This is a genomic window from Thermococcus sp., assembly GCF_027052235.1.
Classification (GTDB): Archaea; Methanobacteriota_B; Thermococci; order Thermococcales; family Thermococcaceae; genus Thermococcus.
This window is the reverse complement of the sequence record NZ_JALUFF010000062.1, coordinates 1-82,878: the sequence shown is the minus strand read 5'-3', so window position 1 is coordinate 82,878 and position 82,878 is coordinate 1. Positions and strand designations below refer to the sequence as shown.

85 protein-coding genes and 4 tRNA genes are annotated in these 82,878 nt (G+C 51.6%); 37 read left to right on the top strand and 52 right to left on the bottom strand.

Translation table 11 applies throughout. The annotated features are described in order from the left end of the window. From MVC73_RS07815 to MVC73_RS07805, 3 genes are all read left to right on the top strand, one after another. The coding region (locus MVC73_RS07815) for a molybdopterin-dependent oxidoreductase (RefSeq protein ID WP_297509275.1) at positions 1 to 1,384 on the top strand (1,384 nt) is incomplete at its 5' end. A 38-nt stretch (positions 1,385 to 1,422) separates the two neighbouring features. Beyond that, entirely contained in the window at positions 1,423 to 1,683 is a 261-nt protein-coding gene (locus MVC73_RS07810) for a UPF0175 family protein (protein WP_297509273.1), read from the top strand. After that, entirely contained in the window at positions 1,680 to 2,168 is a 489-nt protein-coding gene (locus MVC73_RS07805; RefSeq protein ID WP_297509270.1) for a DUF3368 domain-containing protein, read from the top strand. Before MVC73_RS07810 ends, MVC73_RS07805 begins: the two co-directional genes overlap by 4 nt. Here MVC73_RS07805 and purF read toward each other — a convergent pair. Beyond that, on the bottom strand, positions 2,158 to 3,492 hold the full coding sequence (gene purF / locus MVC73_RS07800; RefSeq protein WP_297509317.1) for an amidophosphoribosyltransferase: 1,335 nt from the start codon (positions 3,490 to 3,492) through the stop codon (positions 2,158 to 2,160). The two genes, MVC73_RS07805 and purF, sit on opposite strands and share 11 nt — an antisense overlap. Positions 3,493 to 3,650: 158 nt before the next feature. Here purF and purC point away from each other — a divergent pair, with 158 nt between their 5' ends. Beyond that, entirely contained in the window at positions 3,651 to 4,358 is a 708-nt protein-coding gene (gene purC / locus MVC73_RS07795) for a phosphoribosylaminoimidazolesuccinocarboxamide synthase (RefSeq protein ID WP_297509314.1), read from the top strand. On the opposite strand, the gene MVC73_RS07790 is transcribed toward purC, so the two are convergent. After that, positions 4,330 to 4,494, bottom strand: coding sequence for a hypothetical protein (locus tag MVC73_RS07790; RefSeq protein WP_297509267.1), 165 nt, complete (start codon positions 4,492 to 4,494; stop codon positions 4,330 to 4,332). The genes purC and MVC73_RS07790 overlap by 29 nt on opposite strands. A gap of 31 nt (positions 4,495 to 4,525) precedes the next feature. Continuing rightward, positions 4,526 to 5,530 (bottom strand): phosphoribosylformylglycinamidine cyclo-ligase, encoded by a 1,005-nt coding sequence (gene purM / locus MVC73_RS07785; RefSeq protein WP_297509311.1) that lies wholly within the window; start codon positions 5,528 to 5,530, stop codon positions 4,526 to 4,528. A 117-nt stretch (positions 5,531 to 5,647) separates the two neighbouring features. Between purM and purT the strand changes: the two genes are divergently transcribed. Then, positions 5,648 to 6,937, top strand: a complete 1,290-nt coding sequence (purT, locus tag MVC73_RS07780) for a phosphoribosylglycinamide formyltransferase 2 (RefSeq protein ID WP_297509308.1) — start codon at positions 5,648 to 5,650, stop codon at positions 6,935 to 6,937. Between the two features lie 130 nt (positions 6,938 to 7,067). On the opposite strand, the gene purE is transcribed toward purT, so the two are convergent. From purE to MVC73_RS07760, 4 genes are all read right to left on the bottom strand, one after another. Then, the gene (gene purE, locus MVC73_RS07775; protein ID WP_297509264.1) at positions 7,068 to 7,499 is read right to left on the bottom strand and encodes a 5-(carboxyamino)imidazole ribonucleotide mutase; all 432 of its coding nucleotides are present in this window, start codon (positions 7,497 to 7,499) and stop codon (positions 7,068 to 7,070) included. A 72-nt stretch (positions 7,500 to 7,571) separates the two neighbouring features. Then, positions 7,572 to 8,324 carry a hypothetical protein gene (locus MVC73_RS07770; RefSeq protein ID WP_297509261.1) on the bottom strand — a complete coding sequence of 251 codons (753 nt, stop codon included), beginning with the start codon at positions 8,322 to 8,324 and terminating at the stop codon, positions 7,572 to 7,574. After that, positions 8,314 to 8,769 (bottom strand): hypothetical protein, encoded by a 456-nt coding sequence (locus tag MVC73_RS07765; RefSeq protein ID WP_297509258.1) that lies wholly within the window; start codon positions 8,767 to 8,769, stop codon positions 8,314 to 8,316. Before MVC73_RS07765 ends, MVC73_RS07770 begins: the two co-directional genes overlap by 11 nt. Next, positions 8,766 to 8,969 (bottom strand): hypothetical protein, encoded by a 204-nt coding sequence (locus MVC73_RS07760; protein ID WP_297509255.1) that lies wholly within the window; start codon positions 8,967 to 8,969, stop codon positions 8,766 to 8,768. Before MVC73_RS07760 ends, MVC73_RS07765 begins: the two co-directional genes overlap by 4 nt. A 168-nt stretch (positions 8,970 to 9,137) precedes the next feature. On the opposite strand from MVC73_RS07760, the gene purD reads away from it, so the two are divergent. From purD to purQ, 4 genes are read left to right on the top strand one after another with little or no spacing between them, the layout of a single operon-like run. Next, positions 9,138 to 10,454 (top strand): phosphoribosylamine--glycine ligase, encoded by a 1,317-nt coding sequence (purD, locus tag MVC73_RS07755; RefSeq protein ID WP_297509304.1) that lies wholly within the window; start codon positions 9,138 to 9,140, stop codon positions 10,452 to 10,454. 10 nt (positions 10,455 to 10,464) lie between these two features. Next, positions 10,465 to 11,607 (top strand): formate--phosphoribosylaminoimidazolecarboxamide ligase family protein, encoded by a 1,143-nt coding sequence (locus MVC73_RS07750; protein ID WP_297509252.1) that lies wholly within the window; start codon positions 10,465 to 10,467, stop codon positions 11,605 to 11,607. Between the two features lie 10 nt (positions 11,608 to 11,617). Next, a complete protein-coding gene (gene purS, locus MVC73_RS07745) occupies positions 11,618 to 11,860 on the top strand; it encodes a phosphoribosylformylglycinamidine synthase subunit PurS (RefSeq protein ID WP_297509250.1) in 243 nt (80 codons plus the stop codon). Position 11,861: 1 nt separating this feature from the next. Next, positions 11,862 to 12,533 carry a phosphoribosylformylglycinamidine synthase I gene (gene purQ / locus MVC73_RS07740; protein WP_297509247.1) on the top strand — a complete coding sequence of 224 codons (672 nt, stop codon included), beginning with the start codon at positions 11,862 to 11,864 and terminating at the stop codon, positions 12,531 to 12,533. Between the two features lie 5 nt (positions 12,534 to 12,538). Here purQ and MVC73_RS07735 read toward each other — a convergent pair whose 3' ends face one another. Genes MVC73_RS07735 through MVC73_RS07725 form a run of 3 tightly spaced genes read right to left on the bottom strand, consistent with a single transcriptional unit; the run spans position 12,539 to position 14,621 of the window. After that, a complete protein-coding gene (locus tag MVC73_RS07735; protein WP_297509245.1) occupies positions 12,539 to 13,531 on the bottom strand; it encodes an ABC transporter ATP-binding protein in 993 nt (330 codons plus the stop codon). After that, entirely contained in the window at positions 13,532 to 13,807 is a 276-nt protein-coding gene (locus tag MVC73_RS07730; protein ID WP_297509241.1) for a MarR family transcriptional regulator, read from the bottom strand. Between the two features lie 10 nt (positions 13,808 to 13,817). Continuing rightward, complete coding sequence (locus MVC73_RS07725; RefSeq protein WP_297509238.1) at positions 13,818 to 14,621, bottom strand: ABC transporter permease; 804 nt, start codon at positions 14,619 to 14,621, stop codon at positions 13,818 to 13,820. Between the two features lie 450 nt (positions 14,622 to 15,071). On the opposite strand from MVC73_RS07725, the gene MVC73_RS07720 reads away from it, so the two are divergent. From MVC73_RS07720 to MVC73_RS07665, 12 genes are all read left to right on the top strand, one after another. Further along, the gene (locus MVC73_RS07720; protein WP_297509235.1) at positions 15,072 to 16,508 is read left to right on the top strand and encodes a radical SAM protein; all 1,437 of its coding nucleotides are present in this window, start codon (positions 15,072 to 15,074) and stop codon (positions 16,506 to 16,508) included. A gap of 368 nt (positions 16,509 to 16,876) precedes the next feature. Beyond that, on the top strand, positions 16,877 to 18,196 hold the full coding sequence (locus MVC73_RS07715) for a M1 family aminopeptidase (RefSeq protein WP_297509232.1): 1,320 nt from the start codon (positions 16,877 to 16,879) through the stop codon (positions 18,194 to 18,196). Between the two features lie 44 nt (positions 18,197 to 18,240). Beyond that, positions 18,241 to 19,626, top strand: coding sequence for a DUF4932 domain-containing protein (locus MVC73_RS07710; RefSeq protein ID WP_297509229.1), 1,386 nt, complete (start codon positions 18,241 to 18,243; stop codon positions 19,624 to 19,626). Between the two features lie 246 nt (positions 19,627 to 19,872). Next, positions 19,873 to 20,151 carry a PEP/pyruvate-binding domain-containing protein gene (locus MVC73_RS07705; protein WP_297509226.1) on the top strand — a complete coding sequence of 93 codons (279 nt, stop codon included), beginning with the start codon at positions 19,873 to 19,875 and terminating at the stop codon, positions 20,149 to 20,151. After that, on the top strand, positions 20,139 to 21,059 hold the full coding sequence (locus MVC73_RS07700) for a PEP-utilizing enzyme (protein WP_297509224.1): 921 nt from the start codon (positions 20,139 to 20,141) through the stop codon (positions 21,057 to 21,059). Before MVC73_RS07705 ends, MVC73_RS07700 begins: the two co-directional genes overlap by 13 nt. 289 nt (positions 21,060 to 21,348) lie before the next feature. Next, the gene (gene purL, locus MVC73_RS07695) at positions 21,349 to 23,487 is read left to right on the top strand and encodes a phosphoribosylformylglycinamidine synthase subunit PurL (RefSeq protein WP_297509221.1); all 2,139 of its coding nucleotides are present in this window, start codon (positions 21,349 to 21,351) and stop codon (positions 23,485 to 23,487) included. Further along, on the top strand, positions 23,484 to 24,479 hold the full coding sequence (locus MVC73_RS07690) for a formate--phosphoribosylaminoimidazolecarboxamide ligase (RefSeq protein WP_297509218.1): 996 nt from the start codon (positions 23,484 to 23,486) through the stop codon (positions 24,477 to 24,479). The genes purL and MVC73_RS07690 overlap by 4 nt, the downstream gene beginning before the upstream one ends. A gap of 67 nt (positions 24,480 to 24,546) precedes the next feature. Beyond that, entirely contained in the window at positions 24,547 to 25,470 is a 924-nt protein-coding gene (guaA, locus tag MVC73_RS07685) for a glutamine-hydrolyzing GMP synthase (protein ID WP_297509301.1), read from the top strand. Positions 25,471 to 25,513: 43 nt separating this feature from the next. Continuing rightward, complete coding sequence (locus tag MVC73_RS07680) at positions 25,514 to 25,723, top strand: antitoxin family protein (RefSeq protein WP_297509215.1); 210 nt, start codon at positions 25,514 to 25,516, stop codon at positions 25,721 to 25,723. Further along, the gene (locus MVC73_RS07675; RefSeq protein WP_297509213.1) at positions 25,720 to 26,166 is read left to right on the top strand and encodes a type II toxin-antitoxin system VapC family toxin; all 447 of its coding nucleotides are present in this window, start codon (positions 25,720 to 25,722) and stop codon (positions 26,164 to 26,166) included. Before MVC73_RS07680 ends, MVC73_RS07675 begins: the two co-directional genes overlap by 4 nt. Further along, positions 26,163 to 26,729: a GMP synthase subunit A gene (locus MVC73_RS07670; protein ID WP_297509210.1), complete on the top strand. Its 567-nt coding sequence runs from the start codon at positions 26,163 to 26,165 to the stop codon at positions 26,727 to 26,729. Before MVC73_RS07675 ends, MVC73_RS07670 begins: the two co-directional genes overlap by 4 nt. A gap of 89 nt (positions 26,730 to 26,818) precedes the next feature. After that, a complete protein-coding gene (locus MVC73_RS07665; RefSeq protein ID WP_297509208.1) occupies positions 26,819 to 27,094 on the top strand; it encodes a TonB-dependent receptor in 276 nt (91 codons plus the stop codon). Here MVC73_RS07665 and MVC73_RS07660 read toward each other — a convergent pair. The 11 genes from MVC73_RS07660 to twy1 are packed head-to-tail and all read right to left on the bottom strand — an operon-like array spanning position 27,049 to position 42,178. After that, positions 27,049 to 27,816, bottom strand: a complete 768-nt coding sequence (locus MVC73_RS07660; RefSeq protein WP_297509298.1) for a DUF2101 family protein — start codon at positions 27,814 to 27,816, stop codon at positions 27,049 to 27,051. The genes MVC73_RS07665 and MVC73_RS07660 overlap by 46 nt on opposite strands. Further along, positions 27,813 to 31,451: a DUF2341 domain-containing protein gene (locus tag MVC73_RS07655; protein WP_297509205.1), complete on the bottom strand. Its 3,639-nt coding sequence runs from the start codon at positions 31,449 to 31,451 to the stop codon at positions 27,813 to 27,815. The genes MVC73_RS07660 and MVC73_RS07655 overlap by 4 nt, the downstream gene beginning before the upstream one ends. Further along, entirely contained in the window at positions 31,451 to 33,532 is a 2,082-nt protein-coding gene (locus MVC73_RS07650; RefSeq protein WP_297509203.1) for a hypothetical protein, read from the bottom strand. The genes MVC73_RS07655 and MVC73_RS07650 overlap by 1 nt, the downstream gene beginning before the upstream one ends. Beyond that, complete coding sequence (locus MVC73_RS07645) at positions 33,529 to 35,613, bottom strand: polymer-forming cytoskeletal protein (RefSeq protein ID WP_297509200.1); 2,085 nt, start codon at positions 35,611 to 35,613, stop codon at positions 33,529 to 33,531. Before MVC73_RS07645 ends, MVC73_RS07650 begins: the two co-directional genes overlap by 4 nt. After that, entirely contained in the window at positions 35,610 to 36,080 is a 471-nt protein-coding gene (locus MVC73_RS07640; protein ID WP_297509197.1) for a hypothetical protein, read from the bottom strand. The genes MVC73_RS07645 and MVC73_RS07640 overlap by 4 nt, the downstream gene beginning before the upstream one ends. Continuing rightward, positions 36,052 to 36,489, bottom strand: a complete 438-nt coding sequence (locus MVC73_RS07635; protein WP_297509195.1) for a hypothetical protein — start codon at positions 36,487 to 36,489, stop codon at positions 36,052 to 36,054. The genes MVC73_RS07640 and MVC73_RS07635 overlap by 29 nt, the downstream gene beginning before the upstream one ends. Next, the gene (locus tag MVC73_RS07630; RefSeq protein WP_297509193.1) at positions 36,486 to 37,097 is read right to left on the bottom strand and encodes a class III signal peptide-containing protein; all 612 of its coding nucleotides are present in this window, start codon (positions 37,095 to 37,097) and stop codon (positions 36,486 to 36,488) included. The genes MVC73_RS07635 and MVC73_RS07630 overlap by 4 nt, the downstream gene beginning before the upstream one ends. Positions 37,098 to 37,139: 42 nt before the next feature. Then, positions 37,140 to 37,760, bottom strand: a complete 621-nt coding sequence (locus MVC73_RS07625; protein WP_297509190.1) for a hypothetical protein — start codon at positions 37,758 to 37,760, stop codon at positions 37,140 to 37,142. Then, complete coding sequence (locus MVC73_RS07620; protein WP_297509187.1) at positions 37,757 to 38,911, bottom strand: cell division protein FtsZ; 1,155 nt, start codon at positions 38,909 to 38,911, stop codon at positions 37,757 to 37,759. The genes MVC73_RS07625 and MVC73_RS07620 overlap by 4 nt, the downstream gene beginning before the upstream one ends. A gap of 6 nt (positions 38,912 to 38,917) precedes the next feature. Further along, entirely contained in the window at positions 38,918 to 41,125 is a 2,208-nt protein-coding gene (locus MVC73_RS07615) for a prenyltransferase/squalene oxidase repeat-containing protein (RefSeq protein ID WP_297509184.1), read from the bottom strand. Between the two features lie 51 nt (positions 41,126 to 41,176). Further along, positions 41,177 to 42,178, bottom strand: a complete 1,002-nt coding sequence (twy1, locus tag MVC73_RS07610) for a 4-demethylwyosine synthase TYW1 (protein ID WP_297509181.1) — start codon at positions 42,176 to 42,178, stop codon at positions 41,177 to 41,179. 144 nt (positions 42,179 to 42,322) lie between these two features. Between twy1 and MVC73_RS07605 the strand changes: the two genes are divergently transcribed. Next, positions 42,323 to 42,448 (top strand): hypothetical protein, encoded by a 126-nt coding sequence (locus tag MVC73_RS07605; protein WP_297509178.1) that lies wholly within the window; start codon positions 42,323 to 42,325, stop codon positions 42,446 to 42,448. On the opposite strand, the gene MVC73_RS07600 is transcribed toward MVC73_RS07605, so the two are convergent. The 5 genes from MVC73_RS07600 to MVC73_RS07580 all read right to left on the bottom strand — a co-directional run bounded on the left by MVC73_RS07600 (position 42,445) and on the right by MVC73_RS07580 (position 45,548). Further along, positions 42,445 to 43,233 (bottom strand): MBL fold metallo-hydrolase, encoded by a 789-nt coding sequence (locus MVC73_RS07600; RefSeq protein WP_297509175.1) that lies wholly within the window; start codon positions 43,231 to 43,233, stop codon positions 42,445 to 42,447. The two genes, MVC73_RS07605 and MVC73_RS07600, sit on opposite strands and share 4 nt — an antisense overlap. Position 43,234: 1 nt before the next feature. Beyond that, entirely contained in the window at positions 43,235 to 44,002 is a 768-nt protein-coding gene (locus tag MVC73_RS07595; RefSeq protein WP_297509173.1) for a hypothetical protein, read from the bottom strand. A gap of 1 nt (position 44,003) precedes the next feature. Next, the gene (locus MVC73_RS07590) at positions 44,004 to 44,309 is read right to left on the bottom strand and encodes a hypothetical protein (protein WP_297509170.1); all 306 of its coding nucleotides are present in this window, start codon (positions 44,307 to 44,309) and stop codon (positions 44,004 to 44,006) included. A gap of 100 nt (positions 44,310 to 44,409) precedes the next feature. Then, positions 44,410 to 44,988 carry a HemK2/MTQ2 family protein methyltransferase gene (locus tag MVC73_RS07585; protein WP_297509167.1) on the bottom strand — a complete coding sequence of 193 codons (579 nt, stop codon included), beginning with the start codon at positions 44,986 to 44,988 and terminating at the stop codon, positions 44,410 to 44,412. Positions 44,989 to 45,002: 14 nt separating this feature from the next. Further along, on the bottom strand, positions 45,003 to 45,548 hold the full coding sequence (locus MVC73_RS07580) for a hypothetical protein (protein ID WP_297509163.1): 546 nt from the start codon (positions 45,546 to 45,548) through the stop codon (positions 45,003 to 45,005). A gap of 69 nt (positions 45,549 to 45,617) precedes the next feature. Here MVC73_RS07580 and MVC73_RS07575 point away from each other — a divergent pair, with 69 nt between their 5' ends. Continuing rightward, positions 45,618 to 46,088, top strand: coding sequence for an archaeosortase/exosortase family protein (locus tag MVC73_RS07575; protein WP_366938948.1), 471 nt, complete (start codon positions 45,618 to 45,620; stop codon positions 46,086 to 46,088). A 49-nt stretch (positions 46,089 to 46,137) separates the two neighbouring features. On the opposite strand, the gene MVC73_RS07570 is transcribed toward MVC73_RS07575, so the two are convergent. The 12 genes from MVC73_RS07570 to MVC73_RS07515 all read right to left on the bottom strand — a co-directional run bounded on the left by MVC73_RS07570 (position 46,138) and on the right by MVC73_RS07515 (position 53,381). Next, positions 46,138 to 46,308 carry a 30S ribosomal protein S27ae gene (locus MVC73_RS07570; RefSeq protein WP_015858123.1) on the bottom strand — a complete coding sequence of 57 codons (171 nt, stop codon included), beginning with the start codon at positions 46,306 to 46,308 and terminating at the stop codon, positions 46,138 to 46,140. 10 nt (positions 46,309 to 46,318) lie between these two features. Beyond that, positions 46,319 to 46,615: a 30S ribosomal protein S24e gene (locus MVC73_RS07565; RefSeq protein ID WP_297509160.1), complete on the bottom strand. Its 297-nt coding sequence runs from the start codon at positions 46,613 to 46,615 to the stop codon at positions 46,319 to 46,321. Continuing rightward, positions 46,605 to 47,132 (bottom strand): GTP-dependent dephospho-CoA kinase, encoded by a 528-nt coding sequence (locus MVC73_RS07560; RefSeq protein WP_297509157.1) that lies wholly within the window; start codon positions 47,130 to 47,132, stop codon positions 46,605 to 46,607. Before MVC73_RS07560 ends, MVC73_RS07565 begins: the two co-directional genes overlap by 11 nt. A 1-nt stretch (position 47,133) precedes the next feature. Next, positions 47,134 to 47,337 (bottom strand): transcription elongation factor subunit Spt4, encoded by a 204-nt coding sequence (gene spt4, locus MVC73_RS07555; protein ID WP_088885549.1) that lies wholly within the window; start codon positions 47,335 to 47,337, stop codon positions 47,134 to 47,136. A gap of 2 nt (positions 47,338 to 47,339) precedes the next feature. Further along, complete coding sequence (locus MVC73_RS07550) at positions 47,340 to 47,900, bottom strand: DNA-directed RNA polymerase (RefSeq protein ID WP_297509149.1); 561 nt, start codon at positions 47,898 to 47,900, stop codon at positions 47,340 to 47,342. A gap of 31 nt (positions 47,901 to 47,931) precedes the next feature. Further along, the gene (locus MVC73_RS07545) at positions 47,932 to 48,465 is read right to left on the bottom strand and encodes an inorganic diphosphatase (RefSeq protein ID WP_297509145.1); all 534 of its coding nucleotides are present in this window, start codon (positions 48,463 to 48,465) and stop codon (positions 47,932 to 47,934) included. A 121-nt stretch (positions 48,466 to 48,586) separates the two neighbouring features. Further along, a complete protein-coding gene (locus MVC73_RS07540; RefSeq protein WP_297509142.1) occupies positions 48,587 to 49,552 on the bottom strand; it encodes a hypothetical protein in 966 nt (321 codons plus the stop codon). 30 nt (positions 49,553 to 49,582) lie between these two features. Continuing rightward, positions 49,583 to 50,515 carry a hypothetical protein gene (locus MVC73_RS07535; RefSeq protein WP_297509139.1) on the bottom strand — a complete coding sequence of 311 codons (933 nt, stop codon included), beginning with the start codon at positions 50,513 to 50,515 and terminating at the stop codon, positions 49,583 to 49,585. Then, a complete protein-coding gene (locus MVC73_RS07530; RefSeq protein ID WP_297509137.1) occupies positions 50,508 to 51,569 on the bottom strand; it encodes a signal peptidase I in 1,062 nt (353 codons plus the stop codon). The genes MVC73_RS07535 and MVC73_RS07530 overlap by 8 nt, the downstream gene beginning before the upstream one ends. Positions 51,570 to 51,613: 44 nt before the next feature. Continuing rightward, positions 51,614 to 52,150: a DUF1102 domain-containing protein gene (locus tag MVC73_RS07525; protein ID WP_297509134.1), complete on the bottom strand. Its 537-nt coding sequence runs from the start codon at positions 52,148 to 52,150 to the stop codon at positions 51,614 to 51,616. Between the two features lie 14 nt (positions 52,151 to 52,164). Next, a complete protein-coding gene (locus tag MVC73_RS07520; protein ID WP_297509131.1) occupies positions 52,165 to 52,758 on the bottom strand; it encodes a DUF1102 domain-containing protein in 594 nt (197 codons plus the stop codon). Between the two features lie 182 nt (positions 52,759 to 52,940). Next, positions 52,941 to 53,381, bottom strand: coding sequence for a hypothetical protein (locus tag MVC73_RS07515; RefSeq protein ID WP_297509128.1), 441 nt, complete (start codon positions 53,379 to 53,381; stop codon positions 52,941 to 52,943). Positions 53,382 to 53,810: 429 nt separating this feature from the next. Between MVC73_RS07515 and MVC73_RS07510 the strand changes: the two genes are divergently transcribed. Continuing rightward, the gene (locus MVC73_RS07510) at positions 53,811 to 55,151 is read left to right on the top strand and encodes a transposase (protein WP_297509125.1); all 1,341 of its coding nucleotides are present in this window, start codon (positions 53,811 to 53,813) and stop codon (positions 55,149 to 55,151) included. 87 nt (positions 55,152 to 55,238) lie between these two features. Here the strand turns inward: MVC73_RS07510 and MVC73_RS07505 are convergent. Further along, positions 55,239 to 55,314, bottom strand: a tRNA-Gln gene (locus MVC73_RS07505). 92 nt (positions 55,315 to 55,406) lie between these two features. Here MVC73_RS07505 and MVC73_RS07500 point away from each other — a divergent pair. Together MVC73_RS07500 and MVC73_RS07495 are read left to right on the top strand one after the other, a co-directional pair. After that, positions 55,407 to 55,482: transfer RNA gene (locus tag MVC73_RS07500), tRNA-Arg, on the top strand. Positions 55,483 to 55,661: 179 nt separating this feature from the next. Next, a complete protein-coding gene (locus tag MVC73_RS07495) occupies positions 55,662 to 56,411 on the top strand; it encodes a biotin/lipoate A/B protein ligase family protein (RefSeq protein WP_297509292.1) in 750 nt (249 codons plus the stop codon). A gap of 11 nt (positions 56,412 to 56,422) precedes the next feature. On the opposite strand, the gene MVC73_RS07490 is transcribed toward MVC73_RS07495, so the two are convergent. Then, the gene (locus tag MVC73_RS07490) at positions 56,423 to 57,040 is read right to left on the bottom strand and encodes a hypothetical protein (protein WP_297509122.1); all 618 of its coding nucleotides are present in this window, start codon (positions 57,038 to 57,040) and stop codon (positions 56,423 to 56,425) included. 142 nt (positions 57,041 to 57,182) lie between these two features. On the opposite strand from MVC73_RS07490, the gene MVC73_RS07485 reads away from it, so the two are divergent. Further along, positions 57,183 to 57,259 (top strand) — tRNA-His (locus MVC73_RS07485). Between the two features lie 184 nt (positions 57,260 to 57,443). On the opposite strand, the gene MVC73_RS07480 is transcribed toward MVC73_RS07485, so the two are convergent. The 6 genes from MVC73_RS07480 to MVC73_RS07455 are packed head-to-tail and all read right to left on the bottom strand — an operon-like array spanning position 57,444 to position 68,504. Beyond that, positions 57,444 to 59,534, bottom strand: coding sequence for a hypothetical protein (locus MVC73_RS07480; protein WP_297509119.1), 2,091 nt, complete (start codon positions 59,532 to 59,534; stop codon positions 57,444 to 57,446). Further along, a complete protein-coding gene (locus MVC73_RS07475; RefSeq protein WP_297509116.1) occupies positions 59,535 to 61,553 on the bottom strand; it encodes a hypothetical protein in 2,019 nt (672 codons plus the stop codon). After that, a complete protein-coding gene (locus MVC73_RS07470; RefSeq protein WP_297509113.1) occupies positions 61,554 to 62,249 on the bottom strand; it encodes a hypothetical protein in 696 nt (231 codons plus the stop codon). It abuts the gene before it with no gap. After that, the gene (locus MVC73_RS07465; protein WP_297509111.1) at positions 62,246 to 64,027 is read right to left on the bottom strand and encodes a hypothetical protein; all 1,782 of its coding nucleotides are present in this window, start codon (positions 64,025 to 64,027) and stop codon (positions 62,246 to 62,248) included. The genes MVC73_RS07470 and MVC73_RS07465 overlap by 4 nt, the downstream gene beginning before the upstream one ends. Then, positions 64,024 to 67,404, bottom strand: a complete 3,381-nt coding sequence (locus tag MVC73_RS07460) for a tubulin-like doman-containing protein (RefSeq protein WP_297509108.1) — start codon at positions 67,402 to 67,404, stop codon at positions 64,024 to 64,026. The genes MVC73_RS07465 and MVC73_RS07460 overlap by 4 nt, the downstream gene beginning before the upstream one ends. Before the next feature lie 11 nt (positions 67,405 to 67,415). Next, a complete protein-coding gene (locus tag MVC73_RS07455) occupies positions 67,416 to 68,504 on the bottom strand; it encodes a hypothetical protein (protein ID WP_297509105.1) in 1,089 nt (362 codons plus the stop codon). 197 nt (positions 68,505 to 68,701) lie between these two features. Here MVC73_RS07455 and MVC73_RS07450 point away from each other — a divergent pair, with 197 nt between their 5' ends. Beyond that, entirely contained in the window at positions 68,702 to 69,157 is a 456-nt protein-coding gene (locus tag MVC73_RS07450) for a Tfx family DNA-binding protein (protein WP_297509289.1), read from the top strand. A 58-nt stretch (positions 69,158 to 69,215) separates the two neighbouring features. After that, positions 69,216 to 70,643, top strand: coding sequence for a DUF2139 domain-containing protein (locus tag MVC73_RS07445; protein WP_297509102.1), 1,428 nt, complete (start codon positions 69,216 to 69,218; stop codon positions 70,641 to 70,643). A 12-nt stretch (positions 70,644 to 70,655) separates the two neighbouring features. Here MVC73_RS07445 and MVC73_RS07440 read toward each other — a convergent pair whose 3' ends face one another. Together MVC73_RS07440 and tes are read right to left on the bottom strand one after the other, a co-directional pair. Then, positions 70,656 to 70,961 carry a DUF3213 domain-containing protein gene (locus tag MVC73_RS07440; RefSeq protein ID WP_366938947.1) on the bottom strand — a complete coding sequence of 102 codons (306 nt, stop codon included), beginning with the start codon at positions 70,959 to 70,961 and terminating at the stop codon, positions 70,656 to 70,658. A 4-nt stretch (positions 70,962 to 70,965) separates the two neighbouring features. Further along, positions 70,966 to 72,732, bottom strand: a complete 1,767-nt coding sequence (gene tes / locus MVC73_RS07435; protein WP_297509099.1) for a tetraether lipid synthase Tes — start codon at positions 72,730 to 72,732, stop codon at positions 70,966 to 70,968. Between the two features lie 156 nt (positions 72,733 to 72,888). On the opposite strand from tes, the gene MVC73_RS07430 reads away from it, so the two are divergent. The 5 genes from MVC73_RS07430 to MVC73_RS07410 all read left to right on the top strand — a co-directional run bounded on the left by MVC73_RS07430 (position 72,889) and on the right by MVC73_RS07410 (position 78,380). Then, on the top strand, positions 72,889 to 73,239 hold the full coding sequence (locus MVC73_RS07430) for a hypothetical protein (RefSeq protein WP_297509096.1): 351 nt from the start codon (positions 72,889 to 72,891) through the stop codon (positions 73,237 to 73,239). A gap of 5 nt (positions 73,240 to 73,244) precedes the next feature. Next, on the top strand, positions 73,245 to 73,832 hold the full coding sequence (udg, locus tag MVC73_RS07425) for a type-4 uracil-DNA glycosylase (protein WP_297509284.1): 588 nt from the start codon (positions 73,245 to 73,247) through the stop codon (positions 73,830 to 73,832). 261 nt (positions 73,833 to 74,093) lie between these two features. Then, a complete protein-coding gene (locus tag MVC73_RS07420) occupies positions 74,094 to 75,701 on the top strand; it encodes a Na+/H+ antiporter NhaC family protein (RefSeq protein WP_297509094.1) in 1,608 nt (535 codons plus the stop codon). Between the two features lie 48 nt (positions 75,702 to 75,749). After that, the gene (locus MVC73_RS07415; protein ID WP_297509090.1) at positions 75,750 to 76,652 is read left to right on the top strand and encodes a pantoate kinase; all 903 of its coding nucleotides are present in this window, start codon (positions 75,750 to 75,752) and stop codon (positions 76,650 to 76,652) included. Positions 76,653 to 76,700: 48 nt separating this feature from the next. Next, a complete protein-coding gene (locus tag MVC73_RS07410; protein ID WP_297509280.1) occupies positions 76,701 to 78,380 on the top strand; it encodes an ATP-dependent DNA ligase in 1,680 nt (559 codons plus the stop codon). Here MVC73_RS07410 and MVC73_RS07405 read toward each other — a convergent pair. Continuing rightward, positions 78,364 to 79,113, bottom strand: coding sequence for a PrsW family glutamic-type intramembrane protease (locus MVC73_RS07405; RefSeq protein ID WP_297509087.1), 750 nt, complete (start codon positions 79,111 to 79,113; stop codon positions 78,364 to 78,366). The genes MVC73_RS07410 and MVC73_RS07405 overlap by 17 nt on opposite strands. An 88-nt stretch (positions 79,114 to 79,201) precedes the next feature. On the opposite strand from MVC73_RS07405, the gene pyrE reads away from it, so the two are divergent. Then, on the top strand, positions 79,202 to 79,780 hold the full coding sequence (gene pyrE, locus MVC73_RS07400) for an orotate phosphoribosyltransferase (protein WP_297509084.1): 579 nt from the start codon (positions 79,202 to 79,204) through the stop codon (positions 79,778 to 79,780). Here the strand turns inward: pyrE and MVC73_RS07395 are convergent. Then, positions 79,712 to 80,509, bottom strand: coding sequence for a MinD/ParA family protein (locus MVC73_RS07395; protein ID WP_297509278.1), 798 nt, complete (start codon positions 80,507 to 80,509; stop codon positions 79,712 to 79,714). The two genes, pyrE and MVC73_RS07395, sit on opposite strands and share 69 nt — an antisense overlap. A gap of 139 nt (positions 80,510 to 80,648) precedes the next feature. After that, positions 80,649 to 80,864: an ArsR family transcriptional regulator gene (locus MVC73_RS07390; protein WP_297509081.1), complete on the bottom strand. Its 216-nt coding sequence runs from the start codon at positions 80,862 to 80,864 to the stop codon at positions 80,649 to 80,651. A gap of 109 nt (positions 80,865 to 80,973) precedes the next feature. On the opposite strand from MVC73_RS07390, the gene rlmD reads away from it, so the two are divergent. Both rlmD and lrpA read left to right on the top strand, forming a co-directional pair. After that, positions 80,974 to 82,230 (top strand): 23S rRNA (uracil(1939)-C(5))-methyltransferase RlmD, encoded by a 1,257-nt coding sequence (gene rlmD, locus MVC73_RS07385; protein ID WP_297509078.1) that lies wholly within the window; start codon positions 80,974 to 80,976, stop codon positions 82,228 to 82,230. 62 nt (positions 82,231 to 82,292) lie between these two features. Further along, a complete protein-coding gene (gene lrpA / locus MVC73_RS07380) occupies positions 82,293 to 82,718 on the top strand; it encodes an HTH-type transcriptional regulator LrpA (RefSeq protein ID WP_297509075.1) in 426 nt (141 codons plus the stop codon). Between the two features lie 77 nt (positions 82,719 to 82,795). Here the strand turns inward: lrpA and MVC73_RS07375 are convergent. Beyond that, a tRNA-Tyr gene (locus MVC73_RS07375) sits at positions 82,796 to 82,873 on the bottom strand. Positions 82,874 to 82,878: the final 5 nt, after the last annotated feature.

The following is an 82,878-nucleotide window of genomic DNA, read 5'->3' as shown; positions in this document are numbered from 1 at the left end:
CTACAAGCTTGTAATCAGGCCCGGAACAGATATAACGCTCGCCAACGCGATGATTCACGTGATAATCCGCGAGGAGCTCTACGATGAGGATTTCGTCCGTTCGCGAACGGGCGGTTTTTCAGAGGTTAAGATGGCGGTGAGGAAATACACGCCCGAGTACGCGGAGAGGGTAACTGGAATTCCCGCGGAGACCATAAGGGAAGTCGCGAGAACCTTCGCCTTAGCCGGAAGCGGTGCAGTAACCTGGGGCATGGGGCTTACGCAGCACGTCTCTGGCGTTGAAAACATTTTGGCCGTTATAGACCTCGCCCTACTGCTCGGCTACATAGGCAAGCGCGGCGGCCTATACCCGATGCGCGGGCAGAACAACGTGCAGGGAGCGGCTTATATGGGCGCGCTGAGCGAGTTCCTGCCGGGTTACGTTCCCCTATCAGACGAGCGCTTCAGGAAGCGCGTCGCATCTCTCTGGGGCGTTGATGACCTCCCTACTGAGAGGGGCCTCTATCTAACGGAGCTATGGGACGAGATTGAAGAGGGCAACGTGAAGGCACTCTACATAGTCGGCGAGAACCCAGCCGTCAGCGAGGCCGACTTTGCCCAGGTTAGGAAAGCCCTGAGGAAGCTCGACCTCCTCGTTGTGCAGGACGTCTTCCCCACAAAGACGGCCCGCTACGCCCACTACCTCCTTCCGGCCTCGGCTTTCTGCGAGAAGAGCGGCAGTTATATGAACAGCGAGAGGAGGATCCAGTGGAGCGAGAAGGTCTGTGAACCCTACGCCGACTCAAAGCCCGACTGGGAGATACTGGCGATGCTCGGGAAAGCCCTAGGTCTGCCCGGCTTCAACTATTCGGGTGTCGAGGAAATAACGGCGGAATACTTCAGGCTCTTTCCAGAGCTTGAGGAGAGAACCGTCGAAGAACTGAAAAGCTCGGACGGAATCTTCCTTCCGAGGAAGAGGCTCCACACCTGGGAGTTCGCCACCCCGGATGGGAAGGCTAAGCTGATGGCGGTCGAGCAGGTTGGCCCGTGGGAGGTGCCGGACAAAGAATACCCCTTCGTGCTCACCACGGTGAGGCTGATAAGCCACTACAACACGGGCGAGATGACGCTGAGGAGTCCATCGCTGGTCAAACTCATGGGCGAGCCGAGGGCTTTGATCAACGAGAGGGACGCTGAGAGGCTCGGCATCAGCGATGGAGATTTAATCGAAATAGAGACGAGGCGCGGAAGGATAAGGATGCGCGCTAAGCTCGGCGGGGTTCCGGGGGGAGTTATTGCGGTTCCCTTCCACTTCAAGGCCAACAGGATTACAGGCTCGGCCCTGAACAAGGCGGGAACGCCGGAGTTCAAGTTTTCAGCGTGCAGGGTGAAACGAATCGGTTAGTTTTTTATTCCATAATCCCAAAATTCTAAGGTGGTCGAATGGGAGAAGTCACCGTTACGGTTCCCTCTGACCTCGCCAGGATTCTGAAGGTTGACAGGGACGAGGTTCCGAAAGTGGTGAGGCTGTACCTTGCCATTGAGCTCTACAGGGAGGGACTTGTTAGCCTTGGGAAGGCCGCTGAGATTGCCGGTCTTAGCAAGTGGGAGATGATGGAAGTCTTAGCATCGAAGGGAATACCCCTGAACTATACCAGAAGGGACCTTGAGGAGGACATCGAAACACTGGAGAGGTTGCTATGAAGGTTGTATCTAACTCAGGGCCTCTCATAGCACTTGCAAAGGTTGGGAAGCTTTACGTCCTCAGGGAGCTCTTTGGGAAGATTATCATTCCTAGAGCGGTATGGGTTGAGGTCGTTGAGAAGGGCAGAGGAAAGCCCGGTTCCGACGAGGTGGCTTCCGCCGAGTGGATAGAGGTTGTCGATGTTAAGGACAAGTTAGGGGTTGACATCCTTCGGAGCGAAATCGAGATTGGAGAAGCGGAGGCAATAGTCTTGGCCAAAGAGCTTGAGGCCGACCTCATTCTTCTAGACGAAAAGATTCCTCGCATAATAGCCAAGTCACTCGGACTTAACGTGACGGGAAGCCTCGCGGTCTTGTTTCTTGCTTGGAGGAGAGGACTCATTGATGAGGACATGGGCGATTTGCTCCGAGAACTCAGGTCGAAGGGCGTGTACTTCAGTGACGAAGTCGTGAAGGCCCTTAAGGAAAAATACGCTAGAACCTGAACGCCCACTCCGGATACTCTCCCGTGAGGCATGCGAGACAGAGGTCCTCCCTTCCGACTGCCCTCTTCAGGCCCTCGACGCTGAGATAAGAGAGGCTGTCAGCACCTATGGCCTCTTTAACCTTTTCGACACCGCCAAAGGCCGCTATGAGCTCGTGCCTCGTCGGTATGTCTATCCCCATGTAGCATGGATGCCTTATCGGTGGCGAGGCTATCCTCACGTGAACTTCCTTCGCTCCCGCTTTCCTGAGCATGGCAACTATTCTCCTCATCGTGGTGCCCCTGACTATTGAGTCATCGACGAGGACGACGCGTTTTCCCTCAACCACCTCCCGGACCGGAGAGAGCTTTAGCTTAACCTTCAGCTCGCGGTTGAACTGGCCCGGCGTTATGAACGTCCTCCCGATGTAGCGGTTCTTTATGAGCCCTTCGGCGTACGGAATCCCGCTCTCCATCGAAAAGCCGAGGGCGGAAGCCCTTCCGGAATCTGGGACCGCTATAACAACGTCCCCCTCGGCCGGGCTCTCCTTGGCGAGCTCTACGCCCATCCTCACCCTGGCTGAGTAAACGTTTACACCGTCTATCCTGCTGTCCGGCCTCGCGAAGTAGATGTACTCAAAAACGCAGGTGTGGTGTCTCTCCTTGGCCAGAACCCTGCTCTCGGCAGAGTCCCCATCGAGGAGGAAGACCTCGCCGGGTTTGACGTCCCTAACCTCGTCCACGAAGGGCCTCAACGCTGAGTCCTCGCTCGCGAAGTAGTGGCCGTCCCCGGTTCCGTAGCTCAAAGGCCTGAAGCCGACCGGATCCCTCGCGACGAGTATCTTCCCGTCAAAGAGGAAGGCAACCGAGTAGGCGCCTTTAACTTCCTCAAAAACCGCTTTCATCGCCTCGAACTCGTCGCCGGTTTCCTCCAAGTGCCAGAGGAAGGAAATCCCGAGAAGTTCGGAATCGACCGAGTGCTTGAAGCGAACTCCCCTCTTCACGTACTCCTCCCTGAGGGGTTGGAAGTTCGTGAGGGTTCCGTTGTGGGCAACTGCTATTCTCTTCCCACAGCACTCCGTTTCAAGCGGCTGGGCCTCGTTGGGCGAGCCTGAGGTGGAGTAGCGGACGTGGGCTATCGCGAGGTTCGATTTGAGCTTAGCTAAGATTGGCTCCCTGAAAACGTCCTGGACGAGGCCCGGCCCGGAAACCGTCCTTATCCTGTGCCTCCAGACGCTTATCCCAGCGCTCTCCTGTCCGCGGTGCTGGAGGGCTATGAGTGCGTAGTAAGCTTTTTTCGGTGCGTTCTCTGAAAGCGTTGCAAAGATACCGCACTTCTCCCTCAAAGACCACACCGTCCTTTGACGTTTACGTGCCTATATTAACCTTTAATTCTAAAACTATTAACAGATCTCAGTTTAAAAACCTTGCCCAGTGGTTGACTTATAACTGTCAAAAAAATCCTTAAAAACTCGCAGAATTTTACATGAAAATGGTGAAACCCATGGAGGTCTACGAGGGTAAGGCCAAGAGGATAATCCCGCTCGATGATGGAAAGGCAATAATGGAGTTCAAGGACGATGCAACCGCCTTCGACGGCAGTAAGAAGGCCCAGTTCAAAGGTAAGGGCTGGCTCAACGCCCAGATCAGCGCCCACCTCTTCAGGGTTCTTGAGGAGAAAGGCGTAAAGACCCACTTCATTGGTATAGCCGGCGACAACAGGCTAATCGTCGAGAGGCTTGACATGTACCCCCTCGAAGTTGTCGTCAGGAACGTCGTTGCCGGCAGTCTTAAGAAGCGCCTGCCCCTCGATGAGGGAACCGAGCTCAGAGAACCAATAGTTGAGCTTTACTATAAAAACGACTCCCTCCACGACCCGATGATAAACCACTACCACGCGAGGATTCTCGGCATAGACGAGTCTGAGATAAGAGAGATGGAGAGAACAGCCCTGAAGGTGAACGAAATCATGAGGGAGTACTTCAGGGAGAGGGGGATAATTTTGGTGGACTTCAAGCTGGAGTTCGGAAAGAACGGCAGGGGCGAGATAGTCCTCGGCGACGAGATAAGCCCTGACACCTGCCGCTTCTGGGACGCGGAGACAAAGAAGAGCCTCGACAAGGACGTCTTCCGCTTCGACAGGGGCGACCTTGTCAAGGCTTATGAAGAGCTCTACAGGAGGCTCACGGGTGAAACTCCGAGTCGTACGTGATTAGAACAGTGTAGCAACCTTTCTCGTCTTCCTCTATCACTATCTTTCTCAGCCTTGTCCCGTATTCGCTAACAGCTTTATCAACGAGCTCGGGCAGGTTCTCAAGGAAGGCCTTCTTCTTGACCGTCAGCTCCATTGAATCACCGGGAAAAGGTTGGAAAGAGAGCTTAAAGAATTATTCCGTAGTTCTCCACCCTTATCCCCGCTTCCTCTGTAACAACCCCGAGCTCGAAGCTCTCGTAGTGTCTGTTGAGGACTTCGAGGGCTTCCTCCTTTTCCTCCGCTGGAACGACCGCTACCATTCCAGTGCCCATGTTGAAAACGCGGAACATCTCCTCCAGAGGGACGCCGTTCTCGTGGATGAGCCTGAAGATTCCCCCGATGGGAGGCATCTCCAGAGAGAACCCGTAGTTTGTCAGGCGCTTCAGGTTGAACAGTCCCCCGCCGGTTATGTGGGCCAGTCCATGAACCTCAACGCTCTCAAGGAGTTCCAAAACGGGTTTGACGTATATCCTCGTGGGCTCTAAAAGCCACTCCCAGAGCTTTCTGCCTTCATACTCGTAGTCGAGGCCGTATTTTGGAACCAAAAGCTTCCTCGCGAGGGTTAAACCGTTGGAGTGGATTCCGGAGCTGGAAATTCCTATCACCGCGTCGCCGGGCCTTATCCTCTCGCCGGTTATGACTTTTCCCTTCTCAACGACTCCGACTGCAGTTCCTGCCAGATCAAAGCCGTTGATGAGGTCGGGCATAACCGCCGTCTCGCCACCGACAATCGCTATACCAGCTTGCTTGGCCCCCTCGTAGAGGCCTTTGGCAATCTCTGCGAAGACCTTCCCGTCGGGCTCCCTGACGGCGAGGTAGTCAACTAAAGCTACCGGTTCCGCCCCAACGCAGAGCAAATCGTTGACGTTCATGGCTATCATGTCTATGCCAATCGTATCGAACTTTCCAACGGCTTCCGCAACGAGAACCTTGGTTCCAACGCCGTCGGTCGTCATTGCCAGATAAAAGCTTCCGAAGTCGAGCAGAGCCGAGTAGTGACCGAGCTCTCCGGCCGGTTCACCGATTTCCCCCCGTCTGAACTTGAAAGTTGCCCTTGCGAGCGAGATTATACTTCTCAAGGCCCTTGAAGTCTTCTCATCGTCAACACCCGCCTGAGCGTAGGTCAGCATGAGCACCACCGGGGGGAGTTGGCATGATCGCTTAAAAGTTTTGCCATTTTTCTGCTTAAAAAGGCTTAAATATATGCAATTTTTGACATTTAAACGTCAATCAATGAGGTGGTGCTCATGGTTGGCCTGAGAGATGAACTCGGAACGGCCATGACCGACTCCGCCCAAAAGATAATCCTCCTCGGAAGCGGTGAACTCGGGAAGGAAATAGCGATTGAGGCTCAAAGGCTCGGCGTTGAGGTGATAGCGGTCGATAGATACGCCAACGCACCGGCGATGCAGGTCGCCCACCGCTCTTATGTGGGGGACATGAGAAAGGCGGACTTCCTCTTCTCGGTCGTCGAGAGGGAGAAGCCCGATGCAATAATTCCGGAGATAGAGGCAATAAACCTCGATGCACTCTTTGAGCTCGAAAAGGACGGCTACTTCGTCGTTCCGAACGCGAAAGCAACGTGGATTGCCATGCACCGCGAGCGCACTAGAGAGACCCTCGCGAAGGAGGCAAAGGTTCCAACGTCGCGCTACGCCTACGCGGAAACTCTCGGCGAGCTCTACGAGGCCTGCGAAAAGATAGGCTACCCGTGCCACACGAAGGCGATAATGAGCTCCTCCGGAAAGGGCTCCTACTTCGTGAAAAGCAGAGAAGATATCCCGAAGGCATGGGAGGAGGCGAAGAAGAAGGCTCGCGGTAGTGCGGACAAGATAATCGTCGAGGAGCACATCGAGTTCGATGTTGAAATCACTGAGTTAGCGGTGAGGCACTACGACGAGAACGGGGAGATAGTCACGACCTTTCCTAAACCCGTCGGCCACTACCAGATTGATGGCGATTATCATTCCAGCTGGCAGCCGGCGGAGATAAGTGAGAAAGCCGAGAAGGAGGTTTACAGGATAGCGAAGCGCATAACAGATGTTTTAGGCGGTCTCGGCCTCTTCGGCGTCGAGATGTTCGTAAAGGGTGATAAGGTGTGGGCGAACGAAGTTTCCCCGAGGCCCCATGATACCGGTATGGTGACTTTAGCTTCTCACCCGACCGGCTTCTCCGAGTTCGGACTCCACCTGAGGGCCGTCCTTGGGCTTCCAATCCCGGGGGAGTGGGTTGACGGCTACAGGCTCTTTCCGATGTTCATGCCCGCGGCAACCCACGTCATAAAGGCCAACGCTTCCGGTTACTCCCCGCGCTTCCGCGGGCTGGCAAGGGCTCTGAGCGTTCCCAACGCAACGGTGAGGCTCTTCGGAAAGCCCGAGGCTTACCCGGGGAGAAGACTCGGTGTGGCTATTGCATGGGGCAAGAACGTCGAGGAAGCCAAGAGAAGGGCCGAGCTTGTGGCCCGCTCAATAGAGCCGAGAACGCGCTCTTCGGAATGGTTTGATGGAGGGTATGAGGTTAGGAAACACACCACTTAGTAACTTTTTGTTGTAGTTCGAAAGAAAAAGAAAAGGTTTAAAAGGTCAAAAATTATCCAAAAAGATGTGCTCAAATTAGGGGCATTTGAAATAAAAGGGGTTCTAATAAGAAAAACCCTCGATGCGGGCTTTACGCCCGCATTCTTTCTCTGTACTTCAAGAGTTTTTTCCGGAGAGCATCGTTCTTCAGGGCGAGTATCTCAATCGCTAGCAGGGCCGCATTCTTTCCGTTGTCTATCCCCACAGCCGCAACCGGAACTCCGGGGGGCATCTGGGCAATGCTTAGAAGGGCATCGAGACCGCCGAGCTTTGCCGAGACGGGAACGCCTATCACCGGCTTCGTCGTGTGCGAGGCTATAGCCCCCGGCAGGGCGGCGCTTAAACCCGCTATCGCTATGAAGACATCGTAGTCCTTCTTCGCGAGCCTTTCGACTTTCTCAGGGTTTCTGTGGGCGGAGGCAACCTCGACGTCGTAATCGACGCCGAACTCATCGAGAACCGCGATCACCTTCTCCGCTATGCCGGAATCGCTCTTGCTCCCCATAACGACCAGAACCCTCATTGAACCACCACTTACAGAAAAATGCAAATCCTTTAAAAATTTAGGGAAAAACTTGGCAAGAATATTTAAAACTCAGAGGAACTTAATCCGACCATGGCGGAAGGTGTACTCGTAGAGGGGCATCGACTTAAGACCCGGGGCCTTGACGATTTTCATCGTCCTGAGCACCTCGTCCCCTTCTCCTATCCGGCTCTCCGTTTTTAGAACGTAAGTGGCCTTCCTGTATAGGAGAGGAAGAACCACAACATCGTTACCGGTGTAGACCCAGACGTTGGTTCCCGCCGGGTACTTCCTGTAAACATCCGAGTTCGCCCGGAGGAGGTCGATCAGCTCAAGATATCTCTGGGTCTTCTGCGGTCCAAACATATGGAGATAGTCTGAGATGGATATGGTTATACCCCAGAGTTCCCTGCCCGCGAACATGTTCAACTGACGCCACTTTTCCTTGTGGGCTCGTATGACCTCAATGTACTTCTCGTTGAGTATCTCAAGGCTTATGGGCCCGGACAGGTACCAGACGTTCTCCATCTCAGTGCGGAGATCATAGATGCTCCCAAAGGTATCGACTATCATGAGCCTGTTCTCCTTTAGGTGGCGGTTAACATCTATGCCGAAGCGGCCGGCAACAGAAAGGAACACGGAAATGGGCATACCGATGTTGAAGTATCCGACCAGGTTATCGGAGTCCAGCTTGTACTTCATCACGTGAAGTGCGAGGAACTTACCGAGTGACCTTGGATCAACCTCGTGAATCAATATCAGACTTCTCTCCTTGACTCCCCCGAGTTCCTCATCGACGGGCTTTATTCCAAGTTCAAGGCTCATTTTCACCACCCTTTGTAACTATGAGCTTCCTGCGGTCCTCTTTGAGGAGCCCCTCAACAACCAGATCAGAGCAGAAGTAAACCAGCTCATCCATGGGGGGACACTCAGGTAAGATGTACGTCTTGACAACAGAGAGCTTGAGAGGTACCTCCATCATCAGGTTCCATGCCTTTCTCTGAACCCTTACCGGATTCTTGAAGAGCCTGCAGAGACCGGATTCTAGATGTCCCAGAACGGTGACTTCTTTCGGTCTGGGCTTGAGGGTCTCGATAACCTCAGAAATCAACTTCTGGTACTTTACAATGAAGACGTTGTCATCTAAGTATCCTTTAAGGGTAAAAACTCCATCAATTTCGGGTTCGATACCTTTGATTGACCCGAAGACGTCAAAGACAAAAAGGTTCTTTCCAAGATACTTTTCATACTCAAGGCCAATCCGCTTCATATCTCGAAAGAGGCTCCGGAGGGGTCATATGAGGCAATCCATACGTATTTTCCCCGTTCTATATCCCCCTTTATAGCCTCAAGACCGAGCATATAACCAAATGATGCAATATCCCTGTCTATTATCCCCACTATTTTATTTGAGGAGAGTGCATCGATTATGAGTTTAAGTATTTTCTCCCTGCTCTCCACGGCACCCACCACTTAACTTTTGGAATGAAAGGATAAAACGTTTTTGTTCATGCATGGTCATATAGATGCTTCGTTATCCTACCGTGAGCCAGCTAATTTTAGGACTGCTTTATTGCCAATTTTATGGAAAAATAAGGTTTAAAATACATAAATTTTAACAAACAAATGGTGAAGCCTATGAGGATCCTTCTCGTTGGGGGAGGCGGTAGGGAGCACGCGATAGGCGAGGCCCTCGTCAGGGGTGGGGCCGAGCTTTATGTGGTTTCAGGGCACAGAAACCCGGGCCTGGCAAGGCTCGCGAAGGACTACGGTCTAGCTAGGGAGACGGACGTGGAGAAGGTTCTATCCTATGCCAAGAAGTTTGGCATAGATATGGCCTTCATCGGCCCGGAGGCACCGCTTAGGAGGGGCATAGTTGATGTTCTCGAAGAAAACGACATTCCTGCGGTTGGCCCGAATAGAGAAGCTGCTAAACTCGAAACCGACAAGGCCTTCGCGAGGGCCTTCATGGAGCGCCACGATATTCCTGGGAGGAAGATCTTCCGCGTCTTCGACGATGTTTCCGAGATGCGCGCTTGGATAGATGACTTTGGAAAGCCGGTTGTCGTTAAGCCCATTGGATTAACGGGAGGGAAGGGAGTTAAGGTAGTCGGCTACCAGCTGATGGACAACGAAGAGGCCAAGGCCTACGCGGAGGAGCTGATAAGAAAGGACGGGAGGGTTCTAATAGAGGAGAGAACGGACGGCGTTGAGTTTACCTTCCAGGTCTTCACGGACGGGAAACGCGTTATCCCGATGCCGCTCGCGCAGGACTATCCACATGCCTATGAAGACGATAGGGGCCCGATAACGGGAGGTATGGGTAGCTACTCCTGCTCGAACGGTTTACTCCCCTTCGTCACCAAGGAGGACTACGAGAGGGCCTTTGAGACACTCAAAGCGACCGTTGAGGCCATGAGAAAGGAGGGGACTCCCTACAAGGGCATTCTCTACGGCCAGTTCATGCTGAGCAAAGAGGGGCCGGTTCTCATAGAGTACAACGCCCGCTTCGGAGATCCTGAGGCGATGAACGTCCTTCCACTTTTAAAGACTCCGCTTATGGAGATAGCCGAGGGCATAGTGGACGGAAACCTAAGGAAAGCGGAGTTCGAAAGCAAGGCCACCGTTGTGAAGTACCTCGCGCCGAAGGGCTACCCTACCAAGCCCGTCAAAGGAGTTAGGGTCGAGGTTGATGAAGGTGCCATAGCCGGGACGGGTGCGAGGCTCTACTACGCTTCCATAGACGAGGACTTTACGCTCCTCGGCTCAAGGGCAATAGCCGTGGTTGGAATAGCCGGGAGCCTTGATAAAGCGGAGAGGATTGCAGAGAGCGCGGTTTCGCACATAAGGGGTGAGCTGTTCTACAGGAGGGACGTTGGGACGAGGGAGAGCGTCGAGAAGAGGATTAGGCTGATGAAAGAACTCGGAAGGGAATTCGAGCCGAACTCATGGTGAGGTGGCCGGAATGATAAGCCGCGACGAGATTTTGGGAATCATCGAGAAGTATAACCCCGAGAAGATAACCGTAGGCGTTATAGGGAGTCACTCAGCCCTCGACATAGCCGACGGGGCGAAGGAAGAAGGTTTGCCGGTTCTTGTAGTGGCTCAGCGCGGAAGGCACAGGACCTATACAGAATACTTTAAGCTCAGGAAGACGAGGGACGGCTTAACTAAGGGCTTCATTGACGAGGTTGTAATCCTTGACAAGTTCGCTCAGATCGTGGAAATCCAAGAGGAACTCGTTAAGAGGAACGTTATCTTTATCCCAAACCGCTCCTTCGTCGTTTACACGGGCATTGACAGGGTTGAAAACGACTTCCGCGTTCCCCTCTTTGGGAGCAGGAACTTGCTGAGAAGCGAGGAGAGGAGCGAGGAGAAGAGCTACTACTGGCTCCTTGGGAAGGCTAAGCTCCTCTACCCGGAGGAGGTAAAGCCCGAGGAAATCGATGATGTCGGTTTGGTCATAGTCAAGCTCCCCCACGCCAAGAAGAGGCTGGAGAGGGGATTCTTTACGGCCGCTTCCTACAGGGAGTTCCGCGAGAAGGCCGAGAAGCTCATCAAGCTCGGCGTCATCACGGAGGAGGACTTAGCCAAAGCCAGAATAGAGCGCTACATAATAGGCCCGGTCTTCAACTTTGACTTCTTCTACTCGCCGATTGATGAGGAAATCGAGCTCCTGGGCATAGACTGGCGCTTTGAGACGAGCTTAGACGGCCACGTGAGGCTTCCTGCGAGCCAGCAACTCACTCTGCCGGAGTGGCAGTTCGAGCCTGAGTACACAGTTACGGGTCACGCTTCCTCAACCCTCCGCGAGAGCCTTTTGGAGAAGGTCTTTGACATGGCCGAGCGCTATGTGAAGGCGACGCAGGAGTACTACCCGCCCGGGATAATCGGGCCGTTTACACTTCAGACGGCCGTGGACAAAGACCTGAACTTCTACATCTACGACGTTGCCTCAAGAACGGGCGGTGGAACCAACATCCACATGGCGACGGGGCATCCCTACGGGAACTCCCTCTGGAGGAAGCCGATGAGCACAGGGCGGAGGATAGCACTTGAGATAAAGCGCGCGGTTGAGCTGGACGAGCTTGAGAAGGTTGTTACCTGAGGTGGTCGGAATGAAGTGGAAGGTTGCCGTCATCGTTCGCCTGAAGGAAGGCCTAAACGACCCCGAGGGTAGGATCATCGGAAAAGCATTGAGAAACCTCGGTTATGCGGTTGAAAACCTGAGGGTTCCCAAATACTTCGAGTTCGAGCTGGAGAGCGAAAACCCTGAGGAAGAGGTCGAGGAGATGTGCAGGAAGCTCCTTGCCAACCCGCTCATCCACAGCTGGGAGTACAGGGTTGAGCCGGTGAGCTGAGATGGTGAAGTTTGCCGTTGTTGTTTTTCCAGGAACCAACTGCGACTTCGAGACGGAGAGGGCTATAAGGAAGGCTGGAGCGAAGGCAGAGAGGGTATGGTATAAAACCAGCCTCAAGGACTTTGACGGCGTTATCCTTCCCGGCGGCTTCAGCTACGCTGACTATCTCAGAGCGGGGGCGATAGCCGCCCGTCAGGAGATAATGGAGGAAGTGAAGGAGTTCGCCCGCGAGGGAAGGCCCGTACTCGGGATATGCAACGGCTTTCAGATTCTCACCGAGGCAGGCCTCCTTCCCGGGGCTTTGAGGCCCAACAAAATCCCGCGCTTCCTCTGCAGGTGGGTTCACCTCAGGGTTGCCGATAACGAGACGCCCTTCACTTCACTCTACGAGCGGGGAGAGGTCATAAGGATGCCGATAGCCCACGCCGAGGGCAACTACTACACCGAGGATCCTTCAAAGGTCAGGGTTGTTTTTCAGTACAGCGATGAGAGCGGCAACGTAACGGAGGAGGCGAACCCGAACGGCTCAGTTCTGAACATAGCGGCTGTAGCGAACGAGAAGGGAAACGTCCTCGGGACGATGCCCCACCCTGAAAGGGCGAGCGACCGCTTTCTGGGCAGTGAAGATGGATTGAGGGTTTTCAGGAGCATGGTGGAGTGGGCGAGGGGGTGATTTCTTTATTTTTTGCACAACTGCACGAAGACCTCCTCAAGGGTCACCGGGGCACTCTGGAGGTCAACTACGCTGTACCTAGCTAGGAGTCGTATGATGTCTTGGAGCTCATCGTTCCTAAAATAAAGCTGGAGGTACGTGAATTGTCCATCACTTTGGACCTCGATTTTTTGAACTACCCCCTTGAATTCCTCAACGTTCACGTTCCCTTTAACTTTGGTAATCAGCTTTCGCTCCGCTTTTAGGGCTTGAACTTTCTCAACGAGTTCTTTTGGAGTTCCCTCGGCTATTTTCCGCTTGTTGAAGAGGAATATCCTGTCACAGAGCCTCTCGGCCTCGTTGAGGTTGTGTGTTGTCAGGAGCACCGTGGTGCCAAAATCCCTCGAAAGCTCAAGAATCGCCTTCCATACTTCCCTCCTCGTGAAGGCATCTAGGTACACCGTGGGCTCGTCCAGGATGAGGACTTCGGGTTGAATGATGAATGGCAACGCGAGGTAGACCTTCTGCCTCATCCCTGCGGAGAGTTTCTGGTACCACTCGTTCCTTTTTTCGTCCAAGTCTAGGAGCTTGAGGGCATAGTTAACCCTCTTGTCTGCCTCTTGCCTCGAAACTCCCCACAGCTCGGCGATGAACCTGAGGTTCTTCTCCACGTTCACCCTCCACTGGAAGAGGCCAAAGAGGTCTCTATCTCCACCGAAAATTGTGAAGATTTTGCCCCTAACTCTATCATGCTCACTGATTGAGTCAAAACCATTTATGTAAAGGTGTCCTTTCGTCGGGATAACGAGTCCGTTAGCTATCTTGCACAGGGTGGTTTTTCCGGCACCGTTCGGCCCGAGGAGGCCGTATATTTCGCCTTCTTTAACTTTAAAGCTGATGTCAATCAATGCGGGAATCTCCTCCCGTGGCGTTCTGAGAAAGTCCTTAAGGCTCTTCAAGTCGAGCAGGGACTTTATTGGGGGAGGGTAGTACTTGGTCAAATTAACAGCCTCTATCACTCAGACCACCCTGACAACGTACGTTCTCCCTTTCTTTTCACGTCGAATTAATCCCATGTTTTCAAGATTCTTTATTGCCCTGCAGGCTTTTGTTCTGCCAAAAAGCTGACTGAGCTGTCTCTGGGTTATTTCCTCGTTGTCCAGGAGCAAATCGAGGATTCTCGTTTCAACATCCCCCAGTTCGTAATTAGGTAAGTTATTCACGTCGACCTCGACTCTGAGTATCATCACAATTTTTCCGTCCCCGTATTTCTTTTTCAGAACTTGCACCTTCATAAGGCCCACCTCACGTGTGACCCAGTGTCCCAAGTTGCCTTGCCTTGTTGAAACCCCACCTGAAGGTAAGGTATCCCACAAGGAGCATTAAGGCCGTGATAACGAGCATGTTAATTAAACTTGGAAGGATTTGGGATAACGAGTAGCCGCCACCCATTGTGAGTCTACCCATCTGGAGGATGTACGTCTCGGGGTGAATTTTTGACAGGGGCTGAAGCCAGGAGGGGAGTTTATCTGGCGGGAAGTAAAGCCCGCTGACGAGTTGAGCTGTTATATTGAAGAACCAGTTTAAGGGGTCTTGAGTGGCCTTGGTCGCTATTCTGAATCCCGCTGAGAAAAGGTCGAGTGCGAAGATTAATAGGATGCCGCTTAGAATGACGACCAGAACGCCGAGGTTGAGGTGAATCCTTAAACCGAAAAACAGGATGTACGCGAGTGTTACGATGAAAGTCAGCCCCAGATTCCACAGAATTCGCCAGGCGTTGATTCCGATGAAAATTGATGTTAGAGATGCAGGAGAGTTGTAAAGAACTGGGAATATTCTCCCGAGGACGAATGATGATATGCTTCCCCTTGGTAGGAAGACGAGGTTGTGGATTATTGAGCCTATGAGGAGGTAGTCAAGGTAGTTGGAAGTGCCATACTGAGAGATGTTGGCGTTGATTGTTATCAGCTTGGCGAAGATTCCGATGAAGATTATGTTCAAAGCTAAGCCTATGAACTGTAAAAGCAGGTCAAAGCGCCTTGAGAAGAATACCTCCTTCTGGATAAAGACGAAGGCTTTGACCGTTCTAACTCCCTGCACTGTCTCCATTTGACCACCTGAAACTAATTAGTGAAATTACTTATAAGCATTGCTTTTTTTTTGTTAGTTAATTGTTTCATCTTGTTTATAAATAGATTTCAAGCTTTTATAAAACACATACAGAAAAACTTATGGTTTGTTTCAGACATAGAGTAGAATGCAAAACTTGGAGGAGGTGAGATAATTGGAATTTGAGATTCTGGAAGTCGGATCGTCAGAGGGGATTGCAGGGAACAACTGCAACACTTATTGTAACTGCGACGGAAACTGCGGAGATTACTGCACAATATATTGCCCTGGAGTCTGTATAGAAAATGGACCAATCCCTATACCTATACCGGTATGTTTTATATTCCATTGTGATTGCAATGGGGAAGGAGCTTGTAAGTGTTATTGAAACGTTAGAACGTTTCGCCTTAATATTCCATTTTTAATTAATATAAAAGGAGGGAGCCAATTATGGTGAAAGCATCGAAGTATAACATATTATTCAATTTGAATGGGAATAGCTACATTCTCTACAACACACTATATAACTCAATAGCGAGAATAGATAAGGATCTATTTATAAAAATTTCAAAAAATATGTTAGAAGACATCCCCCAAGATATACAATCTAAATTATACAAGTTTCACTTTTTAGTGAATGATGATTTGAACGAGATTGATGTCATTAAGACTCTCAGGACATTTGAAATTTCTAGGTTATATTCTGCGTCTAGGGTTGGATTGACTCTTACAATGACATATGCCTGTAACCTTAGATGCCCATATTGCTATGAGGGTACTCTAACAGAACGTGCGGAATCTATGTCCAAACAGGATATAGATATTATCTTAAAATTCGCTCTAAACCATAAATACTACTTTCAGCCTAAACAGGACATAAGTTTTGATGTGACCTTCTATGGGGGAGAGCCTCTCTTAAACTGGACTAACTGTAAATATACCCTAAAATCCTTAGAAGCTCTTAAGCAAAGGAACAAAATTAAAGATTATACTGCAGGTTTTGTTACGAATGGCACTCTAATAAACGATGAAGTGATTAATGCTATCAACAAATTTAATATTATCTCAATGCAGATTACCTTAGACGGTCCCAAAGAAATACATGACAGTCGAAGAGTAACTAAAGCAGGACATGGAACCTTTGATTTAATAATATCTAACATTAAGCGTATACTTAGCCATGTTACAAATGAGAAGTTTCATCTTGGAATCAGGATAAATGTGGACAAAACAAATATTGACACAATTCCTGAATTGTTGGATAGCTTAGTCTCTGAAGGCATAACTTCTATTGATGTGTCATTTGGTATCATAAGAAGTAACATTGATGGTTCATGGTACGATAAGACTCTCAGAGGTGAAGAATTAAGAAAATATTTACCTAGATTATGGAAAGAAGCATACAAGAGGGGGTTCAACGTTCAAACTAGACCCAATCACAGGTTATTGTTCTGCATGTATGCTCATCCTTTTTCTTATGTAGTTGATCCTAGTAGAAAATTGTATCCATGTTGGGAAATGGTGGGTCAAGAAGAATACTCTATTGGAAAGATATCCGATGAGGGTACATTGGATATAACCCCCTTTTATTATACTGTCAAAGCCCGAATGCCAACAGAATTTAAAGAATGTAGAAACTGTGTGTTTCTACCTGTATGCGGTGGAGGCTGTCCGATGGAGTCTATTCGAAAAAATGGGACTCCTAATGGTCCTGGATGTTACCTAACTAGGTATTTGTGGAAGGAGGGTCTTAAGTTTTATCTTGCTAAAACTTATCCACATTTATTCCCAAAAAACGAATTGTTTAACATTTTAGGCAGGATACCTGACAAAGAAGAAAGATTAACTACTGCCAATAAATTGATGTTATTGGGTGAACAAGTATGAAGATATACAAGGCTGTTCAAGTATTCATCATCTTTTCTGTTCTTTTGTTAATGTCATTAAGTTTAATCTTAAACAAAACATATACCCCTCCCATTAAAAGTTCCAAAGTAATATACACATCACCGCAGCATACGTGGAGAACAACTCCCGGCGAAATTGCGTCGTTGGTTAACGCTTTTTCCTATTCCCAGCGGGGGAATTTAACAATCACTTATCACTCCACCGGCGTAATCTCGGGGAAGTACTCCTTTCTGATTAAATCTTCCTCAAAGTACGTTCCAATTTACCTTGCGGTTCTCAGACGGCCTGATGTTCTAAAACTTAACCTTACAATCGATGGAAAGCCCGTAAACCTCTCGAGACTCGACATGTACGAACTTAACATTTCCCCTCAGGCCACCGTCTGGGTTTACGTTATCAACGTCTCAACACCCTCCGGAGAACTCTTTGGGAAGGTAACCTACGAGCTCAACTACTCAAAGGTAAAATCGCTCAATTCAAGCTGGATAATCGGAACTCCGGTAACGTGGTGGGTCATAAGTGGAAAGGAACAGAGTATGAACTTAAGCGTGAACTTTCCGGGCGGATATGCGTTCCTCTCAAACTACGGCCTTCTCACATCGTCCACGCGAATAACGGTTAACCCGGACAAGCTCCAAGGGGTAGCGTTCATAAGAATCGGCAGAACCCTCCATCTGAGGGTCAGGCGTATCGACGTAACGGTTTACATCTCCAAATCCTGCGAATACACCAACGATTCCTTGGGTTCTCTAATAGGGGACATCAAAGACGCGATTTCAGAGTACGTCAACATGACAGGAATAGTGCCCGCGGGAAAAGTTGACGTTCTAATAACCACTGAAAAATACGACAACGGCGAGCTTATAAACTCCAACCCGCCGGTTGCAGTACTTGGATGCTCCCGCTGGAACGTTGCGAGCTTAAACTATCTTGTTTTCCAGAATCCAGGATTGATATTCCACGAGCTTGCCCACCTCTGGTTCGGCTACTACTCTGACATCGGGCGCGTTGATGAAAGCCTCGCAACGTACATGGCCCTAACTGCGGAATGCAGAACCTCGAACTGCACCGGACTGCTCGATGAAATTGAGAACTTCAAGGTTCTCCCGAGCTTGGGGCAAAATGTATCGCTTAGCATAGCCTATCGGGAGGGAATAACAAACCCGGAACTCAGGGAGGCGATTATCTATTACAGAGGGGCCTTCGTCTTCAGGTCACTCCAGTTCGTTCTCGGGAACACGACGTTCCGTGAGGGCCTTCACAAGCTTTTGGTGGAGTGCCACCAAAGGAACTGCAACCTAACCGATGTGATGAACGTCTTCGAAAACGTCAGTGGCAGGGACCTCGACTGGTTCTTCAGGGAGTGGTTTTACACCTCAAAGGTTCCCGACTGGTCTGTTGCGAACGTGAGCCTGAAAAAGACAAAAGACGGAGAATACTTCCTGACGTTTGCCATACTGGACAAAAACAACTTCACGATTCCCCTCCAGGTCGAGGTCGTTACCCAAAACGAAAAGCTCATTCGGACCGTGTGGGTCAAGGGCAGTGCAACTGTGAGCTTCGAAACGGATACAAAACCCCTCAAAATAGTCATTGACCCAAACGAGTGGGTTGTAAACGAAAACCGGCTTTACAGCGTTAGGGGGATTGTTGTTGAGGTAAACTAGTTGGAGGGTTAGGTATGAAAACGATTCGGGTGCTTGCGGTTATCATGGTGTTACTTCTGGCCTTTCCCGCGTATTATTTCATCGGCCATATTATTACCAGCAAGAAAACTCCTCTCCAACTGGACCTTTCGCCTGTGGTTGAATGCAACGGCAGTGTCTGCATCGAGATAAATCCCTATATCGAACTAGCTGATGTTGTTTTCTACCTCGCGGGTTGGAACTCCGGTAACACTACTCCCTACTCTCAAGAAGTTGAGTCTTACTTCTCTCTATACAAGAATCACAGAGCGGTGCTTCTCGCTAAAAAAGCCCTGAGAGAGGGTTTGGAGTACGATGCGATTCCAAAGTTTGCACTGGAGCTGAACTCCACGGAGTGGAGCTCTTATCTCGTGAGAAGAGTCCATGGAAACGAAAAGCTCCTCAACGAGCTTTCCATAGCGATAAAAGATTTCGCCCGAGAGTCGAACTTTTCAGCCTTCTACGAAAGTCATCGAGAGTTTTACAGGGAGCAGATAAGACTGTTTTTAAAGGAGAATTCCGATGTTTTTAGCCTTCCTCACTTCGAGGAGATGTTCTTTGGGGAGAAGAAAAAGCGCTGGGTTTTCGTTCTCCAGCCTCTTGAAATGTACTACAGCTACAGTGGCTGGGAGAACAATACGGTTTACGCCTTTATTGGAATCTGCTCAACGTTCAATGGAACTCCATCATACTGCGGTGCCTCCGCCCACGAGCTCGCCCACAGCTTTGTTAATCCAGCGGTGGACAGGCACTACAGGGAGTTTAAAGGGTACAGGAAAATGTTCTCGCCCGTAAGGAATATCATGACTTCCATGGGATACTCGAGCTGGAAGACTTACCTTGACGAGACCCTTGTGAGGGCGTTTGAAGCGTATTATATATTTGAAACGCAGGGAAACCAGAGCGCTGAGAGGTTCATAAAGAGCCAAGAAGCTCTTGGGTTTTACCTTGTTGGAAGGATTTACAGGGCTTACATAACTGACTACCTGCCTAACCGAGAGAAATACCCCACTTTCGAGAGCTTCATGCCCGAACTTGCAAGGCTAATGGGAAACTGGTATAAGGAGGGCTTCTGGAGGAACGTTTCATCGGAGCCAACAATCAAGATGGCCTTCATGGCGTTTAAAACGAAGGGTGTTGAGATATATTCCTCGAACCTCTCAGAGAGTACGTATGTGAGAAGTTACCTTGAGACCCTCAGAAAGGCGGGTTTTAAAGTAAACTTCACGAACAGACTCGAAAGCGGCAACCTTATTGTAATCGTGCCGTTAAACTCCCCAATCGTCCGGAAGCTCAACAGGTACGTGGAGATAAGGAACAATTCCATCGTTCTCGATGGGGTTGAGTATTCAAAGGGAGTTTTCCTCGTTGAAGCCCTTAGGAATCCGGAGGGGGAGGGTTTGTCCTTCTAATGGCGGGAACTCCGGACGTGTTCAAAAGAAAGCCCTCTAAAAGCGGTGACGAAAGCCTGCTGAACTATCATTACTTCATCTACCTGAGGAGTCTTAAGCGGGCAGTCGCTTTCGGATAAGCACACTTTTCGAGGTGCTAGAAATGTTCGTCCGCACAATCTCCGCGGGAGGCTCAATCGAAGAAATCGGAGGCAAAGCACACCACCTCTCGCTCCTAACGAGGTACTTCAACGTTCCGGGGGTTTTGTGGTTACTACAAGAGCATATGAGCTCTGGAAAGAAACCGGAAGCCTGCCAGAGGAAGTTATTGAGGAAATCAGGAAATACTTCCAATCTCCCTACATCCTTGAAGGCAGGTTTCCAGTAGTTGTGAGAAGCTCTGCCACCGCTGAGGACAGTTCCAGGGCAAGTTTTGCTGGTGTTTTTGAAAGCGTAACCAATGTGAACTCATTCGATGAATTAATCAAAGCGATTGAGCGGGGGTTTTTAGAAGCGCCCAGTCGAGGCGCGCGATGGAGTACATGAAACGTCTTGGGATTAGAAGAGGCGTGAAGATGGCGGTCATAGTCCAGAGACAGATAAGCCCAAAACTCCCCGGGTGCTCTTCACCCCCTCCCAAACGACCCTCAAAACGCCCTTGTGGAGTTCGCCAAGGGGCCCCTGAGAAACTCGTGAGTGGAGAAGCAAGCGGCGAGCGCATCCTTCTCCCGCGCGACCCATCTAAAGTCAAAGATCCTCTAATGAGGGAACTCATGGAGATTGGCCTTGAAGTTGAGGAACTCTTCGGTAAACTCCAGGATATCGAGTGGGCCTACGACGAAACCCTCTGGCTCCTCCAGTCGAGGGATGTAACAGTACTGGCGCAAAAGCGCGAGGAAGCCAAAGCGCCGCAGGGATGGCATGGACTCAAAGGAATTCCCGCTAGTCCAGGAAAGGCGAAGGGAAGGGCCTACTTTGTACTTGACGACCAGCCACCTGAGGAAGTGGAAAAGCTTTTTCCAGAAGGGGCTATTTTGGTGACCTATGTCCTCCACGCGGAGCATTACAGCATCTTCGCAAAGGCCTCCGGAATAGTGACGAAAGTGAACAGTGTGCTCTCTCATCCGGCGATAATCGCGAGGGAACTCGGAATCCCGTGTGTTGTGGGTGTTGACATTGAGGCAATACGGGACGGAGACGAGGTAATCGTTGATGGGAACGCTGGGGTCGTTTACGTTAGGAACCCAAGAAAGGTTCTGAAGAGGGTTGAGCTTTGGAAATCAAGCTATGTGGAAGATGAGATTACAATGGAGCTCAGGGAGGAGTACATGAGGGCACTGGAAGAGCTCTCGCCAGAGGAACTTGAAAGGATCATTCTGAAGGCGTTTTCACTTGTTAGGAGGTTCTATTCCACCGATAGGGAGAAGGCTTTCAACGTCTACTCTACTTCATAAACGAGCTTATGGAGGAGGAAACTTCAAGGATTCTTTCAAGACAGTTTAATGTCGTGGATGTCTTTTCCCGTGCTGACCGGGAGAGGAACCGAAGAGCGAAAAAGAGAAGAGGCTCTTTGAAATCTACCGCCTTCTCAAGGCGTTCATCAACTACACGGACGAAAGGGTGGGGGACATTCCGACCCTGCTCTTCCGGGTTTGATGGCACTTGCTTTAACATTTTTATGCTAAAATAAACCTTAAAAATAAGTATTTTTACATTAATCCGTCAATAACTGGAGGGTTCACGATGTTCCCGCACGAGGAAAAGCTCATCCGCGAGCGCTTGAAGAGAGAGCCAAACGAAGTTGAGTGGGCGATGCTCGAAGTCATGTGGAGCGAGCACGCCTCCTACAAGTCCAGCAGGCCATGGCTGAAGCTTCTGCCAACAGAAAACGAGCACGTGGTTATCGGCCCCGGAGAGGACGCGGGAATAGTCAAGTTCGATGACGAGACGTGGATAGCCGTTGGGATAGAGAGCCATAACCACCCATCGGCCGTTGAACCCTACGGAGGGGCCGCAACCGGAGTTGGCGGGATTGTGAGGGACATACTCTGCATGGGTGCAAGACCAATAGCGCTTCTCGACGCGATACGCTTCGGCCCGCTGGAGAAGGAGCGCAACAGATACCTCTTCGAGCACGTTGTCAAGGGCATAGCCGACTACGGCAACAGGATAGGCGTTCCGACCGTTGGAGGTGAGACTGAGTTCGATGAGAGTCTCGATGAGTACACCCTCGTCAACGTGGCCTGCATCGGGGTAATGAGGCCTGAGCAATTAGTCCACAGCTACGTTACTGAAGCTGGCTTAAAGCTCATTCTGGTCGGCAACAGAACAGGAAGGGACGGAATCCACGGCGTAACCTTCGCGAGCGAAGAACTCGGGGAGAACGCTGAGGAGGAAGACCGCTCCGCGGTGCAGATTCCAGACCCCTTCACGGAGAAGCTCCTCATCGAGGCGACACTTGAGGCTGTTTACACAGGCAAGGTTAGGGCCCTCAAAGACCTCGGGGGAGGAGGTTTGACCTGCGCCTCTTCGGAGATGACTGGAAAGAAGGGCTTCGGCGCTGTGATTTACGCGGACAGAGTTCCCCTTAGGGAGCCGGGAATGAATCCAGCGGAAGTCATGATATCGGAGAGCCAGGAGAGGATGCTAATCGCGGTAAAACCTGAAGACGTTGACGAAATCGGGAGGATTTTCGAGAAGTACGAGCTGGAGTGGGCGGTTGTTGGCGAGGTCATCGAGGAGCCGCGCTACATCGTCTACTGGGATGGCGAGAAGGTGGCAGACCTGCCGGTTGACCTGCTCACGGACGTGCCAACAATAAAATGGGAGATGAGGCCCTACAGCGTGGAGAAGGACGTTAAAACGCCAGATATGGACTTTGAAAAGGCCTTCGACCTCGTCTGGGGCAGTGCCAACGTTCTGAGCAAGCGCTGGATTTGGCAGCAGTACGACCACGAGGTTCAGGGTAGAACCGTCCTAAAGCCCGGAAGGGACTCGGCGGTTCTGAAGATAAACGAGAAGTACGGCCTAGCCTTCGTTGCAGATGAAAACCCCAACCACAGTTACCTCAACCCGTATCACGGTGCCATGGGAGCAGTCGCGGAAGTTGTGAGGAACCTCGTGAGCGTCGGAGCTGAGCCTTTAGCCCTCGTTGACAACCTCAACTTCGCCTCGCCCGAGAGGCCAGAAGTTTACTGGAGCTTCGCCGAGACTGTTAAAGGATTAGCGGATGCGGCGAAAGCCCTCGGTTTAGCATACGTGAGTGGAAACGTCAGCTTCTACAATGAAGTTGCCGGAAGGCCGATAAAGCCCACCCCTGTCGTTGCGGGCCTCGGAAAGGTCGAGCTTGAGAAGATTCCCTCGATGGGACTTGAGGAGGGCCTTCTCATTGGCGTTGTGGGGCTCACGAGGAGAGAACTCGGTGGTTCGGAGCTCTACGCGAGGCTTGGCATTGACGGTGGCTTCGCTCCTCGCGTTGACCTCGATGAGGAGAAGGCTAACGCCAAGGGAATCCTTGGGACAATAAGGCGTGGACTGGTTAGAGCGGTTCACGACGTGAGTAAGGGCGGCATGGCGGTCGCTCTGGCTGAGATGGCACTTAATGGCGTTGGCTTCACCGTCGACCTCTCTGAGGTTCCTTCAGAGACTTCAAATCCGCTTGAGGTTGCCTTCAGCGAGAGCCACGGACGCTACATCGTTGCCTTTCCCGAGGAGAGCCTCAACGAACTAAAGGCCATTTTCAGGCACTTCGCAGTAATTGGAAGGGCTGGAGGAGGCGATGTCGTCTTCCGCTGGAACGGAAAAGAGCTCCTCAGAAAGTCCCTTCCAGAGCTTAGAAAAATCCACGAATCCCTACCGAAACTTCTGGGTGAGGAGGAATGAGAGTAGCCACCTACGCCTCACATTCAGCCCTTCAGATACTCAAGGGAGCCAAGCAGGAAGGCTTTGAGACCGTTGCCTTCGGCCCTTCTCGCGTCAAGCCCCTCTACACCCGCTACTTCCCCGTAGCTGACTATTTCATCGAGGGAGCTTATCCGGAGGAGGAACTGCTTGAGCTTGATGCCGTGGTTATCCCCACCGGCTCCTTCGTGGCCCACTTAGGCGTTGAGCTAGTCGAGAAAATGCGCGTTCCATACTACGGCAACAAAGAGGTTCTCAAATGGGAGAGCGACCGGAACCTCGAAAGGAAGTGGCTTGAAAAGGCGAAGCTCCGCCTTCCGAGAGTTTATGACGATCCCGACGATATAGACGGGCCGGTCATCGTCAAGCCTCACGGCGCCAAGGGCGGTAAGGGCTACTTCCTCGCCAAAAATTCAACCGATTTCTGGGAGAAGGCCGGAAGACTCGGGATAGAGGACAAGGAAGACCTTTCCAAGGTTCAGATTCAGGAGTACGTCGTTGGAGTCCCGGTTTACCCGCACTACTTCTACTCGAAGCTCAACGGCGAGCTTGAGCTCATGAGCGTTGACAGAAGGTATGAGTCAAACGCGGACGCTATAGGCAGGATTCCAGCCAAAGAACAGCTTGACCTAGAGATGGGCACCGACTACACGGTAATAGGGAACATCCCACTCGTTCTGAGGGAGAGCCTCCTCATGGACGTCATCGAGGCCGGTGAAAGGGTTGTGGAAACCGCTGAGAAGCTCATGGGCGGTCTATGGGGCCCCTTCTGCCTTGAAGGCGTCTTTACCGAGGAGCTTGAGTTCGTCGTCTTCGAGATCTCGGCGAGAATAGTCGCCGGAACCAATCCCTTCGTCCACGGCTCCCCGTACAGCTGGGTCCGCTACGACTTTCCGGTGAGCACGGGGAGGAGAATAGCCATGGAGCTGAGGGAGGCTTTGGAGGAGGACAGGCTCGATGAGGTTTTGACATAAACCAGTTAAAACCCACGAGGATAGGTTTATATATTGACTCTCAAATGCTCGCAAAAAGGTGGTGCCCATGTGGGAGAAGTTTATCGAGGAGAAGGTTGAGGAGATAAGGAAGATCGTCGGGGATGGAAGGGCGATAATAGCGCTCTCCGGTGGTGTGGACAGCTCGACCGCCGCGATACTTGCCCATAAAGCTATAGGCAATAGACTCCACGCGGTCTTCGTCAACACAGGCTTCATGAGGAAGAACGAACCGGAGTTCGTGGTGAAGACCTTCAGGGACGAGTTCGGCCTTAACCTGCACTACATCGATGCAAGCGAGCGCTTTTTTGAGGTGTTGAAAGGCGTTACCGACCCGGAGGAGAAGAGAAAGATAATAGGAAGGGTATTCATCGAGGTTTTTGAGGAGGTCGCGAAGGAGATAGATGCTCAATTCCTCATTCAGGGAACCATCGCCCCGGACTGGATAGAGAGCAAGGGGAAAATCAAGAGCCACCACAACGTCGGCGGCCTTCCAGAGAGGCTCAACCTGAAGCTTATTGAACCGCTCCGCGACCTCTACAAGGATGAAGTGAGGGAGCTCGCCAAGGAGCTCGGTCTTCCCGAGAAGATATACAACCGCATGCCCTTCCCCGGGCCGGGCTTGGCGGTTAGGGTTCTCGGGGAGGTAACGCCTGAGAAGGTCGCCATAGTGAGGGAAGCGAACGCCATAGTCGAGGAGGAGATCGAGAAAGCTGGACTGAAGCCTTGGCAGGCCTTCGCGGTTCTTCTGGGAGTTAAAACGGTTGGAGTCCAGGGTGACATAAGGGCCTATAAGGAAACCGTAGCGGTTCGCGTCGTCGAGAGCCTTGATGGAATGACGGCAAACGCGATGAACGTCCCCTTCGAGGTGCTCCAGAGGATAGCCTTTAGGATAACGAGTGAGATTCCAGAGGTCGGGAGGGTGCTCTACGATATCACCAACAAGCCCCCCGCAACGATAGAGTTCGAGTGAGAACCTTTATTTATTTTTGAGTGAAAACTGAGACGGTGGGAGTATGGGCGAGATAATCGAGGTGGTCTACGAAAACGGCGTGCTGAAGCCTTTGAAGCCGCTGAAACTGAAGGAGGGGCAGAAACTCACGGTGAGGATTTACCCGGGAGATTTCCTCGAACTGGCCAGGGAGATGAGAAAAGAGGTCACAAAGGAGCGCTTTGAGGAGGATCCAACCGACTACCTTCTGAGCCTCAGGGAGGAGGAGACATGAGAGTTGTCATAGACACTTCCGTTGTGTTTCACCTGTTTTCTAGCTTTTATCCTGAACGAACCGCGGTTGCAGAAAAGATTATTGAACTCGCCCAGCTGGGCGATATAGAACCTTACGCTCCTCGCCTTGGGGAGGTTGAGTTCGTGGCTGTTTTGTCGAGATATTTCGACCGTGAAAGGGTTAAAAGAGCCCTTGACTTGTATAGCGCCATACTCACGTGGATTCCAGAGGAGTTAATAATCGAGGATTTGAAGGAGGTGGCGTTTCAAACCCACCATAAGGCGTCTGATATCTACTTCATCGCAACAGCCATCCATCTAGACGCCGTTCTAATAACCAATGACAGAAAAATGGCCGACTTGGCCAAATCCTTCGGTTTAAAGACATTCTACCTAGTTGAAGAATCCGACGAGTTTTTCAGACTCCTGGGGGTGAGTTCATGATAGTGATTATGGACAACGGCGGGCAGTACGTCCACAGGATCTGGAGGACTCTCCGCTATTTGGGAGTAGAAGCGAAGATAATCCCCAACACGACGCCGCTTGAGGAGATAAAGGCGCTGAATCCAAAGGGCATAATCTTCTCAGGCGGTCCTGACATAGAGAAAACGGGTAACTGCGGGGCAATTCTGGAGCACTACGACGAGTTCAACGTGCCCATCCTCGGCATCTGCCTCGGTCACCAGCTTATAGCGAGGCACTTCGGTGGAAAGGTCGGAAGGGGAGATAAGGCGGAGTACAGTTTAGTTGAGATTGAAATCCTTGAGGAGAACGATATTTTCAAGGGCCTTCCAAGAAAGCTAAAGGTCTGGGAGAGCCACATGGACGAGGTAAAGGAGCTCCCCCCTAGCTTCCGACTGCTCGCTAGGAGCGAGACCTGTCCGGTCGAGGCCATGAAGCACGAAAGCCTTCCAATCTACGGCGTCCAGTTCCATCCGGAGGTTGCACATACCGAGCGCGGGGTGGATGTCTACAGGAACTTCGCAAGACTCTGTGGAGAGATTTAGCTCCGGTTCCAGCCTACTACTGGTTACAAATAAAAGTTTTAAATTCAAAAACTTTTTAAAGTTTCTTACTTACTATATAGGGTGATATCTTGGGCCACACAATATATTACCTAATGGACGTTGAAGAATGGAAGGATTTCAGAATGTTGATAGAGCGAGTTTGTTTTGGCCTTGGCTGGGAGTTTGAGAGCAAACTTGATGAAATAAGGATATTCCCAGCCTGTATTTCAGTCGAGCCCCTACTCCTTAAGAAAAGGGGAAGTGGCTTTGTAAAAACGAATCTCATTGAGCCCTGTCACTCAATATATCTCCTGATTCTCTACTCTGCTTCCGCCTTCGGCTCAGTATCGGTCTGGGAGGACTGATCAAGATAGACTTCCAAAACCCTCACCGGAACGGAGCTTCTCATGAACCTCTCCTCAACGAGGAGCTTAACTATCCTTCCGGGTTCAGCATCCGGAACGGCAGGAACCCAGTAATAACCCGGTTTAACGTTGGCTCCAATATCATCATGAACAAATACTCTAAGGAGATCCTTTTTGACTTCCTCCACGACTCCGTAGGTGTAGTCCCTTCCGAAAGCATGCTTAAAATACCATCTAAACAGCAGGATGATTATTGTAATTATGGAGACGTAGATGTAATAATAACGCAGTTCAGCTTTCCGCTCCCGCAGAAAAACAAATCCTAGAAACGATAAAAAGGCGAGGGTAGAGACACCCCCATAAAAAAAGACGTACTGCTTGGGATCAACGAGATAATGGCCATAACTGCCAAAAATCCAGCGGAGGTAGAGAAGATAAATAAGGCCTAAAACTAAGACAGTGAAAAATGAATTGGGGAGGAAGATAGCAACGGCATTAACACCGAGATATGCCAGAAAACTAAGCTGGAGATGAAGACTAATAACCTCGTGAATGGTATAACCCTTTTTCATTACAAGCCGCGTCGAGAGCGGAAAGTTTGGAACCCTCTGAATTGCCTTAGGGGTAATTATTGATCGGATTATAGACAGAAGGGCTGAAAAGAGGCGCTCACTTTTTTCACCGAGTCTGTATAAGAGCTCTCCCAAGTTCAATGTACTCACCTCTCGTGACGCAGATATTTCCAAGCCGATTCACCCAGGATGTGAACTGCCGTTTCATTATCTAGGAGGAAGCCTACTCCCGAGAGATACGAGTAGTCCCCTGTTCCCATGGATATACCCCAGACCCGATACGCATTGGGAAATGCGGCAGGTACCTCCGAAAAACCGGTGAAATAGTATGGAAGCCAATAGTAATCAGCAAACGGGATCGCGTTTGTCAAAGCATCATTAGGATCCCTACTGTTTTGTCCCACAACTGGCAGAATATCCACAAGGTTGCTATCCGCCGGATAGTATATGAAGCTCACTAATCCAATTGGATAGTATTGACCACTCTTAGCTATGCCAAGCTTATCCTGCATCTCCTTGGAGGCCTCCCAGTATTCTCCATTCATTCCGGTTTTATCTGGATCTAGCTTCCCTTCAAGCCTCTCAAAGAAGCTAGGTGCGGAATATAGACCAAAGTAACGATCGTCTACCAGACAGGATAGGAAGGGCTGAAGGTCAAAGGCCACTGAGGCGTAGGCATTCCAATTAACCTCGCCACCCTCCTCAATCCTGAGGACGTTTATGCCACTGAGAGCGTAAGGGGGTCCAATGATTATCCAGTCAAAGTATTGAGTTCCCGCCCCTTTACTAACTATGGAAACATTCCAAGAACCTGAAAGGCCAGCATCATAGCCAAGCCTCGGTCCGGAAACCCTTCCAAAACTCAAACTTGAGGTAACATTAAGCTCATAGCGCTGGAAAGACATTGATGGAACCGAGTCCGCTATTGAGGTTAGTTTGCTCCACTCCTTCCATACAGCCAGCTGAATTGAACTTCCCGTTGCCTCGTATTCTATGGACGTAGTTTCTCCCTCGTGCTTGCTAACTTTCTCGTTCAGGTAGTCCGGGTTAAGGTACTTTCTCACAAATAACCAGTCAAAGGTTGCACCCCGATCAGGATATTCACTGTCTATCACGAGATAAACGTATTTGAGCGAGTGAAGGGTAGTGTAATCGCTATCGTAGGTGTTAGTTTCATTTCTAGAGAGATCCTTGAAGTATGTTATGCCATCGCTGAGGAGCTCTATAATCTCGTATTTGTGAAAAGCATAGTTTCTATTCGTTGTTATGTCAGAGTCACTATCCTCCTCTGCCCAGAAGGAGTACAGTTCATAGGTACTGCCATCCTCGGTCCTCCATTCGGCCCAGTGTACTGCTAGGGGATCTCCACCATAGGTAATATCATCCGTAAACAGCTGCTGGAGAAGGTAGTAATCATACCAGAAGTCCCAGTCATAGTATCTCCTTCTGCCATCCCACAGCCCGACTCCCGCGTCCCAATCACCGACATAGTTAAAGTTAGGTTTCATCCTGAAGTCCACAGCGAAATCACCCGTGAGGTTAAGGGGATTTTTGTTAACCATTACAAACATGCTGTCTCCCCCAGAGATGGTCAACGTTCCATTCCCGGAACTGTCTATTGACACACTGGCCCCCTGATTAAAGGGATCTACTATCCATTTCTGTTTAAGTTGCTGAAGGCTTTCGTTGAAGTCATCAAAAAACTCAAAGACTTTCTCTCCGCTCCCCCTACTCAGGTGTCCGGTGTTATAATAAATTTTAATATCCGCCTCTGCATAGGTGTAGAGAACAACGTAATAATGACGCGCTCTTCTAGATCTTACGGTGTATGAAAGGACACCATTATTATTGGAGACTGATCTCAGCGTGTATCCACGCCTTCTTGTGGTAAGCCGATTGAGCTCCGTGTAATACCTCTCCGTTAAGTTTACCCTGACCCATATTAGTGCTCCACTGTCGTTCCAATACTCAATCCAGAAAGGCAGGGGGTTTCCTCTACCATCGACGATTCTAATCGATGCCTTTCCCCCTCTCGCCTCTATGTCCCTGATTGCCGTGGCATTCAGATAAACCGGGACTTGATAATCTTCGTACACAACACTGCCGTTTATTTTTGCCAATTCTGAATCCAACCACTCTTCAGCAACTTCAGCATCCGTGCTAGAGCGTATCCACTCAGTCGAATCATACAATGGGTTCCTTAGCTTGTTTGCCATATCCGACAAGTTATTGAGAGTTGCTGTATCGGTAAGAATACTGTAAGGCCATTGTACAACATTGTCTGAAACAATATCTGAAACATCCTCTTCACTTGGGTTAATGGGCCCGTATTTTATTTTAACATCGAGATAGTTCTGCTCTCCTCCCGTGGAGAGTGTGTAAAGTCCCACCCCTGTGTCATCCGCCGTCGTGTTCATGCCCCAGCGCACGAAGAAAGGTGGAGCTAGCGTTAGGTTAGATATTGCCGCATCCAGCCCCGTTGTCACTGCGTTAAAGGTATACCATCCATCGCCCACATTGCCAGTAAGAAAATGCCACTTAGATTCGTCCTTGAAGACAAAATCATCAAGTAGGTAAAACATATCGCCGGGATTACCTCTGGTCTCCAAAGAAGGATCGTCGGAGAGATACATGTAGTAATCACGTGAAGTTGTCGCCTTAATCCAGAGCCAAAGTTTTCCTCCACTGTCCCAGTATTCTATCCAGAATTGAACTGGATTGTTGTTGCCGTCATACACAATTATCGAGGCTTTATTTGATGTATGTGCAACCCATTCGTTCATTGTTTGTCCATTAATGGCTATAGTTCTTGTATCTATCACAAGAAGAACTAGATCACCCTGCCGAACAGAAGAGTTGGTAAGCGTAAACAGAACCCTGTATTTATACGCTGAACCCCCCACCCAGTCCCCAGTACCCGGAACACTAACATTACTGAAGTATAGGTATCCCCGATCCTCCTCATGGAAGAAACCAAGGGGACTCCGAGACAGGTTGAAAAGCTTAGCAGAGGGGGAGACCGACCATATCGTGGTCGAATTAAAGAAGATATCTTCGCCGTAAGTTCCCACAAGGCGAGTAACGCTTGAGTTTCCAAGACCACTAATCAACTTAATCGGCCTCGTTCCCATTTCCGGGTAAGAGAAGACACAAGGATTAATTATTCTGTTGTACTGCCCATTTGTTGCAATGGCATAAACGGGATCCTCAATACCACTGAGATCAACTATCGCATAGGCAAAACCCCTTGAAGGAAGATTCCCATTATACACAACCTTTCCATTAATATCCTTTATTGTCACGTTCTCTATACGGGCCATTATTGCCACTTTGAACGATGTGAGGGGGACTATCTTCATATCAACAGCCCTATCGATCTGAGATGGTGGAATGAGCACTAATCCTCTCTCCAGCAATGAATTTGAAACGGAGTTTAACCAGTACCCCAGTGTCTGATTTCCCATTAGTGCAGAGGTAGTTCCCCCTATTTTTCCCGTCAGCATAAGCTCCTTCATTGTTTCATTGGCTTTATTCGAAAGGTAACGGCGGTGTGTTATCGTGTAATTTACCATTGCCAAAATAGCCCTTTTACCCGATATTTTGAGGGTATTTTTAAAGTCTGTATCCAAGTAGGACAGAGCCCACTGAAGCTTTTCCAACTCCATCTTCTCGCCCTGGGCCTTAACAATCTGATAGTGCACCTGAGAGTACGTGGCACTAAGCAAAAGCAGGGGGATCAAAAGGATGAGAACCGTTGAGTTAACTATAAAGCCCCTCCTCCTCATCATCCCAACCTCCAAACCTTTAAGCTAACACTCACAGGAACGAAGAGACTGGGGGCCTTCATCGCTGAGAACTCCATATTAACATATGGGGGTAGCAGGACCCCAAGGGGATTGTCCGCACTTCCTGGAATTCCAGAGTCATCCACTGCCAGCTTTTTGAACAGACGCAGTATTGCATCATCAACCGCATACCTTTCTGGATTGAGCTCAGTAACGTCAATTGTCATGTAGGGTTCTTTACCAACAAGGATGCTCATTTTCTTTGGATGCATGTTTGTTCCATACAACTTTGCATAATAAGTCAGATTGTAGCCCTTATACGTTGGGTATCCCTGAATTAACTCGGGGAACATCCTCCCATAGGGAGCGTATGCCTGTAGGAAATAATAAATCGCTCCCCAAGACTTGCCTTTTCTGAAACCGTAGGCCGAAGAGGAACTGCTCGCAACTAGAGTGTTTGTCGTACCATTTACCATGATTCCACGGTAGTACTTTGAATATCCAAACCTGTAGAGGTAATAGTCGAGGGGGCCTTCTCTTATGGTTATTCCATTCTCCTTAAACTGAAGGGTGCCTGTGGGGTTTCCCCTGTACATTATTGCAACCCAGTAGTCAGAGTACCAAGGAATGGCCTTAGGAGGCAGGGGGTAGGAAACGCTCATTGTGTCATAAATTCTGTCATCACGGGAACTGAAGAGATACCCACTATAAGTGAAATTGTCGGGATAAAGGGGCTCGGCTAGAGGTATTGCGTATTGAACTGAGTTCACTTTTGAGTTCACCTCAACCTGGACAAACGATTGACCATCCCCGTAGAGGTGTCTCTCCCTGTACGTCCAGTCATAATCGGGGTTAGAGCTTCCACTAGGCCACGTAGCGTCAAAGCCGAGGACAAGGGTGAAGGACTTCTTGTTCAGATCAGAGTAGCTCACTCCACACTCCTCAAGACCATTTTCAACTTCACTTGAAGAGAAGTAAGTGATATTATCAACGAATCCTTTGGATAATCCAGTATCACATATACTTGTCCCATTGCTGTAATAAACGTGAACAGTAGAGACACCTGAGGCCTTAAGATATATGTTTATACCTGTAACGTTCCCGGTGGGAACAATCGTCAAGAACTGAACAAAGCCATAATAACTTGTTACATCGTAAAGATTAATCTTATCGGGACTGCCATGGGACGTTGTATTCGTGTGGTAGGATACAAGGAGAACACTACCGCTCCCAAAACCAACTTCATCGGCGTTACCGCTATCTATTGAGAACTTCAGAACGTTATGACCCGGCTTAAGATAATCACTAAGGTCAACGGTTCCACCGGAGTTAAGGTTCTCCGTGACTTGCCCGGCCGAACTAACAACAGTTAGTGTAATATCATTGTTGGGAACTATTCTTGCGTAGAATGCCCCCTCCGCAGTTATATCACCAGCATCCTCGGGTAAATCCACTGGTATGTCAACTTGAATCGTATTATCCCAGCCAGCAGCAACGATCCTCTGAATGCCAATTAGCTGAGAATACGTATGCTGCGCATATGTAAGATACGCCCTACTCACATAACCAAGGGGTTTTCTGCCTCTCTTGAAACCACTCATCACTGTTGTCGCTACCGTAACATCCCTAGCTGAAGAGGGATTCCCAAAACTCACCAATTTCGTCGAGTTAACATCAAGTTCAAAACCATATCCCTGAAAGTTGTGGGTTATGACATATTTGAGTATTTTGCCCGCCTTACTGGTAAGGTTAAGGCTATGATACTTTGAAATGTTTGAAAGTGCCCAGTAGGTAAGGGCTATTTTTAACGGCGGCATCTCTGGACTTATAAACAGTGACGTGTTGAGAACACCGGTTTCAGTCCAGTTTTCGATAACACTATCATTTACCAAGGATTCGAGAGGGACCGTGCTCAGAATCGTTATCATGTCTTCCGCGGTATATACCGTTTTCATTCTCATTACGGAGGAGTAAACTTGAAACGTATTCTCCTCTACTGAGAGAACCGAGGTGACAACTACGAAAACGATGATCAGGGAAAGGAGTGCGTCCAATGTAAATACAAATCCCGCCCTCCTCATATTCCCCACACCCATAGTTTTATTATGGCAACTTCCGGAATCGGTTCTAAATAAGCTCCGATGTTCCCATCATCGACTATTCTAATGTTTCCGTCGAAGTTAACATTATATGCCCATACTGAGAAAGAAACTTTCCCAGTTAGGGGGAACAGGCACTCCCATGGAATAACAACCCTGTTCTCATTAATTGAAATTTCACAGCTATTAATACTTTCCCCGGAGCCCGTATGAATCACTCTTTGGGCAAAGTAAAGTGTTGCACTTTGAGTCCGGGATACCGCCACTATTCCATAACCCCAAGAGGTCTCATTTTTAAACGTTGAAACTAGGGAAAAGTTCCCGGTTTCGTTGGGGAGATACACAAAGAGCAGAGGATACCCTGAAAGTTCCGTGCTTAGTTTACCAGAGTACAAGAGTAACTTGCTCACACTCCCCGATATCGTATAGTTTGAGGTATATACAAGTTTTCTAACTACTGCTTTCCGTTCTGAATACGTGACCCATTCAGAGCTTTTAATTGAGCGAACAACAGAGAGGTTCATGTTTTGAATTATTTTCCCATCTACAAACGAAAACCCATTCCATCCCGGAAGAAACCAATTAGCAGTATAGTTGTGTATGAAGGTAACGTTTTGAATATTAACCAAAAGAGCTCCCTCGGAGGCTCGGATACACGGGGATTCTCCAATGCTGGGGAAGGATACGTTTATTTTGAACTTTGATTCATCCCAAGGCAGATGCTGTACCTCATAAATACCCCCGTCCGCGTGAACGTTAGTCTCATCCCCCACAATTTCCCCGGTTAGGTAGAGTTTTCCACCCACGTCCACACTTCCCTGGGATTCAACCCCTACGTTTCCGTTAACGTATAGATTTCCGTCCACAATAAGATGTCCAGAAACTGAGAGGTCTCCATTCACATAAAGATCCCTGTGAACGATTACGTAACTTCCAGAGTCAATCGTTAAGGAGCCGTTAACGTACATCTCGGTTGCATTCACTGATCCCTTTACAGTGGAGTCTCCATTAACGCGCAGGGCGCCGCCAACAGATATATATGCATTGTAATCCGTCCTCAAGTCACCGTTTATCGAAAAATCCTCTCCGACAGTAACGTAACCACGGCTCTCAACGGATGCATAGTCATCAACATAAGCTGTTCCACCCACCGTTAAATGTCCATTGCTGTGGATTAAAAGGGGTCCCCTAGCGTAAAAGTCCCCAACGATATTCATATAGGCACTGTTTCCGATGTTAACGGTATCATTGAGGTATGCAGAACCCCCAACCGCTAGGTGAGCATCAGCCTTGGCATAGAGAGCGCCTCCAATCGTGAGATCACCACTAGAGTAAACATGGGCGTTACTCTCAATGGTTCCATCACCCCCAACGTAAATTTCAGAGGCGTTAAGACCCCCTTTGGACTTTATTGTTAAATCATCGGAGACACCCACATATTCACCAGCGATAACTTTGAAGTTATTGCCAACATACATAGAAGCATTGACACATATATGGCTTTCATCAGTAAAAGTATTGTAGTTAACTCCGGAGTGTGTAAATCTGACACTTCCCGAAGAGCAGTAGAGATACAGGGGCTGATCAGCGGGATTACCATACTGGTTAACTATGTCCTTAACATTGCAAAGAGCGCTCCAGTTGACATGCTGAGGAAGATAATTAAGCGTAAAGTTGACCTGTTCCTCATTGAGAAGTATCTCCAATTTGAAATTCCTGCCAAGACTAAGGTTCCTAAGGAAGCTGACTAGACGTCTATCTCCTCTCTGGGCCAAGCTCAGAAACTCGTCCAATTTTTTATAATCCAGATAGTTACCATAATTTGATCTAAGTCCCGGAGTTATCATAATTGACACGTTTTCATCCCAGTTTGGCGGAACTCCCGGACTCTTGAGGAGAACATCAAGCATGGTGTCAGGAGCATTGCTCCTCTCATACCATTCTATCAAACCCGTTATCCCGCTCTTCAGGTTTTCAGAGCTTGCACTAACCATACTAATGAGGAGTATTACCATAACAGTTGCCATGAGTGCATCAACGCTTAACAATTGAGCCCTCCTCATCCAGTCCTCACCTCTAATTCAACAGGCTTCCCCCCATAATAAAGACTCCCATTGACCACGGAAAAACCCCTGTACGTTGAGAGTTTTAGGAATAGGTACCTCTCAAGCGCCAACTGAACGGAATTGTTGTTGGGACCCTCATAGGCGAATACCACAAAGATGTTGACGCTGTCATCAGAGAGATCCGTAGAGTATGAAGATAACCTGCACTGAATAGGAGTATAGTTGAAGGATTTAATAATATTGTTCAAGGGAGCATAGATGCTGTCGTTGACAACGACAGCCATCTGGAGATATGTACAGGCATCCGAAGCTGCATTTCGAACCTCAAAGGAAAGAGTGACTCCTTCCTGTGTGGGAAGAGAGGATGAGATAACCACAACTAACCCGGTAAGAATCACTCCAAGTAGCAGGAGCATTTCCAAAGCGGTCTGCCCCTTACTTCGCGAGTATGACTTCAATCCCACCACCCGGAATTTCCCTAGTTTCAATCCTAAAGTTCGGGGAATCGGCGGTCAAAAGTACTGAGCTCGTATTTCCCGGCGAAATTTGAAGCCTCTCTACTACAATGTACTCTCTCCCCCCAATACTCGCTAAAACCTTCAGAGTACCATTCTTAAATGCCGTGATGTTTATCCATTCTCCCTCCTCCAAAATGAGCGGGGAAGATTTAACGACCATCATCCCCGAGCCAGCGGAGTAAACTCTAGCAATAGTATCCCTAACATCTATTGCAAAAAGCTTGAGCTGGGCAGTTCTTCCAAAGTTTTCAACTTCGATTTTTTCACTAAGCGCAACGTTCATCAAACTAACAACTGTTAAAGAGATGATTGTAACGGCAAAGAGGAGATCCATACTAATCTGACCCCTTCTCATGATCCCTTCACCCTGATGTTGATATGTAAGGTGGAACTCGTTGAGTTATAAACCAAGGAGATGGGCTGGGCGGGGTTCCATTCCACAACAACTTTCATCACCGGAGGAAGGGTGGAAGGCGTGAAGTTTACCTCAAATCGAGTATGTGACGTTGCATTGTACTTCAGAAAGGTCTGGACCCATACACCGGTTCTGTTCGAACCTGATATAATCGGCTCATTACCCTGATTGGAAACAGCCACAGCCACTATAGAATTGCTGGCCCCAGCGGGGAACAGTGGATCGTTTTCCCCCGCAAGGATTATATTAATAACAGGAGAGGTCAGATTAAAAGCCTTCTTCAGGTAGTCCCCGTTTCTAAGAAGAGTGAAATGGGCGTAAACAGTCACCTTGGATCCAGGACCCTGGGCATAAACTTGATCAATAGCACTAGCTATGATATTTGCCGTGCTTTTCTCCTCAACTGCCACCTGCATCAAAAGAGCCTCTCTGGACGAGGTGTTATTGAAGGTCATTGAACGGGCTGAATAGAGGAGCATAATAAGGAGTATCCCAAACACCAAGAGGAACTCCAGCGATATCTGACCGCGCTTCCTTAAAAGTCTCATTCTCCCACCTAATACTAAGAAGGCCTCAAACTTATTTAACGGTTACTCCCTAGGTTTGAAGGAAACGACTGCAAAATTGCCGGATGGGAGTTTTCTGGTTTCAACATCGAAGTAGTCAGCACTGAACAGCTTGAAGCGGTATCTCTCCGGGTCAAGAGAATGCTTCTTGATGATACTTGCCAGCTCATCTATAAAGAACTGGGTGAGCTCGTAGTAGATTAGATCCAGCTTGGCCTTCGTCCAGTCCCTGAACCAGAGGGCCAGGGGAAGTACCGAAAGACCCAAAAGTATCCAAGGTTGGAGAGTAACCGCGGAGAGAACGCCCGTTGCCCCAATGATTCCCCCGAGGGCAACTAGGAAGGCCCGGTAGTTCCTCCTTAGCCCCTTACTCTCCCTCACCTTCTCCTCCCAGATATCCAAGAGGGCCGGATTGTAGAAATCGAAGGCCGTGTGGCGCTTTCCCTTGGCTATTCTCTCCCTTATGAGTAGGTCCCAGTCATCTTGATAGTAGATGACCTCTCCCCTCAGCTTTGCCCTCTCGGCATCTATGGACGAGATTATCCTGATTATGTCCTCCGCACTCTCGTGAGCTATGTGGGAGTAAACTGAACTCTCGTCCAGCTCAAGGGCCACCTCGACGGAGTCCCTAATGGGCTCGGTCATTCCTCTCGCCTCCCCATTTTCTCTGCCTTTCCCCCGACGTCAGGAAATGGACCGTCGTAGAGTTCAGTTTGCCCGGGATAAACGTCGTCGAAGTCGGGCAAACCGCTCAGGAGTTCTTTCTTTTTCGTCTCTGCTTCTTCCTTTGCCCTCATGAATGAGCGCGCGTAGGCCTTTGCTGTGCGCACGATTTCCTCTATGCTCTTACTCTCGTAGATTCCGCTGAGGAGAGTGACAACTTCAACCTCCCTCTCCTTTGGATCTGGGTAGAAACCGCGGAATATCTGCTTGCCCCTTATCTTCCCCGTCAGGTAATCCAGGGCCTCGAATATTTCGTTCGCCTTGAGAACCTCCGGCGGGCCGTGGATGGCAACGAGTCCGTAGAGGGCCGACTCTATGTTGGCCTCAAGGTAGAGCCCCTCGCTCTCGAAGGACTTTATTATGAGTCTCGACAGGCTCCTGACCTTCCCGGCGTCGGCCTTGGCGTAGCCAACTGTAGCGAAGCTCCCGAAGGCCTTGAGGACGAACTTCAAGTCGCTCGCATCGAGTGTCTGTTCTCCCGGAACGTCAACCAGAGCAAGGAGCGATGCTATTCTCTCGACTATCGTGTAGTTGATGCGCTCGTAGGCTCTGCTGATGTCGTCGTTTCCCTCTTTGAGCTTGTTGTTGTCTATCGCTATGATTGAGTCCGCTATCTTGGAGAGCTTGTCTATCGTTATGGCCGCGTTTATGGTGGGCCTTATTCCTTCCTCCCTGAGCGGTAGCGCCCCTATAGCCACCACCAGCGAGTCCGGGTATTCCTCCTTCAAGGCCTCCGCGAGAACGGGCGTTCCTCCCGCTCCTGTTCCACCGCCAAAGCCGAAGGTGAGGAAGAATATGTCAACGTCCTCATAACCAACGACTGAGTTTATCTTCTTCATCACCATTGGTAGGTCGCGCTTCATGGCCTCCCTTCCGAGGATTGGGTTCGCGTTGACCCCCTTTCCCCCGGTGAGTGACTCCCCTATCAGTATTCTCCTCTCCGGGGGGATGTAGCGGAGGTAGTCGAGGTCGCCCTTGGATGTGTTTATGGCGAGCGCCTCAAAATCAACTAAAGAGAAGAGGTCGGCGATTTTGGTTCCGCACTGGCCGACCCCTATGATTAGAGCCCTCAAAGACTCTCACCCCACCACGAGTTGCCTTATTCTGCCGTTCTCGTTGACTATCAGCATCGCGTTGCCCCTGAGGTACTTGACAAAGCCCGTTGTGAAGAGCTCCTCAGCCATCCACCGGGAATTGTCGCCGTAGAGGACGAAGAGAACCATGCCCTTGGCGGTTGAACCCGGAACGACCGCTATTGAGTCCACCATGGGCGCCGTATAGTTGCCCAGTATCACACCACCATCCGAGAGCCTGAAGCCAACGTACGGATTGTAGTTTGAGATGTTGTAGGCTCCGTAGGGGGCAACTACGACGTAGTAGCCACTTCCAAGTGACGTCCCGTTTGAAGGCTTAAAGTGATCTCCGAAGAACTTCCGGAGCGCAAGGACTATCTCGGTTGCGTTGATCCCGACCCCTATGACGGTGAAGTTCTCCCCGGTTAAGAAGGCGTTCTCTATCTCGTATAGGGTCACCGGCGGTATGAACTTGAACCTGCAGAGGTAGTCGATGGCCATCGCAGTGTCGAGCGACCAGTCGTTTATCCTTCCCTCGTCCCTAGCCTTCAGCACGAAGGAGAGGGTCTCGTTCGTGAAGTTATAGCCGAAGTTTGAGAGCAGGTCTGTGGCCCTGACGGTCAGGTAAACGGTCGGCCTGCCGTAGACCCACCTGCCGGCGAAGGAATCGTAGTAGGCCTTGAAGGGCGCCCATCCACCGTTGATGCGCTGGGAAACAAGCCAGTCGGCATAGGACTTCAGCTCTCCTGCCGGAACGAGGCCTTTGAGGATGTCAAGTATCTCTATCGTCATCGGAACGTTCGGTCCGAGGGTGTAGGTGTAGTAGCGGGTTCTGACTATTATTCCCCATCCCCTGCCGTTCCCAACGCTGAGAATCCAGCTGATAGCCTTCGTTATCCTCCAGTCTGTTTCAGGGACTCCAAGGTCTAGAAGGGCCTTAACGGCTAGGGCAGTCTCATAGGGCTGAGGGCCAAGGGAGTTGCCCCAGATGTAGTCGTAGCCCCTCAGCGTGGAGTTGAAGATGTACTCTATCGCATCCCTCCTCTCGCTCTCGTTCAGGAGGCCGAGGCTCAGAAGGGTCTCAAGGGCGTAGAAGTACTTGGTGCTGAAGGTTCCGTTCATATCCCTTCCGTATGCACTCTCCGTCCAGTTGATTGCCTTCTGAACGGTCTCGTTGGAGTGGTAGCACTTGTCGATGACCTTTAGGGCGTAGTATGTGGCCATCTCCTGGGAGGGCTCGCCCTTCTTTATCGGCCACCCTCCATCGGGGTTCTGTAACTTGAGGAGGGCATCGCAGGGGAGCCAGTATGGGTTTTCTGGGGGTGAAATCGCCCCGATGTGCATCGCCGGGATTGATATCGCCATCAGCGCGTATGCAGTCGTCTCAATCGTCCGGGACGGAACCAGGTAGAAAGACGGCCTCGTAAACCAGTAGGTGTAGTTGGCACCGCCTTTGCCGAGGCCCTCAAGTTCGGTAACTAGCCGAGCGGTGTTGAAGTCGAAGGGCCTTACGAGTTCGAGGGCGTAGGTCAGCATGGCGCGCTCCTTCATTGTGAGGTCTCCTGTGTAGAGAAGCCCAATAATCCTCTCGACGAGCCCCTCAGGAACTGTGTAATCGACTGCATGATAGGCTATGACCTTTAGAGCTAAGGCCTCGTTCTCGGGGATTTCAGGCTTGGAGTAGTTGAGGAAGAGAACCGCTCCCTTGATGAAGGGATAAACGTAGGAGTAGCCATACTCACCGAGGGCCCAGAGGGCTATCGCGGTCGGATAGAACGAGGGTTCCGTGTCCGGAACGTAGCCCCATCCATCCTCCCCCTCGGCCGATAGGAGGTATGAAACGGCCCTATCGATTCCGTTCCTGATCGTCTTAATCTTGTCGGCTTCAACATATTGGAGGGCATTTACCAGTGCGACGACAGCATAGCCGGTATCTAAAACATCACTTGCCTGACCGATACGATAACCCCAGCCACCGTCCGGGTTCTGGGCGTTGATCAGCTCAAGCGCGAGCGAGTTTATTTCATCGTTAACGCTCCCCCCGAGGGGCTTTGAGGCGTAGCTGAGTGCCAGAAGGGTGAGGCTTAGCTTCTGGACATCGGTGGTCTTGTCGGCCATGGAGACCAGAAAAGCCGCTGAGCCTCCGATGGTGCCGGCCCTAGCGAGGGGGACGACCATGAGAATAATCAATAGTCCTGTCAGCAATTTCCTCATATTCCCGCACCCCTTAGGAAAGGGTAGAGGGTGAGAATAAATAAACCTTTCTCACTCGCGGATAAACCTTCCTTCCAGTCCCCTTCCCTTTGGGTCAACGTCGTCGCGCATTATGAGGACGACCCTGCTGGGCTCGTATTCGTCTTCGATGTGATACCCCGGAAGATGCCTTACCAGCTCCTCGGCAAAGGCCTTGATTTCCTCGTGCCTTGGCATGTTGTTGATGGTCAGCCTGTTCCTTGAGAAGCCCACGAACATGTAGGCTTTAGCCTCAACGAACATTGGGTTAGCGAGCTTTATCAGCTCGGCGTAGCCTTCTGGATTGTGCATGTTCTCGCCTTTAACGAGGGTCAGCCTTATCACCGTTCTCGTCTGCGCGTCCTTCATCAGCTTGAGAGTTTCCTTTATCCTGTCCCAGCCGTCGGGTATCATCGGGACGTTTACCCTGTTGTATGTCTCAATATCTGGAGCGGTGAGGGAGACGTATAGCTGGGTCGGAAGCTTGTCCTCCCTTATCATCTCCTCAAGCCTTTCCGGAACGGTTCCGTTGGTGACTATGAAAGTGGTAAAGCCCCTCCTGTGGAACTCCTCAACGAGGTCGCCCATGTAGGGGTAGAGCATGGGCTCTCCAGAGAGGCTTATCGCTGCGTGCCTCGGATTCCACGCTTCCTCGAACTTCTCCTTCGGAACCTTCGGGTTGCCCTTGTAGCCCACCAAGAGCTTTCTCTGGGCCTTTATGCTCTCCTCAACGATGAAAGCCGGATCATCCCACGGTTGTGGGAGTTCCGTTCCCAGAAAGCTCTCCATCGGGCGCCAGCAGAAGATGCAGTTGTGGGTGCACCAGGCCAAAACTGGAGTCATCTGAAGGCATCTGTGGCTCGCTATGCCGTAGAACTTCTGCTTGTAGCAGAATCTCCCCTTGGTGAGGCTCTCCTTGAGCCAGTGGCAGAGCTTTACCCCGCTGTGCCTCCCAACGATCTCGTAGTGCTGTTTCCTGAAGAGGAGAGCGATTTCCTCCGGCATGTTCGGGTTGGATCTCACGACTATCGCCATTAGTCTCACCTAACTTCCATCTCTGTTGGGTTGTGGCGGGCGGGTTTTAAAAAGGTGATTGGTCATAGTTGTGCAAGGCAAGGGTCGAAGGGTCTCTCGGTGATCAATGAAAAGGCTTAAAAATGACCCGCCGAAGTGGAGAGCATGAGGCGCTGGACTAACATCAAACCCCAGCCAAAGGCCAGGGAAATAAGCTTTGAGGCCGTAACAATTGAATCAAGACCCAGGGTTAGGCTCCTTCACGAAATAAAAAGGTACAGGAGTGCCTAAAGCTTCCTGAACCTGAACAGATGCTCATAGACGTCTATTCCCACCTCAAGGCTTTCAAGCCAGTCTAGGAACTTGCCGACGTTCTCACCCTCAAAGATAGCCCCGTGCTGTGGTGCTATCACTTTAGGGGAAACCTCTCTCACCATTTTGACCCATGCCCTCAGGGCCTTTGTGGAGCTCATGTACCTCCTGTGGAAGCCCTCCATGTACTTGACGTGCTCATCGAAATTGTCCACGAAGAGGTACCACTCCCCCTCCGGAAAAGCCGCAGCGCCTATGTCCCCGCTGAAAAAGATACCGCTCTTCTCGTCATAGAAGCTGAAGTTGCCCGGGCTGTGGAGGTAATGGGCGGGCAGGGCGTAGATTGAGGAGTTGCCGAGCTTGAACCTCGTCCCTTCGTCGGGTATCTCAATTATCCTCGACGTTCCGGTAACCGCCAAGTGGGGGACGAACCTGACCCACAGTGAGGATATTGCCAGCTTTGCGTTTGGGGTTTCTTCATACCAGAGGTTTATCGTTCCAAGGACGTCCGGGTCCTGGTGGGAGAAGAATATGTACTTAACGTTCATGGGGTCAATCTTCGAAATGACGTTTCTGGCGACCCTATCGAATATAAAGTACCCTCCCGGATCGAGAATTGCAGCCTCGCTGCCGTCAACTATCATGTACTGGTTTGTAAGGATGCCCTTCTCCTCATCGGCTTCCTCTATACCGAGCCAGAAGACCTTGTGCACCCCGTCGTCATAAAGGGGATATGCTTCCGTGTATATCTTCTTAATCGGCATCTCAAACCCTCCCGACCTTTCTCCAGATGTTAATAACGAAATCCCCGGCAACATCTTTTATTATACGCTCAATTTCCGATGGGTTGAGCGAGAGCCTAGCTATCCGGGACTTTCCATCGTCTACGTACCTAACGCTAGTTGGTTTTCCATCTTGGAGAACAAGTTGGAACCGCCTTTTTCCATCAGTTGAGGTTCCTGAAAGGTAATACACACCCTTGAAGTCTCCAATCAGATGTTTTGCCACCTGGAGAAGGGTGCCCTCAGATATCAAGACTTCCTCTGTTTTTTCCAAGAGGAAACCATAGAGCTTTCTCTTAAAGTCTTGGGGATTCTCGAAATCAACTTCAAACGTTCCTTCCTCAACCCTTCTCCGGAATGCCGGCGGAATCTCCATGAAAAGTGCCTCCAGATTTTCGGCGAGTTGCTCTGCGAACTTTCTAAATTCCAGCCCGATCAGCCTCTTAAGCCTGCCATCGTAGATTGCCTCAACGACGAGCTCGTTCTTTTCAGGCCTCAGTTTAAAAGTAAGGGCACTCTTTCTCCCCTTGAACTCATAGACATATCCATTTCGCTCGGTATAAAAAGTTACCGTATAGTCATCCTTCGCGGAGAAAACGAAGAGCTTGAAACCGATCCTGAGCCGAAGTTCGCCTCCCTCACTGACAACGGTGGAGTTGGGAATAGCCCTGATGAAGAGTTCTGGGTTAAGCAGAACCCGTTCAAGGTTCTCGGGATCGGACACCTTAACCCTTTCCACCGCCGTTGGCATTTCAAACACCCAGAATGTTTAAGATCTTCTTAACAAGGGCGTCCGGACCGGCGTTCTTCTCAACGGGAATCATGAACTCTATAACTCCCGCGTCCTCAACTATTGACTCTCTCAAACCCCTCATCAGTATAATCTCAGCATCGAAGTCAACAATTCTGCCTCCCTCTATCCTTAAACTTCCAACAAGGTGGGGAAAACCGAACCCCTTTAGTTCTTCCAGCTCATTCCAGAGTTTCATTATTCTGCTATAAAGAAGGGCTTCGTTGCTAGTTCCCGACATCGAATCGACCAATACCATATCGACCACCACCATCGATATGGATGGAGTTAGCATACGTTAGTTTAGTACTAGAATATTTAAACATTTTCCCGAGAAACTTAACTGACCCCGTATAGTAGGAAATCCGTTAGGATATAAAGGCACATATCAGAACTATGTCCTCGAAGAACAGGTGCTTTCTCGCAATTACTCTGGCCTTCAGGCCGGCTCTCTCGAACTTTCTCAGGGTCTCATCAATTCCAGTTATGGAGCTCTGAACGAGGTAAACCCTTCCTCCCGAAGATATGTGCTCGCCAACCTCCTCGATGAAGCGGTCTATGACTTCCCTTCCGGTTTCGCCTCCGAGAAGGGCCAGATCAATTGGCTCCTCCGGTTCACCGGGCAGGTAGGGGGCGTTGAAGGTTACAACATCGAACTTTCCCTCGACGTTTTCGAAGAGGTCGCTAAGGCGGAATTCAACGTTGTTAATACCGTTCAGCCGGGCGTTTTCCCTGGCCAATTCTACGGCTATGGGGTTGATGTCAACGCCGAGGGCGAAGTCTGCCTTTCTGGCCATCAGAAGGGCTATAAGTCCCGTTCCCGTGCCGATATCCAGAGCCCTCTCCCCGGGTTTAACCTCAAGGTTCTCGGCTAGGAGAAAGGTGTCCTCTGCCGGCTCGTACACCTGCGGATGTAGCTTTATCTTTAGACCGTAGTAGGTGGGCATACAGTAATCCTCTTTCAGCGCTTACTCATTGAACCTATCAGGGCCAGTAGCAACGCTACGAAAACAACTCCCTGCCATGAGAGGGGAGCGGAGCCACTCGTGGTACCTCCACTGGGCGAAACCCAGTCTCCAGTATAATCCACTTGAATCCAGGCTTCCACGCGGGGTGAGGTGCAGTTGGGATCAGTTTTTCTCACGGTTATGTTCAGGTAATCTAAGTAGTAATGCTGGGAATTATATCCCCCAAGGTAATAGTAACCAGACCCTCCGGAGCATAAATTCATGCTAACCCTGTTATTGTTATCGTCGTGCCCTCTGTAATATACACATTTCTGACATACACATGAACTCTTAACTCTAAGAACCATATCAAGAATCTTTCCTGTTACAATGAAAGTTGGAGAGCCCGAATACACAGTAATCGGATTGTCATCGTTTAGGACAACTGTCCGATTTACCAGCACTATGATCTTTGTCTTTGTGGTCTCTCCCTGCACGTAGGAGTTACTGACCATGGTTATCATTATCAGCATGATAGCCAAGGACAGTACCTTCCTCATTGTACCATCACAATTTCTATATAAAAAATCCAAAATTATTTAAAATTTCCGTTTGAAATATGAAACGTTATGGAGGGCACCCGAAGAGGGTTCATAAAAAACCTATCATCAAGGTTCGCTTCGTTAATGGGACTAACGTTCCTCTTTTACGTCTTTATGCTGCCCTTTGAGAAGACACTTGTAAAACCCACAGTGAAAACAAGCTTAATAATTTCGTCGCTTATTTTTGGGCACGTGGAATCCCACGGAAATACAATATTGATTGGAAACGTTGCCGTAATTATAGAAGAAGCATGTACGCCCGTAGTATTCTGGGCGCTTCTCCTAGGTTACATCTCTTTGGACTGGAAGGGGAAGAAGAGCATAATAACACTTCTTCTGGGCTCTATCTTACTGTTTATAATTAATGCGTTGAGGATTCCCCTGATAGTGCTCCTAGTTAATCAGGGGTTCTCGTTCCTAGATGCCCATCAGATTAGTGAATACGTCCTGTACCTACTTGCGTTTTTGATAATTGTGGGACTTAATAGCAAAGTCTGAGTTATTGAATATCGAATTACGTAGAAAAGCGGGAGTGAAAGAAAGGAAATCACTTCTTCCACTCGGTGTAGCCACACCTGCCGCAGGACCAGCGGTCCTTGTGGTTGGCCATGAAAACGCCCGGCCCACAGCGCGGGCAGAACTTGTTCTTCCTGACGACCTTTCCGCCCTTGACCTCGTAGAGCTTCCACTTCTGGCTGGTCTTTTTCTTCTTGGCCATCTACACCACCTCACTCCTCCTTCTTCTGGATCAGGCCGTCTCTAACGAGTATGTACTCGGGCTCTATGTAGAGCATCCTCTCCCTCGTCTCGTAGACCTTGGCGTAGCCCTTGGAAACGTGGCTTCCGAAGTAGCTCCTGATGTACTGGAGGACTGTAGTGTTCGGGTCGAGGTCGAGCATGGCGACGAGCTTACCCTTCACCGCTTCCCTGCTCGGGGTAGGCTCGCCCTCGTGGATTACGTCAAAGTATATCTCCTTCCTCCCGAGGAGCTTGTTCTCCTTAATCTCGGTCACCTTAATCTCCATCACGAACCACCTCCATCTTGGAAAGTATCTCCGCACACCTGCGCTTGCATTCGGGTGTTACCTTTATAAGCACTACTCCCTCGTCGGGCTGGCCGTAGAGGACGACCGAGTTGAGGGGAGCGTAGAGCACTGCGGGGATGGCCGCCAAATCCTCCTCGCCGTTGACGAGTATGTGCACCGGCCGTCCCCTTCCGGCGAGACGGACGGCCTTCCTGACGGCGTCTAATAAAGCTTTCGTTATCGTCCCCGGAGGGTTCTTCACGGTCATGAAGACCGCTTCCGCCTCGATATCCGGGGAGTACTCCTTCCTCTTCGTTTTTAGATCGTAGAGGGCTATGTTTGGCGTGATGCCGAGCCGGAGCAGGTTCTCGGTGACGACGTCCCCCACAGTAACCACGAACCTGCCGTCGAGCTCGTCCCTTATCCTCAGGTATGGCTCGGGAATCGGCCCGCGGATTAACATTCCCAAGGGCCTCTTGAGGAGGGCCCTGAGTTCGGGGGTTAGACGGAAGTACATTTTACCTGACCCTTATGGCGTACTTGCCCGGCACCTTGGCAGCTTCGGGTATACTCTCGCGGAGCTTCTTGGCTATTCTGCTCTCCGTGTCTATGATGATTACCAGGTCGAACCACTCGTCGCTTAAATCCCTGCTCCCGCAGACGGGACAGCGATCCTCGGTGGTTATGTAATGGCAGTGCCTGCAGGCCCTCTCCTTCGCCATGCTCACTCCTCCTTGGCCTTTCTCTTCTCTTTCTCTATCCAGTCGAACTTTCCGAGACCGGGCTGGCGCATAGTCAGGCCTATCTTGTTCTCCCTGATGACCCTGCTCTTAACGCTGACCGCAATAATCCTCGCCCTCACGGGGTCTCCGAGCTTCAGGATTCTCTTGGTTTCCTTCCCTATGAACTGCCTGTTCTTCTCGTCGAAGACAACGTAGTCGTCCATCAGCTGGCTTATGTGCACGAGGCCGTCCATCGGGCCGATTCTGATGAAGGCCCCGTAGGGAGCGACGTCAACCACTTCCCCTTCAACGACCTCGTGGTGTCTGGGCGTCCACATGAGAACCGTGAAAACAACCTCGTGGTAGGTTGCCCCGTCGCCGGGCACTATAACGCCCTCTCCAATCTCCTCAACGTCGATTACCGAGAGTACAACGCCCTCATCCCTGTCGTAGATGCCCTCGTATGTCTCGCGGAGAACCAGCTTTGCGGCCTCCTTTGGATCCATTGTGAACATCCTCGGGGGTATCCTCACGACGTCCTTAACCTTCAGGAGCCTGTACATGGCCTGACCTCCAAAAAGAGTTGAAAAGAGATCACTTCTTTCCAAACTTCTCCTTGTAGAGCTCTACGGCACGGAGTATTTCCCTCTTAGCTTCCTCGGCGTTGCCCCAGCCCTCGACCTTGGTTACCTTGCCCTGGAGCTCCTTGTAGCGCTGGAAGAAGTGGGCTATCTCATCTAAGAATGCCTTTGGAACGTCATCGATGTCCTTCCAGTCCTTGAAGTAGGGATCCTCAACGGGAACTGCTAAGACCTTCCAGTCCTTGTCACCGCTGTCCTCCATCTTCATTATGCCTATGGGCCTGGCCTCTATGATAGTGAGTGGATAGACTGGCTCGCGCATTATGACCATTATGTCGAAAGGATCGCCGTCGTCATACCAGGTCTGGGGTATTATCCCGTAGTCAACCGGGTAGAAGAACGGGCTGTAGAGCACTCTATCGAGCTTCAGCAGGCCGGTTTTCTTGTCGAGCTCGTACTTGTTCCTGCTGCCCTTCGGTATCTCTATGAGTGCGTAGACGACCTCCGGGACTTCCGGTCCGGGCTCAAGCTCGTGGAACGGGTTCATCTCTAACCACCTCTAACCTTTTTGCAGAACCTCTAAGGTTGGTTTTGAGTTTTGTTTTTAAAGTTGTTGGTGAATGGAAAGGAACCAGAAGAGGACGGGAATGTGGGAGCTCTTTCCGATATCATTCGACTATGTACTCATAGGTTGTTTCTCCATCTGTTATGGAATAGACATCCCTCCCCTCCCAGAGGTGATGGACTATCGGTTTGTCAACGATATTGAAGACCCTCTCAAGATCCCCCGCCGACTCCAGCAGGACGGACTTGGCCCTGTCATCTGGCCTGCCCTCAACTACGAACTTTCTGAGGCCCTTAAGCTCGTCCTCCAGCTTTTTCCCCCTCCTGGAGTAGATAAAGCCGAGCGGGGGAATGGCGAAAAAGGCCGAGAGAGCCGGGAAAGCCTTCCTTCCAGTTGACACGGAAACTCTCGACCAGAGAAAGTTCATCCTCTTCTCGGTCGTTTTACTGTGCCTCCGAACTTCTTTGTAGTCTTTATCCCCTCCGAAAAGGCTGAGCATCCCCGAGGTATCTCTTGAGACCCCTATCCGCTGGACGAAGGGTTTTCTTCCCTCTATCTTTACCCGGACAAGCAGGTAGGTTTCTCCGCTGGCCCTGAAGAGGCCTGTACCGTCCCTGATTTTCTTCAGGTCGGAGTCAAACCTTGAAACGTTGAGGGGAACTGGGATGGAAAAGGAACCGCTGAAGCCCCCGCTCCACGTTTCCCTGCTGACGTTCTTTATGTAAACCCTCTTCTTGTTTGAGACGACGTAGTAGTCCGTTCTGAGGACCGCCCGGTAGCTCCCTTCGGCCGAAGGCTCCGTCTCGTAGCTGTAGGTCACGTTTATGAAGCGGGTTATCCTCTCGGGGTAGTGGTCGAGTGAGCTCCCGTTTTTATAGACGGTCTCGTTGGAGAAAAGCCCGCTGTGGGTTATTGAGCCTTTCTCGACGTAGACTGTCTCGTAGGAAACGCTGGTCGTTGAGGGGGCCTTCGAGTAGGCGACCAGTGAATAGGCCCCGAAGATAATGGTTGCTGAAATGCATGCCGCGAGGGTGAGCTTTAGCATGGTTTCCCTTTCAATTCGTCTCATGGCGGGCACTCTCCTCCAGAGGAAAAACGGTCACGGTTCCTCGCCTCCACCGCAGGCTGTGGAGACCCATATGCCGTTGCTCACGATGTCGTAGTCGAGTATCCTCGCACCGTTGTTCAGTGCATAATCACCGCAGGATGTGAACTCCTGCTGGTTGCCGTGGTTGAGCCTTGTGAACACCGTGACGTTAATGTGCTCGCTCCCGCCCGCTGGCACGGTCACGTTCCACTCCATTTTGGTTGCGGAGTGAGAGTTCCCGTTGCTCGCTGACCAGAAGGCATAGCTCCCGGCGCTTGCTCCTGTTCCCGAGAGGTTGACCGTGAACTCGGCCGGAACGGTGTCTGCAACGGTTATTTCAATGTCCTCGCTCCCCGGGTTCGTTACGACCACCTGAAAGACCCACTCCTGGTAGGTTTTTAGTGGTATACCGCTCGTGTTCCCCGAAAGGAGAATCTTCTCTATTCTTGGCCCTTCCTCCACTATCAGCTTCAGTGGGCATGTTGAAACCGAGGCACCCCCGCCTTCCCAGGTGGCGTAGAGCTCGATGGGAACTATGTACTCCCCGGCTCGGACGTTTCCGGTCGAGGCGTGTCCGGTGAAGGTGTACCTTTCACCTGCGTCGAGGCTCACGGGGTTTCCATCGTCGGTCTCTATAGAGACCTCAAGCCCGGAGGGAAGTTCCGTGTAGTTCGGCCCGAGAGCGATGGCAACGATCTTCCCCTCGGGCAGGGAGTTTGTGATGTTAATGACCCCAAAATCGGCCTCGGAGTTTTGCCTTAGTGTGACAACCGCGGAGTAGCCGTTCTCACACTCGAAACCCATGTACTCTTCGCTGTGGGGAACGACCTGAAAGGACACGTCCCTGGTGGACGCATAGCCCCTGAAATTACCGCTTGAGCCAACCACGAGGAGTGACCCCACGAGGAACGCCAGAACAAAGAACGCGCTTTTCATATCAACCATCTCCCATAATTTTGGCCAGAAGACTTCTCCTCCTGACCCTGATTCTCAGGATGTCACCTCTTCCCACGTCGGCGAGGTAGTAGAAGACCACCAGAACTCCAGCCAGCTCCATGGCGTAGGGAAGCAGTGGGAGGTAGGGGCTGATGTTGTAAAGGGAGGCGACGAGCCATCCGGGGAGGATGGAGGGATATGAGTGAACGGTGATCTCCTCCTTGTATATCCTCGTCTCCTTCGGAACAGAGATTCTGAGGCTTATTTCATGGGTTCCCCTCCCCGGGATTTCAAAGGTGTCGCCGTTGAGCAGCTCAACCCTTCCTCCGCTGACGGTTATGAAGTAGTGGAAGGGGTAGAGGGCACTGTTTTTGACGGTGACGTTTCTCTCGAACGTGCTTCCCGGGAGATACCAGCCCTCCCTCTGACCGCCGGCCAGGGTGGATGAGTACGTGAACGTCAGCGTCCCCCATGAGGCAACGGTTACGAAGAGAAAGCCCGCTATTATCACTATCGAGACGACCGCGTATAGGGTCTTGGCGCGGACTTTGAGGTACTTCCTCCTGCCCCTGTCCCTTTTATCTCCACCCGAGAACGTCAGAAAAGCGCCCGCGAGGAGGAAGATGACAACGGCGTAGAAGCTGGTCAGCCTCGCACGGAGCGACTCGATGAAGGCCCCTCCACCCCTTATGATGAGTGGCCTGCCCCCGAGCTCAACCACCTTCCCTATAACGTCTTCCCTCCTAACCAGGGGATTTTCACCGTTCTGCTGGTCTGTGGCGACGTTGTTGTCTCCCTTGGTCACGTAGCCCTTCTCTGTGATGGCGAATACCCTGTGAACGGTCCAGCCGTCTCCCCTGTGAAAGACTATTATGTCCCCGATTTTCCCTCCCTTAGAGAGGGGATTGATGAAGAACATGTCGCCCTTGTTTATCGTAGGGGTCATGCTCTCTGAGTAAGCGTAAGAGAGAAGAACAGGCCTGCCGAGGAGGAAACCCGTCACTGAGGCGAGCAGAAAAACGGTCGCTACTACAACCACGATGTTTTCAAGCAGTTTTCTCATCGGCAAACCCTCTCAAATTTTGGGGCAAAGGCCCCGAAAGGAAATCACGGCCCGCAGGTTCCGGCCACTGCCTCAAAGCTCATCTGGAACTGGTAGCTGCCAAGGGTCGAGTTGGTGTTGTTGAAGATCATGCCAACCGGAATCGGGTTCCCGTTGTAGACGGTGAACTGCAGGTTGTTGGCCGGGCCGGCTATTGGGCTGGTGTAGTTGCCTGCGAAGAGTAGTACACCGTTGTGCTGGCTCTTTATGGTCACACATATCGGGTAGTCGGTTGCATTGTTCTCCCAGAGCTCGTTGCTGACTTCGAACATCTCCTCGAAGACGTAGGTGGTGTTAGGGCTCATGCCGTTCCCTCCCCAGTTGGGATGGTTGGGGTTGTACTGGCTTATGTCCACGTAGAGTTTTCCGGCGTCGTAGGTGACGTAGGGTTGCAGGGCGGTCAAATCAATCAGCTCGTTGTCGTCAGACACGACATCGAAGCTCGCAGTCCTGTCCGCGGAGTAGTAGCGGAAGTTCGCGCCCGCCCCGACTGCCAGGAGCATTCCAATCATGAGTATTGCCAATCCGAATAGTTTGTTCATCCTTCACGCCCCCTTCACTGACCGCACTTTCCGCTCAGGTCTGCCGGCTCCGTGCCGAGCCTGTAGGCCTCTATGTGAACTGACGCACTCTGGGTCGTGTTGGGCGCGTCGTTGCCGACGGTGAAGTCCATGCCGACCTTAACCGCGTCGCCGTTGTTCACGACAAAGCAGACGTCGTTCTTGGCCATGTCGCTCGCGTACACAACAGCCCCTGTAGCGCTGTCGTGGATGTCGTGGTCAGCCCCGTAGAACTGAATCACAGGATTGTCGCTTGTAATCCTCACGACTATGCTCATGTTCTCCTCCCAGAGGTCGTTGCTAACCTCAAACACCTCGTCGAAGTTGTACTCTGAGTTCGGGCTGAGGCCGTTTCCATAGCCCGGCCAGTTCGGGTTCTCAGGGCTGATGTCCACCACGAGGACACCGCCGTCGTTAATGTACGCGTAGGGCTGGATTGGGGTCAGGTCGATGAGCTCGGTGTCATCGGTAACTACCTCCCAATGTACGCTCCTGTCCGCGTTGTAGTCCCTGAAGTTGGCTCCGGCCCCAAGAACGAGCCCAAAGGCCACCAGCAGACCAAAAATTCCCAAGGCAATATTCTTTCTCAACTTTTTCGCCTCCTTAACTGGGAGGCACTGTGGAAATGGAAGCGGGCGAGTGTTTCGCCCCGGTGGTGCAAAACGCAGTGCCTGTCAAAGCAACCACACGGTTGCTCAATAACCAGTAGTCTCCGCAATATATAGGAAATTGTGACTTAACTCAAGGTAACCCGGGCTTACCCGGAGAAAAGTTAGAGGGGTTTCATCTTACGGCGGTGGATGACGCCGACGAGGGTGTACACAATCGAGGCCAGAGCGAGGTGGATGTTGCCGAGGTAAACGGCGACCGTCAGAAAGATAAGTGAAAGCCCGATGTAGAAGGAGCTCCAGCTTATGTCGTTCTTGTTGACGGTCTCCATGTAAACGGTTACGTCCTCCGGAACTTTCACGAGCGTCACGATTCCCCTGTTGAAGGTTATTACTCCTTCCCTCTCAAGTTTGGGAATGTGCGTCTGGATAAGGCTGACGTAAACGCTCTTCCTGTGCTTTCTGTTAGTGTCGCCTTCCTTCTCCGCGATGTAGTCAACAACATCCCTCAGCTCGGCCCTTCCATCACTACCCCTGAGGTACTCTATCATGAGCATCCTCCGGCTGTTGCCGAGTATGCTCGATGAAGCTCCTGTTCCGATCACTTTTCTCTCTCCCCTGGAATGCGACGATTCAGCATTCCATTCTCTCACCATAATAATAACTCCGGCGACAGAGTTAATGGTTAAGTAACTTATACTGGCAAACTATTTAAAGGTGCCTGAAAAGTTCCAAGTTCGTATTCACGCTAAAAATACCGTGAGAACTGCCTGAGGGAAAACAAAGCCCTGAAAGCTTGTAAAAAAGAATCTGAAACTCACAAGCCCGGCAAAAATAATCTCGATGTTAACATGTAAAATGACAAATGGAGAACTCATTGGCATAAAAACAATTAAATTCTCATTGTTAAAAATGCGCCTTGGAAAATACCCATCTGGATAATCAACCGAGAAGGAACGTGACAACCACCCAGCTGGCCCTTAAGAGGGAAAGCAACACTCTTTTAAAGCCTAAGAGTCATACCATGCTTTGAAATGAAGCGCTCAGTAACCATCAAACTCCAGCCGAGCAAGGAGCAGGAAAAAGCACTCTCCGAGTTAGCCCAAGCCACCGCAGTAATCTGGAACAAACTCAATTACCAACGCTTGAGACAATTCAAAGAATTCGGCAGGATTGATTTTAACGGAACAGAAAAGGAAGCTTACCACGAGTTCAAAAACTGGATTGGTGGTTCAACAGTCCAGCAGTTGGCGAGAAAGAACGCCGAAAGCTGGCGTTCATTCTTCGCCCTCAACAGGAAGAAAAAGAATGGAGAACTTCCAGAATGGTTCAGGCCAAAACCGCCCGGCTTTGTCAGGGAGGAGAACGGAAAGAAACTGTTCATTATCCCACTCCGAAATGACCAATACAAGATTGACGGGAATGTTATCGAACTGCGAAGACTTGGAAAGTTTGGGAGATTGAGGATTCAATTCAAGGGGCGGATCTACCTCAAGGGCAAGCAAGGGCGGTTAGAGATAATCTACGATGATGTTAAACGCAAGTGGTATGTTTGCATCAGCTTCTCCAAAGTTGAGGAGAAGATGGAGAAGGGCGAGTGGGTTAAACTCCCAAGAACACCAAAAGGAAACCTTTCAGCTGGAATTGATTTAGGAGTGAACAATTTAATGGCCGTTTACGTTGAGAACGGCGAGAGTTTCTTAGTCAATGGGAGACCCTTAAAGAGCATTGATTTTTACTGGCAAAAACGAATTGCGGATTATCAGTCAAAACTCAACAGGAGTGGAGTCAAAACAAGCAGGAAACTCAAAAGAATGCACGAAAAAGCCAAGCTCCAAGCCAAACACTACATCAACACGGCAGTAAGGCAGACTGTCGAAAAGCTTTACCATCTCGGAGTTTCGAGGATCCTCGTTGGTTACCCGAAAGGAATCGCCAGAAACTCTGACAGGGGTAAAAAGCAGAATTTCCTCCTCTCTCACGTCTGGCGGTTCAATACTGTCATTAAACGCTTAAAGGAAGTCTCTGAAGAGTATGGTATCGAGGTTGAAGTCGTGAATGAGGCTTTCACTTCTCAGTTTTGCCCTCTCTGCGGCCAACGCCACGCTGATGGGAGAATCTTTAGGGGTTTGTTTAAGTGCCGTAGAGAGGGCGTTGTTATGAATGCCGACGTGGTTGGTGCTTTCAACATTTTGAGGAAGGTTGTGGAAAAGATAACCCTGAGCCTGCCGGGTTTGTCGGCAGGTGGGGGTAACTGGCCGGAGGCCCGGCCAGAGGGGTTCTCCGAACCCCCTTCAATGGGAGTGGTGAGGATTACCCCTCAAACCTCCCCGCCATTAGCGAGGGGTTTCCCCGACGGAAACCCCGTCCTTTAGGGCGGGGAGAAGGTCATAACTGGCAAAGGAGTTATGGTTCGAGAAAGGAAGTTGAGAGGGGGTTCGGGGTTCTGGAGCCCTCAATGATGGTAGCCCCGCGGGGATTCGAACCCCGGTCGCGGGATCCAGAGTCCCGCATGCTTGGCCGCTACACCACGGGGCTGTGCCCGTTCGTAAATCCCCGCGAGAAGTTTATAAAGTTTATCCCTCGGAGGCGGTTAGGTTTTTAAATGGAGAACCGGAGGATTTCTGGGTGGGCCGGTGGCCTAGTGGATAGGGCGTCGGCCTCCGGAGCCGAAGGTCGCGGGTTCGAATCCCGCCCGGCCCGCCATAGCAGACTTCCCGCAGGTCTGTGAGTGCTCCCGGAAGGCGTTTCGGGTGTGAATTCTGAGTTCTTACAAGAGGTGCAGCCGCTCAGTGGTGACCGCTCTCATCACCCATCAGGAGGGCTTGGGCGTCATCATCGCTGGACTTAAAAACACCCCCGGGTTTTTAACGGTGGTGGTCTGGATGAGGTTCATCCCGCTCATAGTTGCCCGGCCGGAGGTTCAGATGGCAATAGACGAGGCGATAATGCTCGCTAGAATAGAGGGCAAAGTTCCCGACACGGTTCGTCTGTATGCCTTCTCACCGAGTTCGGTTACAATAGGACGCTTCCAGAGCGTGAGGCACGACGTGAACCTTGAGGAAGCCAGAAGGCTCAGGATTCCAGTCGTGAGAAGAATCACCGGCGGGGGCGCGGTCTTTCACGACGAGTTCGGGGAGATAACCTACTCGGTCGTCATCGGCGAGGACTTTCATCCGGCACTCAAAAACGTCGAGACGAGCTACCGCTATCTTGGGGGCCCTATCGTTGATGCACTGGAGGAGCTCGGCATTAAGGCGGGCTTTTCCGGTCTGAACGACATCGTGGCGAACGGGAAGAAGATAAGTGGCTCGGCCCAGACGCGGAGGAGGGGGATCATCTTACAGCACGGCACATTCATGTACTCCACGAGGCTCGACGTCCTTTCAAAGGTCCTAAGGGTCTCAAAGGAGAAGCTCAGGGATAAGGGCGTCTCAAGCATATGGGAGCGGGTAACGACTCTGGAGCGTGAGGGAATAAAACTGAATCGCTGGGAGGCCTATGAGCTCCTTAAGGAGAGCTTTGCAAGGGCCTTTGGCCTTGAGGAGGGCGCTCTAACAGACTACGAGCTTGGGCTGGCTGAAAAGCTGATAGAGGAGCGATACGGAAACAGAGAATGGAACGAGATGCGTTAGCTCCATTTTCCCTATATCCCGAACTCCTCCGCGAGCTCGTAGAAGAGCTCGTCTTCGCCTAGTTCTTCCCTCAGCTTTTTGAAGTTCTCCTTCAGGCGTGGAAGCCTCCCCTTGGAGCGCCCGAGCATTGAGTTACCCACTTCAACTGCGAACTGGAGGTACTCGTTGCCAACAAGAACCCTTCCGTCCCTTCCGAGCGGCGCCGTCAGGTACTCCGTGGCGTTTATCTCGACAAGGTACCTCTTTGATATCGCCTTGAAGGTCGTGTACTTGAAACCGCTCGCTAGTCCGAGCTCGTGGAGCCTCTTCGCCCTCTGGAGGTCTTCGGCAACAACGTGGAAAATCGGTGGCTGGCTCTTGAGGAATATCAGCCCCTCTCTCGCTTTTTTCAGGCCTTCTCTCGCCTCCTCGAAGGTTATCGGCCTGTGGACCTTTATCAGCCACCGGGAGAGGGGCTTGGCCCCTAACGCCGGCTCCTCGATGATTCCTATTCTCCCGGAGCAGGAGCTGGTAGTGTAGATTCCACTGATGGAGTTTATCAGCAGGAGGATGTCTATTATGTCCTCGTCAACCTTTCCCTCCTTCATCGCAGTGAACAGGCTTTTAAGGGCCTCGCGCTTCGCCTTCATTTCAAAACACCTCGCCACCGGGTTTTTGGGCCAGATTTCAATTATGATATCTCCTCCCGCCACATAACCACTTATCGGGGCGTTTTTCTGGATTTCTGGCGAAAACTTTATAAAGCTAACCCAAAAGCTTAAGCTGGACGTGGCCGGGGTGGTGTAGCCTGGTCAGCACAGGGGACTGTGGATCCCCTAGCCCGGGTTCAAATCCCGGCCCCGGCCCCAGAGAAGTTCCATCAAGGGTTGAATCCTTTTAAAGACCCTCCAAATGTTGCCATCTGTTGACTCATTCTCAAGTAATGTTGGATCACATAAGGTGCTCGTTCATTACCCCTTAAGCCCGCATCTCACGGCAGGTTAAAACGTTCGGAAGACGCTGACTTTCAAATCATTAAAAAAGTTAAAAGAATCACCTGACGAGGTTGAAGAACATCATCAGGATTGAAAACAGGAGGCCTATCAAGTAGTAGTTCGGAACGTAGGGAAGCGGGTCGTCCCAGTTCTTGGAGTTGTCTCCGTCTATGTCATTCATCAAGCCCTTTAACTCCGCCAGGTCTTTCTTCAGGGCCGTGTAATTTCCGCTCTCCTGGTCTTTCTGGATTTTCTCACGGAGTTCCTTGATTTTCTCAAACCTTTCCTCGACCACGGGAATTCCAAACCACTTGGCAATGGTTTTGCCCCACTTTGAGCTCTGTTCATAGAACTTCTCGGCTTGTTCGGAGGTTTTCTGATAATCCTCTTCAATGTCCTTTAGCTCATTAAGCTTCTTGATTACCCCGTTGTATTCCTCCTTGGCAAGGGTGAAGTCCCCGTCCCGGAAGCTCCTGTCCGCCTGCTCTATTAGGTTGTCCACATCTCCGGGTATCTTTATCCCCTCGGCTCTGGTCTTGTCGTAGAGGGAATGGGCTTCGTTCCTCGTCTCTATCACGGTCTCCAGTTCTGGGTCGTTGCACTTCTCCTTGATGCTCTCCCACTGGAGTTTTGCCCCCTCGTAGTCTCCTTTCTTATAGAGTTCCTCAGCACGGGACATGTCCTCTCCGAAGACGCTCTGGGTGTCTATACCCTCGGCCTTCAGCTTGGTCAGGCAACTGAGCGTTTCGTTCTTGGCCTTCTTCGCCTCAATGGCCTTGAGCACGATTTCGTTGGCGGTCTGATTGGCCTCAAGGAACTTTGCCTTGGCCCCCTCGTAGTTGCCCTGCTCCATGAGATTGAGCCCCTCAACGAAAATGGAGACGGCCGGGTTCACGACGTAGCCCTCGGCCTTAACCCCCGTTATATGCTCCCAAACATCGCCGAGAACGGCTTTGGTCTCGTTGAACTTTTCCTCCCTAGCTTTCAGGTCGTCCGCGAGTTTGCTGCACTTCGAGAGTGCAGTCTGGAAGTAGCCCGAGGTTATGAGCTTGTAGAGGTCTTCTCTGGCGCTCTTCTCAAGGTCGTCAACCTTTATCCTTATCACGGTGCTGTTGAAAATCGTGTAATACCTCTTCCCTGCCCGGGTTATGTTTGAGAGGAGGCTTGCCCTGCAGGTCATAGTCTCATCCCACTTCTCGACTATAGTCTCCGCAACTTCCTTGGCATCGTCGAGGTAACTTATGGCGTCAACGCAGTCACCGTTGTCGTAGTACTTTTGGGCGGTGTCTATTTTGTCCCTTACAGCTTTGAAGAGCTCCGAGGGTATTGTCTTCTCCTTCTCGGCCAGGTAATCCTCCAGTTCTTTTTTCCTCTCGGGAAAGACCTTACACGAGTTACAGCAGTCCTTTATCATGTTGATTGCACTGTTGGCCGTCTGGAGGGCATCCTCAAAGTTCCCCTGCTGGTAGTAATCCTCGGCCTCGCTTATGAGCTTCTTCACCTTCACCGTTATGGAAAGGGGACACTCCTTGCATCCTGAGACGCAGGTGGAGGGGTCGGTTACGGCCTTTTTGGCGTCTATTATGGCCTTCCTGGCCTCTGTAGCTATCTTTATCGTGCTCCTGAGGTTGTCAAGGGCCCTCCATGCGGTCTGGATTGCATCGTCGTACCAGCCGGAATCCCTGTACTGCTGTGCCAGCGTCAGGCTCTGTCTCGACTGGTTTAACACCGACTCCGGCAGGGTGCCGTTGGCTTCTGCCTCCGAGATGAGGGACTCAAGTAGCGAACAGGCGACGTTGGCCAGGGCTTCGACGTCAACCCGAACCTCAACGGTTGCCTGCTTGTTGCTCACATAGACCGCAACGGCCCTTATCTGTATCGTCCCGTCGCCAAAGACGTCAGTGAAGGCGTCCTCAGCGGTGACCAGCTCGCTCCCCTGAATCCCCGAGACGTTGACGAGCACCGTTCCGCTCACCGGGTTCATATCAACGAGGGTCAGGTTGAAGTAGTTGTACTCGTAGGTCTCGCCGACAACGAGGTTCAGGGTCGCGGAGCGCAGGCTACTGGCCGAAACCCAGGGAACGCTAATCCCTGCCCACAGTTCAAACCCGAGGAAGGCGATAATGAGCAGGGCCCATACCTTCCTCATTCAGCTCGCCTCCACCTTGCTGTCTATGAACTCAAGGAGTTTCAGGAGCCTTTCCAGATAGAGACGGACATCCTCGGGCTTCCCTACTCCGCTGAGGTCACCGGTCAGGTTGCCAACTTCCCTCCAGAAGTCCTTGGGGGTTAGGGCCACGTTCGCAGGGAGGTTTAGGACGTAGCCCAAAAGCCCCTTGGTGTACGCCGAGACGTTGAGGGTATTGAGCTTCCCGGGGTCGCTGATGGTCTTGTTGGTGTTGTAAAGCTCTTGGAGGTCTTCCATAACGACGACCGCCGGGATTTTTGTGAAGTTCTTCTCAAGGGCACGTTTTATTCTTCCCTGCTCCGCCGTCCATTCTCCCATTACCTTACAGGCCCCCGAACAGGATTTGACGGAGGAGACGTTGAAACTCTTGAGCTTCTCGGTGTGATTTTGGGTTATCCTTTCAATGAGCATGGTCTCCTCAATGCTGGCGTTAATTGCCCTGGTAAAGTTTATCATGTAGCCCTTTACCGGCTCGCTGATGGGGTTGAGCAGTATTTTCATAGAGACTTTCTGGGCCTGTCTGAGGTCATTGAGGGAGTCATTTAATACGTTCTGGAAGTGGACTGACTCGCTGTGAAGGTTTTCACGCATCTCGTTGAGCTTGGCTCTGCAGTGGCCGGTCATTACTTTCTCCCAGCCACCGATTCCGGGTTCTTTACTGAGTGTCTGGAGGTCGTCCTCTGTGAGGGTCACGTTAGGGCCAACTAGGGTCGAGAAGCACTTTGTGTCCTTGCTGAACCCATCGAGTTGGGACTTCAGCTTATTCTTCTCTTCCCTTAAGGCTAAGATTGTGCTGTTCGCCTTCTTCAGTTCATTCTCCAGAGTATTGACCCGGGCGGTGAGCTTTTTGGTTTCATCCTTAAGCTTGCTCTGATTTGCCAGGCACTCACGGTGAAGTTTGCTGTCGTTGACCACTAGGGAAGAGAGATACGCCAGGTCAACCCGTCCGTTCTTCGCTTCCTTGATGAACTTTATGTAGCCACCAATGACCTTCGCCGGTTCGCCCTTAAGACCGGAGTTCGCCTTGAGATATCCATTGTCCGCTGGAGGAATAACCTTGGCCGGTTTCGGGAGAAGGGGCATCACCCCTGAGGAGTGGAGGTAGGCACCCGCAAAGAGCCCCGCGAGGAGGAGGATTATTGAGATTCCCGCCACTATTGGACGCGCTATTCCCTTGGAGCTACTCTCGTAGAGTCTCCTGTACCGTCTAGCCTCGGCCTTCGAGCTCTCAAGGTCATCCCTGCATTTTTCGAGGTCTCTTTGGTATCTGAGACGCTCCCTGTCGCACTCTTCATAGAGCTCTTTAAGCCTTTCAAACTCGCCTTCAAGGGCAGAGAGAATCTCCTCTGGGGGCTTGGCATCCTTCTCCATCCACAGGCCGGGATACTTGGCCGAGCTCCCCTTGGAGAAAACAAGGAGTTCGGTTATCGGGCTCTCCGGGGCAGTGTAAAGTATCCTCTGAATCAGCTCCAGAGCCGCTGCGCGGTCTCCAATACTCGGGTCATCGTAGTTCAGACCCTCAACCCGAACCCTGAGCCTGTCCTTCGCGAGCCCGTACTTTCTGAGGGTCTCCTCATCGTATTTCGGGAGCTTTTCAACGAGCGTTGCTATCTTCTCTGCAACAGCAGGATTCAAATAGGGCTTTTCGCCGAATTCGCCCTTATAGGCGACGTTGTTGCTTTCCTCGAAGTCCGCTATGAGTTTTTTCATTAGATCCTGGAACCTCTCGACGAAGGAGGGGAACTTCTCCGCGGGGAACTTAATGAGGACTAGATAACGGTTATCCCGTCCAAGCCCCCTGTTCTCGTAAAGATGGTCGATGCGCATCCCAACGACGAAATCTTCACCCCTTCTCAGGGCAAGCCAGACGCCAAGGGAGTCCATATCACCGTAGCTTATCCCTAGTTCCTCAAAGTTCACTCCTCCCCCCGAGACGAGTATGCCCTGGGTATCGTATATGGCAACGGGAATCTCACCCATTTACATCCCTCCGGTTGGGAACCACAGGCCACCGAGAGAGGGCACGGTCCCCTTTGAGTAAACCACAAAGGGGTATCCAAAGTCCCCCCCTCGGGAATAATCGCTACGAAGGGCGTTTTCTATAAAGTGTGGAATGCAGGACTTCGTTGAGAGCCCCTTAATTGCCTCCAATACCGTCCCCAAGAAGAGGTAACGCTGGTAAAGTGATGGATAGGGAGTATCCGTAATACCCGGAACTGTGACTTTTCTGTAGGGGATTTTGGATATCGAGGAAGGCACTTCCGAAGAGAGCTCCCTGAGATAGCTCCTTACCTCCCTATAGACCCTCACTATAGAATCCTGGGAAACATTCGGCTCCCCGACGGGTTCCTGCTCGAAGTAGAGGCCAGCCTCCCTGAATATCTTTTGAAGGTTCTCGGGCATGAAGACCCTCAGTGCAGTTTCGAAATCTCCTTTCTCTTGGCCGGAGAAGCTTAGGAGCAGTACCTCCCTGTTCAATCGACCTATTGGGCTCTCCTTCACGTTGTCAAACCTGGCCCCGATGTAGCAGAGAAGCTCCCCCCTCTCAATTGCCGGAAAGTAAGCGACCCAGAGACCGTACTTGTCGATGAAGGGGACGAGGGAAGATGCCAGTGGCTGGTTTCCATGGAGGTAGAGGGGAACGCCCTCGGTGGTGTAGATTCCAAGCCCTATCACGGGAGCAGCACCTCCTTCAGAACCCTGATAATGGGCGTTGTCCTCAGCCACTCAACGAGCTCATCGAGTCCCCTGACCAGGACTTCCTCCCTGAGGTCTTCTGCCGACTCGGGATCGAGGTGCTTGAGGTCTGCTGGCGAGAGGATTATGGACAGTATTATCCTCTTCTTCAGTTCCTTTTCGGGGACGAGTTTCTGAAGGAGGTTTAGGAAGGCAGTGGTGCTCTTGAGGAGGTTTATTATCCTCTTCTTAACTCCCGAGAGGCTGATGTTCAGGAGGAATGGCATGAAGATTGCCCCTATGAGGTCGGCCTTTGTGACCAGGAAGGCAAAGTCACCGCGCCTGTTGCGTTTCTTGAACCTTGAAAGGATGGCATCGTAGGCCCTGAGCTGGGCCTCAAGTGTGGCCCTCCTCGCTTGGAGGGATGACTCAAGGGCCTGGTTTGCTCTTTCGAACTTTCTGATTGCGTTCATTATGACCTCGTAGAGGGTTGGGTTGTAGTTCTTCATGTCGTTGAGGGCCTCCCTAGCTTCCCTGTCGCGCTGATAGAGCTCGTAGAGTATTCCCTCTCCGTCCAGGAGTGGAACTACCTTATCGGCCCTCATCAGACTGCTGAGGGTGTGGGCAACGGCCAGCTTGTCCCTAATGCTTTCGGGAACCTTTTCCCAGTAGATTTCCCTCCTGTAGTTCCTGAAGTCGAAGCGCATCCTTTCCAAGTCGTGGATTATCTTTCTCTTTATCTCCTCGGCTATGGCGTCCTTCTTCTCATCGGGAACGTTCTTCCTGTATCTTATCGCCTCCTTAAACCGCTCCATGTCGGCCTCTATGTCCTGTTCCACAGCCTTTACGAGGTCGTCGTACTTCTTGGTGTCTCTGACTATCTCCTCAAGATCCCACAGAATCTCACCGGCGTAGTCCGTTATCTCAAGCTCCACGTCCTTTAGGCCATGAAGGAACTTCTTACCTCCACCCCTCTTTATTCTGAAGGTGTGTATCGTGAGCCAGCCCTTCTGGGTGCCCTTAACCCCTTGAAAGCCCATGCGCCTGAAGATGCTGTACAGCTCGGCGAGGTCAAGTGGGGTCCCCTCCTCGCTTATCACGAAGGAGTCCTCGTGGGTTCCCTTCCTCTTGGTGACCAGGGTGTAGTAAAACCCGAGGGAGAGTATCGTCTTTCCGCTTTGCCTCGGACCGAGGAATATCGTGACCTCCTCGGAGGTGTCCTCGTCCCGGAGGGCGTGCCTGGCCGTCGCATGAATGAAGTATGCCTCAACCAGAACGAGGATGATTATGCCAAGGTAGCCAAGAATCTTTCCAAAGTGCTGGGTATACGTCCCCTTTTGAAACTCAAGGACGGCCTCTGAGGTCGGCGGGATAAGAAGCACGAAGAGAGGGAGCGGGGCGAAGGCCTTGGCCCACTTGAGCTGTCTTTCCTGTCGGGTTATGAACGCTAGGCCGAGGAGGAGGCCCAGCACCAGAGGTGCGAGAAGGGGAACCTCCCCCCAGTGGGCATCAATCAGTGGGACGAGACCCCCAATGAGAAGCCCCCACGTCTTTCTTGAGTAGGGCGTGAACCTTGTCAACGCGGTTACAGTGACTATGCCGAAGCTGAGGCCGGCAAGTGAGAGGAAGAGCCAGCTCCCGGTTATGACGTTGAGGTCGTTCAACAGGTTCGTTGAGGTGGCGGTGTATTTTATGAGCAAATAGAACACAAAACCGAGAAGGGTGTAAAAGAGAAAGGGCAGTAGGCCAAAGGACTCAAGGGACCTCGGGAGCCTCATTCACTCCCCTCCGGCCCCTTGTTGGCCACGTTGTGTTTTATGTAGTACTTATTGAGAATCTCCTCGCTGACGTCCCTGTTGTTGTACTGCTCGTCTGAGGCAAGGATGATCGCCTCGTCAAAGTCCATCGGTTCCCTCGCGATGTACCAGCCATCCTCAAGTTTGTAAACGTGGTGGAAGATTTCCCTCTTCTTGCCTGACTGATTGAGGGAGTAGTACTCGTCGTAATAGCTGTTGTTCTTCTGGTAGAGGCCGTAGATGTCCTCAAGGAAGACCTTCGGGAAGATTATGGTTATGGCGATGTCCCATGGAGAGCCCCTCGCGGGCATGCCGGTCGGAACTACCTTTCTGGGCTTGACCGTGCGCTCCAGGGTTTCCATGACGACCTCCCTGAGCTTCTCCGTGACCTCACCCGTGTTCTCGTTCACCGGCGAGTTTATGTAGCTGAGAACGCTCTTGAGCTTCCATTCGATTGGGATACCGTCCTCGCCTTCCACTATGCGCCTGTACTTGTCAACACCTGAGTACTCCGGAATTATGAGGGTCTGGAGGAGCTCGCGGAAGGTGTTGAGTATCTTGTTGAACTCGTTCTGGGAGATTGTGTTCAGGCTTGGATTCTGGAGTATCTTCGCCAGACTGCCCTCCGAGGCATCCATCAGCAGGCCAAGGGCCTCCGGGGAGGGCTGAACCTTGTAGATGAACGTCCCCTTCTCGTTTCTCCTTGAGCTGGTCTTTTCCAGGTATTTCTTGAGCTTCTTCATGGTCTCGTCGTACCTGTTCTTGTACTCCTTCCACTCCTTCTGGAGCCTCGACCTAACGTCAACTATCCTCTCCCTTAGGGTACCAAGAAGTCCCTGGAACTTCGAGAGCTCTTCAATCTCAGCCTCAAGCTTCTTTTTCTCCTCAATGAGCTCATTGAGCTTGGAACCAACTCCGGTCTTTGCCAGAATGGCCTCGTATATGGCGTTCTTCGCCTTGCTTATGAACTCCTGCTGCGATTTACTCTCACTGGCCACCTTGTCTAGCTGAATATCCTTGAGGTCAACGTTGAGGCGCTTTCCAATCTTGGCGGTTATGCTGTCCTGTATTGAATCCCTAAGCTTTTTGATGATAATCCAGATGCTCTCATCGAGCCTGTTTATCTCAACGTTGGAAATCGTGTTCGGCTCGGCACCGGGCCTTATCCTTATGAAGCTGGAGAGCTCCTTTCTGCGGGAGACCCTGCTGTAGGCCTTCTCGTATCTGTCGAGGTAGTCCTCCATCTCGACGCTGTAATCCTTACCCCTGAGCCTCTCCCCAAGCGACCTGTTCTCCTGTCTCCATTCGTAATACCTGTATCCGTAGTAGTTGAGCAGAGTCTCCTTGATGAGGTCTATGTAATCGATAAGGTCTTTCAGGGTGAGAACCTCCGGGTTGCCCGGGAAGATGGCCTCAAGCTTTGTAACGAGGTTCTTCAGACCCTCAAGGGCAGACTCCATATCCTCCGAAACTTGGCGGGCTAACATCTCCGGCTCAAGGTTCTTGTCGATGTCCCCGAGGGCGTGGGTCTTAAGGTCATCGAGGACGCGCTGTATTTTCCTTGAAGCTTCCCTGATCAGGCCCTCTATCTCGGGAAGGTCCTTGATGAAGCGATAGTAGTTCCTGAGGAGCTTTGTGTTGATTTCTATTATCTCCTCGACGTCGTTCTCTATCTTGGCCTTCTCCTTTTCGAGGGCTTTGAGCTCCTCCTCGATTTCGCTAAGCCTACGTTCCCTTGATGCTATGTCGTTGCCAACGGCCCTCCTCAGGTCGTCTATCCTGTTGAGGACAACGGGCTTCGCCTCGAAGGTCGCAAGGTCACGGAGGGCTGTTCCTATTTCGGTCTCGTAGGGTTCATAGCTCTTCTTAAGGTTCTCCGGGAACCTGAACCTGTGGAGAACCGCCAGCTGTTCTATCGAAAGGTGGATGTTATCGAGTATCTTCACAAAGGTCTCGTATATCTTCTTGTCAACGTCATCCCTGAAGTCCGTCTTGGCGCTCTCTATGGCTGTCTTGAGCTGGTTTATGAAGTCCAGTATCTCCTCGGGGGTCTTAAGTCCGTTGACGACGTCCGAGAATTTCTGGTCGCCCATCAGAATGCGGGTGTTTATCTCGTCCATAACTGCCTTGGGAGAGTTGTAGTTGAAGGCCATCAAAACTGGGTTCGTCAGGAAACCATAGAATTCCTGAATGAGGCGGGTGTTCTTTATATAGTCGAGATACCTGCTGTAGAAGCTTCCATCTCCACCGCTCGGCTCTATCATCTCCGCCTCCTTCAGGAGACCTATTATTCCCTCTATGTCCTTCTCCCTTATGTCCTCCTCGACCTTCAGGGCCTTTGTGAAGGCTGTAACGGCCTCATCAAGGTCTTTCTTGTTGGAGACCGTGCTCTCGACCTCGTACCTGACAATGCCAGAGGTCATGAGGGTGAACCTTCCGTAGTGGTTCGGCTCGATTTCATCGGATTGGTTTCCGCTCTTGGCGTCGTAGAAGTTCACGAAGGTGTAAACGAAGGCCTCGGAGAACTCCTGAAGGGCAATGTTCTTGGCGTACGCATCGTCCGAGCCCCTAAAGCGGGTCGGCTGAATTGTTGAGAGCACCACGTGATTGAAGAGGACTTCCCCGAACTTCCCCTGGGTGAGTCTCAGATACTCAAGCTCCGAAAGGGCTATGTAGGCGTTTGCCTTCTCCTCGCCCTCCTCAAGGGACGGGAGGATTCCGAAGAGAGTTATAGTAACACCCGGATTGGAGTCCCTTATCCTCTGGGCAAGGTCTATGAATATTCCCGAACCGGTGCCACCGCCGAGTCCGACGACCATTGCAATCTCCTGGGCGCCGGGCTTTATGCTGAATATCTCGTCCACCCTGCCCTCGACGAGGGCCTTGTAGAACATTGCCTTGGTAACGCCCCTTCTCCTGATGGTTCCCTTCGAGAAGCCCGAGCTTCCGTACTTCTGGAGGGCCTCTGTGTTGTCAACTCCGTGCTTCTTGTCGAGTATCCACCAGACCTTAACGAGTTTCTTCCTGTGGAGCTCGTCTATGAGGTTCTTGGTGTAGAGCACCCTCGGGGTGTCGATGTGGAGGTCCTGAATGATGTTCCTGACCTCAACGTCTATGTTTTTCGGCTTGTTCATCTCCTCGGCGATTTTTTCAATGAAGGCGTCTATCTCCTCCTTGTGGGCGAGGTCGTCCTTCATCTCCCCGACGGCTGTGTCGAGGATTATGAAGGTGTACTTCTTCTCCGAGTTCTCCAGCAGGGCCCTGACGAGCCACTCAGTGCGGAGCATCTGGAAGACCAAGTTTTTGCCAGCGCCACCAATTCCCATAATAACATCGGGGAAGACCCGAAGCTCGACCATCCCAAATCACCTCATTCTCCTTCATCAATCAATGAGCGCGAGCGCTCTCTCATACACCGCTCGTAGCCATGCTCCTCTCCCCTGCGGTAGCCCTCGTCGTAACCCTTCTTGTACCACTTGCTCTTTGCTTCCCTGACACCGGTGGACTTTCCTGAGCGGTAACCGGCAAAACCAACCACTCCAACGAGAATCACGAGAACTACCGTTGCAATAAGGTAGTTCTTGGCTGACTTCTGGGCGCTGGCCTTGAGCCTGTTGGCCTCTTCAAGCTGTGCTTGGAGGTCTTTGACCTTCTTCTCCAGGTCGGAAACCCTCTGGTTGAGGTTCTCGTTCTCGCTCTTCAGCTTGCCGTTCTCATCGCTCAGGCTCTTTACCTGTTCCTGGAGGTTGCTTATCTTCTTGTCCTTCTCCTTGAGGGTGCTGTTGAGCTGTTCAACCAACGCCTGGAGCTCGCTTATCTTGTTCTGGAGGTTTTCAATTGTCTGGGGGTCGTACTTGACGAAGAGAGGGAGGAGGTCGTTCTCAACGAAGTCAATCAGGCCGAGGTCTATGTATTCCTTGGCTATCGCCTTAGCCTTGGGGTCGGTGACGTTGTTCTCTATAATGGAGTTGACCTTCTCAAGCTGGGGGTGGATTATGACGAAGTTCTTGGACTCGCTGTCATAGCCGTCGGTTACGCGGTAGTAGATGTGCTCCCCGAGGTCAAAGAACTTGAGAGATAATCTCTGGTTGGTTGGGGTCTGGACAACCTTGGTTGTTATGCCCTCAGGCACGACGCCGTGTATGTGAACCTCAACGACCGAGGGAAAAGAACCACTCTTGGGGCTTATCTCAATCTTGTTTCCCTGGAGTTTAACGTCGAAGTTCCCGAGGTTGCTGGTGTCGAAGATTGGAGTTGCACCGTCCTGCTTGAGGTCTGTAATTATGGTGAGCTTTGTCCCGTGTATGTCCGTGATAACTAGGGTAAAGTCAACAACCTTCTTCTCCTCAATCTGGCTTGGGAGCTCTGGGTTTGTCGAGGTTGTAAGGGCACTGACGGGGCTTAAAAGAAGTCCAAGGGCCACAAAAAAGACCACAATTGCAACCAGTCTTCTTTTCATTACACTCCCCTCCAGTCAATGTTATTCCTTATATGCACCAGCTAACGCTAATTCTTGTTAATAGTATATTTAAGTGTTATTGAACCAGTATTTAGGCAGTACTTATCGATTGGTTCCCAGGTTATAACATCCAAGAATAGTCACCGCACCCATAAAACTTTTAATAACTACCGCTTTGTTAAACTCAGGTGTTTAAAGTGAAGAGCTTCCTCACGGAACAGCAGATTAAGATACTCAAACTGAGGGCGAGGGGGCTTAAGCAGAGTGAGATAGCCGAGCTTCTCGGAACGAGCCGGGCCAACATCAGCATACTGGAACGGAGGGCCCTCGAAAAGATTGAGAAGGCAAGGAACACGCTCCTCATCTGGGAGCAGATAAACTCGAAGGTCTCAGTCGAGGTCAGGCGTGGAGAGGACATCTTTACTGTGCCCGAGAGGCTCTTCCAGAGGGCCGACGAGGTCGGGGTTAAAGTGCCCTACAGCACCGCCGAGATAATAGCCTTCCTCGTGGAGCACGCGCCCGTCGAGGAGAGGCTCGCCAAGAGGGACTTCACGCTCTTTCTGGATGCCAACGACAGGCTCCGCGTCAGTGAGTGCCTGCTTGAGGGAATTGAGGATATGAAGAAGACCAAGAAAAAGGACAAGTCCCTCTAAGCCAAACCCCTTCCCGAAAACCCAATAAGGGCACACGAGTAGGGGATGCGGTGGTAACATGCTCCTCAGGAACTACCGCTTTCCCGGTAGATACGGCCCGGAGTGGGGGAGCGGGGGAATATTTGGGCTGAGGTACCACAACGGGACGCTCTACTTTACCCTCGCCTTCGAGGGGGAGGCCCACTTCATCGACATGAACTCGGAAGAGGAGAAAACCTACGATTTTAGTCTCGTTGGAAAGGCCCCGACGAGCGGCGGCGACACCTACAACGCCGTCGAGACCGTTGATGAGTTCATCTACTTCGGTGGCTGGGTTCACGCTCCCGCTCTTTACAGGGAAGAGGGAAGGATACTCTTCACGAACAAGTACTCCCACGTCCACGCCTACAACACTGACGAAGGGAGCGTAAAGCTCCTCTGGAAGGACTCCATCCACAACGAAAGCGAGTGGGCGGGTGAGGTTAGCGAGATAATCTACGACCCCTACGGAGATAGGCTTTTACTCGCGAGGGAGGACGGGCATGCAAACCTCGGCGTTTACTCCCTTGACAGAAGGGGAGAGAAAGCCGAGAGGCTAATGGAAAAGCCCGCCCTGAAGGGGACGAGGGTTCACGACTCGGTCTTCTTCGGCGTCGGCAAAAACTTCGACTGGGGAGTTACGGAGTTCAGGGTCCTTGACCTTATAACGGGGAAGTGGGGAGTCTTCGAGCCGGGGAGGAGTGTTGACGGGAAGCCCTACCTGAGGCCGGTTCTCGGGGCAATGGCCTCAGCCTACAACCGCGCCTTTGCATTCGTCCGCGGTGGAATCTTTGCCGGAAACCCTCTGATGGGCGAAGGGTTTAGATTTTACCGGCTCTTCGACTTCAACTCCTTCTACGCCCCCTTCAGGGTGAACGCGATCAACCTCGGCGGGGGGATTTTAACTGCCTATAATGCCCACCACGATGCCCTTTACCTGCCCTGGGAGGGTGAGCACATGGAGTGGCTGATGGGCAACACGGTTTCAGGCCCCAGCGTTCTGCTCTACATAGCACCGCCTATGGTTAAGATTGTAAGTGCCCTCGGTGCAAGGGTGACGAGCATCGAAAAGGTTGGAGGGAAGCTCTTCATAGCCACCAACAGCACGCCCAATACGGGGGCCAAGGAGGCGACGCCCTTCGATACCGGAAGCAGGGACATCGTGGTTCTAGATGAAAAGGTCATCGAGGAGAAACCGCCTGCGACAGCTTTCAGCGGAACCTTACCTGACCGAATTTTCGGCGGAATACCGCTGGACGGCTATAGGAGTGCAAGAGCTATCTTCTACATGGAGAAAAAGGCCGGGCTCAGGGTTTACGAATACGAGCTCTCCTTCCGGCCGGATGTTGAGGTCGAGAGGTTTGAGCTGGAGAAGGGCAGGAACGTGATAGACCTGAGGCAGTTTTCCGGGATTGTGGCCTTTGAGGTGGAAAAGGGAGGCGGAAGGTTCAGGGTAGAGCTAATGTAAAAAAAGGAAAGGTCAGGCCTTTCCAATTATGTTGTTCCAGCTCATGCTGGACTCAATCAGTTCGCCGACGGTGACGTAGCGCTCGGAGATAATCTCCGGTTCAAGGTCGGCGAGCTTTTCAAGGAGTTCTTCCCTCGGCAGGGTCTCCTCGTCGAAGACCACGAAGCCCTTTTTGGTGTAAGCGTTTATGAATGCCCTCCAGACGCGTACGTCGTTGAGAACCTCGTACTGCTTGACTGTTGCGCTCTCGAAGTTGACCTTACCGAACCTGAGCTCAAGCCTCGTGAGCTTCTTTTCCGGCCTAACGCTCATCTCCATCACCTCACTTTGCCAGACCGAAGTAGTCCTCTATGTCGATGTAGGTCTTCCTGTAGAGATCGCTGTTCCTCATCTTCTCAACGAACTCCTTTGTTCTGAAGTACTTGTCCTTCTTGTACTCCCAGTCCGGATGGAGAGCCTTCCACTCTTCCCAGCTGTAGCTGAACTGGGCCTGCACCTTGTCCCTGTAGAGCTCGGGAATCACGTTGAAGGTACAGAACGGGACTATCCTTCCGTCGGGCATGGCGTAGTGGATTACACAGCGCTCAACCCTCTCAACGTCGTAGTTGTACTCGTCCATGAAGTGCATCATCCCTAGGAAGAGCGCGTTCTGGTGGAACTTTCCGAGGGCGTCGTAGTTGCCGTGCATGAAGGCGTTCTTTATGAGTTCGAGGACGCTGAGACCCTTTGGAGCGTACTTCTCATCGTAGAAGGAGCGGAACTTCATGAATATCTCGGCACCGAGCTTGAGCTTCCTGAGCTTGCCCATGGTCTTCCACTGCTCGATCTCCTCAGCCTTGCTCTCAAGGTATTCAACGAAGCCCTCAACATCGAGGAACCTGCTTATCGGCACAACGCGCTTCTTCTCGCGGTCGAGGAAGACGTAGGTTGCCGCTCCGCAGCAGTAGTGGCTGGTCATGTAGTAGTGCTTGCCCGTGAAGGCCTCGAAAAACCTCGCTATGTGGCCCGCTATCGGTATCGGATACCAGTCGTCCATTGCTATTGTCCCGTTGGTCTGCTCCTCAATGCGCTTTATTGCCCCGGGTATAGTTATCCTGAAGCGCTGGCGCTCCTTCTTCGGAACCCTGCCCACGAGGGAAATCGGCTGGAAGTTAACTCCCCTAACGATGTCGAGGTGGTTGAGGCCGAAGTTGATTATTGCACCGAGTTCGTGGTCGTTGACGTTCCTTATGGTTGTCGGGACGAGGACTATTCCCGGTCCGCCTGCCTTCCTCACGTTCTCGAATATGAGGGGTATCTCCCAGTGGTTCTTCCAGTTGGTCTGGGGAGTCATTCCGTCGTAGCTCAGGTATAGGGTGTTCGTTCCGGCCTCGCGTATCTTCTTAACCAGCTCCGGGTCAAAGGCGAGCTTTATTCCATCGGTGTTGAGCTGGACGTGGTCGTAGCCTTCTTCCTTGGCCATCTTGAGTATCTCTATAAGGTCGTCCCTCAGCGTCGGCTCACCGCCGGTGAACTGGACGGCGTTTGCGCCTATCGGGTGCTCCTTCTTCGCGTTGCGGAGCATCTGCCTTATCTGCTCAAGGGTCGGCTCGTAAATTGGCTGGCCCTCCTTGGCGTAGAAGAAGCAGTACCAGCAGCTCAGGTTGCAGCGGTTTGTCAGTACTATGTTGAGCAAACTGGTGTGCGAGCGGTGCCTGGCACAGAGACCGCAATCGAGGGGACAGTTAACACCGGTGTTCTCAACGTTGGTGCTCTTGAGCTTGAAATCGAACTTCCAGCGCTGGAAGCGGTAGTACTGCTCGGCGCTCTCATAGTAGAGGTCCGTTATCATGCCCTCGGGGCATTTCTTGGTTATCCAGACCTTCCCGTCTTTCTCCCACACCAGCGCCGGAACGACCCTCCTCGTTTCCGGACAGAGGGAGTAAGTTCTGTGGGGAAGCGGTCCACCGTAGGCACGGCTGGCCTTCTTCAGGAGGCTCTCGAACTCCTCCTCACTTATCTCCGGGAACTGGACTATGTCCCTAATCCTTCGGGTTGACTCCGCGAACTCCTTCTCTCCACTGGGAATTTCACCAACACTCTGGGCCATCAAGCATCACCTTTTCCCTGCTACCCCCTAATCCAACGGACTGATATAAAAGCTTTTGCGTAAATATGAAGGTTTTCCTTCATAGGTATGACCCAGAAATGGGTAACCGTGGGCTAACGTTAAAAGCCCTCCAGACCATCTGGGAGGGGTGATTGAATGTCTGCTAGAGAGATGAGAATGGAGATGTTCGTCAGGGCCCTCCTGAGGAGGGACTTCACGAGGGCAAAGGCTCATATGGAGAAGCTCCAGAAGATGGCGGGGAGCAACGAGTGGGGTAGGGGCTACTCAAGGGCCGTCGAGGGGATTTTCAACGCCCTCAAGGACAACGACACAGATTCCCTCATAGTTAAGATAATGGGAGAGCACAACAGGGAGCTTGCCAGGGAGTTCCTCGAAAGGTACGAGGGGATTGTAAATCAGGACTTCAGGGACGAGTACGAGAAGGGCTATTACACCGCTTGGGTGGAGTTCCTAAGGGCCTACCTCAGCCAGAAGACCCTCGCGTGATGCCTATGGGGAAGGAAGAACTGATGAGAAAGCTTGAGGAGAGGATAAGGAACTGCCGGAAGTGTCCCCTCTGGGAGCTCAGGACGAACGCAGTCCCCGGTGCTGGAAGCTACGACGCCAAGGTGATGTTCGTCGGGGAAGCACCGGGCTACTGGGAAGACCAGAAGGGCCTTCCCTTCGTCGGTAGAGCTGGAAAGGTGCTTGACGAGCTTTTGGAAGGGATAGGCCTGACGAGGGAGGAAGTTTACATAACCAACATCGTCAAGTGCCGGCCCCCGAACAACCGCGACCCAACGGAGGAGGAGATAAGGGCCTGCTCGCCCTACCTCGACAGGCAGATAGACATAATCCGGCCGAAGGTCATAGTCCCGCTCGGGAGGCACTCAATGAGGTACATCCTTGAGAAGTTTGGATTTGAGCCAGAGCCGATAAGCAAGATACACGGAAAGACCTTCGAGGCATATACTCTCTTCGGCAAAATCGTCATTATGCCAACCTATCACCCGGCTGCGGCCCTCTACAGACCACCCATAAGGGAAGAGCTTGAAAGGGACTTCAGGAAGTTAGGGGAGCTTTTAAAGGAGCTTGGCTGAAGAGGAAAGCTCTGAGGGAGTTTTTGAGGTATTAAAGATAAAGTTGCAGTTCTTTCCCCTTTTTCAGCCCGAAAAAACATGGGATGCGGTGGACTTCTCCGCGCCACAAAGCCCTAGTTTATTCGATGAAGTACTTAATTTTTCGCGATTTTTTCCATAATTTTTGAAAATGTCTAAAATTTGCCATATATACAGGAAAAATCTCGAAAGATTTTTATAACCTCTTGGTTCGTTTCTTCCGCAACATTGGGAGGTGATGGTATGGCTGGCTTCGGTGTGCTTTCCCTGTTGCCACCACTCGTGGCCATTATACTCGCAATATGGACGAAGAGGGTAATCCTCGCGCTCTTCACGGGGGTATGGATAGGGGGAGTTATGGTATCTGGATGGAACCCACTGAGTGGAACTACCCAGACAATCAACTGGATAGTTGCCAACGCCACCGACGACTGGAACGTCAAAATACTCCTCTTCGACTTCTTGATTGGGGCGGGAGTTGGCCTCATCTACAAATCCGGAGGGGCCTTTGCCGTTGGAAGAGCACTCGCCGGAAGAGTCCGCACGAGCAGGGGGGCATCGCTGATAGGCTGGCTCCTCGGGATTCTCGTGTTCTTCGACGACTACACCAACACCATAATCGTCGGAAACACAATGAGGCCCATAACCGACAGGATGAGGGTTTCGCGCGAGATGCTAGCCTACATAGACGACTCAACCGCTGCCCCCGTCGCGGGACTGGCGCTCGTCTCGACGTGGATAGGCTACGAGGTCGGGCTCATCGGCAAGGCCTTCGACAAGCTCAGCGTTGACCTGAGCGCGACCAACGGTGCCTACTGGGTGTGGCTCCACAGCGTCCCGTACAGGTTCTACTCGATATTCGCCATCCTGCTCGTCCTCATAGTGGCCCTGAGCCACCGCCATTTCGGGGCCATGCTCCACGCAGAGTATCGCGCGAGGACAACGGGAAAGGTTCTCCGCGACGGTGCGAGGCCACTGATGACGACGGAGGTTGACCTCGGGTTGCCGAAGGAAGAGGGAAGCGTCCACGTTTTCGTCTGGCCCATAGTGACGCTGATCTTCGTCACCCTCTACGGCATGTGGTACACTGGAGGGGGTAGCAAAACCTACGCGGAAGGTGGCCTGATGGCCGTTCTCGGGAACTCGGACTCTGCACTGGCCCTCCTCTGGGGAAGCTTCGCTATGGTTGTGGTTGCCTTCACCCTCGTCCTGCTCCTGAGGCAGATGACAGTTGAAGAGGCTGAGGACGCTATAATCAGGGGCATGAAGCAGATGGTAATAGCGAACACTATCCTTCTCTTGGCATGGAGCATCAAGAGCGCCACCGATGCCGTTGGAACCGCGTCGTACGTTGTTGGCCTTGCCAATAGCGCCGGTGTAAGCGGGGGTTGGGTTCCGCTGATAGTGTTCCTCGTGGCGATGTTCGTATCCTTCACAACTGGAACGAGCTGGGGAACCTTCAGCGTGATGATGCCCATAGCAATACCGCTCGCATACGGTGTAACTGGAAGAATCGGCCCGGAGGTCTTCGCAAGCATTGGGGCAGTCTTCGCCGGCGGTATCTTCGGAGACCACTGCTCGCCCATAAGCGACACAACGATTATGAGCTCGATGTTCAGCGGTTCTGACCACATAGACCACGTCAGGACGCAGGTACCCTACGCCTTCACGGCTTCGAGCGTGGGACTGGTGCTGTACCTCCTCTTCGGCTTCGGCGTGAGGAACCTCGCGGTGCTCCTCCTCCTTGGTCTGGTATTGCTCGTCGGTGCATGGTACTTCCTGAGCGAGTGGTACGGGAGAAAGTACGGGATTCCAGGGGGAAGGGTGCCAGTTTATGTGGCCGAGGACTGACTCCCCCAACCTTTTTAACTCCCCTCTCAAGCTTTCCCCGGTGGTGCAATGCTGATCAGGGCATTCGTTCCAGCCCACATAACTGCTTTCTTCGCCCCCCTGAGGAAAGAAGACCCCCTCCAGACGGGTTCAGTTGGGGCCGGCGTGAACCTCTCAAAGGGCACCAACGTCTTCGCGAGCATCGAAACAGGAACCCTTGAGAGGCACATACACGTGGCATTCAACGGCGAACCCGTGAAGAGGAATGAGGCGATAATAAGCTACTCCGTTGCGGAAGAGATAGTTCCGGAGGATTTTATCGGGGAGGTTGAAATCTGGCAGTACTTCGACTTTCCCAACGGCTACGGCTTTGGGAACAGCGCGGGAGGGGCCCTCGGGACGGCCCTGAGCCTCGGCTACGCCTTCGGTGGAACATGGCTGGGTATGGCCAGGATAGCTCACAGGTACGAGGTCATGCACGGCGGCGGCCTCGGAGACGTTGTTGCCCAGCTGACCGGGGGAATTGAGGTTCGCGTTAAAGCAGGCGGGCCCGGAATAGGCGTTACCGACAACCTCTTCTTCGAGGACTACAGGGTTTTAGTTGTCCCCCTCGGGCCCCTGCACACCAGAGAAGTCCTTGACGGCGACGCCATCAAGTCAATCGAGGTGGAGGGAAGGAGGGCCCTTGAGGGCCTCCTCAGGGAGCCGAGCCCCGAGAGGATGATGCTCCTCGCGAGGAACTTCGCAGAGAAAACCGGTCTCCTGGGCGGTGAACTCCTTGAGCTTGCGAGGGAACTCGATAGGGTAATTTCTAGCCCCAGCTCGATGATAATGCTCGGGAAGGGGCTCTTTGCTTTAGTCAGGGGGGAAGAACTTGGCAGGGCCAAGAACCTTCTGGCCGATTTGGATGTTCCCTACGACGTTGCGGATATCTACACGGAGAGGCCGAGGGTAGGAAGGTGGGTGGGCTAACCTTTTATCCTCCTCGCCCTATTTCCTCAGGTGGTGAATATGGGAGACATGCGCTACTCAGAACTTGCTGACCTCTACAGGAGGCTTGAAAAGACCACCCTTAAGACCCTCAAGACGAAATTCGTCGCGGACTTCCTGAAGAAAACGCCCGATGAGCTCCTTGAGATAATCCCCTACCTCATCCTCGGCAAGGTCTTCCCCGACTGGGACGAGAGGGAACTTGGTGTCGGTGAAAAGCTCCTGATAAAGGCCGTCGCGATGGCCACAGGCGTTCCGGAGAGGGAAATAGAGAACTCGATAAAGGACACGGGTGATCTCGGCGAGAGCGTGGCCCTGGCTTTGAAGAAGAGGAAGCAGAAGAGCTTTTTCAGCCAGCCCCTGACGATAAAGCGCGTTTACGAAACCTTTGTCAAGGTTGCCGAGGCTCAAGGGGAGGGAAGCCAGGACAGGAAGATGAAGTACCTCGCAAACCTCTTTATGGATGCCCAGCCGGAGGAGGGGAAGTACATAGCGAGAACCGTTCTCGGGACGATGAGAACCGGCGTCGCCGAGGGGATCTTAAGGGATGCAATAGCCGAGGCCTTCAGGGTCAAGCCCGAGCTCGTGGAGAGGGCCTACATGCTGACGAGCGACTTTGGATACGTGGCAAAGGTGGCGAAGCTTGAGGGCAACGAGGGTCTGGCAAAGGTTCAGATACAGATAGGCAAGCCGATAAGGCCGATGCTTGCCCAGAACGCCGCGAGCGTTAAGGATGCCCTCCTTGAGATGGGTGGCGAAGCCGCCTTCGAGATAAAGTACGACGGTGCCAGAGTTCAGGTTCACAGGGACGGGGATAGGGTCATAATCTATTCCAGAAGGCTTGAGAACGTCACCCGCTCGATACCCGAGATAGTTGAAGCCGTAAAGAGCCAGCTGAAGCACGGGAAGATAATCGTCGAGGGCGAACTGGTGGCCGTTGGGGAAGGTGGAAGGCCAAGACCCTTCCAGTACGTTCTGAGACGCTTCAGGAGGAAGTACAACATAGACGAGATGATAGAGAAAATCCCGCTTGAGCTGAACCTCTTCGATATACTCTACGTTGACGGTGAGAGCCTCATAGATACTCCCTTCGTGGAGAGGAGGAAGAGGCTTGAGGAGGCAGTCGAGGAGAACGAGAAGATAAAACTGGCCGTTCAGCTCGTTACAAGAAAAGTGGAGGAGGCGGAAAAGTTCTACAAGGAGGCCCTTGAGCTCGGCCACGAGGGGCTTATGGCGAAGAGGCTCGATGCCGTCTACGAGCCCGGTAACAGGGGCAAGAAGTGGCTCAAGATAAAGCCCACGATGGAGAACCTCGACCTCGTCATCATCGGTGCCGAGTGGGGCGAGGGGAGGAGGGCCCACCTCCTCGGCTCCTTCCTTGTCGGTGCCTACGACCCGAACAGCGGTGAGTTCCTTCCCGTTGGAAAGGTGGGCAGCGGGTTCACCGACGAAGACTTGATGGAGTTCACGAAGATGCTCAAGCCACTTATAGTCAGGGAAGAGGGGAAGTTCGTTGAGATAATGCCGAAGGTAGTGATAGAGGTAACCTATCAGGAGATACAGAAGAGCCCGAAGTACAAGAGCGGGTTCGCCTTGAGGTTCCCGCGCTTCGTGGCCTTGAGAGACGACAAGAGCCCGGAGGAGGCCGATACCATAGAGCGCGTCGCCCAGCTCTACAAGCTACAAGAAAAGTTCAAAGCGAAGAGGTGAGGTCCGAACCAGCGACCTCAACCCCTCTCTCCGCCCAGAACTCCTGGGCCTTCCTCTTTCTCTCCTCCAGCTCGCGCTTTGCCTTTGCGTATGCCCTTCCAAAGGCCTCGTCAACACTTGAATACGTGTAAATCAGGGCAATGACTGAAACCACGGCGATGATGAGCACCGGCGCCCCAGCAAAGGCCAGTAAAACCGGGGCATCGTAGAGGCTGTGAAGGGCGGAGGCCTTAAGGTAGCCGAGCACCGCGTCGCCTTCTAGGGCGTCTCCGAGGGCTATTGTCGTGAATGCCACGTGGAACATTACCACTATAATCCTTATGAGGGCGCCGAAGATGTTCCCGCTAAAGAAGAGCACCAGTCCGTAGAGGACGGCCTCGATTACCGCAAAAGCTAAGGCAACCTTTACGGTGAGATGCCAGCGGTAGAGCTCGCTACCCCTTGAGGAGAGGTAGGGTAGGAGCTTGGCCCCTTCCTCTATGAGGCCAACTCCAAGCACGAGGGCAAGGAGCGTGACAGTCAGTGACTCCGAGTGGAAGAGATATAGAATTGCCCCTTCGAGGAAGAGAGCCAGAATGAACGCCAGTAGGGCGTATTTAACAACAGTAGAAGTCTCTACAAAGGGAGTTACCCTGTCAACTTTCGCCATCCAGCCGTCCGTCTTGAAGTAGAGCTTTATTCCAACTATAACGACCGCAATGACGTATCCGATTAGCCCCATTACCTCCAGCATGCTACCACCGATGACTTTTTGAGGTAGTATTTTTAAAGCTTGCCCCGGCAGATTTTTAAGGTCTCCCCTTAATTGGAGTAGGGTTGCCATGGGGGGAGCAAAGAAAAGGCTGATAAAGATGTTTTTTGACGAGGGGGCGGTGCTCTTCGGCCACTTCGTCCTGACATCAGGAAAGGAGAGCAACTACTACATCAACGTGAAGAAGCTGACAACCAACCCGAGGGCCCTTAAGCTGATTGCGGGGATGATTGCAGAGATGGTAAGGGGAACGGACTTTGAGAAGGTGGCTGGACCTGAGCTTGGGGCGGTTCCTATAGCAACAGCCTTAGCCCTCGAAACCGGAAAGCCCCTCGTAATAGTCAGGAAGAGGCCGAAGGGCCACGGCACCGGGAGTCAGATTGAAGGCGAGATAAAGCCCGGTGAGAGGGTTCTCCTTGTGGAAGACGTCACAACAACTGGAGGAAGCGTCTTAAGAGCTGCAGAAGTCATTGAAAGGGAAGGGGGAAGAGTTGTTGCCATCGCTGTCGTCGTTGACAGGGAAGAAGGCGCCTCCGAAAGGATTGGAGAGAAGTACACCTTCCTCCCGCTCCTGAAGGTCTCAGAGATACTTGGGGGTTCCCCGGGGGATGAGGGAATAAAAGACATCCCTGAACTTCTCCCACCGTGACTTTTTCACTTCTCCAAAAATCCATTCGTCGAGTATCTCCCCCGTCTCGATAAGGGCCTTGGAGGCAGGTGAATCCGGACGCCACTCTATCAGTGGCCTGCCGTAGTTGACTGACTCGGGGACTCGCGGGTCAAAGGGCACAATGCCGACCACGGGGATGCCGATTTCACCCTCTATGTACGTTACGATAACATCTGAGTCGTTCAGAGATTCTCTCACCTTGTTCACCACAATGCCAACGCTCAGCCCGTAGGCCTCGCCGAGTTCCTTCAGTTTAACGACCTCGTTTTCGAGCATCCTTTTAACCGAGTGTATCGGCGAGCGCTCCAGCTCGACGACTATAAGCTGGTAATCGGCCAGTCGAAAGGTTGGAATCGTGTCAAAGGGAATTCCAACAGGCGAGTCTATTACCGTCAGCCGGTAATCAGCTTGAAGACTTGAAACAATATCCTTAAGGTCTCCCTGCCAGACATCGAGGACGTCGTATATTTTGGAGCTCCCGGGGACTATGTCAAGCCCACTCTCGGGTTCGTGGTAGAGGGCCTCTCTAACGTTCCTTTCAGGATTTCTCAGGAGGTCGTGAAGGCTAACTGGGCGGTCCTCCATCCCGAACTGGAAGGCCAGCTTGGGCAGGTAAACGTCCCCATCTATCAGAAGCGTTGAGATGTCGAGAGAAGAAAAATAAGTCCCAAGGTTTGCCGTAACCGTTGTCTTTCCAGCCCCGCCCAGTGATAACTACAGATACCATAAAACCATCTCCCGACAAAGCCATAGAACAGATAGACCCCTCAGGTTAAAGGTAATGTCCGGTTACTTTTTCTCCGGAAAGCCTCGCCCTTCAGGAGGGAGTCCAGCAAGAATAAAAAGATCAAATGAAATCCTCAAGGGTCTTCGCCCTGACCATTATCGCGGCCTTCTCCCGGCCGTAGAAGACTTCCACGAGGCCCTCTGACTCAAGCTCCTTAACCGTTCTCAGGAGCGTTGAGGTGGGGGTTTCGAGTTCGGCGCTGAGCTTGTGAAGGGCAACAGCCCTTTTCTTGGTTGCCAGAACCTTGTAAACAACATCCTTACGGCGCCCGAACATCAACCCGGCACCGATTGTATTACACCCTTCACCTAAATAAACCTTCCGAGGACAACTTTGACGAATGGGCAAAGGACAGGTTTATAAGCCCGGCCGAGCACCGGCGAGCATGAGGGGAGTTATAGAGAGGCTGAGCGACGAGGGGCTTGGGATTCTAAAGGCTGGAAGGAAGGAAATCCTTGTCCCCCACACGGCCCCTGGAGACGAGGTTGAAATCCTGAAGACGAGGAGGAAGAAGAGGAAAGTTATAGCCTCGGAGTTCAAGCTCATAAGGCCCTCCAATCTGAGAACCGAGCCTCTCTGTCCCTATTTTGGTCTTTGTGGGGGGTGTCTTTTACAGCACATCCCCTACGAGGAGCAGGTTCGGTGGAAGACCGAAAAGCTTTCCCGCCACCTAAACCAGAACGTTGAAGTTTTGCCTTCGCCTAAGATATTTGGTCATAGGAACAGGATAGATGTTGTCATTTCAACAAGTGGGATAGGCTTTCGACGATATGGAACGTGGTGGGATGCCGTTGACATAGCAACCTGCCCCGTTTTCGGCGAAACCAGCTCAAGGGTCCTGAAGTCGCTTAGGGAGTTCATGGAGGACTTTAATCTCTCTAGATACGACATAAGGAAAAACGAGGGTTTTCTAAGATACATCGTCATCAGGGAGGGCAAGTTCACGGGCGAGCTCATGGTAAACCTCGTGACGAAGGAGGGGAAACTCCCCGAGGAGTTCCCGGATTACTTTCCCTACGCGACCTCCGTCTACTGGAGCGTCAACAAAACTGAGAGCGACGTTTCCTACGGGGATATAGAGAGGTTCTGGGGGCAGGAGTTTATAAGGGAAAAACTTGGAGACGTTGTTTACCTGATACACCCGAACAGCTTCTTCCAGACCAACAGCTACCAAGCGGTGAACCTCGTGAGGAAAGTTTCAGAACTCGTTGACGGCGAGAGGGTTCTCGACCTGTACTCAGGGGTGGGAACCTTCGGGGTTTACCTAGCGAAGAGGGGCTTTAAAGTCGAGGGGGTGGAGATAAACCCCTTCGCCGTTGAGATGGCCAAGAAAAACGCCCGCCTGAACAACGTTGAGGCAACCTTCAAGGTTGGCAGGGACAGGGACATCAGGAACCTTTCGAACTACGATACGGTGATAGTCGACCCACCGCGTGCCGGCCTTCATCCAAAGCTGATACAGAAAATTTTAAAAGACGGCCCCAAGACCATCGTCTACGTCTCGTGCAACCCAAAGACCCTTGCCCGGGACGTCGAGAAACTCGCCAAGGACTACCGACTGGAGTTTGCGCTTGGTCTCGACATGTTCCCCCACACACCCCACGTCGAGGCCATAACACTCCTAAAAAGGTTTGAGATTTAAACCGTTAATACCGATACCTTAATAAACTATGGGTGCGTATTTAGAACTTAGGGTGAGGAGATATGTTAGATGAGAGGGATAGGATAATCCTGGAAATGCTCACAAAAGACGCTCGCACGCCCTTCACCGAGATAGCGAAGGTGCTGGGCATAAGTGAAACGGCCGTCAGGAAGAGGGTAAAGGCCCTAGAGGAGGCTGGAGTTATAAGGCAGTACACGATAATTGTCGATCCTGCAAAGCTCGGCTACAACCTCGTCAGCATAACCGGGGTTGACACGAAGCCAGAGAAGATATTCGAGGTCGCCAACAGGCTCAAGGAGTTCGACTTCGTGAGGCACGTTTACCTCACGAGCGGAGACCACATGATCATGGCAGAGGTATGGGCCAAGGACGGGGAGGATCTCTCAGGGATAATCTCCGACAAGATAGGCAAGATAGACGGCGTCCTCAAGGTCTGTCCTGCGATAATCCTCGAAAAGATGAAGTGACTCTTTTTTCCTTCTAATCTTCTCTTAACGGCAGGGTTGCTTTTATTGAGGTTTTGGAGAAGAGCTGAGAATTCTGGTGGTCCCGCGGCCCGGATTTGAACCGGGGACCTGCGGATCTACAGTCCGCCGCCACTCCCAGGCTAGGCTACCGCGGGACCTC

What these genes read in the sequence shown, in the direction of transcription:
- MVC73_RS07595 (WP_297509173.1), bottom strand. Translation starts at nt 44,002, where the DNA reads ATGCCAACGGCGGTGGAAAGGGTTAAGGTGTCCGATCCCGAGAACCTT.
- purC (WP_297509314.1), top strand. Translation starts at nt 3,651, where the DNA reads ATGGAGGTCTACGAGGGTAAGGCCAAGAGGATAATCCCGCTCGATGAT.
- MVC73_RS07725 (WP_297509238.1), bottom strand. Translation starts at nt 14,621, where the DNA reads ATGGAGACAGTGCAGGGAGTTAGAACGGTCAAAGCCTTCGTCTTTATC.
- MVC73_RS07575 (WP_366938948.1), top strand. Translation starts at nt 45,618, where the DNA reads ATGGAGGGCACCCGAAGAGGGTTCATAAAAAACCTATCATCAAGGTTC.
- udg (WP_297509284.1), top strand. Translation starts at nt 73,245, where the DNA reads ATGGGGAAGGAAGAACTGATGAGAAAGCTTGAGGAGAGGATAAGGAAC.
- MVC73_RS07455 (WP_297509105.1), bottom strand. Translation starts at nt 68,504, where the DNA reads ATGAAAAGAAGACTGGTTGCAATTGTGGTCTTTTTTGTGGCCCTTGGA.
- tes (WP_297509099.1), bottom strand. Translation starts at nt 72,732, where the DNA reads ATGGCCCAGAGTGTTGGTGAAATTCCCAGTGGAGAGAAGGAGTTCGCG.
- MVC73_RS07805 (WP_297509270.1), top strand. Translation starts at nt 1,680, where the DNA reads ATGAAGGTTGTATCTAACTCAGGGCCTCTCATAGCACTTGCAAAGGTT.
- MVC73_RS07415 (WP_297509090.1), top strand. Translation starts at nt 75,750, where the DNA reads ATGCTGATCAGGGCATTCGTTCCAGCCCACATAACTGCTTTCTTCGCC.
- MVC73_RS07710 (WP_297509229.1), top strand. Translation starts at nt 18,241, where the DNA reads ATGGTGTTACTTCTGGCCTTTCCCGCGTATTATTTCATCGGCCATATT.
- purT (WP_297509308.1), top strand. Translation starts at nt 5,648, where the DNA reads ATGGTTGGCCTGAGAGATGAACTCGGAACGGCCATGACCGACTCCGCC.
- MVC73_RS07465 (WP_297509111.1), bottom strand. Translation starts at nt 64,027, where the DNA reads ATGAGGCTCCCGAGGTCCCTTGAGTCCTTTGGCCTACTGCCCTTTCTC.
- MVC73_RS07715 (WP_297509232.1), top strand. Translation starts at nt 16,877, where the DNA reads ATGTACGAACTTAACATTTCCCCTCAGGCCACCGTCTGGGTTTACGTT.
- MVC73_RS07550 (WP_297509149.1), bottom strand. Translation starts at nt 47,900, where the DNA reads ATGTACAGGCTCCTGAAGGTTAAGGACGTCGTGAGGATACCCCCGAGG.
- MVC73_RS07420 (WP_297509094.1), top strand. Translation starts at nt 74,094, where the DNA reads ATGGCTGGCTTCGGTGTGCTTTCCCTGTTGCCACCACTCGTGGCCATT.
- MVC73_RS07635 (WP_297509195.1), bottom strand. Translation starts at nt 36,489, where the DNA reads ATGAGAAGGGGTCAGATTAGTATGGATCTCCTCTTTGCCGTTACAATC.
- purM (WP_297509311.1), bottom strand. Translation starts at nt 5,530, where the DNA reads ATGCTGACCTACGCTCAGGCGGGTGTTGACGATGAGAAGACTTCAAGG.
- MVC73_RS07540 (WP_297509142.1), bottom strand. Translation starts at nt 49,552, where the DNA reads ATGAGACGAATTGAAAGGGAAACCATGCTAAAGCTCACCCTCGCGGCA.
- MVC73_RS07770 (WP_297509261.1), bottom strand. Translation starts at nt 8,324, where the DNA reads ATGAGCCTTGAACTTGGAATAAAGCCCGTCGATGAGGAACTCGGGGGA.
- pyrE (WP_297509084.1), top strand. Translation starts at nt 79,202, where the DNA reads ATGGGGGGAGCAAAGAAAAGGCTGATAAAGATGTTTTTTGACGAGGGG.
- purE (WP_297509264.1), bottom strand. Translation starts at nt 7,499, where the DNA reads ATGAGGGTTCTGGTCGTTATGGGGAGCAAGAGCGATTCCGGCATAGCG.
- MVC73_RS07440 (WP_366938947.1), bottom strand. Translation starts at nt 70,961, where the DNA reads ATGGAGATGAGCGTTAGGCCGGAAAAGAAGCTCACGAGGCTTGAGCTC.
- MVC73_RS07480 (WP_297509119.1), bottom strand. Translation starts at nt 59,534, where the DNA reads ATGAGGAAGGTATGGGCCCTGCTCATTATCGCCTTCCTCGGGTTTGAA.
- MVC73_RS07655 (WP_297509205.1), bottom strand. Translation starts at nt 31,451, where the DNA reads ATGAGGAGGAGGGGCTTTATAGTTAACTCAACGGTTCTCATCCTTTTG.
- MVC73_RS07430 (WP_297509096.1), top strand. Translation starts at nt 72,889, where the DNA reads ATGTCTGCTAGAGAGATGAGAATGGAGATGTTCGTCAGGGCCCTCCTG.
- MVC73_RS07675 (WP_297509213.1), top strand. Translation starts at nt 25,720, where the DNA reads ATGAGAGTTGTCATAGACACTTCCGTTGTGTTTCACCTGTTTTCTAGC.
- MVC73_RS07730 (WP_297509241.1), bottom strand. Translation starts at nt 13,807, where the DNA reads ATGAAGGTGCAAGTTCTGAAAAAGAAATACGGGGACGGAAAAATTGTG.
- MVC73_RS07765 (WP_297509258.1), bottom strand. Translation starts at nt 8,769, where the DNA reads ATGAAGCGGATTGGCCTTGAGTATGAAAAGTATCTTGGAAAGAACCTT.
- rlmD (WP_297509078.1), top strand. Translation starts at nt 80,974, where the DNA reads ATGAGGGGAGTTATAGAGAGGCTGAGCGACGAGGGGCTTGGGATTCTA.
- MVC73_RS07630 (WP_297509193.1), bottom strand. Translation starts at nt 37,097, where the DNA reads ATGAGACTTTTAAGGAAGCGCGGTCAGATATCGCTGGAGTTCCTCTTG.
- MVC73_RS07690 (WP_297509218.1), top strand. Translation starts at nt 23,484, where the DNA reads ATGAGAGTAGCCACCTACGCCTCACATTCAGCCCTTCAGATACTCAAG.
- MVC73_RS07615 (WP_297509184.1), bottom strand. Translation starts at nt 41,125, where the DNA reads ATGAGGAAATTGCTGACAGGACTATTGATTATTCTCATGGTCGTCCCC.
- MVC73_RS07525 (WP_297509134.1), bottom strand. Translation starts at nt 52,150, where the DNA reads ATGAACAAACTATTCGGATTGGCAATACTCATGATTGGAATGCTCCTG.
- MVC73_RS07560 (WP_297509157.1), bottom strand. Translation starts at nt 47,132, where the DNA reads ATGTACTTCCGTCTAACCCCCGAACTCAGGGCCCTCCTCAAGAGGCCC.
- MVC73_RS07645 (WP_297509200.1), bottom strand. Translation starts at nt 35,613, where the DNA reads ATGAGGAGGGCTCAATTGTTAAGCGTTGATGCACTCATGGCAACTGTT.
- MVC73_RS07530 (WP_297509137.1), bottom strand. Translation starts at nt 51,569, where the DNA reads ATGAGAAAACTGCTTGAAAACATCGTGGTTGTAGTAGCGACCGTTTTT.
- MVC73_RS07650 (WP_297509203.1), bottom strand. Translation starts at nt 33,532, where the DNA reads ATGAGGAGGGCGGGATTTGTATTTACATTGGACGCACTCCTTTCCCTG.
- MVC73_RS07750 (WP_297509252.1), top strand. Translation starts at nt 10,465, where the DNA reads ATGATAAGCCGCGACGAGATTTTGGGAATCATCGAGAAGTATAACCCC.
- MVC73_RS07600 (WP_297509175.1), bottom strand. Translation starts at nt 43,233, where the DNA reads ATGCCGATTAAGAAGATATACACGGAAGCATATCCCCTTTATGACGAC.
- purL (WP_297509221.1), top strand. Translation starts at nt 21,349, where the DNA reads ATGTTCCCGCACGAGGAAAAGCTCATCCGCGAGCGCTTGAAGAGAGAG.
- MVC73_RS07790 (WP_297509267.1), bottom strand. Translation starts at nt 4,494, where the DNA reads ATGGAGCTGACGGTCAAGAAGAAGGCCTTCCTTGAGAACCTGCCCGAG.
- MVC73_RS07605 (WP_297509178.1), top strand. Translation starts at nt 42,323, where the DNA reads ATGAGGCGCTGGACTAACATCAAACCCCAGCCAAAGGCCAGGGAAATA.
- lrpA (WP_297509075.1), top strand. Translation starts at nt 82,293, where the DNA reads ATGTTAGATGAGAGGGATAGGATAATCCTGGAAATGCTCACAAAAGAC.
- MVC73_RS07390 (WP_297509081.1), bottom strand. Translation starts at nt 80,864, where the DNA reads ATGTTCGGGCGCCGTAAGGATGTTGTTTACAAGGTTCTGGCAACCAAG.
- MVC73_RS07475 (WP_297509116.1), bottom strand. Translation starts at nt 61,553, where the DNA reads ATGGGTGAGATTCCCGTTGCCATATACGATACCCAGGGCATACTCGTC.
- MVC73_RS07545 (WP_297509145.1), bottom strand. Translation starts at nt 48,465, where the DNA reads ATGAACCCGTTCCACGAGCTTGAGCCCGGACCGGAAGTCCCGGAGGTC.
- purQ (WP_297509247.1), top strand. Translation starts at nt 11,862, where the DNA reads ATGGTGAAGTTTGCCGTTGTTGTTTTTCCAGGAACCAACTGCGACTTC.
- MVC73_RS07680 (WP_297509215.1), top strand. Translation starts at nt 25,514, where the DNA reads ATGGGCGAGATAATCGAGGTGGTCTACGAAAACGGCGTGCTGAAGCCT.
- MVC73_RS07625 (WP_297509190.1), bottom strand. Translation starts at nt 37,760, where the DNA reads ATGACCGAGCCCATTAGGGACTCCGTCGAGGTGGCCCTTGAGCTGGAC.
- MVC73_RS07405 (WP_297509087.1), bottom strand. Translation starts at nt 79,113, where the DNA reads ATGCTGGAGGTAATGGGGCTAATCGGATACGTCATTGCGGTCGTTATA.
- MVC73_RS07410 (WP_297509280.1), top strand. Translation starts at nt 76,701, where the DNA reads ATGCGCTACTCAGAACTTGCTGACCTCTACAGGAGGCTTGAAAAGACC.
- MVC73_RS07445 (WP_297509102.1), top strand. Translation starts at nt 69,216, where the DNA reads ATGCTCCTCAGGAACTACCGCTTTCCCGGTAGATACGGCCCGGAGTGG.
- MVC73_RS07495 (WP_297509292.1), top strand. Translation starts at nt 55,662, where the DNA reads ATGAGGTTCATCCCGCTCATAGTTGCCCGGCCGGAGGTTCAGATGGCA.
- MVC73_RS07580 (WP_297509163.1), bottom strand. Translation starts at nt 45,548, where the DNA reads ATGAGGAAGGTACTGTCCTTGGCTATCATGCTGATAATGATAACCATG.
- guaA (WP_297509301.1), top strand. Translation starts at nt 24,547, where the DNA reads ATGTGGGAGAAGTTTATCGAGGAGAAGGTTGAGGAGATAAGGAAGATC.
- MVC73_RS07535 (WP_297509139.1), bottom strand. Translation starts at nt 50,515, where the DNA reads ATGGTTGATATGAAAAGCGCGTTCTTTGTTCTGGCGTTCCTCGTGGGG.
- MVC73_RS07490 (WP_297509122.1), bottom strand. Translation starts at nt 57,040, where the DNA reads ATGAAGGCGAAGCGCGAGGCCCTTAAAAGCCTGTTCACTGCGATGAAG.
- MVC73_RS07810 (WP_297509273.1), top strand. Translation starts at nt 1,423, where the DNA reads ATGGGAGAAGTCACCGTTACGGTTCCCTCTGACCTCGCCAGGATTCTG.
- twy1 (WP_297509181.1), bottom strand. Translation starts at nt 42,178, where the DNA reads ATGGCGATAGTCGTGAGATCCAACCCGAACATGCCGGAGGAAATCGCT.
- purS (WP_297509250.1), top strand. Translation starts at nt 11,618, where the DNA reads ATGAAGTGGAAGGTTGCCGTCATCGTTCGCCTGAAGGAAGGCCTAAAC.
- MVC73_RS07510 (WP_297509125.1), top strand. Translation starts at nt 53,811, where the DNA reads ATGAAGCGCTCAGTAACCATCAAACTCCAGCCGAGCAAGGAGCAGGAA.
- MVC73_RS07700 (WP_297509224.1), top strand. Translation starts at nt 20,139, where the DNA reads ATGGAGTACATGAAACGTCTTGGGATTAGAAGAGGCGTGAAGATGGCG.
- MVC73_RS07565 (WP_297509160.1), bottom strand. Translation starts at nt 46,615, where the DNA reads ATGGAGATTAAGGTGACCGAGATTAAGGAGAACAAGCTCCTCGGGAGG.
- MVC73_RS07720 (WP_297509235.1), top strand. Translation starts at nt 15,072, where the DNA reads ATGGTGAAAGCATCGAAGTATAACATATTATTCAATTTGAATGGGAAT.
- spt4 (WP_088885549.1), bottom strand. Translation starts at nt 47,337, where the DNA reads ATGGCGAAGGAGAGGGCCTGCAGGCACTGCCATTACATAACCACCGAG.
- MVC73_RS07585 (WP_297509167.1), bottom strand. Translation starts at nt 44,988, where the DNA reads ATGCCCACCTACTACGGTCTAAAGATAAAGCTACATCCGCAGGTGTAC.
- MVC73_RS07570 (WP_015858123.1), bottom strand. Translation starts at nt 46,308, where the DNA reads ATGGCCAAGAAGAAAAAGACCAGCCAGAAGTGGAAGCTCTACGAGGTC.
- purD (WP_297509304.1), top strand. Translation starts at nt 9,138, where the DNA reads ATGAGGATCCTTCTCGTTGGGGGAGGCGGTAGGGAGCACGCGATAGGC.
- MVC73_RS07670 (WP_297509210.1), top strand. Translation starts at nt 26,163, where the DNA reads ATGATAGTGATTATGGACAACGGCGGGCAGTACGTCCACAGGATCTGG.
- MVC73_RS07460 (WP_297509108.1), bottom strand. Translation starts at nt 67,404, where the DNA reads ATGGTCGAGCTTCGGGTCTTCCCCGATGTTATTATGGGAATTGGTGGC.